Annotated in this window: 106 protein-coding genes and 1 pseudogene (2 of these 107 only partly in view); 68 read left to right on the forward strand and 39 right to left on the reverse strand. The window is 35.9% G+C overall.

Annotated elements, in window-relative coordinates; genetic code table 11:
• From C8P64_RS09850 to C8P64_RS09885, 8 genes are all read left to right on the forward strand, one after another.
• Window positions 1-302, forward strand: partial view of a S41 family peptidase gene (locus C8P64_RS09850; protein ID WP_108171897.1) — the 3' end only. The gene continues 1081 nt to the left of window position 1, outside the view; only the last 302 of its 1383 coding nucleotides appear in the window; its start codon lies beyond the left edge, outside the window; the stop codon is at window positions 300-302.
• A 185-nt stretch (window positions 303-487) separates the two neighbouring features.
• Entirely contained in the window at window positions 488-736 is a 249-nt protein-coding gene (locus tag C8P64_RS09855) for a hypothetical protein (RefSeq protein WP_108171898.1), read from the forward strand.
• 99 nt (window positions 737-835) lie between these two features.
• A complete protein-coding gene (locus C8P64_RS09860; protein ID WP_108171899.1) occupies window positions 836-1417 on the forward strand; it encodes a hypothetical protein in 582 nt (193 codons plus the stop codon).
• 156 nt (window positions 1418-1573) lie between these two features.
• Window positions 1574-2488, forward strand: a complete 915-nt coding sequence (locus tag C8P64_RS09865; RefSeq protein ID WP_108171900.1) for a hypothetical protein — start codon at window positions 1574-1576, stop codon at window positions 2486-2488.
• Window positions 2489-2815: 327 nt separating this feature from the next.
• Window positions 2816-4198: an amidase gene (locus C8P64_RS09870; RefSeq protein ID WP_211307610.1), complete on the forward strand. Its 1383-nt coding sequence runs from the start codon at window positions 2816-2818 to the stop codon at window positions 4196-4198.
• Window positions 4199-4322: 124 nt separating this feature from the next.
• A complete protein-coding gene (locus tag C8P64_RS09875; RefSeq protein WP_108171901.1) occupies window positions 4323-4997 on the forward strand; it encodes a hypothetical protein in 675 nt (224 codons plus the stop codon).
• Between the two features lie 173 nt (window positions 4998-5170).
• On the forward strand, window positions 5171-5749 hold the full coding sequence (locus C8P64_RS09880; RefSeq protein ID WP_108171902.1) for a hypothetical protein: 579 nt from the start codon (window positions 5171-5173) through the stop codon (window positions 5747-5749).
• Between the two features lie 151 nt (window positions 5750-5900).
• On the forward strand, window positions 5901-6380 hold the full coding sequence (locus C8P64_RS09885) for a hypothetical protein (RefSeq protein ID WP_146167210.1): 480 nt from the start codon (window positions 5901-5903) through the stop codon (window positions 6378-6380).
• Window positions 6381-6630: 250 nt separating this feature from the next.
• Here the strand turns inward: C8P64_RS09885 and C8P64_RS09890 are convergent, their stop codons facing one another.
• Window positions 6631-8799: a TonB-dependent receptor gene (locus C8P64_RS09890; RefSeq protein ID WP_211307611.1), complete on the reverse strand. Its 2169-nt coding sequence runs from the start codon at window positions 8797-8799 to the stop codon at window positions 6631-6633.
• 590 nt (window positions 8800-9389) lie between these two features.
• On the opposite strand from C8P64_RS09890, the gene C8P64_RS09900 reads away from it, so the two are divergent.
• From C8P64_RS09900 to C8P64_RS09910, 3 genes are all read left to right on the forward strand, one after another.
• Window positions 9390-9905, forward strand: coding sequence for a lipocalin-like domain-containing protein (locus C8P64_RS09900; protein ID WP_108171906.1), 516 nt, complete (start codon window positions 9390-9392; stop codon window positions 9903-9905).
• 50 nt (window positions 9906-9955) lie between these two features.
• Window positions 9956-10471: a DUF4440 domain-containing protein gene (locus tag C8P64_RS09905; protein WP_170106649.1), complete on the forward strand. Its 516-nt coding sequence runs from the start codon at window positions 9956-9958 to the stop codon at window positions 10469-10471.
• 249 nt (window positions 10472-10720) lie between these two features.
• The gene (locus C8P64_RS09910; RefSeq protein WP_245889692.1) at window positions 10721-11233 is read left to right on the forward strand and encodes a VOC family protein; all 513 of its coding nucleotides are present in this window, start codon (window positions 10721-10723) and stop codon (window positions 11231-11233) included.
• A 45-nt stretch (window positions 11234-11278) separates the two neighbouring features.
• On the opposite strand, the gene C8P64_RS09915 is transcribed toward C8P64_RS09910, so the two are convergent.
• Window positions 11279-13039 (reverse strand): NHL repeat-containing protein, encoded by a 1761-nt coding sequence (locus C8P64_RS09915; protein ID WP_146167211.1) that lies wholly within the window; start codon window positions 13037-13039, stop codon window positions 11279-11281.
• A gap of 329 nt (window positions 13040-13368) precedes the next feature.
• Between C8P64_RS09915 and C8P64_RS09920 the strand changes: the two genes are divergently transcribed.
• From C8P64_RS09920 to C8P64_RS09970, 12 genes and pseudogenes are all read left to right on the forward strand, one after another.
• Entirely contained in the window at window positions 13369-14145 is a 777-nt protein-coding gene (locus C8P64_RS09920; protein ID WP_108171909.1) for a DUF6090 family protein, read from the forward strand.
• A gap of 189 nt (window positions 14146-14334) precedes the next feature.
• Window positions 14335-14811 carry a cupin domain-containing protein gene (locus C8P64_RS09925; protein ID WP_108172229.1) on the forward strand — a complete coding sequence of 159 codons (477 nt, stop codon included), beginning with the start codon at window positions 14335-14337 and terminating at the stop codon, window positions 14809-14811.
• A gap of 321 nt (window positions 14812-15132) precedes the next feature.
• The gene (locus C8P64_RS09930) at window positions 15133-15819 is read left to right on the forward strand and encodes a DUF4386 domain-containing protein (RefSeq protein ID WP_108171910.1); all 687 of its coding nucleotides are present in this window, start codon (window positions 15133-15135) and stop codon (window positions 15817-15819) included.
• Window positions 15820-16011: 192 nt separating this feature from the next.
• Window positions 16012-16245: pseudogene (locus C8P64_RS16735) on the forward strand (two-component regulator propeller domain-containing protein); the annotation flags it as partial.
• Window positions 16246-16287: 42 nt separating this feature from the next.
• The gene (locus C8P64_RS09935; protein WP_245889693.1) at window positions 16288-17082 is read left to right on the forward strand and encodes a ligand-binding sensor domain-containing protein; all 795 of its coding nucleotides are present in this window, start codon (window positions 16288-16290) and stop codon (window positions 17080-17082) included.
• Between the two features lie 165 nt (window positions 17083-17247).
• Window positions 17248-18285 (forward strand): serine hydrolase domain-containing protein, encoded by a 1038-nt coding sequence (locus C8P64_RS09940; protein WP_108171912.1) that lies wholly within the window; start codon window positions 17248-17250, stop codon window positions 18283-18285.
• Window positions 18286-18579: 294 nt separating this feature from the next.
• Window positions 18580-19017: a nuclear transport factor 2 family protein gene (locus C8P64_RS09945; protein WP_108171913.1), complete on the forward strand. Its 438-nt coding sequence runs from the start codon at window positions 18580-18582 to the stop codon at window positions 19015-19017.
• A gap of 33 nt (window positions 19018-19050) precedes the next feature.
• Entirely contained in the window at window positions 19051-20541 is a 1491-nt protein-coding gene (locus C8P64_RS09950; protein WP_108171914.1) for a YfcC family protein, read from the forward strand.
• Window positions 20542-20946: 405 nt separating this feature from the next.
• Window positions 20947-21447 carry a hypothetical protein gene (locus C8P64_RS09955; RefSeq protein ID WP_108171915.1) on the forward strand — a complete coding sequence of 167 codons (501 nt, stop codon included), beginning with the start codon at window positions 20947-20949 and terminating at the stop codon, window positions 21445-21447.
• Window positions 21448-21593: 146 nt separating this feature from the next.
• On the forward strand, window positions 21594-21824 hold the full coding sequence (locus C8P64_RS09960) for a hypothetical protein (RefSeq protein ID WP_108171916.1): 231 nt from the start codon (window positions 21594-21596) through the stop codon (window positions 21822-21824).
• A gap of 541 nt (window positions 21825-22365) precedes the next feature.
• Window positions 22366-23577: a porin gene (locus C8P64_RS09965; RefSeq protein ID WP_108171917.1), complete on the forward strand. Its 1212-nt coding sequence runs from the start codon at window positions 22366-22368 to the stop codon at window positions 23575-23577.
• Window positions 23578-23894: 317 nt separating this feature from the next.
• Window positions 23895-25355: an MltF family protein gene (locus C8P64_RS09970; protein ID WP_108172230.1), complete on the forward strand. Its 1461-nt coding sequence runs from the start codon at window positions 23895-23897 to the stop codon at window positions 25353-25355.
• Window positions 25356-25369: 14 nt separating this feature from the next.
• Here the strand turns inward: C8P64_RS09970 and C8P64_RS09975 are convergent, their stop codons facing one another.
• On the reverse strand, window positions 25370-29860 hold the full coding sequence (locus tag C8P64_RS09975) for an AAA family ATPase (protein ID WP_108171918.1): 4491 nt from the start codon (window positions 29858-29860) through the stop codon (window positions 25370-25372).
• A 178-nt stretch (window positions 29861-30038) separates the two neighbouring features.
• Here C8P64_RS09975 and C8P64_RS09980 point away from each other — a divergent pair, with 178 nt between their 5' ends.
• From C8P64_RS09980 to C8P64_RS10000, 5 genes are all read left to right on the forward strand, one after another.
• The gene (locus C8P64_RS09980) at window positions 30039-31079 is read left to right on the forward strand and encodes a flavin monoamine oxidase family protein (RefSeq protein WP_108171919.1); all 1041 of its coding nucleotides are present in this window, start codon (window positions 30039-30041) and stop codon (window positions 31077-31079) included.
• Window positions 31080-31160: 81 nt separating this feature from the next.
• Window positions 31161-32369, forward strand: coding sequence for a TlpA family protein disulfide reductase (locus C8P64_RS09985; protein ID WP_108171920.1), 1209 nt, complete (start codon window positions 31161-31163; stop codon window positions 32367-32369).
• Window positions 32370-32687: 318 nt separating this feature from the next.
• Entirely contained in the window at window positions 32688-33677 is a 990-nt protein-coding gene (locus C8P64_RS09990; protein WP_108171921.1) for a 2-hydroxyacid dehydrogenase, read from the forward strand.
• A gap of 91 nt (window positions 33678-33768) precedes the next feature.
• Window positions 33769-34161 carry a RidA family protein gene (locus C8P64_RS09995; RefSeq protein ID WP_108171922.1) on the forward strand — a complete coding sequence of 131 codons (393 nt, stop codon included), beginning with the start codon at window positions 33769-33771 and terminating at the stop codon, window positions 34159-34161.
• A 213-nt stretch (window positions 34162-34374) separates the two neighbouring features.
• Window positions 34375-34767, forward strand: a complete 393-nt coding sequence (locus C8P64_RS10000) for a DUF2255 family protein (RefSeq protein ID WP_108171923.1) — start codon at window positions 34375-34377, stop codon at window positions 34765-34767.
• 138 nt (window positions 34768-34905) lie between these two features.
• Here C8P64_RS10000 and C8P64_RS16540 read toward each other — a convergent pair whose 3' ends face one another.
• Window positions 34906-35052: a hypothetical protein gene (locus C8P64_RS16540; RefSeq protein ID WP_170106650.1), complete on the reverse strand. Its 147-nt coding sequence runs from the start codon at window positions 35050-35052 to the stop codon at window positions 34906-34908.
• Window positions 35053-35470: 418 nt separating this feature from the next.
• On the opposite strand from C8P64_RS16540, the gene C8P64_RS10005 reads away from it, so the two are divergent.
• The 9 genes from C8P64_RS10005 to C8P64_RS10045 all read left to right on the forward strand — a co-directional run bounded on the left by C8P64_RS10005 (window position 35471) and on the right by C8P64_RS10045 (window position 42881).
• Window positions 35471-37180, forward strand: a complete 1710-nt coding sequence (locus C8P64_RS10005; RefSeq protein ID WP_108171924.1) for an amidohydrolase — start codon at window positions 35471-35473, stop codon at window positions 37178-37180.
• A 67-nt stretch (window positions 37181-37247) separates the two neighbouring features.
• Window positions 37248-37541 carry a hypothetical protein gene (locus C8P64_RS10010; RefSeq protein WP_108171925.1) on the forward strand — a complete coding sequence of 98 codons (294 nt, stop codon included), beginning with the start codon at window positions 37248-37250 and terminating at the stop codon, window positions 37539-37541.
• Between the two features lie 267 nt (window positions 37542-37808).
• Complete coding sequence (locus tag C8P64_RS10015) at window positions 37809-38213, forward strand: DUF2541 domain-containing protein (protein WP_108171926.1); 405 nt, start codon at window positions 37809-37811, stop codon at window positions 38211-38213.
• A gap of 42 nt (window positions 38214-38255) precedes the next feature.
• Window positions 38256-39653: a TIGR00366 family protein gene (locus C8P64_RS10020; protein ID WP_108171927.1), complete on the forward strand. Its 1398-nt coding sequence runs from the start codon at window positions 38256-38258 to the stop codon at window positions 39651-39653.
• A 101-nt stretch (window positions 39654-39754) separates the two neighbouring features.
• Window positions 39755-40186, forward strand: a complete 432-nt coding sequence (locus C8P64_RS10025; RefSeq protein WP_108171928.1) for a DoxX family protein — start codon at window positions 39755-39757, stop codon at window positions 40184-40186.
• Complete coding sequence (locus tag C8P64_RS10030) at window positions 40186-40650, forward strand: MarR family winged helix-turn-helix transcriptional regulator (protein WP_108171929.1); 465 nt, start codon at window positions 40186-40188, stop codon at window positions 40648-40650. Before C8P64_RS10025 ends, C8P64_RS10030 begins: the two co-directional genes overlap by 1 nt.
• 33 nt (window positions 40651-40683) lie before the next feature.
• Window positions 40684-41664, forward strand: coding sequence for an NADP-dependent oxidoreductase (locus tag C8P64_RS10035; RefSeq protein ID WP_108171930.1), 981 nt, complete (start codon window positions 40684-40686; stop codon window positions 41662-41664).
• Window positions 41665-41697: 33 nt separating this feature from the next.
• Window positions 41698-42207: a lactoylglutathione lyase family protein gene (locus tag C8P64_RS10040; RefSeq protein WP_108171931.1), complete on the forward strand. Its 510-nt coding sequence runs from the start codon at window positions 41698-41700 to the stop codon at window positions 42205-42207.
• Between the two features lie 302 nt (window positions 42208-42509).
• Window positions 42510-42881, forward strand: a complete 372-nt coding sequence (locus tag C8P64_RS10045) for a glyoxalase superfamily protein (RefSeq protein ID WP_108171932.1) — start codon at window positions 42510-42512, stop codon at window positions 42879-42881.
• On the opposite strand, the gene C8P64_RS10050 is transcribed toward C8P64_RS10045, so the two are convergent.
• Window positions 42878-44206, reverse strand: coding sequence for an adenylate/guanylate cyclase domain-containing protein (locus tag C8P64_RS10050; RefSeq protein ID WP_108171933.1), 1329 nt, complete (start codon window positions 44204-44206; stop codon window positions 42878-42880). The two genes, C8P64_RS10045 and C8P64_RS10050, sit on opposite strands and share 4 nt — an antisense overlap.
• A 181-nt stretch (window positions 44207-44387) precedes the next feature.
• Between C8P64_RS10050 and C8P64_RS10055 the strand changes: the two genes are divergently transcribed.
• The 3 genes from C8P64_RS10055 to C8P64_RS10065 all read left to right on the forward strand — a co-directional run bounded on the left by C8P64_RS10055 (window position 44388) and on the right by C8P64_RS10065 (window position 46554).
• The gene (locus C8P64_RS10055; RefSeq protein ID WP_108171934.1) at window positions 44388-45374 is read left to right on the forward strand and encodes a bestrophin family protein; all 987 of its coding nucleotides are present in this window, start codon (window positions 44388-44390) and stop codon (window positions 45372-45374) included.
• A 106-nt stretch (window positions 45375-45480) separates the two neighbouring features.
• On the forward strand, window positions 45481-46005 hold the full coding sequence (locus C8P64_RS10060; RefSeq protein WP_108171935.1) for a GNAT family N-acetyltransferase: 525 nt from the start codon (window positions 45481-45483) through the stop codon (window positions 46003-46005).
• 24 nt (window positions 46006-46029) lie between these two features.
• Window positions 46030-46554 (forward strand): GNAT family N-acetyltransferase, encoded by a 525-nt coding sequence (locus C8P64_RS10065; RefSeq protein ID WP_108171936.1) that lies wholly within the window; start codon window positions 46030-46032, stop codon window positions 46552-46554.
• A 3-nt stretch (window positions 46555-46557) separates the two neighbouring features.
• Here C8P64_RS10065 and C8P64_RS10070 read toward each other — a convergent pair whose 3' ends face one another.
• Window positions 46558-47397: a PAS domain-containing protein gene (locus C8P64_RS10070; protein ID WP_108171937.1), complete on the reverse strand. Its 840-nt coding sequence runs from the start codon at window positions 47395-47397 to the stop codon at window positions 46558-46560.
• Window positions 47398-47661: 264 nt separating this feature from the next.
• Here C8P64_RS10070 and C8P64_RS10075 point away from each other — a divergent pair, with 264 nt between their 5' ends.
• Complete coding sequence (locus C8P64_RS10075; RefSeq protein ID WP_108171938.1) at window positions 47662-48096, forward strand: hypothetical protein; 435 nt, start codon at window positions 47662-47664, stop codon at window positions 48094-48096.
• A gap of 77 nt (window positions 48097-48173) precedes the next feature.
• Here C8P64_RS10075 and C8P64_RS10080 read toward each other — a convergent pair whose 3' ends face one another.
• On the reverse strand, window positions 48174-48953 hold the full coding sequence (locus C8P64_RS10080; protein WP_146167212.1) for a hypothetical protein: 780 nt from the start codon (window positions 48951-48953) through the stop codon (window positions 48174-48176).
• A gap of 284 nt (window positions 48954-49237) precedes the next feature.
• Here C8P64_RS10080 and C8P64_RS10085 point away from each other — a divergent pair, with 284 nt between their 5' ends.
• The 4 genes from C8P64_RS10085 (at window position 49238) to C8P64_RS10100 (ending at window position 52517) form a co-directional block, all read left to right on the forward strand.
• Entirely contained in the window at window positions 49238-49627 is a 390-nt protein-coding gene (locus C8P64_RS10085; protein ID WP_108171940.1) for a hypothetical protein, read from the forward strand.
• A gap of 22 nt (window positions 49628-49649) precedes the next feature.
• Window positions 49650-50495 carry a restriction endonuclease gene (locus C8P64_RS10090; protein WP_108172231.1) on the forward strand — a complete coding sequence of 282 codons (846 nt, stop codon included), beginning with the start codon at window positions 49650-49652 and terminating at the stop codon, window positions 50493-50495.
• The gene (locus C8P64_RS10095; protein WP_108171941.1) at window positions 50485-51858 is read left to right on the forward strand and encodes an MBL fold metallo-hydrolase RNA specificity domain-containing protein; all 1374 of its coding nucleotides are present in this window, start codon (window positions 50485-50487) and stop codon (window positions 51856-51858) included. The genes C8P64_RS10090 and C8P64_RS10095 overlap by 11 nt, the downstream gene beginning before the upstream one ends.
• 68 nt (window positions 51859-51926) lie before the next feature.
• Window positions 51927-52517 carry a hypothetical protein gene (locus C8P64_RS10100; protein WP_108171942.1) on the forward strand — a complete coding sequence of 197 codons (591 nt, stop codon included), beginning with the start codon at window positions 51927-51929 and terminating at the stop codon, window positions 52515-52517.
• Window positions 52518-52520: 3 nt separating this feature from the next.
• On the opposite strand, the gene C8P64_RS10105 is transcribed toward C8P64_RS10100, so the two are convergent.
• A complete protein-coding gene (locus tag C8P64_RS10105; protein WP_108171943.1) occupies window positions 52521-52907 on the reverse strand; it encodes a DUF302 domain-containing protein in 387 nt (128 codons plus the stop codon).
• A 173-nt stretch (window positions 52908-53080) separates the two neighbouring features.
• Here C8P64_RS10105 and C8P64_RS10110 point away from each other — a divergent pair, with 173 nt between their 5' ends.
• Window positions 53081-53521, forward strand: coding sequence for an Hsp20/alpha crystallin family protein (locus C8P64_RS10110; protein ID WP_108171944.1), 441 nt, complete (start codon window positions 53081-53083; stop codon window positions 53519-53521).
• A 63-nt stretch (window positions 53522-53584) separates the two neighbouring features.
• Here C8P64_RS10110 and C8P64_RS10115 read toward each other — a convergent pair whose 3' ends face one another.
• The 5 genes from C8P64_RS10115 to C8P64_RS10135 form a co-directional block, all read right to left on the reverse strand.
• Complete coding sequence (locus C8P64_RS10115) at window positions 53585-53791, reverse strand: YgaP family membrane protein (RefSeq protein ID WP_108171945.1); 207 nt, start codon at window positions 53789-53791, stop codon at window positions 53585-53587.
• A gap of 18 nt (window positions 53792-53809) precedes the next feature.
• Entirely contained in the window at window positions 53810-55222 is a 1413-nt protein-coding gene (locus tag C8P64_RS10120) for an MBL fold metallo-hydrolase (protein ID WP_108171946.1), read from the reverse strand.
• A 139-nt stretch (window positions 55223-55361) separates the two neighbouring features.
• Window positions 55362-56048, reverse strand: a complete 687-nt coding sequence (locus C8P64_RS10125) for an aspartate/glutamate racemase family protein (protein WP_108171947.1) — start codon at window positions 56046-56048, stop codon at window positions 55362-55364.
• A 154-nt stretch (window positions 56049-56202) separates the two neighbouring features.
• A complete protein-coding gene (locus C8P64_RS10130; protein WP_108171948.1) occupies window positions 56203-56904 on the reverse strand; it encodes a gluconate 2-dehydrogenase subunit 3 family protein in 702 nt (233 codons plus the stop codon).
• 11 nt (window positions 56905-56915) lie between these two features.
• Window positions 56916-58661, reverse strand: coding sequence for a GMC family oxidoreductase (locus C8P64_RS10135; protein WP_108171949.1), 1746 nt, complete (start codon window positions 58659-58661; stop codon window positions 56916-56918).
• A 579-nt stretch (window positions 58662-59240) separates the two neighbouring features.
• Here C8P64_RS10135 and C8P64_RS16480 point away from each other — a divergent pair.
• The 6 genes from C8P64_RS16480 (at window position 59241) to C8P64_RS10160 (ending at window position 63049) form a co-directional block, all read left to right on the forward strand.
• Window positions 59241-59411, forward strand: a complete 171-nt coding sequence (locus C8P64_RS16480) for a hypothetical protein (protein WP_156067619.1) — start codon at window positions 59241-59243, stop codon at window positions 59409-59411.
• Between the two features lie 14 nt (window positions 59412-59425).
• The gene (locus tag C8P64_RS10140; RefSeq protein WP_108171950.1) at window positions 59426-59905 is read left to right on the forward strand and encodes a hypothetical protein; all 480 of its coding nucleotides are present in this window, start codon (window positions 59426-59428) and stop codon (window positions 59903-59905) included.
• 202 nt (window positions 59906-60107) lie between these two features.
• Window positions 60108-61019 (forward strand): MBL fold metallo-hydrolase, encoded by a 912-nt coding sequence (locus C8P64_RS10145; protein WP_108171951.1) that lies wholly within the window; start codon window positions 60108-60110, stop codon window positions 61017-61019.
• Entirely contained in the window at window positions 61016-61444 is a 429-nt protein-coding gene (locus tag C8P64_RS10150) for a putative quinol monooxygenase (protein WP_245889694.1), read from the forward strand. Before C8P64_RS10145 ends, C8P64_RS10150 begins: the two co-directional genes overlap by 4 nt.
• A gap of 178 nt (window positions 61445-61622) precedes the next feature.
• Entirely contained in the window at window positions 61623-62327 is a 705-nt protein-coding gene (locus C8P64_RS10155; protein WP_108171952.1) for a hypothetical protein, read from the forward strand.
• A 143-nt stretch (window positions 62328-62470) separates the two neighbouring features.
• Window positions 62471-63049 (forward strand): hypothetical protein, encoded by a 579-nt coding sequence (locus C8P64_RS10160; RefSeq protein ID WP_108171953.1) that lies wholly within the window; start codon window positions 62471-62473, stop codon window positions 63047-63049.
• Between the two features lie 18 nt (window positions 63050-63067).
• On the opposite strand, the gene C8P64_RS10165 is transcribed toward C8P64_RS10160, so the two are convergent.
• The gene (locus tag C8P64_RS10165) at window positions 63068-64033 is read right to left on the reverse strand and encodes an IS110 family RNA-guided transposase (protein ID WP_211307612.1); all 966 of its coding nucleotides are present in this window, start codon (window positions 64031-64033) and stop codon (window positions 63068-63070) included.
• 355 nt (window positions 64034-64388) lie between these two features.
• Between C8P64_RS10165 and C8P64_RS10170 the strand changes: the two genes are divergently transcribed.
• The 4 genes from C8P64_RS10170 to C8P64_RS10185 all read left to right on the forward strand — a co-directional run bounded on the left by C8P64_RS10170 (window position 64389) and on the right by C8P64_RS10185 (window position 67759).
• Window positions 64389-64949 (forward strand): hypothetical protein, encoded by a 561-nt coding sequence (locus C8P64_RS10170; protein ID WP_108171954.1) that lies wholly within the window; start codon window positions 64389-64391, stop codon window positions 64947-64949.
• Window positions 64950-64965: 16 nt separating this feature from the next.
• Window positions 64966-65349 (forward strand): hypothetical protein, encoded by a 384-nt coding sequence (locus tag C8P64_RS10175; RefSeq protein WP_146167213.1) that lies wholly within the window; start codon window positions 64966-64968, stop codon window positions 65347-65349.
• Between the two features lie 162 nt (window positions 65350-65511).
• On the forward strand, window positions 65512-66705 hold the full coding sequence (locus C8P64_RS10180) for a serine hydrolase domain-containing protein (protein WP_108171956.1): 1194 nt from the start codon (window positions 65512-65514) through the stop codon (window positions 66703-66705).
• Window positions 66706-67318: 613 nt separating this feature from the next.
• Window positions 67319-67759, forward strand: a complete 441-nt coding sequence (locus C8P64_RS10185) for a hypothetical protein (RefSeq protein ID WP_108171957.1) — start codon at window positions 67319-67321, stop codon at window positions 67757-67759.
• Window positions 67760-67884: 125 nt separating this feature from the next.
• Here the strand turns inward: C8P64_RS10185 and amaB are convergent, their stop codons facing one another.
• The 6 genes from amaB to C8P64_RS10215 form a co-directional block, all read right to left on the reverse strand.
• Window positions 67885-69426 carry an L-piperidine-6-carboxylate dehydrogenase gene (amaB, locus tag C8P64_RS10190; protein ID WP_108171958.1) on the reverse strand — a complete coding sequence of 514 codons (1542 nt, stop codon included), beginning with the start codon at window positions 69424-69426 and terminating at the stop codon, window positions 67885-67887.
• A complete protein-coding gene (locus tag C8P64_RS10195; RefSeq protein WP_108171959.1) occupies window positions 69426-70331 on the reverse strand; it encodes a DUF1338 domain-containing protein in 906 nt (301 codons plus the stop codon). The genes amaB and C8P64_RS10195 overlap by 1 nt, the downstream gene beginning before the upstream one ends.
• A 75-nt stretch (window positions 70332-70406) precedes the next feature.
• A complete protein-coding gene (locus C8P64_RS10200; protein ID WP_108171960.1) occupies window positions 70407-71954 on the reverse strand; it encodes a RagB/SusD family nutrient uptake outer membrane protein in 1548 nt (515 codons plus the stop codon).
• Window positions 71955-71965: 11 nt separating this feature from the next.
• Window positions 71966-75370: a SusC/RagA family TonB-linked outer membrane protein gene (locus C8P64_RS10205; protein WP_108171961.1), complete on the reverse strand. Its 3405-nt coding sequence runs from the start codon at window positions 75368-75370 to the stop codon at window positions 71966-71968.
• 75 nt (window positions 75371-75445) lie between these two features.
• Window positions 75446-76570, reverse strand: coding sequence for a FecR family protein (locus C8P64_RS10210; protein WP_108171962.1), 1125 nt, complete (start codon window positions 76568-76570; stop codon window positions 75446-75448).
• 84 nt (window positions 76571-76654) lie between these two features.
• Complete coding sequence (locus C8P64_RS10215; RefSeq protein WP_108171963.1) at window positions 76655-77215, reverse strand: RNA polymerase sigma factor; 561 nt, start codon at window positions 77213-77215, stop codon at window positions 76655-76657.
• A gap of 272 nt (window positions 77216-77487) precedes the next feature.
• Here C8P64_RS10215 and C8P64_RS10220 point away from each other — a divergent pair, with 272 nt between their 5' ends.
• The 4 genes from C8P64_RS10220 to C8P64_RS10235 all read left to right on the forward strand — a co-directional run bounded on the left by C8P64_RS10220 (window position 77488) and on the right by C8P64_RS10235 (window position 85957).
• Window positions 77488-79497 (forward strand): MGH1-like glycoside hydrolase domain-containing protein, encoded by a 2010-nt coding sequence (locus C8P64_RS10220; RefSeq protein WP_108171964.1) that lies wholly within the window; start codon window positions 77488-77490, stop codon window positions 79495-79497.
• Entirely contained in the window at window positions 79494-82475 is a 2982-nt protein-coding gene (locus C8P64_RS10225) for an aminotransferase class III-fold pyridoxal phosphate-dependent enzyme (protein WP_108171965.1), read from the forward strand. Before C8P64_RS10220 ends, C8P64_RS10225 begins: the two co-directional genes overlap by 4 nt.
• Window positions 82476-82494: 19 nt before the next feature.
• Window positions 82495-85620 carry a beta-galactosidase, LacZ type gene (gene lacZ / locus C8P64_RS10230; protein ID WP_245889695.1) on the forward strand — a complete coding sequence of 1042 codons (3126 nt, stop codon included), beginning with the start codon at window positions 82495-82497 and terminating at the stop codon, window positions 85618-85620.
• A gap of 91 nt (window positions 85621-85711) precedes the next feature.
• Complete coding sequence (locus tag C8P64_RS10235; RefSeq protein ID WP_341476489.1) at window positions 85712-85957, forward strand: hypothetical protein; 246 nt, start codon at window positions 85712-85714, stop codon at window positions 85955-85957.
• Between the two features lie 444 nt (window positions 85958-86401).
• On the opposite strand, the gene C8P64_RS10240 is transcribed toward C8P64_RS10235, so the two are convergent.
• Genes C8P64_RS10240 through C8P64_RS10265 form a run of 6 tightly spaced genes read right to left on the reverse strand, consistent with a single transcriptional unit; the run spans window position 86402 to window position 93238 of the window.
• Complete coding sequence (locus C8P64_RS10240) at window positions 86402-87277, reverse strand: AraC family transcriptional regulator (protein ID WP_108171968.1); 876 nt, start codon at window positions 87275-87277, stop codon at window positions 86402-86404.
• 9 nt (window positions 87278-87286) lie between these two features.
• On the reverse strand, window positions 87287-88501 hold the full coding sequence (locus C8P64_RS10245) for a M24 family metallopeptidase (protein ID WP_211307613.1): 1215 nt from the start codon (window positions 88499-88501) through the stop codon (window positions 87287-87289).
• Between the two features lie 9 nt (window positions 88502-88510).
• Window positions 88511-89758: an NAD(P)/FAD-dependent oxidoreductase gene (locus C8P64_RS10250; protein ID WP_108171969.1), complete on the reverse strand. Its 1248-nt coding sequence runs from the start codon at window positions 89756-89758 to the stop codon at window positions 88511-88513.
• A gap of 16 nt (window positions 89759-89774) precedes the next feature.
• Window positions 89775-90782 carry a 4-hydroxyproline epimerase gene (locus C8P64_RS10255; RefSeq protein ID WP_108171970.1) on the reverse strand — a complete coding sequence of 336 codons (1008 nt, stop codon included), beginning with the start codon at window positions 90780-90782 and terminating at the stop codon, window positions 89775-89777.
• 20 nt (window positions 90783-90802) lie between these two features.
• Window positions 90803-92308, reverse strand: coding sequence for an aldehyde dehydrogenase (NADP(+)) (locus tag C8P64_RS10260; protein ID WP_108171971.1), 1506 nt, complete (start codon window positions 92306-92308; stop codon window positions 90803-90805).
• A 15-nt stretch (window positions 92309-92323) separates the two neighbouring features.
• Window positions 92324-93238: a dihydrodipicolinate synthase family protein gene (locus C8P64_RS10265; RefSeq protein WP_026914947.1), complete on the reverse strand. Its 915-nt coding sequence runs from the start codon at window positions 93236-93238 to the stop codon at window positions 92324-92326.
• A 469-nt stretch (window positions 93239-93707) separates the two neighbouring features.
• On the opposite strand from C8P64_RS10265, the gene C8P64_RS10275 reads away from it, so the two are divergent.
• The 6 genes from C8P64_RS10275 (at window position 93708) to C8P64_RS16710 (ending at window position 99561) form a co-directional block, all read left to right on the forward strand.
• On the forward strand, window positions 93708-94805 hold the full coding sequence (locus C8P64_RS10275; protein ID WP_108171972.1) for a sensor histidine kinase: 1098 nt from the start codon (window positions 93708-93710) through the stop codon (window positions 94803-94805).
• Window positions 94806-94808: 3 nt separating this feature from the next.
• Complete coding sequence (locus C8P64_RS10280) at window positions 94809-96131, forward strand: sigma-54-dependent transcriptional regulator (RefSeq protein WP_108171973.1); 1323 nt, start codon at window positions 94809-94811, stop codon at window positions 96129-96131.
• Window positions 96132-96489: 358 nt separating this feature from the next.
• Window positions 96490-97770, forward strand: a complete 1281-nt coding sequence (locus tag C8P64_RS10285) for a Glu/Leu/Phe/Val family dehydrogenase (protein WP_108171974.1) — start codon at window positions 96490-96492, stop codon at window positions 97768-97770.
• A 24-nt stretch (window positions 97771-97794) separates the two neighbouring features.
• Window positions 97795-98235, forward strand: a complete 441-nt coding sequence (locus tag C8P64_RS10290) for a GreA/GreB family elongation factor (protein ID WP_108171975.1) — start codon at window positions 97795-97797, stop codon at window positions 98233-98235.
• Window positions 98207-98614, forward strand: coding sequence for a hypothetical protein (locus C8P64_RS10295; protein WP_108171976.1), 408 nt, complete (start codon window positions 98207-98209; stop codon window positions 98612-98614). The genes C8P64_RS10290 and C8P64_RS10295 overlap by 29 nt, the downstream gene beginning before the upstream one ends.
• A gap of 446 nt (window positions 98615-99060) precedes the next feature.
• On the forward strand, window positions 99061-99561 hold the full coding sequence (locus tag C8P64_RS16710) for a cyclic-phosphate processing receiver domain-containing protein (RefSeq protein ID WP_341476490.1): 501 nt from the start codon (window positions 99061-99063) through the stop codon (window positions 99559-99561).
• 1113 nt (window positions 99562-100674) lie between these two features.
• Here C8P64_RS16710 and C8P64_RS10315 read toward each other — a convergent pair.
• Entirely contained in the window at window positions 100675-101868 is a 1194-nt protein-coding gene (locus C8P64_RS10315) for a GAF domain-containing sensor histidine kinase (RefSeq protein ID WP_108171980.1), read from the reverse strand.
• A 565-nt stretch (window positions 101869-102433) separates the two neighbouring features.
• On the opposite strand from C8P64_RS10315, the gene C8P64_RS10320 reads away from it, so the two are divergent.
• Window positions 102434-103126 carry a DUF5694 domain-containing protein gene (locus C8P64_RS10320; RefSeq protein ID WP_211307614.1) on the forward strand — a complete coding sequence of 231 codons (693 nt, stop codon included), beginning with the start codon at window positions 102434-102436 and terminating at the stop codon, window positions 103124-103126.
• Window positions 103127-103423: 297 nt separating this feature from the next.
• On the opposite strand, the gene C8P64_RS16485 is transcribed toward C8P64_RS10320, so the two are convergent.
• The 4 genes from C8P64_RS16485 to C8P64_RS10340 form a co-directional block, all read right to left on the reverse strand.
• Window positions 103424-103564 (reverse strand): hypothetical protein, encoded by a 141-nt coding sequence (locus C8P64_RS16485; protein ID WP_156067622.1) that lies wholly within the window; start codon window positions 103562-103564, stop codon window positions 103424-103426.
• Window positions 103565-103803: 239 nt separating this feature from the next.
• Window positions 103804-104184, reverse strand: coding sequence for a response regulator (locus C8P64_RS10330; RefSeq protein WP_170106651.1), 381 nt, complete (start codon window positions 104182-104184; stop codon window positions 103804-103806).
• A gap of 16 nt (window positions 104185-104200) precedes the next feature.
• Window positions 104201-104596, reverse strand: a complete 396-nt coding sequence (locus C8P64_RS10335; protein ID WP_108171983.1) for a response regulator — start codon at window positions 104594-104596, stop codon at window positions 104201-104203.
• Window positions 104583-106610 (reverse strand): PAS domain S-box protein, encoded by a 2028-nt coding sequence (locus C8P64_RS10340; RefSeq protein ID WP_108171984.1) that lies wholly within the window; start codon window positions 106608-106610, stop codon window positions 104583-104585. Before C8P64_RS10340 ends, C8P64_RS10335 begins: the two co-directional genes overlap by 14 nt.
• 406 nt (window positions 106611-107016) lie before the next feature.
• On the opposite strand from C8P64_RS10340, the gene C8P64_RS16630 reads away from it, so the two are divergent.
• A complete protein-coding gene (locus C8P64_RS16630) occupies window positions 107017-107214 on the forward strand; it encodes a LexA family protein (RefSeq protein ID WP_245889696.1) in 198 nt (65 codons plus the stop codon).
• Window positions 107215-107248: 34 nt separating this feature from the next.
• Here the strand turns inward: C8P64_RS16630 and C8P64_RS10350 are convergent, their stop codons facing one another.
• From C8P64_RS10350 to C8P64_RS10380, 8 genes are all read right to left on the reverse strand, one after another.
• Complete coding sequence (locus C8P64_RS10350; RefSeq protein WP_108171985.1) at window positions 107249-107905, reverse strand: P-loop NTPase family protein; 657 nt, start codon at window positions 107903-107905, stop codon at window positions 107249-107251.
• Complete coding sequence (locus C8P64_RS10355) at window positions 107889-108605, reverse strand: hypothetical protein (RefSeq protein WP_108171986.1); 717 nt, start codon at window positions 108603-108605, stop codon at window positions 107889-107891. The genes C8P64_RS10350 and C8P64_RS10355 overlap by 17 nt, the downstream gene beginning before the upstream one ends.
• A gap of 3 nt (window positions 108606-108608) precedes the next feature.
• Complete coding sequence (locus tag C8P64_RS10360) at window positions 108609-108896, reverse strand: helix-turn-helix domain-containing protein (protein ID WP_108171987.1); 288 nt, start codon at window positions 108894-108896, stop codon at window positions 108609-108611.
• A 296-nt stretch (window positions 108897-109192) separates the two neighbouring features.
• Window positions 109193-110011 carry an RteC domain-containing protein gene (locus tag C8P64_RS10365; protein ID WP_108171988.1) on the reverse strand — a complete coding sequence of 273 codons (819 nt, stop codon included), beginning with the start codon at window positions 110009-110011 and terminating at the stop codon, window positions 109193-109195.
• 129 nt (window positions 110012-110140) lie between these two features.
• Window positions 110141-112324, reverse strand: coding sequence for a prolyl oligopeptidase family serine peptidase (locus C8P64_RS10370; protein WP_108171989.1), 2184 nt, complete (start codon window positions 112322-112324; stop codon window positions 110141-110143).
• Window positions 112325-112394: 70 nt separating this feature from the next.
• Window positions 112395-112523, reverse strand: coding sequence for a hypothetical protein (locus tag C8P64_RS16670; protein ID WP_279324123.1), 129 nt, complete (start codon window positions 112521-112523; stop codon window positions 112395-112397).
• A 101-nt stretch (window positions 112524-112624) separates the two neighbouring features.
• A complete protein-coding gene (locus C8P64_RS10375; RefSeq protein WP_108171990.1) occupies window positions 112625-114322 on the reverse strand; it encodes an AraC family transcriptional regulator in 1698 nt (565 codons plus the stop codon).
• A 3-nt stretch (window positions 114323-114325) separates the two neighbouring features.
• Window positions 114326-115343: the 3' portion of an HlyD family secretion protein gene (locus C8P64_RS10380; RefSeq protein WP_108171991.1), read on the reverse strand. The gene runs 281 nt beyond the window's last position; the window shows 1018 of its 1299 coding nt (coding positions 282-1299); its start codon lies beyond the right edge, outside the window — the gene reads right to left on this strand; its stop codon occupies window positions 114326-114328.

The raw sequence follows: 115343 nt of genomic DNA on the forward strand, positions 1-115343 counted from the left end.
TTACATTGATCAACCGGCAAACTTATTCTCAAGCTGCAGTTGCGGCATCTGTAATTCAGGATTATCAATTTGGCACAATTGCAGGAGAGGAAAGTGGTGATTATCCTTCATTGTATGCTTCAATATTTACGGTTGAATTACCAAACACGAAGATCCCAGTTAAAATACCTAAAGGTTATATGGTGAGAGTAAATAAAAGTGAAAAGCAAGAAGGGGTAATTCCTGAAATTCCTATTAAAGATCACCTATTAGATGAGAGGGACGAAATACTGGACACTTTATTAAATAAAATAGGTTACTAAATTATATAGCACCGCAATTTTTGATCTCCAATAAGCGGCACCGTTAGAAAGAAAATAATTAACTTGACCAACACAAAATAAAAAGCCGACTCCCGAAGCATCGGGACTGCGTCCCTTAATCTGCCTCCCGATCCTTCAGGAACGATTAATAAAACCGTTGGCATAAAAACAATTAAAATTGAAATATGAAGAAAATCTACCTGACTTTTATTTTATTAATATTTGTAGCCTACGAAAGTTATAGCCAAGATACTATTGACTCAGAAACTAAAAGGACAGTGATAAGAAATGGAATTGGACTAGGAAGTGTTATTGCTGGAGTCACGTCCTGGGAAAGAAATAAATCTGTTCTATTAGCTATAATACATGGATTTTTCAGTTGGTTCTATGTGATTTATTTTGTTCTTACCAGAAAAAAAGAAGAAAGAAAATAATTTAATTAACCAATAATAAGCTGACTCCCAAAGCATCTGGACCGCGTCCTTTAAACCTCCAACCGAGGATAAACGGGACTATTAGCTACTAGATATAGAATGAGAACAACTAAAAAGAAAAATTACCTAAAAGGAAAAACAGTTTTTATAGTTTCTATAATTTTAATAATAGCCACCTTTTTAACCGTTTGGTTAACAGGGATAAATTACAATAGAGAGATTACATCAAATCTTTATTTATCGTTATCTATAATTGGTATTATTCTATTCTTATTCATGACTTATGGATTATATAAAGGCGTGGGATTAAAGGATAATTTCCCTAAATATAGAGGCTATAAAAGAGGTGAGGTTTTAGCTTATAGTACACCAGGATTCGAGACACCCGATACAGATGTAGGAGATGGTATTGCTGGCCTGCTCCTTTCAATACTTTTATGGGTTGTAATGACAATTGCTATAATATTATTGATCATATTTTTAGAAGCTTTATTTTGGTTCTCCCTGTTTATAATAATTATGATGCTCTACTGGATCTTTTTTAGAGCTCTAAAATTGGTATTCAACAAATCAGAAAAAACAGTTGGAGATATATTTTCCTCAATTTCATATTCCTTGACCTATACCGTTCTTTACTTAGGTTGGATATTTGCAATTGTATACCTGACGGAATTATTCTAAGAGAAGCTGGTGGTCTACCAGGAATCAACATTCCTAAACCACAATGCTAGAAAGGAAATAATTAAATTGTACATCTAAGCCAACAACCACGCGCCTCCAACTATAGCAACAACCTATAAACGAGACCATTGTAGTCAATTTTTATATTTAAAATATATGAATAAACAATTCCTTTACTTAATAGTCTTTCTATTAATATCATGCTCAGGAAAAGAAGAATGCTCTTACGTAGATGATTATTATCAATTAGTTTACGAAGCTGAAAAAGCATATTATCAAGAGGATTATCAAATGGTCTTTGATAAAATGAGTAAAGCAACCTCTAATTGTGAATTGATAAATCAACCAATGATTTATGAAATGGTAAAATATGCGGAATCTGCAGCCATTATTGGTAAAGAAGATAAGGCTTTAGAACTATTGCGTGATTTAATATTAAATGGCTATACAATTGAACAATTAGAAGAAAATCAAGCATTCTCAACAATAGTAAGAACTGAAAACTGGGGTAGAATTGAAAATGAATATTCTGAATTAAGAGAGAACTACCTTAACAGTATTAATTTAGAGTTGAGAGATCAAATTAGTGAAATGCAAAATGCAGATCAATATCATCGACAAATGTTGAATCATAAGGGCATAAATCGAGACAGTATATGGATGATAATTAATAAAACAGACTCTATTAATGATATTAAATTCAAACAGATTATTGAAGTCTATGGTTATCCTGACCAAAAATTAATTGGAGGATATAATATTGATCAAAGACAAATTGATCCAGGGATTCTTTTGTTCCATTTTGATGATTATGATTACTATACCAAAACCCTTAAAAAATTAATTATTAAGGGAGAAGCTCCTCCTGAAAGTTTGGGAAATTTCGTAGATAGTTATCAAAGGAGAGTACAGGATCAGAAAAAATACATCTATGGAATATATGATAATGTTGGTCCTGATCAAATTATAAATTTCGACAATCTGGATAAGAGAAGAAAATCAATTGGACTAGCACCAATGGAATTAAAAAAGTCTATAGATAGTTTAAAAAGAATATATTACAACTTGTAAAAACTGGCTTTACATCGGTTCATTACTAATAAGCGGTGTCAATAGAAATAAAATAATTAACTTAATAAACCTTTAAAACACTAGACCAAAAAATTGCCATTCATTAATCTGCCAGCTTGTTTTAACAGGAAATTTTAGCTTTCATCAACCTGCATTAATAATTAACTAAAACCAGTTTATAGGATGAAAAATGAAAAAAACAGCTCGGTTTCCAGACGCAGAGCAATTGGTCTTTTGGGTTTGGGAGTTATTGCCATGCAATATCCAATGAATTGGTATCAAGTGAAATCAGATAGGAAAAATCTTAAATCTAAAGAACTGCACTATTTGACAATTCAAGAAATTGGTGAGTTAATTAGAACAAAAGAAGTTTCATCAGTAGAGCTTACCGAAAATATGTTGGAACGAATCAACACCATAGATGTTGAGCTTCACAGTTACATTACGGTATTAAAAGTAAGCGCTTTATTAAGGGCCGGAGTTCTTGATGAAGAACTTAAAAACGGCAAATACCGAGGCCCTTTGCACGGAGTTCCGATTGCGGTAAAAGACCTTTTCTATACCCGGGATGTTCGTACTACCGGAGGAACAATTGTAAATGATTTTGTACCAGATTTTGATGCCACTGTAGTAAGTAGGCTCAAAGAAGCTGGAGCCGTTATTCTTGGTAAATTAAGCATGTCTGAAGGAGCATATGTCTCGCACCATCCAGATTTCAAAGTTCCTAAAAATCCGTGGGACCATAGACGCTTCACCGGAGTTTCTTCTAGTGGCTCTGGCGTTGCTACGGCCGCAGGACTTTGTTTTGGCTCCTTAGGTACCGATACTGGTGGATCTATTCGTTTCCCTTCAGCAGCAAATGGAATTGTAGGTTTAAAGCCAACATATGGGAGAGTAAGCCGCTATGGCGTGATGCCCCTTGCTTTATCTATGGACCACGTTGGCCCCATGACCAGAAGTGTTGCCGATGCAGCAACCATGTTCCAGATCATTGCTGGTTCAGACCCAAATGATCCGGAATGTTTAAATAATCCTGTTCCTAATATTACCAGTAAACTGGATGGCAATATTAAAGGAGTCCGTATAGGGTTCGATTCAAAATATGCCTCTGAAAATGTGGAAAAGCAGGTTAAAGAAGCAACTCAATCAGTATTAGAGGTATTGACATCACTTGGAGCTGAAATTATCGAAGTTCAAATGCCGGATGTTAGTCAACTAGTTGAGGCCTGGGTGAAAATTGCAGGCAGTGAGGCAGTCATGATACATTCCGAAACATACCCTAGCCTTTTGGCTGAATATGGTGAGGGATTTCGCAAAGTACTGGAGGCTTCATCAAAATTATCTGAAATAGAATTAAAAAATGCTAGAAAGATAAGGGCTGAAATAACAGCGGGATATGAGCAAATGTTATCCACTGTAGATGCCTTTGTTTGCCCTACAATGTGGTGCCCTCCAGGAATTTATGCAGAGGCAGAAATACCCGGAGATTTCAGATCAATTGATCCCTCTCCCTGGACCAATGAAATATTTACTAAACCTGCTAACTTTTCAGGATCACCTTCACTAACGGTCCCCTGTGGTTTTACAGATGAAGGTATCCCATTGAGTGTTCAATTCATTGGTAAAAAATTAAGTGAAGAAATGATATGTAGGATTGGGTATGCCTATGAGCAAAAAACTGAATGGCATAAGAAACACCCTGATGTTTGATTCAGCTAAAAACTAAAAAAACAATACTAGTAATTACGATAAATAAATGCTTATTCCCCCTCCACTCTAGAAAGATAATTTATAACAAGCGCAATTACTCAGAAACTAAAGCCTTGTAGCAGATATGTTGAAGAAAATATTCGTTTTCATATTAATTCTATTATCGCTTGCTAGCTGCGATAAGAAAATCGATCAATTAGAATTCGAAAAACAAGTTGCATATGAAATTTTTCCTCAATTATTAGATTCCTTACATGAAGATACCAGGTTGAATATCGCTCCAATAATATCGAAATATAAAAAAGTTGATACTCTTTCTGGAGAATGGTTTTTTGATAAAGAAAAAGTACTTGAGGAAATTGAGAGAAGAAAACAAATTCTTTATAAAGATTCAGTAAAACTAATAACTGCAATTTCAGATTCAACTTATTTATTAAAAAAGAGAAATGCCTCTCTTTTGTTAAAACATTTTAATTCCAATAGACTTACTCCAGATACTACTAATTTAGATTTCAAGTATCAAATTGATTTAGATAAGCTCAAGGCAGACGAAAAGATTGATTTTAAGTATGCAAGTAATTTTCCCAGGTTCAGGGAATTTTGGACCACAGATTATGACTTCTATATGAATGCTATATTTTCAATGAGTAGAATCCGTTTTGATTCTTCGTTTTCATATGGGGTATTAAAATGCGGATATGGTACTGGATATCTTAATAGTGGCGGTTATCGAGTTTATATTAAGAAAGTTCAGGGGAGATGGATAATTGATGAAATGGATTTAATTTCTAGATCATAATATAAGTTACTCACAACATTAAGGGTTTATCAACAATAGACGGCACCGTTAGAAAGAAAATAATTAACTTACCCAACGAACTAATACCAGGCCGATCTATCAAAGCCTCGGAACACCGTCCTTTACTGCGACGAATCAGGATAACCGGGAGAATAGGCTTTAATCTTTTTATAATGAAGCGAATATTATATTTTACTTTTTCAATCTTTTCAATTTTAACGGTATTCACAAGTTGTTGGTGGCAATCTGAAGGAAATTCAACAAAAATAACAGGAAACTATTATCTGCATTGGGTTGATGACAAAGCTGATCAATCAATTTTAAGAAGTTCAGGTGATGGAAAAAGCGGATTCATTCAAGTTCCTGAAACCGTTTATGCAGTAGGATATAACGATAGTTATATTATCGCTAAACAACATCCAAACCTGGAAAAAGAAATTGAGGAAAGATTATTCAATAATTTCCAGGGTGAAGATTATTTGCTGACTAACCCTTCTGATACAATCTATCTATCTAAAGATGATAAGGTTTATGAAAAGAATGGAAAATGGTATCATACCATTAATGGCTGGAATCCTCCGGATAGTTTAAAACCATATAGAGGTAAAACTCTTTATCACATAATTGATATTAATAATGAAGGTCAGGAAAGTTACGTTTTGGATAATGAAGAAGAGTTTTTGAATAAAAGAGAGGAACTCGGGATACCAAAAGATCTAGATTTCACAATTATTGATAAAGAATTAGAATAATCGCTAAAGCCAACGAAGGTAGATCACCAATAGACGCTAGCGTTAGAATGAAAATAATTAGCTTGACCCACGAACCATTACTGAGCCAACTACCGAGGTACCGGGAAGGCTTACCTTATTCGGCATTGTCGAACGTAATATCTACAACGATATGAGAAAAGAACTTATTATTTTTTTAGTATGTCTTTTACTATGTTCCTGTTTGAAGGAAAAAGAGGAATTCATTTTAGAAGGAAAATGGGTGGTTTTAGAGTTTAAACAAAATGGAAATGATGTTATTTCTAAATTAGAAAAAGAAATTCCTTCTCTTAACTTCTATATCAATGATAAATTTAAATATCCAGCAATTAGATTTGACGACTCAATTATGGTAATACCTGTATCAAAAAACCAGCGCTATAAATTGAAATTTCAAGCAGATAAGAATTTGGATAACATTGAAATTGAAAAGTTGGAAAAATACCATCAGGATAGTCTACCAAGCTTTTTCCAGATATCATTTTTAAAAAAATTTGAGATAGAAAAAAATTATAAAAAGAAAGAATTAATATTGAAATCAGATGACGAAAAAATTAGAATTATTAATTCCGAAGTCTTTTCTAACCAAATTCAAAGCAGGTTTTTAGATTAAACCAAAGTACTATACCCAACAACAATTCATCGCCTCTATTTAGCACCGTTAGAAAGAAAATAAATGCTGGTAACTAATCATGACTAATCCGATTACGCAGTGTCAGGTTGGCGTCCTCTACTCCAGGCAATTTGACCTAAATCAGACCATTGCATCTAATGCCACCAATCAACAATAAACTAAACTTCAAAAACTAAAAAGCCTCGAGTATTTAAACTCGAGGCTTGATTTTAAAGGCGTGGTTATATCCCTAAAATTTTAATTTGAAGCCACCATTAATCACAAAGCCGTCAACAGGAGCATAAATATCCTTGAAATTAGGATCATCAAGAGTTCCGGTATAAACGCTGTCAAAACTACTCTGCCGGGTATCGAGGATATTTTCAAAATTCAGGAACAGGGAAAAATGTTCTCCAAGCTTTTTCTCGGTCATAACCCCAAGGATCCAGTAAGGCTGGCCTGTAGTTCCGTCGGTTAATTGCTGTTCACTGTAATAGTAAGCTTCCAGTCCTATCCAGAAATTATCATGTTTCTCATACATCAAAACATTATTTAGCCTGTGTTGGGCCACCAGTGGATATTGCTGCGTATCACCGTTATAATGCTGATTTACATCTGCCAGGGTGTAGCCTACAAATAACTTGAAATCATGATAACTCCATCGCATGTTGGCTTCAATTCCTTTGCTATCTATATAACCATCCGGTTGAGAGAATTCATAAAATGTTCCCGCGCTCTGATTTAAAACTAAGGGATCATTTATTCTCGTATAGAATAGTAAAAGGTTGGTAGACAAATTGAGATCATTCGTGATAGACCATTTATAATTCCCGTCCAGGTTCAAACCTAAAGATCGTTCGGCTTTGGTATCGTCCATATCTATAGGCAGCACATTTTGAAATTGCAGCCGTTCTACTTCTTCCGTGAATATGCTGGGAGTTTTATATCCCATTCCTCCGCCGGCTCTAAAGGTTAACTGGTCTGAGGGTTCGAACATTAAGGAGAATCGAGGTAACAGGTAAAAACCATAATCACTCTGATAATCTCCACGTAAACCGGTTTCCAGGGTCCATTTTTGCTCGAAATCCCATATATTCTGAACAAAAGCACCCAGCGTATAATTACTGAAACTAAGGTCCTGATCTGGATCTCCCTGTTCCTGGTCAAAGTTTTCGGTCCATAAGTTCACACCGGCTATCCATTCAGTTTTGTCTTGAACAGTAGAAAGATTTATTTCTGAAAAAGAAGAAACCTGATTACCGGTAAAGGCATAATCTGGAATTTCGATCTGTCGTTCAAAAAGACTGATACTGTTTTTTACTTGCAGGGAGGTTTTGTCTGAAAATTTATGATTCCCCAGTAACTGAGTAGAAAAGCGCTCTGTATTATTTCGTTCAAAATAACCTGTTCCGCTTTCATTTTCGACATAGTCTATAGCGCCGCCCAATCTATCTTCAGAAACAAAATTAAAGCCCAGGTTGAAATCGGTATTTTCATCCAGGTCTACAAATAGTTTTGGATTCAGCGTAAAACGTTCAAATTTCGGGATGGCTGTTAAACCGTTGTCTGCGGGATCATAAGGTGTTCCTAAATTATAAGAGGCAAAAACGGTGGTTCCCAGTTTCCCGAATTTTTCGGAATAGAAACCACTAAGATCCAATCCTAAAGCAGAGGTTATATTGGCCATAAAACTTAATTCCTGCTCGTCTTCAGGAGTTTTTGAAATCAAATTTACAAGACCGGCAATAGCCCCTCCACCGTAAAGTGTTGAAGAGGCACCTTTAATTACCTCGACCTGTTTAAGGTCCAGAGGAGCAATTTGCATCAGACTTAATCCGCCGGAGTATCCCGAATACAAAGGAAGGCCGTCTCGTAATAACTGGGTATATTTCCCATCGAGCCCCTGTATCCTGATACTGGAATTATAACTGGTTGCTGAAGTTTGCTGGGTTTGGATGCCAGTACTTTCATTCAGCAACATGCGAATGTCTCCAGGCTTCATATTTCCTTTTTCGGCAAGCTCTTCACCGGCTATAAATTCAACCCTGGTGGGAATATCCTGAAAGGTTCTGGAACTTCTGGTCGATTCGATGATAATAGTTTCCATCTGCTCTTCAGAAGGATGAAGCAAAATTTCCTGGTTATTCTGTTCATCAGATAATGGAAATGTTTGGTTTATGGTTATGGTTTCAAAACCTATATAACTGATTACGATCTTATATTCTCCATTTGGTATATTCCGAAGAATGGCTTTTCCTTCCTCATTGGTGGTAGTTCCAATATTAAGTTGTGGTATGCCTATGGTCACTCCGTAAAGTGGTTCCATGGTCTCGGCATTTAGTATGCTTGTCTCAAATTGATTTTGAGCTATGATCGTACTGCTCGCAAGAAAGAGCAATACCAATATGATATTTTTCAAACTGATTATTTTAAAATGACTATATGAATATGCTTCACTAAACGTGAAAAGGATTATCTTATATAATCAGATTCTTTGGAGGTTTAAAATCAGGATTCTGGCAGACACTTTTAAATGAATGCACGTAAGAAGTGAAATTGACTCCTGGTAATTCGTCGTTAACATAGCTAATTTCTAAATTTTCTTTAATCGCGAATCCAGAACAACTTCCACAGTTAAAAAACGGTGAGCATGCCCCGTCACCAGGATGATCATCTTTGGTATTGGTATTATCTTCAATACAAATCGCGTTTTCTCCGATTTCCTCCAGGAAACAACATGAGAAACTGGACAGCGATAGCACCAAAAATGATATAAAAAAGACAATCAATTTCATAGATCCCAAAAGTACATTTTTAATAAAATACATGAAAGTCAGTGCAAGCTGGGATTCAGCTACCATACCTTAAACAACAGCTCATTATAAAATCTAAGGTTACTGTAGAAAGAAATTAATTAACTTAACCAGCAATCTAATTCTAAACCGACATGCAAGAACGGATTTGTCTGCAGAAATACGATAACCGCAACCGCTACCAACATTGTGAAATATGAGACTGCAACATTTATACATCTTAATAATAGCACTACTATTTTCCTGCAAAAAGGAAAATGAAATATCAGATTTCGATAAATTCACCGGAAGATGGAAACTCGACGTTGTAGAAGTACAAACTGATTCAAGTTCGATTTGGGAACCTCGACAGGACCATTACAAGAACCGAAAGGGATTTATTCTTTATGATGGTAAAGGCGGAATGGGAGTGCATCACGTAACTGAAAACTATGACAAATACGTTTTTGAAGGAAGCGGAGGACTCGATAGTTTAACCAGGAAAGATCTAAGACATCTGGCAGACAATTTTGTATACTTTGGAAAGTATCAAGTAAATGACTCCCTCAAAATTATTGAACATCATATTGAATCAGCAAACTTTCAAAATATGTGGGGAAGTGTTGCGAAAAGAAAATATGTCTTTTCAGGCGATACATTGATCCTTAGTCCAATTACGGACAGGTATCCCAAGATGCGACTGAAATGGATAAGTCTTGAAGATAATGAGTAGAAAGTTTTAGCTAAATTAAAGCCTTGTATTAATCTAAACCGATGGAAAAAATGAGATATCTAAATATTCTAATACTAGTTTTCATTGTTTTTAGTTGTGCCCAAAAGGAAGAAAATTCAAATTCTGCTTCAGAACCGGATAAGCAGGAAGAACTACAGCCAAGTGTTGAGGATACTTTGGCTATAAAAAACATAATTGACATTCAAAAAAAGAGTAAAAATTTTGAAGAACGCGAAAAAATATGGGCAGAGGACGGTCGATGGCTTCAGGCCTTTGGTCGCGTTTTCAAGGGGAAAGACTCTATAATCAATTTTATAAAAATACTCCATAATAATCCCGGATATTCAGCATCTACCGTAAACAAATATGGGGAGCCTGAGATTAAATTTTTAAGACCAGATGTGGCTGTGGTTCATCAATATCATGAACGCGAGGGCCAGATCATTAATGAAGTTGTTACCCCAACCAGAAAAATTAATACCACATATTTAATTACCAAAGAAAATGGTACCTGGTTACTTAGAGACAAAGTAACCATGGATGAAAGAGATAGAACGAAAAACTAAATAGCTAATGAAAACTATTATCAAAATTGGTTTAAATAAATAGCGGATAATGATAGAAAGAAAATAATCCAATTTACAAAGTATCAAGACTAAACCGATCACGAAGTGTCGGGATACTCACCTACTCTGTAATTGTCAAGAACCGTAGTCCTTGGGTCAGCATTTTTTCAATACTTCAAAAATATAAAATCAGACTAATATTAAACCCTGGAAATTAAATAGTAAATATTTTGCTCTCAGGATTTATAAATGATCCTGGTAACAATTCTTATAGAAAAGCTATATTTTAAAACCAGCAAAACCATAATATTTGACCTTACAGGTAATAATCTTAAAAGGATGGGAGATCAAAATAAAAGTATTGAAATTGGATTTTTAGATCATGTAGCTATTAGAGTATCAGATATTGAAGCATCTGCAGATTGGTATAAGACTGTACTAGGCCTCAAAAAATATAAATTACCTGAATGGGGTGAATTTCCAGTTTTTATGTTAGCGAATAGATCTGGAGTTGCACTTTTTCCGGCTAATACAAATCATAAAGAATTGGACATCGATTCGAAAAATGTCAAAATCGATCATTTTGCTTTTAATGTAGATAAGGAGAATTTTGAAAAAGCTGAAAAGCGATACCAGGAACTGAATCTTGATTATACCATTCAGAATCACGTCTATTTTAAGTCTATTTATACAAAAGACCCTGATAAGCATACCGTAGAACTTACGACCATTCTCGTTGATGAAAATGAATTCTATAAATGAAAGTCAAAAAAAATCTCCTGAAGCTTTCACTTCAGGAGAGTTCCCCTAATATTTATTATTTGGTATACGGTAAATCACTGTAGCTCCCAATCCAGAAATATAAATATCTCCAGATTCACCTACGGCCACTCCATCGAAGGACCAGGTTGGTGGTGAGCCTAAACCTAAACCAGGTGGACTTAATTCAAGTCCTTCTGCCAGGATTGTTTTATTTCCAGTAGAAAGTTCTATACGTGATATGCGTGCCGCTCCGGTTTCAATCACGAGCAAGCCACCTTTATTATCCAGGGCAAGTCCTTCTGGATTCATTAGATCTTCAGCAATAATTACCGGATCAAGAGGTGTTTTCCCATCAAAATCTATTCGGAAAATAGTTCCTGTAGCCCAATCGGCACTCCAGAGGCTTTCGCCGTTTGTTGCCAAACCACTCGCAACTGAAAGATCTGCTATTTTAGACTCATCACTGGCCCAGAAAAGGCCTCCAAGTTCAAAATCTGAAACTATTAGATCATCTGCAAAGCGAACCGCGTCTATAGGAACAGGAAATAAGTAATTTTCCAGGACCTGTTCATTTTGAGGATCCCAGACCTGTACAGCTCCGCTAAACCAGGATGATATCACTAGATTACCAGAATCGTCGGATGAGAGGTTCATAGGTAAGATTAAAGATTCAGGACCTTCTGGAACTAAAAAACCTTTATAAATATTCAGTTGCTTGCCACTAGTGCCATCAAATTGCCTAAGATTGAATAAATCTGCTTCATAAACATACTCCTTATTGTTAGGTCCAGACAAAACAGCCAGGCCAGAAGGTGCAATCATCCCACCAGGGCTTAATATACGATCCTGCCCACTTTTCAGGATCTCTGCTACCCAGCCTTCATCATTATTGGTCATATAAAGTGAACCATCCTCATCAAAGGCCATATTATCCAATCCGGGCTGAAGTTCAGTAAAAAGAGTTTTCTCCCCGGTGGAAATATTGATTTTAAACACCTCCCCGGTTTGATCTAAAACTGTGAGCATACCTTCGGAGTCAAATTTGGCGGATGCGGGATTCTGAAAACCGGTAGCTTCAATTCTTACAATTCCATCACCAAAAGGATCTGAAGAAACCGGAATATCGGCATCAACGTCTACGCTTATCACCAGGCCTGCGGCAAACAATGGTCCGTATAAGCGGCCATCAGGCCCAAAATCGAATGCATTAAGGAATCCGAGTGGAAATGGATTTTCAGGAGTAGAAACGATAATAGGTCTTGGAGGATCACTAAGTTGAGGATCGAGCTCATACAATCCATCTCCCAGGAAGTCCAGGGCTACAAATAGTCGGCCTTCCGGTGAAAATGTGATAGGGTTAACTCCGGGCGCCACAAATTGATAGCCTAATTGCTGTCCATCCATGGTCATTCTTCCCACAAACCCGGTTAGAATATCTGTCCAGTAAAGTGTACCATCAGGTCCAAATACAAGATCATCGGGTCCCAATACCCCGTTTTCTGTTCCAAACCTGTTTATGATCTTTCCATTATTCTTATCCATTACAAAGATTGCCTGACGATTTACGCTAGCAACATAGAGATTACCATCAGGTCCAACATCAATCCCATTAGCTCCATTTAAAATGGCTCCCTTGGTTAAAATTTTCAGATCTGCTTTTAAAGATTTTTTAGTATTCTCAGCTTTTGAATGGACTTCCTCAAGATTTTCTTCCGGTTCCATACTACAGGAGAGAAATAAGGTTAGTAATCCTAATAGAAATAGCTTTAGAATTAGCTTTACGGGCACTACTTTGAAAGTGTTCATTTTATGGCGGTTTATATGATTACGTTTTTATATGAAACCTAAAAAGCAAAATGAATTGGTAATGATAACCATACAGGCGGGAGGTAATCTGCAGTTTAAATCGGATTTTCAATTTACGATATTTAACTGATAATCAAACACTTATAATTAATAGTTGTGATTTATTGCCAGGTTAAAAGAAAGAAACACCCAATTTAAAGGTGTTTACATACAACGTAAAATGATAAAAGATTTTAACTGTCTCTCTGAAATAACCAGGAAAACCCTATATATCATTATTTTACCATTCAACTTCAGAAAATATATATCTTTAGAGAAACCAACCTCTAATGATAAAATTCTTTAGAAGAATTAGACAACAATTGCTTTCAGAAGGAAAAACTGGTAAGTATTTGAAATACGCTATTGGAGAAATTGTTCTGGTGGTCATTGGAATTCTAATTGCGCTACAGATCAATAACTGGAATGAATCGAATAAACTTAAAAAAGAAGAATTTGTTTACTTAAAAAGACTAAAATTAGATCTGGAAAAAGATACTGTCTATTATAATCAAAGTATTGCGAGAGCTAATCTATTAATTGATAGGAACACCACATTCTTAAAAAAGATCTACGAAGAACAAAGGTCGATCGAGGAAGGCAAAGACCTCATGAATATACCATTGTGGGATTCTGAATATCTAACTATCCAGGACAATACCTTTAGTGAACTCGTAAGTTCAGGAAAACTAAATATTATTTCCAGTCCCATATTAAAAGTAGCTGTGGTCGATTTTTATCGTAAAATAGAGGTCCAGGAGAATTATATTAAAGAGTTCAATGAATATTCACGGGAACTAATGGCCAATTATGTTAGTGCTCATCCGGGAACTATAAAACAAACCAGAAAGCCAGAAGAATTAGCAGAAATTTTAAATACCAGCATGTTTCGAATGGAAGATTTTCAATTTCTTAATAGTCCTTCTAATTCTCAATTTCAGGCCTTGGAAGACATAGTTCTGGTCTATAAAAACAAACATGAAATATTCGTTGAGCTGTTTCAAGAATTAAAAAGTGAATCAAAACACTTAATATCTCAAATTGGACAGGAATTGAATGAAGAATAAGAACATGAAAAAGGCTAATCTAAAGTAAAAAGTAACCACAGAAAAAAATAATTAACTTGATCACCTAAACAGATTTTCAAAGTATCCTGAAGTGTTGGAATCGCATTCCTTTTCCAGCAGATTATTTTCAATAGTATGCTTATCGCAAGCTATGAACCAGGAGAGATTATAAAAATTAAAAAGATTATCATGAGAAATTCAATTCTAACCCTGATGTTTTTAACTCCTCTATGTCTATTTGCCCAAAGTTCTGGTTATAACATTTCCTCATACCATACAGAGGGAACCAAGGCGCCAAATACACATTATATTGGTGAAGCCTGGCTAAATCCAATAATTCACGATGACGCCGAATTAGGTTATAACATCACCAAGGCAACTTTCAAGGCAAACTCCACTTTAGACTGGCATAAACATAGTTCTGTACAGGTTCTAATAATAGTAGATGGCCAGGCCTATTACCAGGAAAGAGGAAAAAAACCTGTAATTCTAAAACAAGGTGATATCATAAGATGTGAGAAAGATACCGAGCATTGGCACTCATCGACTATAGAAAATGATGTTACCTATCTGGCTTTCTATAGTGGTGAACAACCAACAATCTGGACCGAAAAACTCACTCAGGAATATTATGATAAGGTGCCTGAAATGCTAGAAAACCAATAGATAGTAGTAATTGTGGAGGACATGTGAATTTAGTTGGAAAAATTTCGCGTAAGCCTGAGGGTTCATTACAATTAACCTTCAGCTTGAAGATGGATTATTTGACTTTATCTAGATCATGTAAAAACCGTTCCCTAAGTATACGGACTGCCTCCCTTATTCGGTCAAATGGGGATAACCTCGACCTGGTAGAATATAGTAACCATGTAACAAGTCTTCCTGATTATCGTCATATTTCAAATCATGTTTGGGATATCAACAAAAAATTAGTTTTCTCAAAATCATAGAACCTATAAAACTGATAATTAAAGAAAATCAGAAATAATGGCTCATAACATCAAACAAAATCAGTTAGTCAAAACGGCAAGAATTGCGGGAATCTGGTATCTGCTTCTAGCCATTTCAGGTGTATTAGGGTTTCTTGTATATCATCCTCAGATATTCGTTTCAGGAGATTCAGAAAAAACTTTAACCAATTTAATCAACCTCGAATCCATTGCAAGGCTGAGGCTTCTCTTGGAATTCGCCATAGTAGTATCTCAAGCTCTAACCGCCGTATGGTTTTATAAATTATTTAAAAACTCCAATGAATGGGCGGCCTGGACATTAGGCATATGGGGAATGGTAAATTCTGTAGTAATAATGCTTAGTGCCATATTTATGGCATCTGCGATAAGTATGGCGAACTCCGCTAACCAAATTTTCGAAGAAAAAGTTTTACTCATACAAATTTCACAAGAGGTAATCGCAAACGCCTGGGGAGTTGGAGGTTTATTCTTTGGACTTTGGCTTCTTCCCATGGGATACTTGGTGATCAAATCCAGAATGATGCCTGTCTGGTTAGGGAGAGTTATATTAATTGGCGGAGTGGGATATCTAATAAGCACCATTATTAACTACCTCGGAATTGATCTTCCTTATAACAGGATTTTAATTCTTCCGGCTACAATAGGAGAGTTCTGGATGATTGGATATTTATTAATTTACGGAGTAAGAACGGTTAAGGAATAGTAATGAAACAAGGCGATTCAAAACAACGAATCATAGCAAATAGTTGGTATTATCGAAAAAGCATAATTTTAAAACCCAGGAGGGCAAAGAGTTTATATAATATCTGAATGCTCGGTGCGGCGTCCCCTACTCTAGCATTTATCGGGAAATGAGATCAATTGAAATCATTTTTCAAATTAATGAAAACTAAAAATGATTAGAATTAAGTTACTCGTAATCACTATTTCATTGCTTATTTTGAATTCTTGCAACGGAAAAAAAACCAGTAATGATCTACAGCCCGTCAATACTGAAAAGAAATTAAATACCCCTGAGTCAAATACTAATAACCAAGAAAACAAGTATTTTTCGAGTTTAGATAATCAGATAAGTCAGGTCGTAAGAACCATATTTCAGGATAGTAAAGGTAATTTATGGTTTGGAACTCAAAACGGAGCATTCAAACTACAAGGAGATTCATTAATTCAGATGGATAAAATAGTAAGTGCATCTGGAAAAGGGGTAACTATTAAAGATATTACCGAAGCCAGGGATGGAAAAATATGGTTGGGTCATACAGATGGAATAAGTAGTGTAGATGGAAATATCGTGACCAATTACTATGAATCAGATGGTTTGATAAGCAACGATGTTTGGTCTGTTGCAGCCGATGATAAGGGCAATATATGGATTGGAACTATAGAGGGCATGTGTGTTTTTGACGGTGAAGAATTTAAAGCCTTCAAGCTTCCCGAAGGTAAAAAAGACAAAACTTTAAGTATTTCAAGCTCAAAAATGGTTCATAATATCTACCAGGACACTAAGGGCACACTTTGGTTCAGTTCGAATGCAGGCCTGTTTAGCTATGTCAACGATAGCCTGACGAATGTTTCGGAAAGAACGGGGATACAAACGAATTTTATCAATGAAGTTTTTGAAGATAAAAAGGAAGAATTATGGGTCTCTACAAAAGCCGGCTTATACAATTTGAAAAAGGACCATTCAGAAAATATAACCGAAGGGAAAATTGAGACCGGAAAAGGGATTGGAAGTATCGCTGAAGATAAAAACGGAAATCTTTGGTTTGTTTCAGATCAGCATCATTTATTCACTTATGATGGAGAAAATTTGATCGAATTTGAGCAAACCGAAAATAATAAAGCACCGGTTACTTTTGAAATTTTTAAAGACCGGGATAACCGACTTTGGTTCGTAGGTTTTGGAGGAGCTTATAGGCTGGAAAATGGGAATTTTATAAATGTAACCAGGAACGGACCCTGGTGAAAGAAATAAAAAAACAAGAATACGATTAACTGATATTGCCCGGAATCCCTAGAAAACTGTAGTTTTAAAAACATAAAAAAATTATACGGAGGAAGAATAACTCTAATTCTTAATAACACTTATACTTGATCTTTAGGCCTGGATTTTAAAGATCGCTTTGGAACTATGACAAAGAAAAAAAGAACCTGGTTTTTTAGAATAGTTTTACTAATTGGAACATTAGTATCATTATATTTTGTACCCTGGCCAATTGTTATAGCATGGATCACTCCACTTCCTAAAACTGTACAGGAACAGGTTGATAAAGCTCCCGATTACGGTTTTGACGGAATTATCGTTTATGTCGATAAAAATGAAAAAGCATCTGAATTCTATGCTGCAGGCTATAAAAATAGAGAAACCAAAACACCGGCTGATCCGCATGCCTTATTTAAAATCGCCAGTGTTGGTAAACTTTACAATGCTTTAGCTACCGCCAAACTTGTTCGCAGCGGGAAACTTTCTCTGGATAAACATCTGGCAGATTACCTGCCTGAATTAAGAGGTAAGATTGCCAATGCAGATAGAATCACTTTGAGAATGCTGGTGCAGCACAGAAGCGGAATTCCGAATTTTACAGATTCCTATAATTATTGGGCTGAACCAAAAGAAACCGATGAAGAAAACCTCGCGCTGATCTATGATTTACCGGCAAATTTTGAACCCGGTGAAGACTATGAATATTCTAATACTAATTATCTTCTTCTTGGCAGGATCATGGATAAAGTACTGGGTTATGATCATTTTCAATTCATTAAAAATGAGGTTTTAAGACCCTTAGAACTAAATAACACTTTCAGATCTATAGACGAGGTCAATACAAATGATGTCATGAGTGGTTATTATGTGGGATATGAGACCGATCTAAAGACAGAAGATAAAAGATCCATGTTAGCAACCGCAGAAGACCTGGGTAAATTTATCAGGGCCTTAAATAATGGTATGGTTTTCAAAGATAAAAAGGAACAGGAAATTTATTCTTCGATCTACAATTATGAGCATACAGGTCTAATCCCAGGTTATCAAACTATTGCTAAATATCATAGTGATATTGATGCGGTAATCATCCAGTTTACGAACACAGTGAACTTTGAAGGATACAACTGGAGCATGTCTGAAATAATGTATGACAGGATTTTAAAAATACTGCGGAACGAAAAATAAGATTACTTCTGAGAAAGCATACGGTACCGCTAGAGATAAAAAAATCACTTGATTTACTGAAAAAGGTTGCTTCATAACCTACTGGTAATTCAGGTTATTAGCAATATTCAGGTATGGAATTATCTCTCCTGCTTAAAACTATCTATTCTTAAGTTCAGCTAACTTTAAAATTTAGCTCTTTCTTCCTTTGAATATATCTTCAGTAAACATTCAATTGTTTAATTATCATATATTTAGAGGGAATACTGAATCGTTTAAGATACAGTACAGCGTTAAATAATTGAATTTGTAATTATGAAAGCACTCTGCCTTTTTGGATTTTTATTGCTTTTAATTCCTGCCTTTACAACCGCTCAAAATCTAGGTTCTAATACTTCGAAGCAAGAAGTACTGGATGCACAATCTGCAAGGATAACCGCAATGCTCAACGCAGATTTAGGAAAACTAGACGAACTTTTAACTGAAGACCTTAGTTACGCCCATACAAATGGCTGGACCGAAACAAAATCTGGATATCTTGAAACTATAAGATCTGGAAAGATCGATTATGTTTCATTTGTACCCAAGGTTGTGGAAGTCAGAGTTTATGATGATTCAGCGGTTCTGACCGGAAAAGTGGATGTTAATTTAGGGAGAACAGATTTTAGTATCAGGTTTCTTGAGGTTCAACGAAAAGTAGATGGAGTCTGGAAACTCACCGCCTGGCAATCGGTCCTCAATAAAGTCGATTAGATTAAGCTGATCAATAATTTATCCAAGATAAATATGAAAAAAATATCCTTCCCTTCAGCACAGGCAATACTTTTGATCATTGCAGCATTTGTTGCGGTACTTACCTGGATCGTACCAGCCGGTACGTATGCATCTCTTACCTATGATAGTTCTGAAGATGTATTCCTGAAAAAGGATGGAGATAAAATTGAGAAGCTCCCGGCCACCGCACAAACCCTGGAAATGCTCAAAGTCAAAATTCCTGTAGAAAATTTTACTTCCGGTGCTATTTATAAACCCATCAGCATCCCCGGGACCTATAAGACAGTTGAGGCAAAACCCCAGGGATTAATCGAATTTCTTCAGGCTCCCATTAAAGGGATCATAGAAACTGCCGATATTATTTTCCTGGTCCTAATCATCGGTGGTACCGTAGGAGTTGTAGAAAGGTCAAGGGCGTTTAATGCCGGGATCCAGTGGTTATCTGAATTCCTGAAAGGAAGGGAATATATCCTGATTATAAGTACTACCGCTTTGATCGCTCTGGGAGGTTCTACTTTTGGATTTGGTGAAGAGACCATAGCCTTTTTACCCATCCTGGTCCCGGTTTTCCTGGCGGCCAAATATGATGCTTTGGTTGCTATTGCCTGCGTTTTCCTGGGATCGCAGGTAGGCGTAATGGCTTCCACCACAAATCCTTTTTCTACCATCATTGCTTCAGATGCCGCGGGAATCGTATGGACGACGGGGCTCTATGGCAGGATCGCCATGTTCATTCTTTGCGTAGGTATTACCATCATCTTTATTCTGAAATATGCCCGGAAAGTAAAGGCAGATCCTGGCAAGTCGATAATTTTTGATCAGAAAAAGAATATCGAAAAACTTTTCGCGGTAGATCCAGACCTGAAGATCCCAAAGCTTACTCCAAGGCTAAAGATCATTCTATTGGTTTTTATAATCTGCTTTGTAGTTATGGTATATGGGGTGATCGCATTGGACTTCTGGTTTATAGAGATGACGACCGTTTTCTTTTTTGGAGCCATCATTATCGGGTTTCTGGCCAGGATGAAAGAAGACACTTTTCTAAATGCGTTTATGAATGGTGCAGGCGATTTACTGGGGGTAGCTTTTATTATTGGCCTTGCCCGGGGAATCTCTATTTTAATGAGCGATGGCCTAATAAGTGACACTGTTCTTTACACCGCCGGTAGTTTTACCGAGGGTATGGAAAAAGGGGTTTTTATAAATACGCTTTTCGTGGTGTATAATTTCATCTCGTTCTTTGTGTCATCCACCTCGGGCACCGCGGTTCTTACCGTACCTATAATCGCCCCTTTGGCCGATACGGTTAATATTGGCAGAGAAGTTATTGTAAATGCATACCAATTTGGACACGGACTATTTAATCTCATTAATCCTACCGGTTTGATCCTGGCATTCCTGGGAATCGCGAAAATTGGATACGATCGCTTTCTGAAATTTATCTGGCCATTATTAGTCATCCTGGCGATCGTGATCATTGTATTCCTATCGGTTTCCGTTTGATCCTGACTTCTTCAGGCCTGAATTGGATAAATCGGTGGTTTATATGTAATTGATAATTCTAAAGAAAGACATTCAAACTTATTTTTTCAGGCTGTATATCACAGAGGTAGATAACAACTCTTTTGCCCTCCCAACCCCATTAATATTATTTCAGTTTTATACTTATTGAATTCAAAGGCCTACTATTCCGGCTTAAACTTTAGTCGCTTAGGAAGCTTTTTATAAGCATTAGCATAAAAAATCAGGCAACCAAATAATACCATTACCATCGAATGGTCTTGGTCGCGTAAAATTAAATTAGTTTCTTTAGCAGGTGAAACCGTTAAAATTCCAACTCACATCCACGAATCTATCAACCTCCCTTTAACTTAAAGCACTAAGTACAAAAGCCTTAATAAATCCATCATGAGAAAATATCTTATTTTATTTCTACTTATAGTATCTGCAACAACTCTCTTTGGTCAGGGAAAAGAGAATTATATCATCAGTTTCGAAGAAAACTCCGCCTGGATAAATAATTTCAAAACTGCAGAATTCGAAAATAGAACAAGGCTTTTAAAACAAAGATTAGTGGCAGATCAGGAAATTTATTTCAGCCCGGCCTATTCTCATGGTAAAACTCCGAAGCAACCGGACTTTGATACCATATCTCATGTAAGACCGCTATATTTGATAAAAACCAAAGGTGAAGAACAGGTCTTTTTACCCGCAAACCCTGATAAGACATTAGTAAAAAAATTGGCATCCATTCTGGATCAGGAAAATATCGCATCCCTTGAGCTAAAAGAGGATGAAACCACAAAAGTGATCTATGGAGTAAGAGGATCTTATGGGATCATAGTGATAGATCTTAAAAATAAAGACCTATATACCCAGCTAAAAGAATTGATCCAGGATCCAGCGTAAATTACCTTTAAAAAGAGGTTTGGAGCTTTTAGCATTAGCGGGATATTTAATTAAAAACAAACAGTACTAATCTCAAATTATTTGAAATCCCATAATCCTTATCGCATGGTCTTAAACGAACATTCCACCCATTGATTTTGAAACAAATGAGATTACTCTTATGTACTTTATGGATCTTGATTTCTGTCACTGGTTATTGCCAGAACAAAGGCTTTAAGGAAAACAAAGTTTTTAAGTTTTACAATGAAGATGGTTTAGAATTAAGCAGAAAGGAATTTTACCAGTCTAGAAAGAATTCAAGTAATATTCAAATGTATTTAGAAAATGATACCGCCAGGTTTGGAATTCTATATTACAGGGAAAATATGGCATTTTAAAAGATTCCACGTTTAATGACTTAAAAAATTACCTCAATACATTTAAAAGCGATCAAATTGGTTCTGAAAACTTTATAGTCATAAATTTTCTTACTGGAGTTTCCATAGAGGATCAGAAAAAAAGATCGCGATCTACCTGGAATATTTTTAATAGAAACTATATAAAAAAGCTAAATAAAATAACTGATGTTTCTCATTTCTGGATTTCATCTATAGAAAAAGAAAAGCTGAAATATTTTTATAGTAACCGGGTGGACTGGCATAAGGATGAGAAGAACTTAATAAAAAAGTTGTTTTTCCCTTTTGAGCTATCTGACGGATATTATATCATCATAAACCCGGAAGGTAAATACTACTATTACTTAGGAGAGTACAGCAAATATAATATTTGGGAAAAGACCGAGGAAATGCTAAACCTGTAATAATTACAAATAGGTTTTCTTAAAATCCAGTGCATCAATCCATTTTCCATATTTTTTTAGTAAATTCTCTAAAGAGATTGTAAAATAAGTTTAGCACGCAAACCAAAACCCTACCATAGATGACCTTTAAAACCAAAATCTCGAAAAATTATAGTTCGGGAAATTCTATTTTCTCAATAACAAGGTCATTTCTATTAGGTATACTCTTCATTTTGCCATTACTGGGCTTTTCACAAAAACAAGACAGTCTTCAAAAACCTCTTATCCCTAAGGATAAGATCGAGCTATTAAAGAATATAAATATCACCTTCGATGTTCGTATGGGTTTTCAGGCCTACACTTTTCGGGGCGGTGATAACTATTATAATGGCCTGCAGTTCCAAAATGGCTTTACGGCTTTAGGGATATCAGGAAAATTACATGAAAAAGTATTTTTCAACTTCAGGAACAGGTTTAATAAGAATAGTGATGTTCAAACCCTGGACAGGCTGGGGAGTAATATCGAATTAGCTTACGTCGAGGTTAAAGCCGCTCCAAAGCTGGACCTTCTGATGGGTAAAATGACTGCCTTCTACGGAGGTTACGAATATGAATTCAGTGCTTTAGACATTCTCGAGTATAATGATATCTACGGAAATGCCCTGGCATTTGTAACCGGCGCCGGAATTACTTACCAGGCATGGGATGATCACAAATTTGGCTTCCAGGTATTGAATTCCCGTACCATGCATTATGATGACCTGTATGGTGATATTGCTGCAGAAAACGTCCAGGAACCTGATTGGCCAGTAGCATTCGTGGGAAACTGGAGGGGAAGTTTTTTTGACGGAAAATTACAGACCATATATAGCGCCAGCCACTCCATCGAGGTAAAAGACCGGGGTACAACATTTTTTACCTTAGGCCATAAATATGAAAACCGGAATCTTGTTCTAATGTATGACTTCCATTACAGCTTTGAACAAATAGACACCAAGGGTATTATAACCAGTATCATCAGTGACGAGGAAGTAGCTGAAAATGTAGAGTATATCGAGAACTGGTTAAGGGTTGAATATAAGTTCAGTCCAAAGTTCAAGGGCTTATTAACCCTGATGACCAGTAGCGCCTATGACAATGTAAAAACCAGCAAAGACTATATTAGAACCAGCTACGGGATGATCCCAACCCTATATTACACTCCTTTTAAAAATATAGACTTCAGGTTTTACGCGGCTTATATAGGCCGATATTTTGACTACTCTAATTTTGCTGAACAGGAACTCGGGGTCACCAGTTATAATAAAAATGAATTTAGGATAGGTATCATTGCTCCCCTCCACTTATTATAGGTGTTCAGAATAGATTCAGATAAGTCGTAACAACGCATATTTCAAAGTTCTTCTATCCTTTCTTCTAGTCATATCCTAGGATTTTAAAATTTCAAGGATTTCCATAATAAATTGTTAATGGAATAAACAGTATAAACCTTCCTGAAAACAGGTATAGACTTTTCGAAACCTCTCTAATTACTACCCTTTCAAGACTTTCTAGCTTTATTTTTTAGATATCCAAACCCATAGAATCAGACTATAGAGAATCTCATTTTTTAACATTTCTTTTTATAAGTCGGTAGTTTATTTGTAATTTATCGGCTATGAATTTAAAAATGAAGTCATTTTTTATCGTTCTTTCAATTATTTTATCAGGATGTACTCAGGGAAATCAATTTTCTGCTGATGAGAATGGAATGTTTAATTCTGGTAAGGATAATATCCCATTTAAAGTATCCAAAGATCTGGACGCCATAAAAGAAGATGGGGTTTTACATGCCATCACGATCTATAATTCCACGAGCTATTTCCTGTATAAAGGAATGGCGATGGGTTTTGAATATGAGCTATTATCACGTCTTGCAGAAGATCTTGATCTAAAGCTGAAGATCACTGTGGCAGATGATATAGATGATCTTTTTGAAATGCTGAATAATGGTGAGGCAGACCTCATCGCATATGGTTTGACCATCACCGAGCCACGAAAAAAACTCGTAAGTTTTACAGAGAATCATTATGTAACCCACCAGGCTTTAGTTCAAAGAATGCCGGCGAACTGGAGATCTTTGCCCGGTTATAAGATCGACAAACAGTTGATTTCAAATACCCTGGAATTAATTAATGACACCGTTTGGGTTCGGGAAAATTCATCTTATGCAGAAAGACTTAAAAACCTGCAGGATGAGATCGGGGCAGAAATTCCTATAGAACATATTGAAGGAAATATTACTACAGACGAGATCATTAGAATGGTTGTAGATGGCGAAATAGACAGGACCATCGCAGATTATAACATCGCCGCCATCAATAAAACCTTCTACCCCATTCTTGATATAGACACCAGGATCTCTTTCTCACAACGTATCGCATGGGCCGTCAGGCAGAATTCTCCTGAATTGCTAAAGGCAATAAACAAGTGGATCGCCAAAGAGAAAAAGATGGACGATTATTATGTCATCTATAATAAATACTTTAAAAATAAGAAGTCTTACCGCGGAAGGATACAAAGTGACTTTTATAGTAAGAACGGTAATAAGATTAGTAAATACGATGATATTATAAAAGAGAATGCCTCTAAGATAGGTTGGGACTGGCGTTTTCTTTGTTCACAGGTTTACCAGGAATCCCAGTTCGATCCCAGGTCTAAATCCTGGGCCGGTGCCAGCGGTCTCATTCAGCTAATGCCTGCTACAGCAAAAGAAGTTGGGGTTACCAATTCTTTTAACCCAAAACAGAATATTAAAGGAGGGGTTAAATACATTAATAGAATTCGAAATAGATTCGAAAATGTGAAAGATTCCATTCAGAAAGTAAAATTTACCCTCGCTGCCTTTAATTGCGGACCCGGCCATGTTTTTGATGCAATGCGCCTGGCCGAAAAGAATGGTAAAGATCCCCTTATCTGGGATGATAATGTAGAGGATTATCTTTTAAAACTCAGAGAAAAGAAATACTATCAGGATGAAGTGGTTAGACACGGTTTTGTAAGAGGAGCAGAACCCTACAACTATGTGAGGGATATATTTTTACGCTATGAGCACTATAAGCAATTTATAGAAGAAGAAACCACCATTTAAATTCTGTTTGAAAATTAATCAAGTATTATCCCGATTCCTATTTTCTCAAGTAAATATGGATTATGATCAATAACCAGAATATCGTTGGTTTTACTTAGCTTTTTCAGGATCTCAAACAAAAGATCGATATCCGCATAATGTAAACCTGTGCTGGGTTCATCTAAAATATAGAGCTCATTTGACGCATTATCCTGTAACCAGTTCAACAACAGCAGGCGCTGCTTTTCTCCTGAAGAAAGTGTTTGCACCGGCTGATCCAATCTTAGATATGCCAATCCTATCTCTTTTAATCGATCCAGGAAATGCAGGTTTTGTCCAGAAAAATTCACCTCTACAAGCCATTCCTGAAATTCTTCTATGTTAAGAGAGAGTACCTCAGCGATATTGCTGGAATTAATCGTATGCTCTAAAATATGAGACTGGTAGCGCTGTCCATGGCATACTTCACATTCTTCGATCGCATTTGCAGTTACGTCCAGGCTGGTTTCAACATAACCCATTCCTTTACAATTGGGACACTGACTCGTCTTTGTTTTATAAGAAAAATCCTTAGCCTTTAGATCTGAGCCTTCAGCAAAGATCTTGCTGATATCTTTCAGCAGGTCCAGGTAAGAAACCAGTAAGGTCTTCGAATGTGAGCGCAGTTTTTTAGACTCAAAATAGTGTGCTGCCCCATAATTTATTGGAAATTTTATACTGCTGCAATTAACCAGTTTTCCTGTATTAATGCTTGGTATAAGAATCTCCTTCACCAATGTGGTTTTCCCAATTCCAGATTTACCACTTATCGCCGTGATACCACCAACCGGAACTTCCAGTATTTCTTTTTCCAGCGAATGTTTTGAAAGATCTTTGATGATAATTTGATCATCGCCTTTTTCAAATTTAACTGCTTTAGATTTAGTTTTAAGGAAAGGATGACTATCTGGTAGTTTTATAAATTCCTGTGGAGTTCCCTGGTAAGTAATATAACCACCCAGTTTTCCAGCCTGCGGTCCTATCTGTACCAAATGATCGGCAGAAAGAATGATCTCTTTATTATGTTCGATAACAAAGACTGTGTTGCCCTTCGCAATAAGCTCTTTTAAGATATTGATAAGATCTGGAATATTATCACTAGATAATCCAGCAGAAGGTTCATCCAATAGATACGTAATGCCTTTTAGCGGAGAGTTCAACTGTTTGATCAAAGCGACCCGTTGATTCTCCCCACCAGAAAGCGTGGTCGATTTTCTATTGAGTTGCAAGTGATCTATGTGCAATTGCTTTGCCCTCTTAATGGTATTCACCAAATGAGGTTCTATCCTGGATATTAATTCGTGGTCGATCGCAGCATACTCATTTAAGGAAGAAAGCCATTTTCCCAGGTCGGTAAGGTGCATGGATTTTATTTCATGAATAGACCTACCTCCTATTTTAAAATCAAGACGTTCAGGCTTTAGCCCGCTTCCTGAACAGTGACTACATTCAGAAGGCGAGAAAAGCGCTTTAAGCCTGGCAATGTTCTTGTTTTTCCTGGTCTTATAATATTCTTCTTTCAGGTAATGGAAGAGTCCCTCCCATTTCATTTTAATGGGCTGTACTCCTTCCCTGGTTTTGGTTTTAAAGGTCCACTCGGTCTCCCAGATCTTTTCACCGTCTCCATGGAGTAAAATATTCCTTTGTTCTACGTTTAGATCTTTAAAAGGAGTTTCCAGGCTAAACCCGTATGTTTTACCCAGCTCTTTCACGATCGCCATATATTGGCTCCCCGGCTGTCCATAATAGGCCAGTGCTTTGTTATGCTCAAAAAGTCCGTCAGCGATACTCTTATTTACGTCTTTTACAATTTTATCCATGTCAGGTAATAATTCCTCTCCATAACCATCACAGATCGCACATTTCCCCAGTTCATGATTATTCGAAAAATGACTGGCAGATAGGTCACTTCCTTCAAATTGCGCTTTCCTGGAGAATGCAAAACGAAAGATCTTATCTATACCGGTTTGTTTGGAAATATCAGAGCGTTCGGTAAAACTTCTTTCCTTGCGAGTGATACAGATCGTGGGACTAAGCCCGGTGATATTTTCCACCTCGAACTGAAAATTCACTCCGGCCCTGGATTGCTGGTAAGAAGTGAATTGCCTAGTCATTTCCTGTAATCCGTAACCATGCAGGGTGTCTATCAAAAGAGAAGATTTCCCGGAGCCTGAAATTCCGGTAAATACGGTTAAGCGATGTTTTGGCAGATCTAGGTCCAGGTCCTTCAGATAATGTGTCCTGGCTCCTTTTATAGATATCTTTTTTCGGTCATCTTCTGAAAAGGTTTTGAATTCCTGTGGTTGAACCTCCAGGGAATTATCGAACCAGGTATCGCAAGAAGTTTTAAATAACTGATGGTTCTCAAAACATATAATTCCAGCGGTCTGCTTTTTCAACTGATGCAAGGCTTTTAGCAATTGTCTTACATTCTGTTGATGTAAACCTATACTTGGTTCTTCCAGAATCAATAAGGTCTTCTTAGATTGCTTGGCAAAATGTTTAGTAAGTTTTATACGTTGAGCCTCTCCACCGGATAACGTATTTGATGGCTGACCCAGTTTTATATATCCCAGGCCTAATTGCAGCATCAATGAAAGGATCTTGGTGATCTGTTTTTCATTGCTGAAAAAATCATAAGCTTCCTCTATGCTCAGATCATATACATCTGCGATACTCCTGTAGTTCCAATGTGCTTGTAGTACTTTATCTTTAAAGCGCTTTCCGTTACAGCTGGGACAAACCTGGTTAATAGTTCCCAGTACGTTCATAGATAAAGTGATGACCCCGGCGCCTTCGCAATTTTCACATCTCCCCTTTTTATTATTGAAGGAAAAAGCTGCTTTGGACAACTTCAGGCTTTTCGCTTCAGGAGTTTTCGCAAAGAGATCGCGAATTTTATCGGCCAGGCCAGTATAGGTCGCGGGATTACTTCGGGGAGTTTTACCTATGGGCTGATCTGAAACCGTTGCGAGGCCAAGTTCTTCCCTGTCGGAAAACTCATGGAGTCTTTCAACCACTTCTGCTGTCTTTCTGGATACAACGCATAGTTCTCCGGCGGATGGCTCAAAATTGTCTATTGAAACTCTTTTCGCTGATTTGGTCTCAACTGATGGTTCTTCCCGTAATTCAATTAAAGTAGGACTATCTAAATTTTCTGAGTTCAGAAATTCCTGAATGGACCCATTAAAAACGATCTCTCCCCCATGAATACCAGCCTGCGGCCCCAACTCTACGATCCAGTCTGCGGAGCGTATAAAGTTTAGATCATGCTCAACGACCATCACCGTATTTCCTCGTTTAATAAGTCGGTTCAGAATATGCCTTAAATGGATCTGATAATCTTCAGCTAGACCTATGGAAGGTTCATCAAAAACATAAAGTATGCCCTGGAGATTGCTATTTACCTGTTTTATTAATCTTATACGCTGGGCATCTCCAGAAGAAATATCGGCACTGGAAGTACCTAAACTGTATTCTTCCATCCCCAGCCGGATCAGGTCGAATAATTGAGTGGTGATCTTTTCTACCAGTGCCCTTTCCCCACCTGTCAATTTTTGCGATTGAAGCTTCTCATATAAAATTTTCAGGGGAAGCTGCATCCATTCATGAAAGTTCAGTCCTTTCCATTTATATTTTAGATGTTCAGCTTTAATGCGCGCTCCTTTGCATTTTGGGCAGATACTGGAACTCACAAATTTTAAAATATTCTTATTCCGGTCCCGCTTTAAGATATCGGTCATAATAGGAAGAATCCCCTTATAATAGCCTTCTTCACGAGGCTTGGCTTTAAGACCCTGCCATCTCAACCTTGATTCTATACTATGCTTTCCGTAGAAAACTTTAATACGGTCACTGCCGTTCAGAATAACATCTTTTTGCTCAGCATTAAGCTCTTTCCATGGTATGTCTACACTAAAGCCATGAGCTTTACATACTTTATTCAACTCCTCCACGGTCACCTGTGAATAGACAATGTACCCATTGGGAAGCGTGGTGGTGATGGCGCCCTCCCTCAATGTCTTGTTCTCATCTCCCAGAAGTTTAGCGATATCTATATATTCTGCTTCCCCTATCCCATGACAGCGATCACAGGCTCCCTTTGGATGATTAAAGGAAAATAATGATTTACTCATAGTCTCTTCCCCGGCATATCGTGCAAAAAGGATCCTGAAATAGGAAGCCAGTTCTGATAGAGTTCCAAAGGTGGCATTAACAGACCTGAAGCGTTTTGATTGTCCCACCTTTATTACGGGCGGAAGCGCTTCTATATCATCTACCTCTGCAGTAGGAATAGACTGGGCGTTTTGCTGATTGTATGCTGGCAGGCTCTCCAGAAAATAACGATATCCTTCATTAGCGATGACATCTATAGCCAAAGACGACTTGCCTGAACCAGATAAACCGGTCACCACGATCAATTGATTTTCAGGAATATCGAGGTCAATATTCTTGAGATTGTTCTGGTGGGCATTTATTACTCGCATATAGGGTCAGGAATTTTTTGAAAAAAGATAAAGATAGAAAGATTAAAACGGCTTAGAAGGTTAAATCCTGATAGTTATCCGGGTCGCATCCATACTCAACTAAAGTATATTTAGAGCCGAATCAATATTAATTAACAAAGAAAGGATCTCTTAGTAACCACTTCATTATTTTTACAATATGATCGTAATAATAGGAGCTGGTCTATCTGGCCTTCTAACAGGTTACCGGCTAAAGAAAGAAGGTATTCCCTTTAAAATTCTTGAGGCAAGATCCAGAATTGGAGGAAGAATCAATACAATATATGGAACAGAAAATACACCCGTTGAAATGGGTGCTACCTGGTTTGGTAATCAGCACAGACATTTAATCTCTCTCCTGGAAGAATTAGGAATTGGATCCTTCGAGCAATATATGGATGGTACCGTATTTTTTCAGCCCTTCTCTACTTCACCAGCTCAATCCATACAAATTCCCAGTCAGCCACCCAGCTATAGAATTTCCGGAGGCACATCCAATCTTGTGAATACTCTTTATCAAAATTTGGATCAAAATGATATAAAATTAAATCAATCGGTAAAAGAAATCAGATTTCAGAATGATTCGGTTCAGGTAATTACAGAAGAAGTTTTTAAAGGAGATAAAGTTGTTTTGGCCATTCCGCCTAAATTATGGGCGAAGAATATAGTATTTGAGCCTGATTTACCCGATAATTTAATGAGTATCGCTCAGCAAACGCAGACCTGGATGGAAGACTCCATTAAAATTGCTCTAACCTATAAAAATCCATTTTGGGAAGAGGAAAATCTATCCGGAACTCTTTTCAGCAATACGGGACCTGTTACAGAATTATATGATCATTGCGATCACCAAAGATCTAAATACGCGCTTTGTGGATTCATCAATTCATCCTTTAAACAACTTACTTATTCGGAAAGGCGTGAAAAAGTAATTGATCAAATAAAGAATGTTTTTGGAGAGAAAGCTGAAGATTTTACTGATTATGAAGAATGCATCTGGAGTAAAGAACAACACACTTTTGAAACATCTGATATTCCTCTTTTTCCTCATCAAAACAACGGAAACCAAATATTCAGCAGATCCTTTATGAATGATAAACTATTAATTTCCAGCTCTGAATCGGCCTTAGAATTTCCCGGTTATATGGATGGAGCAGTCTATTCAGCAAATGAAACAGCTAAGAAAATTATTGCACGCTAATAATAAAGGTTTGTATTTACTAAATTTGGTGATCATACAACCTAAGGAATCCTCAACAAGCCCGGGCATTAATTTGAATAAATGAGACCTTTCCCACTAAAAAATACTATTGTCCTTATCCTAATAATCTTATGTATTATTGCCTGTAATTCACCAGCAAAAATATCTGGAAAATTAGAAGACACAGAAAAGAACGATACAAAAATTTACCTAATTGAACCTGGATCTTTAAAGGAAGTAGCCGCTTCATTTTTCGGAAAAGTCCTGGATTCTGCTGTGATAAATTCTGATGGCAGCTTTGAGTTCCACAATCTGCCAGAATCTGAAGAAACTGTATTGTTAGAATTAGCTATAAAACAACCCGGAAAGTCTCCTAAATATTTACAAACAGGCGATCCTTCGAAGGCTAATTATATGCCTGTCATTTGGCAATCTGGAGTGCCTCTAAAAATCACCGCGAAAACAGATGAATTTCAAAAAAGTTTTTCAATTGAACAGCCTTCAGAAATCAATAAAGCTTTGTTAGACCTTAGGGATATGAAGCAGAAAGCTTATCAAGCCTATCTTGCAGGAAAGCAATGGCAAATAGAAGATGGTAGCCAATTGCTGGAAAAGGAACACGCTATTTTACAATATCAGAAGAAGCTGATAAACTTTGCTGATAGCACCCAGTATTTAATGCCTGCAATGTTGGCTTTGAGATGGGTGAGTCCGGAGAAGGATTATGAACGGGTGCCGGAATTTCTGGTAAGTCAATGCAACAAATGGAAGGAAAAACAACCAGGTCATCCATGGGTAGAACAGTTATGTAAAGTAAGTGAACCCTCTAATTTACCGGTTCTGGTAGGAGATGTATTTCCAAATCTCAGGCTTCCCATGATCACAAAGGATACAATATCCCTAAAAGAGCAATTAGGAGACAAGCTGACTATTATAGACTTGTGGGCATCCTGGTGTGCTCCATGCCGAAAAGAAAATCGTAATATTCTAGCACCCATCTGGGAGGAATATCATGAGAAGGGCCTACAAATTATTGGTTATGGTCTGGAAAGTGATGAGTCTGCCTGGAGAGCAGCTGTAGAACGTGATGGAGCCAATCGCTGGTTACAAGCATCAGATTTACAGGGAGACGATGCGCCTTTCCTGAAAAAAATCCGTGTTCGAACCATTCCGGCTAATTTTATTCTTGATGATAGAGGGATCGTTATTGCTAAAAACGTTCATGGAAGGGATTTAATAGATCTGGTAGAAAATTATATCCAAAGAAAACAACCCCGTAAATCTCAGTAGAATCTATTGGTCATTATGATATTAGCAGTACTATTTGATGAATATTAAAACATGCCCACCCCGTTAATAATACACTCCTATTACAGTGAGAATGTTGCTGATATTTAGAAAAATGCAACAGGATACTCATAAAATAATAGCCTGTAAGTAATCCTGTATTTAGTTAATCGAACTGTTTAGAAAACATAAATACAACTGAACATCAATGAATTAGATTAACAGTCTAAAGAAATTGATTAACTTCATTGAAGTATTCGGAATCCTTAGCCCTATTTCTGAATTGATCTCCGCTTTTTTTACCAGTAAAATCTCAAGCCAATGAAAATAGCAGTATTTAGCACAAAAGTTTATGACCGGGAATATTTTGAAAAATATGGTAAGGATGAGCTATTTGATTTTACTTTCTTCGAAACCAGCCTTAGTGCCGCCACGGTAAATCTAACCCATGGCTTCGATGCAGTTTGTGTATTTGTGAACGATAAGGTAGATGATGAGACTATAAACGGCCTGGCTTCCAACGGGGTTAAATTGATCGCCCTAAGGTGTGCTGGTTTTAACAATGTTGACCTGGAATCTGCGAAAAAGAATAAGATCAAAGTGGTTAGGGTTCCTGCCTATTCTCCTGAAGCTGTGGCGGAACATGCCATGGCATTGATCTTAACCCTGAACCGGAAAACCCATAAGGCCTATAACAGGGTAAGAGAAGGTAACTTTTCTTTGAATAAACTTATAGGCTTCAACCTTTATAAAAAAACACTTGGAGTTATTGGAACGGGAAAAATTGGTGCTGCTTTTTGTAGGATCGGTCTTGGCTTTGGTTGCAAGATTATAGCTTATGATAAATATCCTTCAGAAGAATTAAAAACTTCCGGAGTAGAATATAAAACCCAACATGAAGTTCTTGAACAGGCAGATATTTTATCCCTGCACTGCCCGCTCACACCAGAGACAAAACATATTATTGATGCTGAAGCTTTAACCGGCATGAAAGAAGGGGTGATGATCATTAATACCAGTAGAGGTGCTTTGATAAATACCGGGGATATCCTGGACGGTTTGAAAGATGGGAAAGTCGGTTATTTAGGGATCGATGTTTATGAGCAGGAGGAAAACCTGTTTTATAAGGATCTTTCTGAAAGTATTATCCCCGATGATCTTATCCTGAGGCTTAATAGTTTTCCAAATGTACTCATCACGGCACACCAGGCTTATTTCACCAAGGAAGCTATGACCGAGATTACCATAACCACTCTTAATAATATTAAAAGTTTTAAGAAAGGTGAACTTCTGGAAAACGAAGTTTCCTGAAAATAATATAGATTCTTTTAATCGAATAAAGTGTTTTATAAAGCAAACGAATTAGAACTAAGACCAAGTATTCATAATTAATCACATCATCATGAAAAGAGAATTGATTTCCAACGGCAATCCTTTAGAAGATATTATTGGCTTTAGCCGGGCCGTTAAAGTTGGACCGTATATAACAGTGGGTGGAACCGCTCCTGTAGATGAAAATGGGAAAACTGTGGGCGTTGGAGATATTAAAATACAAACCAGAAAATGCATCGAGATCCTTAAGGCTGCTCTGGAACAAGCGGGATCGGGATTAGATGACGTGGTGCGAACCAGAATTCTTCTTACAGACATTAATAACTGGAAAGCCGCCGTGGAAGTACGCTCTGAATTTTTCAGGAAAATAAAGCCGGTAGATACGATCATGCAGGTTAGTAGTTTCGTAAACCCGGAATGGCTTATCGAGATCGAAGCAGATGCGATCATAGATGAAGCTTAGGCTTCTCAAGCTGAATGCTAGAATTTTATGATCGCATCCAGGAAAACTCTGAATTCAGAAAATTAACCTGGTCGTGAATAGAAAAGCTGAAAGGCTAACCTATTAGAAATTCTGAGAATATTTTTGAGAAGCTATCAAAACAAAAATTAGCGATATTTACCCGGGCTTTTCAAAAGCTCACAAGACAGGGTATAATCCTCAAGATATATTAATATGCATCAAAATAAGTTCCCGGAAAGACTATACAATTATTTAACTGAAAATACCCTTATCGAAATCAAGGGGGGAACTACCAGGGAGAATTACCTGAAGATCTGGATGGTTGAAGTTGATAAAAGACTATTTGCCAGAAGCTGGCAAAAAAGCGAAAAAAGTTGGTTTACCGAATTTCAGAAAACCGGCATTGGAGAAATAAAGTATGGACATGAAGTAATAAAGGTAAAGGGAGAAAAAGTAGATGCCTCGAATACTATTAATAAGGATATAAGCCAGGCATACCTCGATAAATATGATCAGCCTGAAAATTTAATATATTCTGAAGGGATCGCCCAGCCTGAATATTACGATTATACTATGGAGTTTACAATGATCGATAAGATCAAGTAATGAGCACTCCCAATTGCACATAAAGAACTACTTCAGAGTAAAAATGAATTAAAATATTCTAATTCCGAATAATTCATTCAAGATCCTCTAAAGGCATAAGGGTTAACCTTTGAAGAATCCAAGCAGTAAATTCATTCTTTAATGCCTGTCCTTTCCCTCCTGCACAATTTCCTTTTGAGTCTTCAGCCTGAACGTTCTTAGAATAGCCTGGTCAAAATATACTCCATCTCCATGCATATCGGCTAGCACAAAGTTCTCTCTGTTATTCTTTTGATAAGTTTCCATTTTTTATTTTAAAGATAAACTTTTTGTTTAATTATTTTTAAAAAAGGTTAAACGTTTAGAAATAATTTAACACAAATCCTACCTTGCAAAACTCTGATTACCAACTACCCATAACTCTAACTTTTTCAATTTATTACTGTTTCTGGGGTTGGTAAGCCTTGAAATTTCAGAATAAGAAAATTACTGGATGCTCCCTCTTCTTTGAGCCTTCTAATACCCCATAAATCTCAATATAGATCTACTCCGACGTCACTGAAAATAGCATTCCAGTGTCCTTAGAATTTATTTCAAATGAATCAGTTCATTCCCTTTCTAGCGATTTTAAAATCAGTACTGGATTCGATCCATCAGCTAAAAAACATTCTGAATAATATACTTATTTTCAGTAACTTAAAGGTTGTTTTTTAATTCCGTGATCATGAAAAATTCCAGAATCCTCTTTGCTTTAATAATCTTATGCTGCTTTTTATCCCTTTCTACAGCTAATGCCCAGGAACCTGGCTCGCAGGTGAAGCTATTCCATGGCGGTGATATTCTAACGATGGCTGGTGACGAACCTTCTTACGTTGAAGCCATGGTCACAAATGGTAAGTTCATAACTTATACCGGAAGTTTAAAACAAGCTAAGGAGATCGCTGGCAAGGATTTCCTTGAGATAGATCTCAAAGGAAAGACCCTGCTGCCAGGTCTTATTGATGGTCACGCTCATTTCAGCAGTTTCGCGGTCCAGGCCATTGGCGCAAACCTACTCCCATCACCAGACGGGAAAGCTGATGATATCAATAAACTCATTGACATTCTAAAGAAATGGAATACGCCTGAAAACCGGGAACTAACGGGATGGATCTTTGGAACGGGCTTTGACGATTCGGTATTAAAAGAAAACCGATTTCCCACCAAAGAGGACCTGGATAAAGTAACTACAGAATATCCCGTTATGATCACTCATATTTCAGGTCATTTCTCGGTGGTTAATTCTAAAGGTCTTGAAATGTTAGGAATCACTGCGGAAACTAAAGATCCTGAAGGCGGGATCATCCGGCGAGTACCTGGCACAAAGGAACCTAATGGTGTTTTAGAAGAATTGGCTGCCTTGCCCTATATGGGAAATGGCCTCTCTCCCAAAAGTGAAACGGCCAAGATGAAGTTTTTTGAAGCTGGTCAGGAAATGGCACTATCCTTCGGTTATACTACAGCCCAGGAAGGGAGAACTTTTCAAAACGCAGACCAGTTGATCGAAATGGCTGAAGCCGGAAAGCTAAAACTTGACGTAGTAAGTTATGTGGATTATTCTCTGGCAGACAAATATCTTTCTACAGATTGGTATTCCAGGGATTACAAAAATCATTTCCGCTTTGGAGGTATGAAGTTAACCCTGGATGGTTCTCCACAGGGAAGAACGGCCTGGAGAACTCAACCTTACCTGATCCCTCCAGATGGAGCCGCAAAAGATTATGCAGGATATCCTGCGATTCCCAGTGATGACGAGGTTAGTAATATCTACCGGAATGCTTTGAAGAACAACTGGCAGACACTCACGCATGCCAATGGAGATGGTGCCATGGATCAAATGATTCGAACCTTAAAACCATTGCTTCAGGAATATGGTAATGAAGATAGAAGGTTTGTACTAATTCACGGGCAATACGTTCGAGATGACCAGTTAGATGATTTCAGCGAAATGAGAGTGATAGGATCTTTGTTCCCACTGCATACTTTTTACTGGGGTGACTGGCATAAACAAATTATTGGAGATGAACTGGGAAATAAGATAAGCCCCATGAGAACTGCGCTAGATAAGGGTATGAAAGTTACCATTCATACCGATGCCCCTGTTGCCCTACCCAACCTAATGCGCGTGGTATGGACTGCGGTAGAACGTACCTCAAGATCTGGAGCCATCATTGGAGAAAATGAGCGCCTCACTCCCTATGAAGCTTTAAAGGCGATCACAGACTGGAGCGCATATCAGCATTTTGAAGAAGATAGAAAAGGAACTTTGGAGAAAGGAAAGCTTGCAGATCTGGTCATCCTGGACAAAAATCCGCTTAAAGTTGATAAAGACAAAATAAAAGATATCTCCATAGTGGAGACCATTAAGGAAGGAGTTTCAGTATATCAAAAATGAGCTGAAAACAATTTTTTATATCTTTAATAGGCTATTAACTAATTCGTTATAGCATAATTTCCAGGATATGTCTGTAGAACGAGGGCCTAAAAGCCTTCATGAACATAATAAATCATTGCTGTATTCCAACCGGCCTAAGTTCAAGGAAGACATCCGTGATAATATTTACGTTGATAAAATTAGAAATGACGGAATTGGTCAGGACAAGATTGATGAAAATCAATTGAAAAAAGTGATAGCGGAGATAAGATTCAATGCCAGGAAAGAATTATTAAAGCAATTCAAAATTCTTACGCTGTCTATTTTTATTACGATTCTCATTATGGCCTTTCTGAAAGATTACCTGGACCAAAGATTTTAGAGCAAAATTTACTAACATTCAATTCTATTGATTTCCGCTTACTGGTTTAAGCAACCCGGGATGACATATTCATATTTTAGCTAGAATTATACCTCCCATCTACCCTATAGAACATTTGAACCATTCTTAGACCCTAGAGTTATTTTTCTACGATCAGATCTTTATGGCATTCATTTTCAGCATATAGAAATAAAAAATATTAAAAGTAAAGATCTAAATCACTAAATTTAAGACGATTAGGATGTATAACTTAAAGAATTAAAAAAAATGAAATACTTACTACTGTTTATTTTTTTGTTTTCGGTATCAGGCTTTTCCCAGAATGATTCCTGGAAAAAGGTGGGAGAAAAGCTGGTAGCTTTTAAAAACGATAAAGACAACGTTCAGTTAACCGGGAACGAGCGAAATATCGATAAGGTTAAAATTAAATGTGTACAGGGTACAGTGCAGCTAAAATCGGTGACCATTGTTATGGATGATGGAGAAGAAAAGGAATATGATGCCCGTGGAGTTGGGATCCTGACCAAAGGAATGTCTTCTACAAATTTCGCTGTACCTAATAAGGACGAAAAAGTAAAAAGGATTGAGCTGGAATATGACTCTAAAGGAGCCATGGTTATCAACAAAAGGGCGAAAGTTGAGATCTGGGGTAAGAAAGATAAAGATGATTAACCACATGATGCAGATCTTCAATTTTAATCTGAACAACTCAAGATGATCGAAAAACTGGGAGAAAAATTAACGCACATATATTTAAAATATATGCCCAACGCGTTCGTATTCGCTATTCTCCTCACGCTAATCACTGGGCTTGGAGCCTATTTATGGTTAGAGGTCACGGCCCTGGAGATCATCGTTTCCTGGTATGATGGTTTCTTTGATCTGCTGGCCTTTGCAATGCAAATCGTATTGATTGTAATTACTGGCTATAGCATCGCTCTATCCCCTATTGTTAAAAAAGGAATAGACTTCCTGGCCAGGTATATTACTTCACCCTGGCAGGTTTATTTCATCGTCGTATTTATGGGTTTATTGCTAACCCTCATAAGTTTTGGCTGGATCGTAATTACCTGCGTACTGGCCCGGGAACTGGCGCTGCGTGTTAAAGGCGTTAATTATCCATTTCTTACCGCCTGCGTTTATTTTTCAGCGAACACATGGGTGTCGGGATTCAGTAGTTCTATCCCATTATTGCTGAATACGGAGAATAACTTTTTAATTAATTCTGGTATTTTGGAAGAGGTGATCCCAACCTCTTATACCCTGGGTTCAACCTTAAATATTACCATGATATTTACCCTGCTGATCCTCGCCCCACTAGTAATTCTAATCTTAAGGCCGAAAAATAGTAGCAACAAGGAAATAAGGGATCTCATGATCTCTAAAGAGACAACTAGTAATCAAACCATCAAAGAAGAAGCTCTTAGCCTGAAGCTACCGTTCAGGTCCTATTCAGATAAAATGAATAACAGTTCTATACTCCAGATGATCATCGTAATCATGGGGCTGGTCTACATTATTTATCATTTCAGCTCGAAGGGATTCGATCTGAATTTTAATATCATGATCTTCATTTTTATCATCTCAGGATTATTATTGCATAAAACCCCTATGCGGTATGTCATTTCTATGAAAAGATCCAGCAGTAATGTCTCAGGAATTCTATTCCAGTATCCATTTTATGCCGGCATCATGGGCATCATGCTTTATACGGGATTAGGAGAAAAGCTCGGGCAATTAATGGCTGCTCAGGCCACTATAGATTCCTATCCTTTTTACGCTTATCTCACCGGAGGCGTGGTGAATTTTGCTATTCCCTCGGCAGGTGGAGAGTTCGCCGTAGTGGGTCCCAGTATCATTAATGCGGTAAAAGAGATCGGTGCCGGCTTACCTGCTGTAGAAATAACTGAACTGGTTTCCAGGGCTTCCCTCGCAGTAGCATATGGTGAAAGCCTGAGTAATCTGCTACAGCCTTTTTATTTACTTCTTGTCCTGCCTATTATGGCTGCAGGAATTAAGGTTCAGGCAAGGGATGTTATGGGTTACCTAGTGCTTCCCTTTATAATATTTTTTATTATTCAGTCCCTTCTCGTTCTTTATTGTCCTATGTAAAACAGGACAAAAATTGCCGAATAGGTTTAATCTATAGCGATTCAGCAAACACCAGACTCAATTAAAATACATTTGTATCGCACACGATATAAATTTGAAATATGAAATCAGAAATAAAAACCAGTCTTGCCCAAAACATCTTTAGAATATTACTTGCCCTGTTTATGACCTATGCGGGGTTTAGTCATCTCACCTTTAACCGGATCGAGTTCCAGGCGCAGGTTCCAGATTGGTTACCAATGAGCAAGGACCTGGTTGTAGTGCTATCCGGAATTGTAGAAATGGCTCTGGGTCTAACCCTGCTGTTCTGGAAAAAGCAACGTGTAAATATTGGCTGGGTGCTGGCCATATTCTTTGTTCTGGTATTCCCGGGGAATATTTCGCAATACCTTGAAGGCAGGGATGGTTTTGGAGTATTGACCACAGACAGGGCTCGTTTGATAAGGCTTTTCTTTCAGCCGGTTTTGATCGCCTGGGCTTTATGGTCAGCAGGCTCCTGGAAAGCATGGCGAATGTCTAAAAAGAAGGACTGATGAACGAAAATTTAAAATTAGAGCAACAGATCTGTTTCCCGGTATATTCGGTTTCAAGGTTGATCACCAAGGCCTATATACCATTTTTAAAAGAAATGAGTTTAACCTATCCGCAATACCTGGTATTGCTGGTACTCTGGGAATATGAGACCCTATCTGTAAACAGTATCGGAGAAAAATTATTGCTAAATACCAATACCATTTCGCCGCTCATCCAGCGAATGGAGAAAGCAGGTCTTTTAAAACGCGAAAGGTCCACCCAGGATGAGAGGATGGTAATGGTTAAATTAACCAGCAAAGGAAAAGAGCTTAAGAAGAAAGCAAGTCCTATCCCAGAGAAACTTCTAAAAACCCTGCTCACAGATGATGTGCAGCTTGCCGATGTTATCTTGGTGAAGGACATGATGAACAAATGGATAGAAATTCTTTCAGAAAACAATAAAAAAAACCAAAAGAAGGATTAATTTACTGGTATACAAAGAGATAAAGATATAGACATGAAAGCATTACAAATAACCAAATACGGAGAGATAAAAAAAGGTCTGGCCATAAAAGAAGTAAAGAAACCAACCATAAGTTCTAAAGACATTCTTGTTAAGGTAAAAGCGGCTGGTTTGAACCCTATAGATTATAAACTGGTACAGGGACATTTAAAAGATATGGTCCCTCTTGATCTTCCCTGCACTATTGGATTTGATGTAAGCGGGGTGATCATCGAAAAGGGAAAAGACGTAAGTAATTTTGAAGTTGGAGACGAGGTATACTCGAGAGTTCCACAGGAACAAATGGGAACGGTGGCAGAATTAGTAGCCATAAACAGTGAACTTGTCGCCAAAAAACCATCGAATATTTCTTTTGAAAAAGCATCTGGCCTGCCCCTAACCGGACTAACGGCTATGCAGGCACTGGAAAGCGTTGGCATTAAAAAAGATGATAGAGTCTTGATCCATGCTGGATCTGGAGGCGTGGGCAGCTTTGCCATTCAGTTTGCCAAAAAGAAGGGAGCCATAGTTTACACTACTACCAGTACCAAAAATGTGGACTGGGTTAAAGCTTTGGGCGCAGACCGGGTTATAGACTATACCAAAGAAGATTATAAAGAAGTTGCTAATAACCTGGATATCGTCTTCGATACTTTGGGAGATGATCACACCTTTGATGCCTTCAAAATAATCAAGAAAGGTGGAAGAGTAAGTACCATTGTAGGCCCTCCAGATGAAGAAACGGCAAAACAGATGGGCATGAAAGATTATGAATTGCCAGAGAAACTCGCGAAACTCATCAAAGAGAAATCGGCAGTTTATAAACTAACCTGGATGCAGCCTAATGCCAGGCAATTGAACGAGATCAAGGAAATGGTTGAAAATGGAGATATTGAACCCATAGTAGATCTTATATACTCATTCGAAGATGCCGTAGATGCCTACGAATACCTGGCTAAAGGCAAAGCAAGAGGAAAAGTGATCGTAAAGATTTAGTGCATTAATATTCAAATTCAAAAAGAATAAACTATGAATAGTCCAAGATATCCTAAATCGTTTTCCCATATAGGGATTACTGTTCCAGACATTAAAAAGGCAGTGAAGTTCTATAAAGAAGTAATGGGTTGGTATATTATCATGCAACCTACTACCGTTAAAAAAGAAAAGGACACCGCCATTGGCCAAATGTGTATAGATGTCTTTGGCGAAGACTGGGAAGAGTTTGAGATCGCTCATATGTCTACTTCAGACGCCATTGGTATTGAACTTTTCTCGTTTCCGCATGGAAAAAAAGAAGCTCCGGAATTCAATCCTTTTAATACTGGTTTATTCCATTTCTGTGTTCAGGACCCGGATATTGAAGGCCTCATTGAAAAGATCGTCGCTTCTGGCGGTAAACAACGAATGCCTATTAGAGAATACTATCCTAATGAAAAGCCTTATAGAATGTGTTATGTGGAAGATCCTTTTGGGATCGTATTCGAGATCTATACCCATAGCTATGAGCTTACTTATTCGGCCGGGGCTTATGATGAATAGATGGGATATTTAAAAATAACTGTATCCTCCTTTTTATAAGTAGCCGGGCATATTCAAAACAAACCTTTTTAGCTGATTATCAGTTTTTTACATATATTTACTATAATAAAAAATTGTTGCAGGTAATTTCCTATCTGTACGTAAAATTCCTTTTTTACCTTTTGCCATTTGATCGAAGAACCAATAATTCTGGAATATCGCAGGTGCTTTAAAAGGAACTATTTATTGAAAAACTGAAAATTAACCTCCTCTGTTATACCTCAAATCAATTTTGAAGTATTTCAGGAAATAACTTTTGTAATATGTCAGATTCCAATAACTTCTCTCATTCGGCAGCTATTTTACCGGTAAGTGATTTGCCTAAATCCATAGATTTCTATACCAAAAAATTGGGATTCGAAAAAACATTTGAATGGGGTGAACCTATGTATTATGCCGTCGTAAGAAAAGGTGGTGTGGGAATTCATCTTACCAAACGATCTGATGGAGGGAAACCTTCAAGATACCATCGTGCTCTGTATATTTTCGTGAATAATATCGATGATGTCTACAAACAATGCAAAGACGAACAGATAAAAATTGTTAACGATATTGAAGATCGGGATTATAAGATGAAAGACTTTGATATAGAAGATCCGGATGGTTTTATAATAACCTTCGGAAAAGGTGATTAAGTGGTGTATTTCTTCATTTCATCGGTTACATAGACCAATACCTGTTCCCAGGCTGAAATTAGATCTGGAGTACAATGTTCTCCAAGCTCTTCGCGAATGGTTTCTATCATGGAGCTAAGCACTACCGGGTAATGTTCTTCGGTAACCCCATATTTTGCATGGCTTTTACCAAGAAAAGCAAGTCCGGTTTCCAAATGCTCTGGCCTGCTCATGGAATAAACGATGCCTCCCAGCATATGGGTAAGCAACCTGCCCTGGTCCCGCATATTCTTTTTAAAAAGATCCCTGGCCTGGGGCGCTTTTTCGAATACCCGTTCATAGAATTTTGCGGCAAACCTTTCTTTGTTAGAAAAGATGTAATCCAGTGATTTTTGAAGCTCCAGCTGTATGTCCATTTTTTTGAACCCTTTGAGCTCATATAACTGACTTTCATGTTCGTGCCCGGCAAAGCGGGTGATATAATCCTGGCCTATTTCAAAAGTATCTTCAGGGACGCTTTTATATACAGAATGAGAAATAAGTATCCTGGAATTAACTTCTTTATTAAACGACTGAATTCTACTCGCAGTATTGATGGGATCGCCTACGATCGCAAGCTGCTTATGCTTGGGATGCCCCAGGTGACCAATATAAGCCCGGCCAAAGTTGATCCCGATCCCTGTCTTGATCTTAAGGTCAAAATCTACAAGTTCCATATGATTCAAATGCTCAATGGCATAATACATCCCCAGGGCAGCCCTGGCAGCATCACGGCAGTTCTTCTCCCGGGTGCCTCCAGAAATTCCGAATAATCCCACGATCTCATCACCTATGTATTGATAAATCACACCGTTGTTCAATAAAATGGGATCTCCAATGATCGTATAGAACCGGTTGAGGACGTGAGCTATATCGAAAGTATTATTCTCAAAGGCCATTTTAGTAAAATTCCTGATATCACAAAACAGGATTGCGATAGCACGTTCCTCTGCCTCTCCATCTGGAACGGTCTCCAGCTGAAGTTTATTAACTTCTGAACTTGTCCAGACCAGCCTTTGTATATCTACATCACCTTTAACATAACACTGGCAGGCAAGCCTTATGGAGGGATCCCAGCGCCTGAATTCTGCCATCTGTTGCTCCTTTAGAGTACGTGGAGTTAGATTAGAAGAACCCTGGATCACCCGGATCCTGCAGGTAGAACATCTGCCATTGCCGCCACATTCATGTAAATGCGGAATTTGGTTACTTATAGAACAATCCAGGATAGTAGAATCGGGATCATCATAAGTCACCTTTTGATCTATACCTGTGTAGGTAATTACCGGTTTTCTAATCGCTGGCATTCGTGAAGGAATTACATATAGAAATTTACGAAATTTTTATAAATAACTGACCCTCAATTAATTTACACTAACTAACATTGTTTTTTAAAATCCTTTCTATTGAAAAAACATTCATTAGTCTTTATAAAATTTAAGTACATTTAAATCATTAAGGATCGCTTAACGGCATTATATCGATATCATGTACGTAAAAAGGAATTATGGTTTCTGGATGACCCTGAACTGGTCTAAAAAGCCATTATTAATAGGCTTGCTATATTCAGTCATTGTTTGTGTGGGGTATGTTTTGATAGATCGTCAGTTTTCTGTTCCCTGGCAACCCATCAGTATTATTGGTATTGCCGTAGCCTTCTACCTGGGGTTCAAAAACAATAGTTCTTATGACCGAACCTGGGAAGCCAGGAAGATATGGGGAAGTATTGTTAATAACAGCCGGAGTTTTGCTGCAGCTTCCATTTCCTTTATCCAAGGCGAAGATCATGAAAGAATTAAAAAGGAACTTATCTACAGGCACTTGGCCTGGATCACTTCTTTGAGACATCAGCTCAGGTTGAGCAGGCCCTGGGAACATCTAGAAAACAGGTTGAAAGAAGTATACTCCCCTACTATTTGTGAAGATTACCACACAAAACTGAACCAGGAACTACTTAATTTTATTACACAGGAAGAATTATCTCAACTTGACGGAAAGTATAATTTCGCTACCCAGATCATGAAAATGCAGGCTGTGAGATTACAGGAATTAAAAGACCTTGGTTATTATGATGATTTCAGACATATGGAGCTACATCAGTTAATGGTTAATTTTTATGAAGACCAGGGAAAGTCTGAAAGGATCAAAAACTTTCCTTTTCCGCGGCAATATGCTTCGACCGCCTTATGGCTAACCTTTGTTTTTTGCACATTCGTCCCTTTTGGTTTGGTAGATATCTTTCAACAGGCTAATGACTGGACCTTCTGGATCTGTCCTATTTTATCGGCACTTATCATCTGGGTATTTTTCCTGATGGAGAAGATTGGAGATTATTCTGAAAATCCATTTGAAGGAACCTATAACGATGTTCCTATCACCTCGATTGCCAGGGGAATTGAGATCGATCTAAGGGAAATGATCAATGATGAGAAAATCCCTAAACCAGTAGATTCTGAAAATGGTTTTCTAATGTAGTTTATACGGAGAAATGAAAAGCTTCCTTGTATTATTCATCGCAATTCTGATCTTCTCTGGATTAAGGGGAATCATGTGAAGTTGCAAAATATCTAAAATAAAAACCTTGATATTCAAACCATTTCCTTTACTACAAACCCAAAGATTAATTCTAAGAGAACCACAAATTGCCGATTGGCCGGTGGTCTCGCATCTTAGAACAGATAGCTATATTAATAGATTTGTTAAGCGGTCTAGTGCGGAAACTGAAGAAAAGGCTAAAGAATTTATTGAAAATGCCCTTGCTAATATGGCAAAAGACGAACTGGTGAACTGGTTCATATGCTTAAAAGAAGATCCAAAAATGATTGGATCCATATGTCTCTGGAACATTTCAGCAGACAGGAAAACAGCAGAAATTGGTTATGATCTTGATGCTCCATTCTGGGGTAAGGGAATAATGGATGAAGCCATGCAGGCGGTTATAAATTACGGTTTTGACATTCTGAAGCTGGATAATATCGAGGCCTATACAAGTTACGGGAACTCCGCTTCTTTAGGTTTACTTCGTAAAAATGGTTTTAAATTGAATAAAGAAAAAACAGATGCAGATAACCCCGATAACAGAATATTTGAGCTAATAAGATTTTAATGCAGCTGCATTTTGTTCATGAGTATGAATGAAAACAGAATAAATATTCGACAGGCTAATTCCGAGGAATTCCCGGAGATTGGAGAATTACTGGTAAAGGTATATTCCAGTTTAGAAGGTTTTCCTTCCAAAGAAGAACAACCCGAATATTATGAAATGCTTTTAAATATTGGACAGGTCACCAGGAAGCCCTGTACCGAATTACTGGTAGCAGTTTTAGATAATGATGAAGTCCTGGGAGCCGTTGTATATTTTAGCGATATGAGCTATTACGGTTCTGGGGGTTCGGCAACTAAGGAAAAAAATGCCTCAGGATTTAGATTGCTTGCGGTAGATCCAAAATTTCGCGGTCTTGGTGTAGGAAAAAAAATTGTGCAGCACTGTATACTAAAGACTATCCGGGACGGAAATAAGGAACTTATCATACATTCCACCGAATTCATGAAAATAGCCTGGAAAATGTATAAAACTCTTGGATTTAAAAGATCTGAAGATCTTGATTTTATACAAAAAGAACTCCCTGTTTTCGGCTTCCGTTTAAAAGTTTAGGATTTAAATAGTACGATCCTGCCAGTGTCTTTTACCTTCCAAGGCCAGCCTGTATTCATCCTTACTCAGGATATTTTCATTTAGTTGCATTTCGGTTTTACAGAAGATCCTGAAAAATTCTTCAACGTATTTTAGATCTGCCATCACCTTTTCCTGTAAATAATTCACGTCTACATTAATGCATATGGCTGCAACCAGACCAAGGTCTTTTCTGAAGATAGGGATAGTAGTGCATTTAAACTTACGCGCCCCAATATTAAGCTCATAGTTCAGCTTATCTAAAGATTGCATTTTACGGGTTTTGAGATCCAGGACCAAATTGGTCGCACCAGATTCAATCTTTCTACCGGTAATATTATTCTCTATGGCACATAATGATTTAGCGGGATTTGAAAGGTCATGCAATAGAATTTCTATACCCAGATCGGGAAAAGAATCACCAATAAGGCGGACGATCCTTTTATAATTCTCAAGAAATTCTGAATTATCACTAAAGATAGAATCGCCCTCGTATTTCTTATAAAGCTTTTGATATTGCTTTAGATCATTGCTATTCAGTTTATGTCTTACTTCATTCTGCTCTCCCAGAAGTATAAGTTGCCGAGCCGCAGAATAGTCCCTGTTCTTCAGGAAATAATAAATGCCTAATCTGAAATCTTTTAGGTCGAAATAAAGTCTTTTTTCTTCATCAAGGTCGAATGGATAAAAATCATATTCCTCGATATTCTTTCCCTTAAGCCTGTTCTTTTCTCTTCTTTTCCCAATTAAATAACCAAAAGTGAACAGGATAAGCGAGACGATCAAGCCGGAAAGAATATTTACAAGCCACGGAGAATCTATCATAATTAAAGAATTAGAAGCAGGAAAGTTGTGGCGGAGATGTTTAAAATTACGAAAAACAACAATTGAATTAAATTTTAAATTTTTCTAATATAATCTGACAAGTATCATGATTTTTTCCGACCGAATTTTATAACTTATTGCCTGGTTCAAAGGACCTTATTTACTTCTCCAGCTCCCTGTGCTGACAATTTTGTCAGATCTTCAAATCGTTTGTTTTTACTGCAAACTTTACAAAATAATAGCCTTAACCATAAATCAATAATCATGAATACGAAAGCATCTAATGCCTATGGCTGGGAGTCACCAGATATTATCCATAAATATTCTGTGATCTGGCATTCCAGACTCAGTTTTATTCTGAAGGAGATCGAATTTTTAAAGAACCTTTTGAATAATAATATCTTTCCCATCGTGGAATCCCATTTAGTGGATAAAGCTGAAACTTATCTGGAAGAGCTCTCAGAACTAAAAAAAGAGGTTTCTAAATTACTTAAAGATGTAAGTAATCATAAGAACGGAGTAAAGATCCTGTTTGTGAAACATGAACCGAATCAAAATGACTGGGATTATAAACACGAACATCGCAAACTAATGATCAAAATGCATGAGTTTGATAGTAAGTACCAAATCATTAAGAAAGATATTTTCAGGGTTGTGAAAGATGCGATAAGACATCAAAAGCAAAAAAGGATCGCATAGTTCATCTATAAACAAAAAAATAAGAACGGCCTGTGATTAGTTTACACAGGCCGTTCTTATTTTATTTAATCAATTATTTACCTCACTATTCTTAAAAGAGTCGCCATATACACCCATCTCAGATCCCTGGTAGTGATCCCGTCATCCATTCTGGTTTGAAGATCTGGCGTCATCCCGCCGTCAAATTCCATAGAGTTCAGGTACTGTTCCCAGCTATCGAACATATTCGCGGTAATATGAGTAGCGTATACTTCGGTGCCCTGTGGCATAAGAACTCTTAATAGTTGCCAGTCTCCTTTTGCTCCTGCGTCTATATAGGTTTTATGGTATGGCTTAAAAGTTTTACTCTCTGCACTTTCATAGTCCTCATAACGGCCTTCTTTGGCCTTCATTAAGTCTATCGATGCCACCATACCCTGTTTCATTTCATAATCTGGATTTGCCTGGTCTATAACTTTTAGATATAATCTAACAGATAGATCTCTGGAGCCACCGGCAAGGTTTACCCTGTTCTCCAGTTCCTCGTCACTTAGATCGGGATAGGCCATCCTTGCGCTTTCCATAACTCCCTCTCCTGCCCGCATCATTTTTACGGGATCATCAAATACAGTAACCGTTAAATATTGATATCCCTGGTCTTCTCCTCCAGGCAATAATTGCCATAGGTCCCAACCAACGATATCGCCACTGGCTACACGCTGTTCATGGATCTTCTCCCAAAAAGCTTCTGTCTCATTATAAAATGGTTCCTGGTCGTTATCTACTTTCATGAACTCAAAGGTGAGAAAGGTCTCCTTTTGAGCGTAACTAGAATTAAAAAGCATTAATATCAAAATCAAACAAAGTGCGCGTCTCATAATTTCATGGTTTTTATATACATCCTTATAAAGATATTAAAATAACCACAAATATTTGGTTATCAGATTTTTAAAATACCCAAAACATGAGAAATCTTTAGTAATTTTACTATAAGCCGTTGTTTTATGAAATTTGGAAAATGACGTTCCGCCTCTATAATCAACCATTATAAAGTCATTATTTTCCTGATTATGTTTTGTCCTACTTTTCAGCTTTTATGGTAAGGATAAAGTTATAGGCAACATCTGTAAGGTGAACCAGTAAAATATCAAATAGGTATAACATGCAACCTGAAGAACACAATCTTAGGATTTTCAAGATCCTTTATATCATCAAAGGCATTCTGATCCTTGCCTTTAGCCTCATCCCTTTATTCTATATTTTTCTCGGAGTTTATATTTTCAACGAAAATAATACGCCCCAGGAAAATTCTCAATTAGGTGGAGCCATAGTGATGTTCATAGGGATTGCCTTATTTCTCTTTTTCCTCGCAATGGGTATCCTGACCTTATTAGCTGCGAAATACCTGGGTGAGCAACGTAACTATGATTTTATTTTCGTTATCGCGATCATTAATTGTCTCACCGGGATATTAGGGATCATTCTAGGAATATTCACCATCCTTGAGCTTAATAAAGCCCAGGTAAAAAGACTTTTCGGGAAACCAGCCTGAATTGATTTTATTCAGAAAAAGAATGAAAAAAAATAGTCCAGATATCATTAAATCCTCTGGTAAAAGAGTGAAATTCTCCTTTTCCAAACTGCGAAGATCCCTACTTAAAAGCGGGGCTACCAAAGCAATGGTATCTCATATCATAGACGAAATAAGGGATGAACTTTATCATGGGATATCTACCAAAGAGGTATATAACCGGGCGTTCGCTTTGCTTAAGGATTATAAAGGAGCCTACGCTTCACGCTATGGATTAAAAAAAGCTATATATGAGCTCGGGCCATCGGGCTTTCCTTTCGAAAAATATGTTGCTGAAATTCTTAGTATACAGGGTTATGAAAACAGCCTCAATGAAATCCTTCAGGGAAAATGTGTTTCTCATGAGGTAGATATCATAGCCTATAAGGACTCGAAAAGACATCTTATAGAATGTAAATTTCATAATGAAGAAGGCCGGAATTGTGATGTGAAGATCCCTCTTTACATCCACTCAAGATTTGAGGATATATATTTAAATGAGCATCATAAAGAACCGGGACAGGGCTGGTTGGTGACCAATACAAGGTTTACTTCAGATGCCATAACCTATGGCAACTGCGTAGGAATAAAGTTATTGAGTTGGGATCTGCCCAAAGGGGAGAGTTTAAAAGAGTTGATCGATAGATCTGGAGCATATCCCATCACCACTTCTACCCTTTTATCTGCTGAAGAAAAAGATTTTCTATTGAAGAGAGGGGTCGTCCTGGGGAGACATGTGCTTGAAAAACCATTTTTACTGGATCACCAGGGAATTTCAGAAACCAGAAAGAACAGGATAATTTCAGAATTTAAAATGCTTTGTAATACCGGAAAATGTGATGAAAAATAAAGTCAAAATAAAATTCCTTGGTGCAGCAGAGACTGTGACCGGATCAAAATTCTATTTAGAATATCTAAACACAAGATTGTTGATAGATTGCGGAATGTTTCAGGGATTAAAGGAACTGAGATTACTCAATTGGGAAGATCTGCCGGTGGATGTTCCCTCAATAGATCATGTCATTCTCACCCATGGTCACCTGGACCACACAGGCTACCTGCCAAAACTGGTAAAACAGGGATTTCAGGGTTCTATATTATCCACCCCTCCCAGCCTGGCGATCGCCGAGATCATTCTGGAAGATACCGCAAAGATCCAGGAGGAAGAAGCTGAAAATGCCAACGAAGAGAAATATTCCAAACATTCTCCAGCATTGCCTTTATATACCTTAGATGACGTAGAAAATACCCTTGCGCTTTTCGAAAGCGTTGAACCTGAAGTCTGGACAGAATTATCCCCAGATATTAAATTCCGTTTTATAAAGGCGGGACATATCCTTGGAGCCTGTTCTATTGAGCTACAGATCAAGGAGAAGGTTTTCATGTTTTCAGGCGACCTGGGTAGAAATGAAGATGTGTTACTGGAGGCTCCAGAGAAACCAAAGTGGGCAGATTACCTATTCCTGGAAAGTACCTACGGGAATAAATTACATCCCGAGGAGGATGTTGAAAATATCCTTGCCGAATTAATTAAAGAGGTAATCAATGAACAGGGCATTTTGCTTATCGCTTCTTTTGCCGTAGAAAGATTGCAGATCCTCGTATATCTTCTCTACAAGCTTTTCAAGCATAACAAGGCTCCTGAAATCCCTGTTTTCATAGACAGTCCCATGGGGATTAATGCCACCCATGTTTTTAGCAGTTTCCCAGATTATCACAAGATACCGCCGCATGAATTTGAAGCGATGAAGAACAGGTTCGAACTGGTCTCTTCGTTTAAAAGAACCTGGGAAATAATCGATAAAAAAGAACCCAGGATCGTTATTGCAGGTAGCGGTATGATCACCGGAGGCAGAATACTTACCTATCTAAAGCAATTTATAGATAATCCTACTACCCGATTATTACTTACCGGATACCAGGCTGAAGGGACCCGGGGCAGGCAAATAGAAGAAGGAGTTCATGAGGTCAAGATCCGAGGGAAATATTACCCGGTAAAAGCCAAGGTGACCAAACTGGAAAGCCTTTCTGCCCATGCAGATCAGGGTGAATTACTGGATTGGTGCAGGAATATAAAAAACGTGCCTGAAGAAGTTTTTCTTATCCATGGTGAAAAACCGGTTACCGATGCCTTTAGGGTCAAACTAGTTTCAGAATTTAACTGGAATGTAAAGATCCCTAAACTCAATGAAGAAATAGAAATAGATCTGTAGATCTTCAAATTCATAAAGCTGTCGATATTTCTTATCTTTAGAATTATACCAACTAGAAAATCAATCCTATGCGAGTTATTTCATTATTTATATTGCTGATCATTTCCTCTTTCGCCCAGGCCCAAAATGAGATCTTACCGGCCGAAATCCAGATAAAAACCGCCGTTCTCGCCGCTCCCGAATCTAAACAAAGCGGAGCAAAGGTTTATGGTTATAACCAGCAGGGTGAACTGGTAGTTCTAAGAAAAGGTTCTAATAACCTTATTTGCATTGCCGACGATCCTGAGTTCGAAGGCATTCAGGTTGCCTGTTATTCCGAAAAGCTGGAGCCGTTCATGTCCAGGGGACGTGAACTTTCGAGCCAGGGAAAATCTGAAATGGAAAAAAGAAGAATTCGTAAAGAGGAAGCCGACTCCGGGAAACTTAAAATGCCAGATAGTCCCAGCACTCTTTATGTTTTTTCCGGTTCCGATGAAAATTATGATAAAACGACCGGAGATTTGAAAGATGGAAAGTTCAGGTATGTTGTATATATACCTTATGCCACCACAGAATCCACCGGACTTCCAGATAAGCCGGAAGCTCCCGGAATGCCCTGGTTAATGGATCCTGGAACCCATCGTGCCCATATCATGATTAGCCCTGTAGCAAAGGAATAGGTTTTAAATGTTCTGCACCACTTTTTGCAATTTGCCGGCAATGTCCTGAGCAACATCATTTAGCTTGCTATTTTCCACAGCTTGCATAGAGGCCAGTGGATTTACCGCTGCTACTTCTACCTCATTCTCATTAATTTGCTGAAGGATGACATTGCAGGGTAACATGGTTCCTATCTTATCCTCGCTTCCAATTGCCTTATAGGCATAAGGAGCATTGCAGGCTCCCAGAATATGATATCTCCTGAAGTCGACATCCAGTTTCTTCTTGAAAGTTTCATTCACGTTGATCTCGGTCAGCACTCCAAAGCCTTCTTTTTCAAGTTCTTTTTTCGTCCTGTCCATGATGTCATCAAAATCTCCTTTTATCTTCCTGTTATAATAATAGTCCATGATCTTTGATTTAAATTATTGGTCCTAAAACACCGGTAAGTCCGGTATCATAAACCTCTCTAATTTATTGATATATAATTTTTTGAATACTGATCTTCGTCATGTTTTTTCCCTTTTTAATTAAGTAAATTCAAGGGTCAAAATAAAGGAGTAATAATCTAAAAATTAAAGTTATGTCACTGGTTAAATCAAAAAAGCAAAGATTCCCTTTAATTAATGGTGGACTTGCTAAATCATTTGGATTAGATGATTTTTTCTATGATGACTTCTTTACAAAAAGAGATCTTCCTGCTATGAATGTAAAAGAACATGAAGACGATTTTGAGATCGAATTTGCAGTTCCCGGATATTCAAAAGAAGATTTTGAAGTAAGTATCGAAGATGATGTTCTCTATGTTTCAGCAGATAAAAGTTTGGAAAATGTAGAGGATGAAGACGACTATACTCGAAGAGAATTTAGTTACTCTAGTTTCCAAAAAACTCTTCAATTACCAAAAAGTGTAGATCCTTCCAAAGATGTGAAGGCTAAATACAAAAACGGGGTATTAAAACTAACCTTAATGAAAGATGCCGAAAATAAGAAATCACGAAGAAAAGAGATCGAGATTTCCTAAAAAGACGGCCTAACCAAGAAGAGAAAAGCTGAACCTAAAGTTCAGCTTTTCTTATGAATGCTATTAGGAATTCAATCTACAGGTACGAATACCAAATAATCTGTAAAGCGGACAAAACCTTACAAAACCAGTGATCACAAATATCGCTGCCAGGGCAAGTAGAATATATGCCAGGGTGCCTTCGATCATTTCCTGTGAATAAAGAATTAAAACTCCTAATGCTATTAATATCCTTATCACCTGGTCTGTATGTCCCATATTTTTTTTCATAATACTTAATTTAAATTACTACAATAATGATTTAGGTAAGGTATATTCAGACCTGGGAACCTTGGTTGCCAGAATATCTTTAAAGCCACCTCTTAGATCTGCAAACGACTCCCATCCTCTTTGTTTTAATATAGATGCGGCGATCATACTTCTATAACCTCCTGCACAATGCAGTACAAAGAACTCATCTTTAGGTATCTCTTCCAGGTGCTGGTTGATCTCGTTCAGCGGTATATTGATTGCTCCCCTGATATGTTCAGAACTATACTCGCTTCTTTTACGAACATCTATGACCTTAAGCGTTTCATTCAGATACATTTTCTCGAATTCACTGGCAGAGATCCTTTCAACATGATCAAATTCCTGTTTAGCTTTTAACCAGGCGTCAAAACCTCCTTCGAGATATCCAATTACATTGTCGTAGCCAACCCTGGAAAGTCTGGTGATAGATTCCTCCTCTTTCCCGCCATAGGTCACCAGGAGAATTGGATTATCCACGCTGGGGATCATCTCTCCAACCCATGGAGCAAAACTTCCGTCCAGGCCAATATTTATACTATTTGGAATAAAGGCCCTTGCAAAATCTTCGGCATTTCTGGTATCAAGGATCAATGCTCGAGAAGCTTCTGCTTCAGCAATGAACGTAGATGGAGTCAGACCCTTTTTTGCCCGGCGCATTACCTTATCAAAACTGTCATACCCCTTGATATTCAATAATACGTTCTGCGGAAAATACCCCGGTGGTTTGGCTAGTCCCTCCAGCAAGGCATCAATGAATTCTTCCTTAGACATTTCCTGAAGGGCATAATTCACCTTTTTTTGATGTCCCAGGGTATCTGTGGTCTCATTGCTCATTTTCTTACCACAGGCAGAACCCGCACCATGGTTGGGATAAATAATAAGATCATCGCTCAAAGGCATGATCTTATTTCTAAGTGAATCATATAAATGTCCCGCCAGTTTGCGTTCGGTAAGATCTGCAACTACATGCTGTGCAAGATCTGGTCTTCCCACATCCCCAATAAAAAGTGTATCCCCGGTGATAAGGCCATGTTCTTTACCATTTTCGTCTATTAAAAGGTAGGTGGTGCTTTCCATAGTATGGCCTGGGGTATGTATCACTTTCACCTTGTAATCCCCTACCTCAAAGATTTGCCCATCTTTAGCAATAGTTGCCTCATAATCTGGTTTGGCCAGAGGTCCAAAAACTATTTCGGCACCTGCTTTCTTTTTGAGGTCAAGATGACCACTTACAAAATCGGCATGAAAATGCGTCTCGAATACATATTTGATCCTGGCGTCATCTTTTTTAGCCCTGTCCAGATATGGCTGAACCTCTCTTAAAGGATCAAATATCGCAGCTTCATTATTATTCTCTATGTAATACGCGGCGTGGGCCAAACATCCGGTATATATCTGTTCTACTTTCATAATTATACTCGTTTAGGGCCGAAGAGAAATGAAAGAACATCTCTCTTCGAACCGGTTTTATTTACATCATAAATTTACTGCGTAGGCCTGAAGGAAAATCTGATCAATATCATTAAAACCGGTATTTACGAGCCTGTTTTCAATCCTCTTGCAGGATAAAATCCACGGCATTCTGCAAGTGCAGATCTGTGGTTGAAAACAGAGGAAATCCGTAGTCTTTTTGTTTAAAGATCAAAGGTAATTCGGTGCATCCAAGAATGATCCCTTCTGCACCCTTTTCCCTTAAATATTCCATTTGCCTGCTGAAGAAATACCTGGACTCATCGCTGAATTTCCCCTGGGTGAGTTCCTTGGAGATATAATGATGGCATTCGTCTATATATTTATCTTCCGGAATAATGGTTTCGATCTGAAACTTACTTTTTAGCCGGTCCTGCATAAAACTACCGGTCATGGTTGGCCGGTTTCCTAGCAATCCAAGCTTTTTCACATTCCTTTTATAAGCCTCCTGTCCTACCGCATCGGCAATGTGAAGAATAGGAATATCTATTTGTGGCTGAACATGCTCGTAGACCATATGTGGCGTATTGGCACAGATCACGATGGCTTCGGCGCCAACACTTTTCAGTTTTTTAGCTATATCCAGGTAAGCAGCATTTATTTCAGGAATATTTTGCTCACGCATTAGCTTTATATTCAAACTATAAATGATCATGGGAGGATTCTCCCAGCCTCCGATCTTTTCAGCCACCAGTTCGTTGATCCCGCGGTAATAGACTAAAGTAGAATGCCAGGAGGTACCGCCAATTAGACCCAGTTTTTTCATAATTTCAATTTTAAAATACAATGAACTTAAAATTAACTCCCTAGAACCTATTTTGTAATGACCATTATCATCATTACAAGGCAAATTACTCAACCATAGAAATTAAAAAAAGCGATGCTTTCACATCGCTTTACCATTTTAAAAGATCAGGTCTTTAAACTTCATAATTTGACCAGTCCATAATATCGTTCCTTTCTTCTGGCTTCACAGCTTCTTTCAGCATTTTTTCATCATAAGCCAGGCCATGTTTATCCAGTACTTCCTGCGGAACCCCGTCCCATACATTGGGCCTGTTACCAACATAGCCCAGGTAATCTATACCTTCTTTACTTGTAAAATAACCTGTGGTCACCAGGTTCCTGATCCTGCTGAAGAATTGTGCACCCTGGGTAAATTCAGGTTTTACATGATCTGGATAGGCTATATCTTCAAAAATTTCAATTTTCTGGACGTCTGTGATCTCCAGGAAATCTTTATCAAAACGTTTATAACTTTCATTCTTCAGCCAGCGCAAACCTCCACGCATTGGTATCTTATGAGCAGGAATATCCTTGGTTATAAATTCAATGAATTCGGGCACTCCAACTTCTGAAGCCGGTTTGTGGGTATCATCACCCGGCATTATAATGTCTGAGATCACCGCAATGGTTTTCATCTCCTCTTCGGTGTAAAATTCCTGTTCCTGTAATTCCTCAATAATAGCCTGTTCTTCAGGAGTTCTGCCATAATCGTATTCAGGCTCCTTTATATCTGTTAATTGGCTAACATCGGGATCTTCATCTAACCTGCAGCTTAAAAGCAGCCCGGTACCTGCTCCACCAATCAATAATGTTCTAAGCGATTCTCTTCTATCCATGATTATTACTTTTAAACATTTCCTTTTTTCAATTCATCTGCCAGATAATCTGACGCTCTCCAGGCCAGGGCTAGAATGGTCCAGGTTGGGTTCTTATCGGCCTGGGAAACAAAAGCTCCTCCATCCATCACAAAAAGATTAGGAACATCGTGAGCCTGATTGTATTTATTCAGTACTGAAGTATTAGGATCATCACCCATTCTGGTTGTACCTACTTCATGTATGATCTGCCCTGGATTGGTGAGACCATAATTAGATTCTTTTCCAGGTTTCTCTCCCAGGGCTATACCACCCATAGAATCGATGATCTCTTCAAAAGTATCCTGCATATGGGCTGCCTGTTTAATTTCTTCATCGGTCCATTTATAATCGAATTTAAGAACCGGGATTCCGTATTTATCAACTGTTTTATCGTCGATGGTACAGCGGTTATCCTTTTGTGGAATACTCTCTCCCCTTCCAGACATCCCTAGGGTTGAACCATAATAACGCTTCACATCTTCCATAAAACTCAGGCCATAACCTCCGGCTTTTTTGGTCTCACCATTAGCGCCGGGAACCAGGCTATTAAGGGCTTCCATATTAAATCCAAAGCCATAAGACGGCATTCCCATTCCTCCCCAGTATTCAATATGATATCCGCGGGTAAAACCAAGGTTCTTATTATCATTCAACCACCATGGGGTATAAAGGTGCATTCCGCCAACACCATCTTCATTATAGCGTTTCCGGTCCATTAACTCCGGCAGGAATCCCATTCTTGAAGCTCCGGTGGAATCATGTAAATATCTACCCACAACATCACTGGAATTCGCCAGTCCGTTTGGATGAGCGCTGGATTTAGAATTCAATAAGATACGGGCAGAACTACAGGCACTCGCTGCTAGGATCACGACTTTTGCTTTAACCTTGTAATCCTTTAAATTTAGTTTATCAATATAATGTACGCCGGTTGCCTTACCATTTTCATCTGTAGTAACTTCTCTCACCATTGCGTTTACATACAGGTCTACATTGCCGGTGTCCTTGGCCGGATTCACCAGGACAGAAGATGATGAGAAATCCCCATACACGGTACAGGATCTCGAACACTGGCTGCAATAGAAACAGGCCTGTCTTTTCTTATTGACTCTTTTGGTTAATATGGATAAACGCGAAGGTATCATTGGGATACCTGCCTTATCTGCTCCTTTTTTAATATATAATTCGTGTAAACGAGGTTTTGGAGGAGGAAGAAAGAAACCGTCTGGTTCATTCGGGATATTCTCCTTGGTTCCAAAAACACCCACCAGTTTATCTACTTTATCGTAATAAGGTTTTACGTCTTCATACCCGATAGGCCAGTTGTCACCCTTTCCGTCAAAATCCTTACGCTTAAAATCCAGCGGCCCAAATCTTAAGGATATTCGCCCCCAATGGTTGGTACGTCCTCCTACCATTCTGGATCTGAACCAATCGAACTCGGTTCCTCTTTCCTTGGTGTAGGGTTCTCCTTCAAGTTGCCAGCCCCCATAGGCCATATCAAAATCTCCAAAAGATCTCTGAAAAGTGGATGCACCACGTCTGGGAGATTCCCAGGGCCATCTTAATTGCGTACGCTGCTCGGGGTTGGCAGGATCAAAATCTGGACCTGCTTCCAGCAACGCGATCTTGTAACCTTTTTCTGAAAGTATCTTGGCAGCCATTCCACCACCTGCGCCAGAACCAACAATGCAAACATCATATTTTTTGGCTTGTTCAATAATCTGAAAGGACATAGAAAATGTTTTATGAATCAATATTTGTCTTAAAAACGAATTTCCTTTTAAGAAGGAAAAATACCGATTGATCTTATTCTAATCCCTCACCTAGCCTTAAAATTTTAAATAACATCAATCAACAACCACCCAAATTAACATTTTATTTAAATTCTATTATAAAAAAAGAGTAAAAGTTTTGATTCTTTTTAAAAAAAAATGATTTGATGAAAATAAAAAACCTCTGAAAATATAAAATCTCAGAGGTTCTGTATAATAATCAAAAAGTCGGGATGACAGAACTATACTAGTCTTTGGAAAAGCCCATCATCACTATGTTTTTTCGATGTATCTAAAATTAGGTAACCGAATAGGTAACTTTCACTTATTTTGAAATTCAATTTTAAGATACGAAATTATAAATTTATATAAAACTGCGAAATTAATCCTTCGGATAAAGAAAAGTCAAACCTGCGCTTATCCCGGAACATACTCGAATAAAAATGTATATTGCTGTGGATATAACATGTTATGTGGCATTAAAAGAATACGTAGAACTAATAGAAAATAACCGATTCGTCCTTCAGATAATTTTCAACTATGGTTAATATTTTAATTGGTTCCCTTTGCATAATAGCCGGAATCATCCTAATCATAATTTATATTAAATTGGTAAGAGAAAATAAAAGAGGATCAACAATAAAATTATTGGGTGCTGGAATTGGAGCTTTGTTGATCGGAATTTATTTAATTAAAGAAGAGATAAATTAAAGAACTAAATAAATTTGATCGATCTTATTAAAAGATTATTAATTGAATTTTTTGAAGAAATTCAAATTGAAAAGTGGCCTGCTAAAGAAAGAGAGTTGGTCAGTAGATTTGCTTTTTCGAAACTAGTAAAAAACACAAATAAAGAATCTGAATTTTATGATCCAGCACAAATAGGATTGGAAGTAAGAGTAGAACAAATTAAAGGTGAAAATAGAAAGGAATTCGTCTGCAAAGATTTGATAATTTGGAAAGAACCAAATTCAAATGCCTGGACAGAATTCAACGTTCCTAAAGTAATTATGGAATGGAAACATAATAATTCTCAACCTTCAAAATATGATATCGATTGGCTAAAAGAATACACAAAGCTAAACGGTGAATGTTTTGGAATAGCAATAAATATTGACACTAACAAAAAACTTAAATTAACAGCAACCTTAATTCACAAAGGAGAAATTAAAGAAGAAAATTGGCTGCTGCTTAACGCCACATAACAACGGCTCATCGCCAATAACGGGTATCATCGAAAAGGTGTAATTTTAGAAACCAGGAAATAAAACAAATAAGCCGACAACTCCGCGTCCCAATTCCCGCAACTGGCGATAGCCGAGACCGTTAGCGGCAAGCTTTTTACAAAGTTTTCACTTAAACAACTTGACTAAATAATGATTAAATTTAAAAGATATTAAAAATCTTATGATAAAAAGATCATTTTTAACTTTAGCGATTACCTTATCTATATTTTCATGTAAATCAGATAAAAAAGAACCTGAAAAAAGTGTAGAAAAAGAATCGGTAGAAAAGTGGCAGGCAAAAGCACCCGCAACTCAACCGTTCGGCTCTGAAGCTTTTGACAAATCAAACAATACGACCTTAAGATGGTTAGGTATGGCTGGTTTTTTAATAAATAGCCACGGTTCAACAATTATGATAGATCCATTACTCGGTGGGTTTGATATGCCAATCCTAATAGATTTTCCAATTAAATCTGACAGTGTTCCTAAATTAGATGGCGTTCTTATTACTCATAGCGATAACGATCACTATAGTGTTCCAACAAATCTAGAATTGAAAAATGTTACCGAGAAATTTCATTCAACAATTTATGTTGATTCTTTAATGAGTAATAGGGACGGACTACCATCTGTTGGCCACGAAATAGGAGAAACTTTTGAAATTGGTAATTTTAAAATTAAAGTAACTCCAGTTGACCATTCTTGGCAAAATGCTTATCCCGATGCAAGTGACAGGGTTTTCAAGGATGAAGATTCTTGTGGGTTTTGGATAGAAACTCCGGATGGTACAATTTGGGCCACTGGTGATTCCAGGTTAATGCCAGAGCATTTAAATATGCCTACTCCCGATGCAATATTATTTGATTTTTCAGATAGTGAATGGCATTTTACTTTAGAAGGCGCAGTGAAATTAGCTAATGCTTATCCACAGTCTAAATTATTGTTGCATCATTGGGGATCAGTTGATGCGCCAGATTTTCCTCCCTTTAATGCTAATCCAAAAGATTTATACGACCTAGTTGACAATCCGGAGAGGATTGTAGTTTTGGCGCCGGGAGAACCATTTATTCTTAATCAAATCGATCATAAATGAAATTTATAAAAGTAAGTTTTATCATTCTATCATTAATATTCCTAACTAACTCTTGTGGAGTTAGAAATAACACAAAAAATGAAGTTAGCCCAAACATGCTTATAAGAATCTCTGAAATAAAAATATATCCGCAATATATCGAGGAGTATAAGGCTATACTAAAAAAAGAAGCAGAAGCATCTGTAAGAATAGAGCCTGGTGTAATATCGATATTTCCAATGATTCAAAAAGGAGATTCTACCGAGATAAGAATTTTAGAAATTTATGCCAATAATCAAGCTTATAAATCACATTTAGAAACACCCCATTTCAAGGAATATAAAACAACTACATTGAAAATGGTAGAATCTTTAAAACTTATAGATATGGAGGCGATTGACTCTCAAACAATGCCAAAAATTTTTAATAAAATTAATAACCAGTAAAATCAAGTTTATTACTTCAGCCAGCCGCTAACATCGGTTCATCGCAAATAACGGGTATTACAGGAAAAAGTGTAATTTTAGAGACCAAGAAAGAAAACAACTAAGCCGACAAGTCCGCGTCCCTACTCCCGCAACTTGCGATAACCGTAACCGTTATGTGCAAGCGGATTTCAACATTATGAAGTACTACTTAGGATCATATTATTTATTAAAAATAAAACCTGCTGATTTTGGAACAATTAAAGGTTCTAAAATCTTTACATGCTGTAACTGCATAAATAAATCTTATTTAGATTCATGGTCAATATCGTGGTCGGAAGATGGAAAAAATATCAATAAAAATATTAGAAAGGAATTTAAACTTTCAGAACAATTGATAAATAAAATTCACAATTGGACAGATAAAAAATTAGAGGAAAATAAAATTGGTTGGATCAATAATTTTTCTGATCTAAAAACAGTTTTAGATTATAAAAAATCATTTTTTAGTGAAGAAAAAGATTTACAAATATTGAGTATTAATTTTCCAGAAACAGAAAAAAATCAAGCTTTAAATATTTTATCACCAACTAATCAAAAATCTGGCGAAATTGGAATTTATCAAAATCTAAAAAAAGAAATTAAAGAGAATACCTTAGAAGAACTACTTGGATTTGACCTTATTGGGATAGAACCAGGTGGAGATTTTCACTCATTTCATTGTCATGATTTAAAAGATGATTTAATTTCAAAATTTGAAATCAAGATTAACAAGAATGGATTGATTCAGGAAAATAAAAACTGGAAAGAAATGGTAGATTATATGAATAATTCTGACAATGGATTCGAACCAGTTCCTTGGTTTTTCGTTAAAGTAAATCGAGTAAAAACCGCCAGCACATAACAACGGTTCATCGCCAATAAGCGGCACCGTTAGTAAGAAAATAATTAACTTGACCAACAAACCAATACTAAGCCGACAAATCCAAGTCCCCTACTCCGCCAACTGGCGATAACCGAGACCGTTGTGAGGCATTTTACAATTAGATGGTAGTAAATAAAATTTTAAAAAAATATAAATTACTTAGATCATTTGAAGTCGATTTAAATGTTGAAAAAGAAGCATTTATTAAAGAGTTAAAAAACTTCACCGAAAACGGATATTACACCCCCTTCTTAATAATGCTTGACGTTTTCAAATCTGAAAACAAAATGTACATCGGAAATATAAAATCGAACAGTTTTAAAATCCGAGAGAGATTTAAAATTGACAATTCATGGCAGAACAATTTTGCAACGGTAAAAGCAGAGTTTTACGAAGAAAACGATAAACTGAAAATTAAAACTATAATCCAGGGAATGGAATTCTTTCCTTTCATTCTAAGAGCTTTAATTTTTGTTATTTACTTAGTTATAATGTTTCTTCTGGTAATTGAATTATTAATTCCACCAATAGATTTTGAGATTGAAATAGCATTCCTTTTACCTCCACTCATGCTGACAATTTTTGTCGGGTTTTTGACTTATTTACCGTACAGAATTGCAAAAAATAATATCGTAAATAAGAAAGATGATCTTGATTTAATATTTCAAGGTATAGAAAAACGCCTCACAACAAAGAACTAAGGTAAAATCCAAGTACTTCTAAGCTAATTTCGACATATGATTTTCCTGGTAATATGTTCCTGATTTGGCTATGGCAAAAGCCTGTTTTAGTAGCTTGTTACACACGGCAATCAATGCCAGTTTCTTACTCTTTCCTTGTTCCACAATGCGTTCATAAAGTTCTCTGCAGGCCTTGTTATGTTTACAAGCGGTAAAGCTACAGAGGAATAGTAGGTTTCGCAGTTTCCGGTTCCCTACTTTGCTGATTCGGCTACGCCCTCTTACACTGGTTCCGGATTGTCTGATCGTCGGTGTAATCCCTGTAAAACAGCAAAGCTGCCTGGCATTCTCAAAACTGGTAAACCCGTCTGTAAGTACAATTAATAGCATCGCCGTTTTCTTTCCCATTCCCGGAATGCTGGTTAATTGCTCCAGTTGTTCTTTCTGGGTCTTTCTGACTAAGGATTCCAATTTGGATTCGATCTGATCTAATTCCTTCTCTAATTGCTTTAGCGTTCGGACTAGTGATCGACTTACAGTCTTTGAAGGTGTTCCGAGAGCTTGCTCCCCATGGATCTTATTCTTAACAGCAGTGCGTTGTTTCAGGTATAGATCCTGAAGACTCAGTAGCTGTAAAGATTCAGCCTGAATAGCATTCCTGGCTGTATACAATGGAACTTGTGTTGCCTGGGCATACTCACAGATCGCTTTAGCATCACTCTTATCAGTCTTGATCTTGGAGAGTTTCATCTGAATAAAACGCTTGACCGAAAGTGGATTCACAACCGACACCGTTATACCTTTCTCATACAAATACTGGGCTAAACGGTAGTGATAGTAACCGGTGGCCTCCATGACCACCAGGCTGTCTTTCTGAATAAACTTCAGTAAGCCTTTAAAGCCCTTTACATCATTAGAGAACTGATCATGCTTGTTATTCTGATCAATTACATCAAAGAACGATTTACTAATGTCTACTCCGTAAAAATGTTTAATTTTATCCATATAAGAATGATTGGAAAGAACAGCTACTTTGGTTTTCATCGACTTTAAAACGAGATCCAGGTCTCACAGAACTAAACGAAATTAAAGTAGAAAAGAGAGGGTATTATCATTGTTGACGGAATCTCTAGTTCCCACGGTTCATGTAATCTTATTCCTCTCTTTTGTTCTTTCTGGTTATACATTCAAAATTTAGAGAAATTAAACTTAAGACGGTTCATCGCCAATAAGCGGCAGCATAAGTAAGAAAATAATTAACTTGACCAACAAACCAATACTAAGCCGACAAATCCGCGTCCCCTACTCCGCCAACTGGCGATAACCGAGACCGTTGGCAGCAAGCATTTGAAAATTCCCGATGATAGAAATCTTCAAAATAGAAAAAATACCATCTGACTTTTTAGAAGCTCTTAGGTTATCAATGAATTATGGATTTATCTCAAAAAAAGAAATCTGGGATTGGGCTTTAAAAACTATTCAATTTTTCGACAATTATGATCCCCTACTTTTAGACCTGGTAAAAGGAAAAGAACCGGATGGAAGACAAATTGATTATGTTTTGAAAACAAGAACTGAAAACGAAGAAACCGAAAATTCATTCAGGTTATTAATTAGTTCATTAAATGATAAAATTTCTAACAAAGAATTATCTTTAGAAGAAGTGGCAAATAAAATATATAACTTAACTCTTGAACTAGAAATAAAAGAGTCTGAAAGAACTTTTCTCTATCACTTCGAGAATGACCTATATTTGGCAAATTCTCAAATTAAAGGAGATTTAAATTCGATTAAAGAAAAATTAAAAAATACAATTCAAATTTATCAGGAACTATCATTCGAAAATTATAAAAATTGGAGTTTGATTAATAGTGAAATAGATTCTTCAATAGCACGTTTTGAAAGTCAACCTAAAAAATAAAACTAAAAACCTATTAATGATTTTAGGTATTCTAATCAATTTAGGAATTGGGCTAATATTGATTGTTCAATCTTTCAAAGGACATTCAAGCTTTGGGTTTCTATTTGGTGCACTTATGCCTGTTCTTTCTATATTATTTTATTCAAATTATTTAAAATTAAAAAGTGATAATAATGAGAAGGACTTCAAAAAAGTAGTTTTCCGTCCTAGCTTATTAATAGGATTTTTAATTTTTATAACTTCCATCGTAACTTCATTTTTGGTTTTAGATTTTGAATATTTAGAAAACACTTTAATTGAATTTATTCAGTTTTTCGGAGCCATATCAGCACTATTCCTTATTCCAAATCTGATTTATCAAATTATTATATTTCAACTATACAAGAAGAGTCTGAACTAAATGCCAGCTGCCAACAACGGCTCATCGCCAATAACGGGTATCACCGAAAAAGTGTAATTTTAGAAACCAGGAAATAAAACAAATAAGCCGACAACTCCGCGTCCCAACTCCCGCAACTGGCGATAGACGAGACCGTTACCTGGAAGCTACAAAGAAATAGGTATGAAGATGAATATTAAATTAACGACAATAATAATTTTTCTACTTTCTTGCTATTTTATCCATGGTCAAAATATTCACAATTCAAATTCTAACAACTTCGATTCAATATCGAGGGATTTAAAAAGAATTTATGAACGTAATGAATTAGCGGGTTTCGCTGTTTCGATATTTGGTAAAGACAGCATCTTTTTTCAAAGTGGGTTTGGATATGCTGATAAATCCAAAAAAATACCATATACGGTTAGTTCAAATCAACTTATTGCATCTATTTCAAAAACTTTTATTGGTGTTTCTCTCATGATTGCAATAGAGCAAAACAAAATGAAACTGGATGATGATGTGAATGAATATTTGAATTTCAAAGTAATAAATCCAAATTTCCCGGATACGAAAATAACATTAAGACACCTAGCTAATCATACTTCAGGTATTACTGATCCTAAATCATATAATAAAACTTATTTATTCAGTAAAAAATTAAAGAAAAAAAATTGGCCCCAGCAATGGCATGATTATTTAAAAATATATAATAGAAATAAAGATATACCTCTAGAGAAATTTTTGGAAAATTGTTTATCTGAAAAAGGGATTTGGTTCGAAGATGACACCTATTCTGAAAAGGCTTCAGGTACAGATTATGAATATAGTAATTTAGGATCCTCTCTACTAGCTTTAGCAATTTCAAATGCAGTAAAAGAGTCATATAAAGAATTTGTCAAAAAGAATATTTTTCAACCTCTTAGAATGGATGCCACAAGTTGGGATAATAATTTTGTTGCCGAAGATTTAAGAGTTACATATTACATCGAAAATGGAAATCCTATTCCAGATTATAGAATTTTAACTTATCCAGATGGAGGAATTTATAGTAGCGTTGGGGACTTGACCAAATATTGCCAGGAAATGATTAAATGTTCGATTGGTCAAGGCAAAATATTAACAAAAGAATCCTTTTTAACAATGACAAAGCCTCAATCTATATCTAATGATTTTCCAGATGCTATTTGTTGGGATTTGTCATTTGCTCCTTTGATTGGTCATGCCGGGAATGAATTTGGTAGCTCCACTTTAATGTATTTCAATCCAAAATCTGGAATTGGACAAATACTTTTTTCAAATAATTCGATTGGATCCCTAAAACAAGAGAAAGCATTCTTTGATATTTTCAATCTTCTTTTCAAATATGATTTTTAAAATTAAAATGCCTGCAGGTAACAACGGTTCATCGCCAATAGACGGCAGCGTTAGAAAGATAATAATTCACTTGATTAACAAACCAATACTAAGCCGACAAATCCGCGTCCCCTACTCCGCCAACTGGCGATAACCGAGACCGTTGTGCACAATATATTTTAGATGGAGATAAGCCAAATAATCAATTTTTCAATTTCAATACTCGCAATAAAAATCGCAGCATTATCATATTATCAAACCTATAAAATTGATCGAAGAAGTTTAAGAATAGAAAAACTTGAAGAAATTCTAGAAGTAATTCATATTCTATAAGGCAATTACCATTATTTTATAAGAAACAGAAATACCCTATGAAATAATTCAACAAGAAAATTTCGTTCCTCTCGAGATGATGGAATTGTCCCTCAATACCTTGTTTTTAAAACAGAGGATGAGTGTTCCGAAATTTATAATAGAAACATCGGTATTAGAAATGAAGAACAAGCTCAAAAATTTAGTGAATTAAATTTTGATTTTGAGAAAAATACATTAGTAATAATAACCTCTGGATATGACAAAAATTGCTGTAAACCAATTATAAAAATAAGTATATCGAAATAAAGGAAGAATTTATGTGACTTTCGATATTGGAGAATTGGATAATTCTTTAGAAGTTTTGAGTCAATCTTATATTCTCCACAATAAATTTACTCATATTAAAACTTTAGATTTTTACAGGACGATCGAGGAAGAATATAAACTTCATAAAATTGATCGGAAACTTGAAAAACTTAAAAATAACGAGGAATTCATTTCTAATAATTCCAGGAGTAATAATCTAAAAGAACTTATTTTTAAGGCAATCGATATTTCAGATTCATTAGATGATGTGATCCATGAATTGGAAAATCAAGTAATCAAAACCAGTATTGGTAGAGGAATATCATTTACAGATAAAAAAGGTGCTTCTTTTAAGGGTTCAGCAATAGATCGAAAACTGTCATTATCAGGTATTAAGAACTTGTTATCATACAAAGAACAAGAAAAGAGATTTAACAGAGGTCTTTCACGCTAATTCAATAATATAAATTATTGTAAAGCATTAGTTAATAGTCTAAGGTGTTTGTAAAAATCTAAAAAAAGGCCTGGACTTTATTAATCCAGGCCTATTAAATTTATTAAAAGAATACTTTATCAATTCTATAAGTTAAATTTAATACCCTGAGCTAAAGGTAAATCAGTACCATAATTTACAGTGCAGGTTTGCCTCCTCATGTAGGATTTCCAGGCATCAGAACCACTTTCTCTCCCTCCACCTGTTTCTTTTTCACCACCAAATGCTCCTCCGATTTCGGCTCCAGATGTTCCAATATTAATATTGGCAATCCCACAATCTGAACCCTCAAAAGAAAGAAATTCTTCAACTTCTCGTAGATTCAAACTAAACAGTGCAGAAGACAACCCTTGAGGAACATTATTATTTAATTTAATAGCCTCTTCTATTGATTTATACTTAACAATATATACTATTGGGGCAAAGGTTTCTGTTTTCATAATCTCCAGATTTAGATCTGCTTCTATAATCGTAGGAGCTACGTAACATTGTGAACAGTTATCTCCAACTAAAACCATTTTTCCACCCGAAATTATCTTTGCCCCTTGTTTTTTAGCTAATTCAATAGTTAAATAGTAATTATTCACCGCATCTTCATCTATTAATGGCCCCATATGATTCTCTTCATTCAATGGATCGCCAATTTTTATTTGTTCAAATGCATTTTTTAATTGTCTTAGAAATTTATTGTAAATATTTTCGTGCACTATTAATCGTCGTGTAGAAGTACAACGTTGACCTGCTGTACCTATAGCCCCAAAAACCAATGCTGGCAATGCTTTTTCAATATCTGCATGTTCGGAAAGTATTATTGCGTTATTCCCTCCAAGTTCGAGAATAGATTTACCTAATCTTTTTCCTACTCGCTGAGCAACATCTCTTCCCATAGCAGTACTACCTGTCGCTGAAATCAAGGAAATACGACTATCCTCAGCCATTTTCTTTCCTATTTCTAAATCTCCCATTATTAAAGAAGAAATACCCTCCGGTAAATTATTACTTTTTAAAACCCTGGAAAAAATCTCCTGACAAACAATCGAGGAAAACGGTGTTTTTTCTGAAGGTTTCCATATACAAACATTTCCGCAAACTAATGCAATAGCTGTATTCCAGGCCCAAACCGCTACAGGAAAATTAAAAGCCGAAATAACACCTACAATTCCTAAGGGATGCCATTGTTCAAATAACCGGTGAGCAGGTCTTTCAGATTGTATTTGAAGACCATATAATTGTCGTGACAAACCCGTTGCGAATTCGCAGATATCGATCATTTCCTGAACCTCGCCATACCCTTCCTGCAGAGATTTACCCATTTCATAACTAATCAAAGTTCCTAAGGCCTCCTTTTCTTTTCTTAACTCCTCACCTAATTGTCTTACAATATTTCCGCGTCCTGGCGCTGGTATTTTTCTCCATACTAGGAATGCATGCTCAGCTGTATTTATCACATTTTCATATCCTTCACTGGAAAGAAAACTTATTTCACCTATCTGCCTGTTATCTACTGGAGAAATTATTCTTCTACCTTTAGTTTCTTCACAATACCTATTTTCCAATCCTGTACTGTAACTATAAAAAGGACTTTCAATTTTTAGTTTATTTAATATTTCTATGGGTGATTTTCTCATTATTTCAACTGTTGTGATTCATAGGTAGATTCAAAAATTTTATCTGCATTTCCGGTTTCAAAACCATCACGACGGTGATCCTTCTTTATTTTGGATAGGGGTAAATCGGAAAATTCCGGCAATACCAGTCGTTGAGCAAATTCAACATAACTGCCTGGTATTTCGATAACTTCTGAACCTAGAAAATTAGCTCTCACTTTACCGGCTACCGAACTGCTTTGCTTTAAAAGTCCATCTCGACTTTCCTTTATTTCTCCTCCTGAATTATTTAATTTTATTTCTATGGATTTTAAAAAGTCATTAAATTTTTCAAGTCGGTTATAGTCTTCAGGTAAATCATGGATACTTATAGTAAAATGATTTAAATAATAGCGATTATAAATTACCCAGGCAGCATATTCACTTTCTTCAAGTAGGCTTTGATAATCATCCAAAGTTGGTAATTCCCATAATGCGGAAGTAAAAAAGTCAGAAACCTCGCTTACATTTTTAAAATCTATGTAATCCACTGGGTCTGAATTTATATTTTTAGTGTATTTCTGGATAATTTTCTGGGCATTCTGACTTAAATCTGAAACCCTTAACTCACTGATAAAGATCCGTGGATATTTATTTTCTGGATGCGAATACCAAAAAGCGTTTAATTTTTTCTCGGGAAAAAAATAATAGTCTCGTTTTTCATAGCCATAATGAAGGAAAATTTTTTCAAGTGAAGTTATTCCTAGGTACGGTAACCCCAGTGTACGAAAGGCTATATGGTCATTAATTATATCTTCTTCCTTGGAAATCATTCCTTTTTCAAGCATTCCATTTATTATTCTATATACGTCTGGAACCCTTTCTTTATATGGAATTATTAAAGAGTTTAATAATTCATTCAAATCATTTTCTGTACTGAATTTCATAATTCTCTAATTATTTTAAAAAGTGAATTCGACCTAGATAGGTCGAATTCACTAATGGCTAACTCAAATTTCTTTTTAATTAATTTCAGTATTGGTCTGTATCTCTGATAATGGTACAGGCAGATATGAATGTTGCTGCGCGTCAAAATCAACTCTACCGGCAGCATTCATTGCCGCATCAAGCATTCCCCATCTTCTTAGGTCAAAAAATCTAGTACTTTCGAGTGTTAGTTCCATCACTCTTTCATGTACAATTTGTTCAAATACAGCCTCTTTGGAATTTAAAGTAACGGCAGGAACATTTCCATGCGCTTCTCTCACTTGATTGATTAATTCCGCAGCCTTTTCAGTATTTCCGGTTTCATTCAAAGCTTCTGCATGCATCAATAGCACATCAGCATATCTAAGTAGAGTTACATTAAGGCCTATATATCCATTTCCTTCTACAGGTTCCGGCAGCCATTTTCTGAAAAATGCCACATCATCTTTCGCATCGGGATCACCGTAGGTAGATTCAATTAAATCATTCCAGGTACTCCCTTCCATCCTTCTGGCAGATTCGTCATTGAAATATGGATCATCAAAGTAAAGGGTTGCATATAATCTATTGTCATAAAGACCGTTCTCTGCAATCATTCCCTCTTCTTTCATTTCGGCTACTAAGCGATCATCAGCTAAAATACCGCCCCATCCCCCTATGGCCCAATCGGCTACAAACGAATGTAAACGTGTCGCATTCCAGGAAGTCGCATCACCACTTTTAAACTGCAATTCAAATATAGATTCCTTATTATTCTCGTTTTCACCATTAAACAAGCTCTTGAAGTCATCAACTAAAGCATACTGCCCGCTTTCACTAACTTTAAAAAAGGCTTCAGCTGCATTCTGATAGTCATCCCCGGTACTAGAAGAAGCATCTCCTGCTTTGTACATATATGCTTTTCCTAAATACCCCAGGGCAGCACCTTTATTTGCACGACCATAGTTCTGAGGCTGTATTTCAAAACTCAACTTATCTGCCGCTGTTTTAAAATCCTGCAAAACAAAATCCCATACTTCAGTTCTCGTTGCCAAAGCTTTATCTAAAGTACTTGAAGTTACGATATCGTCCCTTATGATAATTTGTTCAAATAAAGTGAGTAACTTGAAATGATAATATCCCCTAAGGAAATAGGCTTCCCCTAAAATTTGTTCCCTTTCACTATCAGAGATTTGATCTTCGGTCATTTCAGAAACATTTTTTATAACCTGATTCGAAAAATTAATTCCTTTATAATTAGTACTCCAAAGCACATCCAGGAAAATATGTCCATTAGTATAATTGAAATTATAAATCGACATCCAGTGCGAATAATTCGTGGCATCAGGGCCAGGTAAAACATAATCTGATCGAAAATATTCCACCACAGAACGACCTTCTTGCCAGCCATCCCAGAAATTACTTCTGGCTTCTAATTCTGAATAAGCTGCCGTTAAACCAGATCTTGCATCTTCGGCATTACGCCAAAAATTTTCCGAAGTAAGCTGATCCGGGGGTTGCTTATCTAGATATTCATCATCAGAACATCCTATAGTCAGTAAAATACTTAATAGAAAAACGGATTTTATTATATATTTTTTCATTTTAATACTTTTTAGAAACTAAGTTGAACTCCAGTTATTAGTGATTTATATTTTGGGTAAAGGTTTACATCGATCCCTCTGGAAAGTACACTTCCACCAACTTCTGGATCAAGGCCTGAATAATTCGTTACCGTAAAGAGGTTCTGACCTGTTATAAATATTCTTGCACGATCTACAAATGTCTTTTTGATCACATCTGGAGAAAAAGTATATCCTAGTTGTAAAGTTCTCAACCTTAGGTAATCTCCATCCTCTAGAAATCTAGTGGAAGCACGGTTATTGCGATTTGGATCATTTAAAACTGCTCGAGGCACCTCTGTATTAGTATTAGCCGGTGTCCATGCATCAAGGGCAGCTGTTCGATAATTTCTTCCGGTATCCAAACTTAAAAGCCTGAAATCATTTCCATTATAAATTTTATTTCCTCCTACACCCTGGAAGAATATGGTAAGATCAAAATTCTTGTATTCTCCAGTCAGGTTTAAACTATATTCATACTTTGGTATTGCGGTTCCTGCATATACTTCATCATCTTCATTTATCACCCCATCACCATTTTGATCTTTAAACCTTATATCGCCGGGCTCTGCGTTGGGTTGAATAAGATTTCCATTCACACTATGAGACTGTACTTCTTGCTCATTCTGGAAAATTCCATCTGCAACAGGGAGAAAAAAGGCTCCCGGTTCATAACCAATCTTTGTCTGATTTACAAAATGGTCAGATCCAAATAATAAACCGATACCATACAATACCTGGTCTTCATTACTTAATTTAGTGACTTCACTATTAATAGTCGTAAAAGTTCCTCCGACAGAATATTTAAAATCATTATCCCTGTTGCGATAATTAGCTTCAAATTCGAATCCTTTATTTTCGAATGCGCCAACATTTACAATAGGATTGTTAATTCCTGCGGAAGGGGACACTTCTCTTGTTATTAATAAATCTTCGGTTTTACTATTATAATAGTTTATTGAACCTTGGAGTTTATTATCAAATAATCCAAAATCCAATCCGAAGTTAGCGGAAGTATTAGTTTCCCACTGTAAATCATCATTTTGGAGGTCGCGCGCTATACTACCTAAATATGAGTTCTGCGGATTACCATAAACGTAGCCCCCATCATTTTGACTTTTACCTTGTGATATCAATGCAACATAATCATAATAACCTAAGGCACTATCATTTCCCGCCTGTCCCCAACTATATCGTAATTTTAGAAAATTGAGCACTTCCTGATTTTCCATGAAGTTTTCTTCGGTAATTTTCCACCCTAAAGCAAAAGAGGGAAAAACACCATACTGGTTATTTTTTCCAAATTTGGAACTCCCATCACGTCTTAAACTAGCCTGAACGAGGTATTTCTCATCAAAAGCATAATTTATTCTTCCAAACTGGGAAACTAAAGCATATTCAGCGTTCGTTCCACTAGCTGAATAGGTGCCATCGCTAAACGCATCCAGCGTATTGAAATCGGGATCTAATATAGTAGCTGGCACCTTATTCCCGTCATCATCGATCTTATAACCCTCAGCCTGAGCATAGGTACTTTTAAATGGTTCCCTAATTCTTTGGTATCCTGCCAATAGTCCCACTCTATGTTTACTTAAATCAAAGTTATACCTTAGTGTATATTCTTCATTTAATCTTCTGAATTCTGAATGGTATTCAGATAAAAAAGAAAATTCACGTTCAGCAATATCTTGTACATCTCTTACTCGAAATGGCTGGTGAAAATTGTATGTGTAATTTTGGCGGTCAGCAAGGCTAAAACCTGCTCCAATATGGAAATTCTCAAATGCTTCAAAATCAAAATTTACATTACCAAGAAAATATTTCTGTTTAGTATAGGATTCTAGAAAATGATCTTCTCCTACTGGATTTCTATGATCTGGAAGATCCCCTGACCTATATCCAAATCCTGATTCACGGTCTTCATCTAATACCGGAATTAAAGGCGAAATAAAATAGGTCTCCCTGATAGAAAATTTATGTTCTTCTCTATAGGTTTCACTATAATTTAAATTCGTGGAAACATTTAATTTCCCTTTTTCTAAATTAATCTGAGAATTGACACCTTTTTTAGTGAATCCGGAACCAATTAATAAGCCCGTTTCCTCAGCGTAATTACCTCCAACACTATAATTTATATTTTTACTACCGCCACTAATTCTAATATTATGATTAGAAAGATATCCTGTCCTGTGGGTTTCATTAATCCAGTCTGTATCATATGTGGATGGATTTACCACATATTGTGGAAGTTCTGCGCCTGCATTCTCATACATTTGACGGTGAACGGCAATATATTCTTGAGCATTTAATAGCTCCATTTCTTCCCTAGGTGTATTTATACTTAAAGAAGATTCAATCTCAATTCTAGGTTTTCCTTCCTCTCCTTTTTTGGTCGTAATGATTACAACCCCATTTGCTGCTCTGGTTCCATAAATTGCCCCAGAGGCTGCATCTTTAAGAATTTCGATACTTTCAATATTGTTGGTATTGATAAAATAAGGATCGGCCTGAACTCCGTCCACAATATAAAGAGGCTCATTGTTTCCGAAAGTTCCAATTCCACGAATCGAAATCTCAGGTGCAGATCCCGGACTTCCGGTTGAATTTGTAACTGTAACTCCCGAAACTCGACCTTGTAAAGCATCAAGTGGATTTGTAGTTATAACTTTATTAAGTTCTTCACTTTTAACTGAGCTAATCGCTCCAGTTACATCACTCCTTTTTTGAGTACCATAACCTACGACAACTACTTCATTTAGACTTTCAAGGTCATCTTCTAAAGTAACGTCAATTATTTGCTGATTCCCTACTTCAATAGTTTTCGTTTTAAATCCTATATATTGAAAGCTTAATTCTTCACCTTGGGAAACCTCAATGGAATATTTTCCATCAAAATCGGTTTGAGTTCCTCTATTTGTTCCCTTCACAGAAATATTTACTGATAGTAAAGGCATTCCTTTGGAATCTGTAACTGTTCCTGTTATTGTTGATTGTTCCGAAATCGTTTGCGTACCCGTATCATAAAAAACTTCTTTTTCTTTTAATAGAATTACATGTTCTTCAGTGAACTCATAGGTATAATCTACTAAGGATAGACAGCGATTTAATAAATCTTCTGCTGAAATAATACCAGCATTCAATCTAAGACTAGGCGCTTCATTGAAAAGGTTACTTGGGTAAATAAAAGTGTAATCTGTCTGCTCTTTAATTAGTTGAAAAGCATCTTCGACACTAATATTGGCAGACTTATCAATTTTTATTTTAGCATTCTGGGAAAACAGCTTATCAGAGTTAAATCCAAAGCTGCTAATGCAAAAGAATAAGATAAAGACTCTCATAATAAAGATTAATATTCCCTTCGGCAAAGGCAATAGTTTACCATTCAATTTAGTTTTCATAAATTTGTAGTTAGTTAATTACTTAATTAATTGGAATGAGGGTTTAGATTGTCCAGATATAAACCCCATTCCTTTTCATTCTTGGTATTGCATTACTTTGATTTTATTTCCATTTAATTCAAATCGTGCTCGTTTAGTATTTTCAATAATGCGAAGGATACTTTCAAGATTTTGATCTTTCTTGAACCTGCCATTAAATTTCATTTCTTCTAATTCCTTCTCCTGGAAATCTGCTTCTATATCATACCATCTTGATAAAACCTCGAAAATGCCTTTTAAAGATTCATCCTTAAATAAAAACATTCCGTCCTTCCAGGCTATATAATCGTATACGTCTACTTCTTTTATTTCTTTTAAGGCATTGCCTTCAATAATCGATTGCTGACCAGGAATTAAGGCAATAGCATTTTTACCATATAATAGGTTTACTTTACCTTCAACCAGCGTAGTCACAATTTTTTGCTCGCTATAATTCTCTATATTGAACGAGGTTCCAATTACCTCAATATTCTGATTCGAATTTTTAACAATGAACTTCTTACCATTATTTTCTAGAGCTGATGTAACCTGAAAATAGGCTTCTCCATAGACCAAAACCACTTCTCGCTTTTTACTTTGCTCAAAACTGGTAGGAAATTCAAGTTTAGATTTTGCATTTAAAGTTACTCTAGTACCGTCACTCAATTCAACAGTGAATTGCTTACCTGCAGGAACGATGATAGTATTAGTACCAGACCTTCCTTGAGTTTTATCGATTTTAAGTTTATCCTTATTCGCTTGGTAATACCCTCCTGCAACAAAAGAATCTTTTTTTCCAAAGCTTATGGTGTTACCATTCTGATCTTTAAAAATTATTTCGTCAGATTTGTTTTCTGTTTCCTGAATATTCACCACCTGATTTTCCTGATCAAAAGGACTATTCAGGAAAAAATAAAGTGGAAAACTTATTAAACTAATAACCAAAATCGCTGCAACGGTATATTTCCAAGAAGAAGTATCGCTTTTTACAATTTTAGATTCAAACTTTTTCCATGCGAAAGAAGTATTAACCTGAATCGTTGTATTTTTTTGATTATAATTTTTTAGTTTAAAATAATACTGGCGATGCTCCTCTGAAGAAGAATACCAATCCTGAAATTGTTTTTCTTCCTCTGGAGTTAATCCCCTTTTAATTCTTTTTATTAATAAACTATACTCCATTATAAATTAGGTATGATGCCCCCTTTATATTAGAGACAAATTATTTTATGATTTGGGTGACAATTTTTGGATTTTTTTTCTAAATCAGTTAAAAAAACAGAATATAGAAACGACTATGAGAGCTGATTCAATTTTAAATTTAGCACGTTTTAACTGGGTTTTTACGGTATTTACGGAGATCCCCATTTCTTCCGAAATTTCGTTATAACTTAAGCCATACATTACTTTTAGCTTAAAGATTTCCTGCATTTTCGTTGGTAAATTTTCCAGGATCCCTTCAGCCTTCTTAACTAGTTCCAACATTTCTTTCTCATTAAAAACCTCTACTTGAAGTTCTTCTGTTAGGGATATTGAGATATCTATAAAATAATCTGAATCGGAGACCTTAATTTTTTTTAGATGATTTAAACTACGGTTCCTTACCATAGTAAATAAATACGCCTGAAAGGACTTTTCAATATTCAGGTTAGAGATATTTTCCCATAAGTAAATAAAGGATTCCTGAACCAAGTCTTCACTGGCCACCTGATCGAGTGTGAATTTATAAGAGTAAGATACTAAACGAGCATAGAAAGCCTCAAAAACTTTTTGAAAAGCTTTCCTATCCTTTTTCTTTAATCTCTCCAGAATAAGATTTAATTCCACTCGTTAGTAAGGTTTAAACAAAACAAGATATTTTAACCGAGCTACACAATATTTTGAATTGAAGTTTTAACATTTTGTTAATCTTATTTCATTTAAACACTGATTTATCAAATCTTGAAAAATTTTAAGCTATTTATTTGGCATTTACTAATTTTTTGTAATTTGCATGCGTCCACACATTCTCATTTTTCAAAACAAGATTTTATTTCCATTTAATTCATTTCTATTTAAGTAACCTTTTCTGAGTTTTTCAGATTAAAGCTTTTATAAAAATGAATAGATATCTATTGCTATGCTTTTACCTCTTTATTAGCACTTTTTTTATGGTTGCTCAAAAAAACCATAATCGTTCGGCTAAAAAAGAAATTTATAACTTATTAGACTACAGAGGAACCCCAGATTCTCCAGAAGATAAATCTTTTCTCATCTTCTCAGATAAAGGTTCGTGGTTTGGATTTTCTACACCTAGTGCTATTAATCAAGATGGCTTTTCAGGTCCTTTTATCATGTCACAAAATAATGGTACTTGGTTAAGTCCTTCATTAGTTAATATTCGTATAAAAAGTTTAATGGAAGCCAACCAGAAAACTTTAATTAGAAACTCATACGAAGGAAGACTTTCTGGATTAAATTTTAAGAAAGAAACTAAAAACTGGCAGATATCACATTCGATGTTTTTTGCTTCAGCAAAAACTGCTGTATTTAAATTTCAAATTAAAAATTTTGATGATAAACTAATTTCTATCCAGCCCGTTATAGAAGGGAAGATATTTGAAGCCGGTTTTAGTCTAGAACAAGAAAAAAAGCTAATTAAAGTAAAAAGTAAAACCAATAATTTTTACGGATTGCTTAACCTACCCACAGAAGTTAAGCTGTCTTCTATTGTTATTTCTGACACATCTTACTCTGCCGATCTAAATCCAATTGAAGTTGCCTCGGGAGCAACCCACGAATTCATTTATTCTTTCACATTTGCGACTGAATTTGATAAAAATGAACTTGACTTAATAAATACTATCCAAGGCAATTTTTACCAGGAACACAAAAAAATCCAACAAGAAAAGCTTGCCTTAATAGGATCCATCCAAAACCTAATGCAAGATCAATGGAAGGATTCTACTTATTACCAATTAGCACAAAAATCCTTGCTTACCCTTCAAAACAATTGGCGAGCAGCCTCTGGCGGATTAAAATATGATGGATTTTTTCCTAGTTATCATTATAAATGGTTTTATGGCTTTTGGGCTTGGGATAGCTGGAAGCATGCAGTGGCGGTAGCCTATTACGATCCAGATCTAGCCAAATCTCAAGTGCTGGCAATGTATGATTACCAAACCGAAAACGGTTTTATACCAGATTGTGTATACCGTGATAATGTAATTGAAGAAAACAATTACCGTAACACTAAACCTCCACTTTCTGCCTGGGCCGCTTGGACCATTTTCAAACAGGATGGCGATAGAGATTTCATTAAAAAAATTTACCCAAAAATTAAAAAACAACATGAATGGTGGTACCTGTATCGTGATCATGATAAAGATGGAATTTGCGAATATGGATCTACAGATGGAACTTTAATCGCAGCAAAATGGGAGAGTGGTATGGACAATGCAGTGCGATTTGACGATACCAAACTATTGCCAAACTCCAAAAATGCCTTCTCTATGGATCAGGAAAGTGTGGACCTAAACTCTTTCTTGTATGCGGAAAAGCTTTATTTAAAGAAACTGGCGAAAATCCTGAAAATTAAAAAGGATGAAGACCTTTTTGAAAAACAGGCGGATATCTTAAGAGAACAAATTAACCACCAATTCTATAACGAGGAGGATGGCTGGTACTATGATACGTCCTTGGATGGTAATTCATTTATTAAAATAAAGGGTAGCGAAGGATGGATTCCACTTTGGGCAGGCATTGCTTCTAAATCTAAAGCCAATAATCTTTTGAAAATAATGATGGATAGCACACAATTCAATACATCCGTTCCTTTACAAACCTTGGATGCCAGTTCAGAAAAATTCAAGCCGGATGGAGGATATTGGCGCGGGCCAACCTGGATAGATCAATCGTATTTCGGAATAAAAGGATTAAAAAAATATGGCTATGAGAGTGAAGCGAATGAATTGACCAGAAAATTAATACACAATGCTGAAGGGGTAACCCAAAAAGGAAAGGCTATTCGCGAAAACTATAATCCAATATCCGGCAAAGGCCTTGAGGCATACAATTTTAGCTGGTCTGCGGCACATTATTTACTTCTACTTTTAAATAAACAATTATGAGTAATTTGAAGCTGGACTTTGACCAGGATACCATCAACGAAATTGCAAGAAAGCTTTATAATAAAACTGGAGCTGTGAAATCACTTCCAGGGGAATTAGACCTTAATTTTTTAATTAAGACAGATTCTAGGGATTATATTCTCAAAATAGCTTCAAAAGAAAAATGTGAAATCGAATTCCTGAATTTTCAGAATAATATTCTCAATCATTTAGAAGGTGGTGATCCTACCCTTTTGTTACCCGAAATAATTCTAGGCATCGATGGTAAACAAATAAATGAACTGAAAATCGAAGGAAACAATTATTATGTAAGGTTATTAACCTGGCTTCCCGGTGAACTTTGGAGTGATGCTAAAGAACATACCCCGGGACTCTTGAAGGACCTTGGAAAAAAAGCCGGTTATCTTACAGGCCTTTTAAATAATTTTGAAGATCCATTTCCAATAAAGAGAAAATTCGACTGGGATGTTTCACAAACTTCCTGGACTAAACCGCATCAAAACCTTTTTAAATCACAAAAGAAAAATTATATAGATCACTTTTACAAGGGCTTTAAATCTATAGAATCTCAATTAGCCAATTGTCGCAAAAGTATAGTACATAATGATATTAATGATAACAATATTATAATCCAACCCAACAACGAAAAGGTAATTGGTTTTATAGATTTTGGAGACGCTACTTATACTGCGACTATTAATGATCTGGCAATTTGTGTGACATATGCCATAATGCAAAAAGAGCAGCTGCTTGAAGCCGCTTTAGAAGTAATAAAAGGCTATCACGCTTCCTTCCCCTTAAAAGAAAATGAGTTAGAATTGCTTTACTGGCTGGTAGGTGCAAGATTGGTCATTAGCCTTACTAAATCTGAAATTAACGCTAAATCTGAACCTGAAAACAAATATCACCAGGTAAGTACTGCAGCTGCCTGGGAATTAATTGAAAATTGGTACCATATAAAACCCTATCTGGCAGGTGAACTATTTAAAGACGCATGTGGCTATAGGACAAGTAAAAAATATTTACGATTTCAAAAATTCTGTAATTCAACGAATTTGGAGCTTTCAGATCTTTTTGAGACTAAAAGAAGCACTTCATTTAAGTACTTGAATATAGATATTTCAACAGATTCAATTAGCAGTCTCCAAGATACAAAGGATAAAAGAAAAATAGCTAAAAGACTTAAGGAGCACTGGAAAGAAAATGCTGAGAATATAATTTATGGAGGTTATAATGAGGTTCGGCCTGAATTGATAAGAGAGGAAAATCGAATTAAAACTTTAAGGGGTGACTTTTGGTCTAATCTATTACTAGGGGTGCAATTTTGGTACTTTAGAAAATTCAACGTTTGTGCATTAATTCCTGGGAAAATTGTAGAGCTGAATGAAACCAGGAAAATTTGCATAATAGAAAATTCCTTTGGTAAGAATGGTAAATTTTATACCATTTACCGGAATCTTATGTTTGAACCTTCCTTAGTTATTCATGGGGAAATTGAGAAGGGAGATATTATCGGAAAGCATAAATCCAAAGAGAAAGAGGCATTTATACTTCAGCTAAGTCTTCATCATCCTAACGAAGTACATCCGATTACACATTGTTTAGACCGGGAAAAAAGAGTATTTAATCAAGTTTTTCCTGATCCTATATTTTTATTTAAACAGCATAAAATCCAGGACCCAGGATTAGATAACGAAGCCCTTTTCTCAGAACGAAAAGCATATTTAGGCAAAAGCCTTAGTCTAAGTTATGAAGAACCCTTAAAGATTGTTAGAGGAGATGGAGCCTATCTTATAGATGATAAGGGGCGCAAATATTTGGATATGGTAAATAATGTGGCTCATGTAGGGCACGAGCATCCAGAAATTGTAAAAGCGGGAAAAAAGCAAATGGAAATGCTCAATACTAATTCCCGTTATCTTCATGAGAATATTGTCACTTTTGCGAAAAAGCTTTTAGAAACTTTTCCTAAAGAACTCTCGGTAGTTCATTTTGTAAATTCAGGGAGTGAAGCCAATGAACTGGCCATTAGAATGGCAAAATCTTATACTGCCCAAAAAGATTTTATTGCTGTAGAAGTCGGGTATCATGGAAATACTAATGCCTGTATAGATATTAGCTCATATAAATTTGATGGCAAAGGAGGAAAAGGCGCACCTGAACATACCCAAATAGTTCCATTACCTGATTTATTCAGAGGAAAATACCGTGGGGAGCATACTGGTTCGCAATATGCTGCCCATATTAAAGAAGCTATTGAAAACATCCATGAAAAAAATAGAAAACCCGCAGCATTTATTTGTGAAAGTATCATTAGCTGTGGAGGGCAGATAGAGTTACCCAAAGGTTATCTAAAATTGGCTTATAAATATACCCGTGATGCTGGAGGTGTATGTATTGCAGATGAAGTACAGGTAGGTTGCGGAAGAATAGGCACACATTTTTGGGGTTTTCAAGAACATAACGTAGTACCCGATATTGTAACCATAGGAAAGCCATTGGGCAACGGCCATCCCCTAGCAGCCGTGGTTTGTACCGCGGAAATCGCTAATGCATTTGCCAATGGAATGGAATATTTTAACACGTTTGGAGGGAATCCCGTTTCATGTGCAATAGGAAAAAAAGTACTTGAGGTAATTGAAAACGAGAACCTACAGCAAAATGCAAGCGAAATGGGAAGTTATCTGAAAGCACAACTGAAAGTACTTCAAAAACAATTCCCAATTATCGGTGATGTTAGGGGTAAAGGATTATTTCTTGGCTTTGAACTTAATGACAAGAAAAAGAATCCCCTACCCCATGCTGCCGACTCACTGGTCAACAGAATGAAAGAAAGAGGAGTATTAATGAGCACAGATGGACCAGATAATAATGTACTGAAATTGAAACCTCCTATAATAATAAACCGAGATCAGATAGACTACTTTCTCCATCATCTTAGTATCGTACTTCAAACAAGTAATTTAAATGCTTCTTAAATTTAATATACCTCCATTAATGAAAAATCAATTATATTTCTTTTTATCCATATTATTAATAGGAACAAACCTATTCGCTCAGGGTAAAAAACCATACGAAGATCATACAGTTTTTCAAATTAACAAACTTGATCCAAGAGCCGACTTTTTCGCCTTTGAAACCGAAGATTTAGCCAAAAAAAATGAAAAGGAACTTTCTAATAGATTTATTTCTCTGAACGGTGAATGGGATTTTAAGTGGGTAAAATCCTTAAATGACCGTCCTGAAAATTATTATAATCCTGAAGTTAATTCAGAAGGATGGGGTAAGATAAAGGTACCGGGGAATTGGGAAACTCAGGGTTACGGACATCCTATTTACCTGGACGAACGATATCCCTTTGATGAAACCTGGCCAGATATTCCTTACGAATATAATCCCGTTGGCACTTATCGAAAAACCATTGAAATTTCAGAAGATTTTATTGAAAACAATAGAGTTATCCTACATTTTGCCGCTGCAAAAGCCATTGAAGTGTATTTGAATGGGGAATTCGTGGGGTATTCTGAAGGTTCAAAAACCCCTGCAGAATTTGATATCACCCATTTTGTGAAAAATGGCAAAAACCTGCTTGCCTTGCAAATGGTTCGGTGGAGTGACGCCAGTTATTTGGAAAGTCAGGATATGCTTAGGATGAGCGGCATAGAACGGGAAGTTTACCTTTATAATACTCCTAAAGTCCACGTTCAGGATTTTGGAATTAAAGCAAATCTGGCAAACAATTATGAGGATGGTGCTTTTGAGGGTAGCTTTTTCATCAAAAATTCTTCGAAAAAAAACCAAAAAGCAAAACTTTGGATAAAACTCAAAGATCCAAAAGGAAAAATTGTTTATTCAGCTTCGGAAGAAATCCTTGTTAGAAAAAATGATTCTGTAGAGAGAATTTTTTCAGAAGAAATTGAAAATATAGAAAAATGGTCGGCTGAAATTCCAAACCTATATACATTGGAAATTAGATTGCAACCAAACAAAAATGTTTCTCCTTCCTTTATATTAAAAAAGATTGGATTTCGATCCGTGGAAATAAAAGAAAACCAATTATTGGTAAACGGAAAGGCTATTTACATTAAAGGCGTGGACCGTCACGAAACCGATCCCTTCACCGGGCATGTGGTAAGCCGTGAAAGTATGGAAAAGGATATTCGCTTGATGAAACAAAATAACATTAATGCTGTACGGAGCAGCCACTACCCCAACGATCCTTATTGGTATGATCTTACCGATAAATACGGACTCTATGTAATAGATGAAGCCAATATAGAAAGTCATCCGCTGGCGATTGATGAAAAAACACAAATAGGAAACGAGGAAAATTGGATCCCAGCACATTTGGAGAGAACAAAAAGAATGTTCTACAGAGATAGGAACCATCCTTCTATTATCATCTGGTCATTGGGCAACGAGGCTGGCCACGGAAAGGTATTTGAGACAACCTATAAATGGTTAAAAGATCACGATTCCAGACCTGTTCAATATGAACCAGCAAAAACAGCAGATTATACTGACATCTACTGCCCAATGTATCCTTCACCGGAGCATTTGGAAGACTACGCTAAAAACAATCCTCAAAAACCGGTAATAATGATAGAATATGCCCATGCGATGGGAAATTCTGTAGGGAATTTACAGGATTACTGGGACCTCATTGAGAATTATGAAGTTCTACAGGGAGGATTTATCTGGGATTGGGTAGATCAAGCCCTAGAATATAAATATCCCGAAGGGAAACCTTATTTGGCGTACGGTTATGATTATCATCCCGATTTACCCACAGATGGAAATTTTTTAAATAACGGTTTAGTTGATCCTTATCGTAATCCACACCCTCATTTATCTGAAGTAAAAAAGGTTTACCAGCCGGTTGAATTTAAATTTGATAAAGCTTCTACTACAATAAAGGTTTTTAATAAAAATTTCTTTAAAACATTAAATGATGAAAAAATTAAATGGAAACTTCTTGAAAATGGAAAGAGTATAGATTCAGGAAAGATTTCTATAAATAACCTTAAGCCTAGAACAAAGCAGGATTTTCAAATAAAATTCGATAAAACCTCTTCTAAAAATGAACTTATATTACAGGTGTTCCTAAAAACAAGTTCAGACGAAGAACTATTACCGGCAAATCACCTACTGGCTTTTGAGGAATTTGTAATATCAGCATTTAAAGGATCAGGTTTCAAACTTGTAAACAACGATGGAGTAAATATTATTTCCCAATCAGACAACTTTATAATTAAAGGAAAAAATTTCCAACTGAATTTGGATAAGGTTTCCGGGGAAATCAAGGAATGGAAATATAATAATCAATTGATTACCAATGAGCCCATACAATTAAATTTTTGGCGTGCCCCAACAGATAATGACCTAGGAAACGGAATGGATAAATGGGCTAAAATATGGAAAACGGCTACGTATAATTACACTTCAAAACTAATTAAACAACCAGTGCTTAACGATAAAAGAGTTGCTTTTGAGGTGGCTTATGCGCTTCCTGAAAATATTGCGAAGGTAAATGTAGCTTACGAAGTAAATTCAGATGGTGATCTTAAAATCAACTATAAATTTGAACCGCTCAAAAAAGAGCTACCAAATATTCCAAGAATTGGAATGTATATGATTTTACCAAACGATTTTAAAGATCTAAGTTGGTATGGAAAAGGACCAGAAGAATCTTATTGGGATCGCAAAACGGGTCAACAAACCGGTATTTATTCAGGTAGAATTGAAGATCAATTTCATAGGTACCTAAGACCTCAGGAAACCGGAAACAAAACCGATGTTAGATGGATAAGGCTGGAATCTGAGAACCTTTCTCTTTCAGTATATGCGACGAACTCTTTATTAAATTCAAGTATATGGCCATTTAAAATGGCAGAAATTGATTTAGAAGAAAATGAAAAAGCCGCATCTGCTTCCGGACTAGTACCTGTAACTAAAAAACATGGAGCTGATATAAAATTGGGGGAAACTTTACAATGGAATATAGATTATTTGCAAATGGGTGTGGGAGGTGATACTTCCTGGGGGAGACTAGTTCATCCGGAGTATACTATTAAGCCGAATCCCTATTCATATAGTTTTATTATTCAACCAAACCTGAAATAATAAAAATACTCATTACGCATATTTGATGGGCTACAATTTTATTGATGTTTAGAATTATATTATTCTTTTTAAACTTTAATAGGAATTAGCCTTGCGATATTTAAAACAAAAATTAATTATGGGCCGACCATCGACAAAACCGAAAGATTTAAGGGACGGATATTACATTGAGGTTCGAAATAAAAATAAAAAAAATGGCGTCAAGATTAGAAGAGACACCAAAGAGCAACTCCAGCTGGCCATTGAAGAATATAAAAAAATAAAAGATGTGTTAATTCTAGGGAGATTCAAGAATGGAAAAATGATTGAAATCCCAGATCTCAAGCATCCAAAATAGAACTTTATAATACTTCTATACCGTTTTTATTTTTCAAAGCAGCTAAGAATTTAACTCCTTTCTATTGATTTTAATAGATAGGATGATAAATTAAAAAGCCCGGAAACATAGTGTTTACGGGCTTTTATAAGAATTTAATAAACGCTTATAGGAGAAATAGGATCTATTCTTCTATTACTTTTACATACATTAAGGATATATAATTATCCATATAAATTATAAGAAGTAGCTGAGAAAAAAAATTAAAGAAACAAAGGCGAATGCTCTTTAGCTTTAGATATAATTGACTAATTAAATGCATTATTACCACCATAAATAATTCACAGACGATTGGATTACAACGTTTTTTTGTAAGAAAAACTATCTAGGTTACTATTAAATTCCTTTGAAGGAAAAACTCAGGTTAAGAGCCTAAAAACAACCCGCTGATAACCAATTTATCTATTATAAAATAGTTCTCTCATTTTGAAACTGTGTACGAAATTGCGAAGGGGTGCTGTTTTTAACTTTTTTAAACTGCCGGTTAAAATTAGATAAATTCTGAAATCCTACATCGTAACCAATTTGTTCAATGTTCAAATCTTCCTTTATCAGTAAAACACAGGCATTTTCGATTCGTACCTCATTTAGAAACTGAACATACGTTTTCCCGGTCCTTTCCTTAAAATATCGGCTAAACTGGGATTTACTCAGATTTGCCTTTTCGGCTACATTTTCAACCAAAATATTCGTTGCATAGTTTGAAAAGGTATAATTGATCACTTTATTGAGACGATCATATCCTTTTTCATTCAAGGTTGGTGATAGGCCAGTAGCATTTAAGAATTCGTAATTTTCATCATTAAACTGACTCAATATTTTCAACAATTGAATCACTCTTCCCTCATTTGTTGCTGAGCGCATATCGAGCATCATTTGTTCCAGATTAAATTCAGAATTTCGACGTAGCTTTATTACTCTTTTTGCATTTAGCAATAGGTTTCGTATTTCCCTCAATTCAGGGACTTCAAAAAAAGATTCTCCAAAGCTATTATAACTAAAGAAAATTGAAAGACCTTTTATTCCAGGGGAATCGGATTCATAATATTTTGCTGAACTCTTTATTAAATGTGGTACATCCTGACCTATAAAATATAAATCTCCTTCTTCAAACTTGACAACATTCGTTCCTCCATAAAATAAACCGGTTCCCTTTTCAATAAGTGTAATCTGATATTCCGGGTGGTAATGCAGTTTACCATAAAAATACTTTCCGGCTTCTTCCTGGACACGGATCGCTTTATTCTCAGTTTTTGGTATTTTGAAATAAATAGGCTTCATACCCGAATATCAATCATTATAACCAAAAGGATCTTCTATACTTTTGGCTGGCTCGGTGAACCAAACCGGGCCATTTTCATCAATATAAACATGGTCTTCAAGACGAACGCCAAATTCATTTTCAACACAAATCATTGGCTCTATACTAAAACACATACTTTCTTTGAGCTTAATAGAATTATCTTTTACAATATACGGATGCTCATGGATCTCTATACCAATCCCATGCCCAACTCTATGCGGAAGTCCCGGCAATTGGTATTGCGGCCCTAAATTGTTTTTCTCTAAAAATTTCCTGGTTTGATCATCTATTATTCCACAGGCACTATTTTCCTGTATCGCTGAAAAAGCTGCAAATTGTGCATCTTTCTCTACCTGCCAGATCTGTCGCTGTTTGTCATTCGGTTTCCCAAAAAAATAGGTGCGTGTAATATCTGAAATATAGCCGTTAAATTCACAACCGGTATCCACTAGAACAATATCGTCCATTTCCAGATCCTTGGGATTCTTTACTCCGTGTGGAAAACTGGTATCTTTTCCAAAAAGAACAATGCAAAAGTAAGAGCCATTTTTAGCTCCCATTTTTTTATGTGCTTTATCTATAAAATCCACTACTTCTGCCGTAGAAATGCCAATTCTCAAAATACGGGCGGCAGCTTTTTGCACCTCCATGGTTATATTCATGGCATATTGGATATTCTTGATTTCAGCTTTAGATTTATACATTCGGCATTCCATGAATAGTTGTTCTGCCGAAAACTGTCTGGCATTCTGAATATGCCGGGTAAAACCATCACTTATCCTGAAAGCAGTTGTGTCGTCTATTCCCAACCTAAATTCATTTTTTATAGCAATCTTTTCGGAAATTACCTCGAACACATTTTCATGTTCTTCCCAGGCTAAAATTTCACCTTGTACTCCCATAAAATCTTTAATAGTTCCGATCTCAAAATCTGGAACTATATATATCAGGGTTTCATCTGGAAGAAGCAGGGCGCCAACCAGACGTTCAGAAGGAGACCACCTGGTTCCTGTAAAATAATAAAGATTTGGCCCGGCATTAATATAAATCATGTCTACTGATTCTTTTTGCATCAGTTTGCAAAGTTTCTGTAGCCGTTCGTTGAAGCCATCCAGCGCAACAGGATTTGGCGCGCCAGGTATAGGTTTTAACTTATTAAGTTCCTTTTCTATTGTACTTCCGCCAATTCCGTTTTTCAACATATTGATATTTTAAATTTTTCGATCTGGGCTAAAAGGATTGATATCCATTGATAATTTTTTCTCTGAAATGATTTCCGAAACCAATTTGCCTGTGGCTGGCCCCAAACTCCAGCCCATCATGGCGTGTCCGGTAGCAAAAATCAGGTTTTTAACAGCCTTGCTCCTACCAATATAGGGTAAACCATCTGGAGAACATGGTCTCAATCCAGATTTAGCATTGCTTATATCCTCTTCATCAATTTTTAAACCTTTATAATATCCTTCCGCAGCATTTGCGATAGTTTCTACACGATTTTTTGAAATTCTTTCATTAAGTCCCGAAAGTTCCATAGTGCCGGCAAATCTTGTGAAACCGTTCATAGGGGTTACTGCTACCCTAGCCTCTATCAAAATAGTGGGAATACTGATTCCAGTGGATTTCTCTACATTAAAACTATATCCTTTTCCGGCTTCTAGTGAAAGTGGAATCTTTAACTTTTTTGCAAGTTTCGAAGTCCAGGTTCCCGCGGCAATAATTACCTCATCGGCCGGAATTTCTCTAAGACTAGTTTTTACAGTATTAATTCTACCACTATTTATTTTGAAATCCTCCACTTCCTCATTCAATATAAAATTCACCCCTTGCTTTTTTAGAAAAGCTTTCATATCCCTCATAAAATCATTAGGAGTCATATGCGCATCTGAGTCATAAAAATAAGCTCCGTTTACATTAAAATCTACATTCGGCTCCAACAATTTAAGTTCTTCTTTATTTAGGTGCTTCACCTTTAATCCCCGCTTTAAGGCTATTTCAGCTACTTCCCCTTCCTCATCGCCTGTTTCAGCCAGTTTATAACACATTAAAAGCCCCTTTTGATTAAATTCGAAATCAAAATCTGAAGATTCTTTCATTGCCTGATATAAATCCCTGCTCATAAGATTAATTTTCAAAATTGCAGGAATGGATTGATCTACTCTTTTCTGAGTCGCAGACCTTTTAAAAGACCAGGCCCATTTTATAAAATCCATATCTGATCTGGGTTTTACATAAAAAGGACTGTTTTTATTCAGCATCCATTTTAAACCTTTGGTGATTATCCCAGGAGAACTAAGCGGAATAAAATGGCTAGGGGTTATATAGCCGGCATTTATGAAACTGGCCCCCGAAGAAAAGTCATTGCGATCTATAATCGTCACCTCGTGGCCCTCCTTATACAGATAATAAGCGATATTTAGGCCGATTATACCTCCTCCAATAATTAGGCATTGTTTATTCATGATTAATACTTATTTCTTAGATTACCTGAAATCCGAAAGCATATGGATCTTTTTCGTCAATCGTAATAGTATTACGTCCGAAGACCTTTGCCCAACCCTTTATGCTCGGGATAATTGCGGGATGATTCCCTATGCTTGTTTCCTTCTCGATCTTTCCTGTAAATTTTGAACCTATAAAACTTTCATGAATAAAGTCTTCTCCGGCTTTTAATTTACCACGCATATATAATTGCGCCATTCTTGCTGAAGTTCCGGTTCCGCAGGGAGAGCGATCTATAGCTTTATCCCCGTAAAATACCGCGTTTCTACCATGGGATTTAGAGTCTATAACATTTCCCGTCCATAACAGGTGACTTACATTTCGTATGGTGTCATTCTCAGGATGAATAAAATGATCTGGATATTTCTCGTTGATTTTCTGTCTCAGATATTGACTGTAACGCACTATTTCAGAAGCGGAATAGTTCTGAAGTCCGTGATAGTTCTTTTGGGGATCTACTATTGCATAGTAATTCCCTCCATAGGCGACGTCAAACTTTAATTCGCCCAATCCGGGGCAATTAATCGTTAGATCTTTAAAAGCTAAATAACTTTTTACATTCGTTAATTTTACCCAATCTACTTTATTCCCTGTTTGCTGATAATCAATCTCTACCAGACCGGCGGGTGCTTCCATCCTGATTTTACCAGGAACCTTTGGGCTAATGAGCCCTTCTTCTATGGCAATAGTAATGGTTCCAATGGTGCCATGCCCACACATGGGAAGACAGCCGCTAGTCTCGATAAAAAGAATGGCAAAATCGTTATCAGAATCATGAGGCGGATAAATCATACTACCACTCATCATATCATGACCGCGTGGTTCGAACATCAAACCTTTTCGAATCCAGTCATATTCCTTTATAAAATGCTGGCGTTTCTCACTCATATTTGATCCTTCTAAAAGAGGAATACCTGATTTTATAAGACGTACAGGATTTCCACAGGTGTGGGCATCTATACATTCAAAACTTTGATAGATCATCTAAATACTTATTTAATGAACTAAGGAAGTAATGCTTCTGGAAAGTCCTGAAAACTTATTGGTCTCAGCCATCTATTGATCGCTGAAATTCCTACGGAAGTAAACCTGCTATCGGTAGAGGCAGGATAAGGCCCACCATGTGTCATTGCCGGTGAAACTTCAACTCCAGTGGGCATACTATTGAAAATTATCCTACCTGCTTTATGCTGAATTAACTGTACCGTCTTTTTAAGATCACTAAATTCTTCTTCCTCAGCGATCAGACTGGCTGTAAGTTGCCCCTGTAAACTTTCTACCGCTTTATTTAATTCTTCCAGATTATCACATGTAACCAACATGGTGAACGGGCCAAATACCTCTTCCTGCAGTCTATTGTTTTCAAAGAAATTTTTAGCATTTATTTTTACGATAATTCCTGCTACCATATTTCCATCCTTATCTCCAGCTTCGCTTAATACAGTAATATTAGAATTAGATATAAAATCATTCTTTACCTTGATAAAAGCCTGTTTAATTCCTTGGTTTAACATACATTGCTCATCGATCTGGGAATTGGCCGACACCAGTTCTTTCTCAAAATCGGCTAGCTTATCATTTTCCACAGTAAAAATTATCCCCGGACTCGTACAAAATTGACCTGCTCCAAGATTAAAAGAGCCGGCAAGTTGCTGTGCAATCTCCTTACCTCTTTTCTCCATCGCTGCTGCACTAACTATTACAGGGTTTACACTACCCATTTCAGCAAATACCGGGATTGGCTCTTCCCTTTTTGCAGCAAGATCATACAAGGCACGTCCCGCTTTCAAACTTCCGGTAAAACCAACCCCTTTAATTTTGGGATGCTTTACCAAAAATGTCCCTACTTCTATGTTATTGCTATTTAAATGTGAAAAAACACCATCTGGCATTCCAGTTTGCTTCGCAGCTTGGATAATTGCTGAAGCTACCAGTTCTCCAGTAGCCGGGTGCGAAGGATGCCCCTTCACCACTACCGGACAACCCGCTGCTAATGCACTGGCTGTATCACCTCCAGCTGTGGAAAAAGCCAGTGGGAAATTGCTGGCACCAAAAACCGCTATTGGGCCAATTGGAATGCTAGTAAGAAGCAAGGCTGGTTTTGGCATTGGAATTCTTTTAGGATCTGCCTTATCTTCAAAACTGTTTTTCCAATTCTCATTTTTAATATAAGAAGCAAATGCGTTTAATTGTCCTATAGTCCTGCCCATTTCTCCTTTTGCCCTTGCTTCGGGTAAACCAGTTTCCCGGCAATAAGTTATAATCAATTCATCACCTAATTCTAAAATCTCGTGACCAATTGCTTCCAAAAATCCGGCTCTTTCTTCTACAGTTTTAGCTGAATATTCTAAGAAAGAAATTTGGGCTTTTTTAACCGCCTGATTTACCTCTTGATGTGTAGCAATATGAAATTTTTCATTTTTTTCTTCAGTTGCCGGATTAATTGATTCAAATACGGAAGTGTTTTCCGCAGAGAGCTCATAGCCCACATAATTTTTTCCTGTTAACATATCTTATAATTTCTATTAAACAGATAAATATTCTTCAACATTTGGCCGAGATGCCATGGCTGTATCTATGATATTCTGAACGTTTTCACGCTCTTTACCATTTAAAGATAATCGCGGTGCTCGCACGTTCTCGGTTCCAATTCCCGTGGCTACTTCAGCCATCTTAATATTCTGAACCAATTTTGCATTGATATCCAGCTCTAAAACTGGCAGAAACCAACGATATATTTTTAATGCTTCTTCAATCCTACCAGCTTTAACGAGATTATAAATAGCGACCGTTTCTTTTGGAAAGGCACATACCAATCCAGCCACCCAACCATCAGCTCCCATCACTAAACTTTCCAAGGCTATAGTATCTACCCCACTTAAAATCTTAAGCCTATCTCCAAATCGATTAATTATCCTGCTGATATTCGAAGTATCTCGTGTAGATTCTTTTACAGCCTGAATATTGTCTTGTTTGAGTAGTTCTTCGAACATATCAAGACTAACCTCGATTTTATAATCTACAGGATTATTGTAAACCATAATTGGAAGAGAGGTACTCTTAGCAGTTTCCTTGTAATATTCTACAGTTTCCCTATCATCTGCTAAATAGCGCATTGGGGGAAGCATCATTAGGCCTGAAGCTCCGTCTTGTTCAGCAGTTTCTGCAGCCTGGATGGCTCCTTTTGTAGATTGTTCAGCAATATTCATAATTACAGGAATGCGATCGCCAACAATTTCTTTTGTAAATCTGGTTAACTCCCGTTTTTCTTCAGCCAGTAGTGTACTTGCCTCGCCTAAGGTACCACCGAGGATAATTCCATTTACCCCTGCATTCAGCTGGGCGTGAATGTTCTTTTTGAACATATCCAAGTCTAGATTATCATCTGCCGTAAATTTGGTGGTAACAGCGGGCATGACCCCTTTCCATGTAATTTCCATAATTCATTTTTAAGTTTATATGCAAATATTCAAGCAATTAGCGGCATTTATCTCTTAAAAATGCTTATATAATGGTACTATAATGCTGATAGTTGTTTGGACAAAATACTTTGTTATTCTTCGCCATCTTCTTTTAGTTCTAAAGTTTAAATTCGAGATCATTTCGATAGATACATTAAACCGCAAGAAACAGGTGACAATACTGATGTTTGTTGGATTAGATTGGAATCCAAAATTATAATACAGCCATTAATACTAAAGTTTACTCTTAAATGCCAGTGTTTGGCCGATTAAAAAACACAAATTGATCCAAAAGAAAATGAAATTTCAGATTCGGCGTCTGATCTTAGGCCAACTAAGACTCACAATAGAAGAATATAGAGAATCAAAGGAAGTGGTAATTTTGGGTAAATCTAAAAATGGAAAGATGATTGAAATTCCCGACCTTTAAACTTATAAATATCCTTGCATGACAAAAGAAATTTCAATCTCTAAAAAACTGGAAGAGCGGGTTAAAGAACTTTCCTGTCTTTACGAGGTATCTTCTGCCATCCGCAAACATTCTGATTCAGTTTCAGAAACTCTAGAAGAAATTTGCAGCATCACAAAAAGAGCGTGGTTATTCCCAGAACATGCTATTGTTCAATTAGAATTTGAAGACTATAATATATTCACTTCTACCATTCCAGTAAATTCAGTTTTTCAACAAAGTAATATTATGCTCTTCAATGAAAGTAAAGGCGTTATAAAAGTTTATTATAACACCGATAAATTAGCCAATGCCCATTTTTTAGAAGAAGAACAGAAACTTTTAAATAAAATCGCAATCGAGATAAGCGAATTTTTTGAGCGCCGAGAAAATGTAAAAAAGGAAGAACTGTTAAAAAGAAGTGCTGAGCGAAATGATCGTCTTTCAATATTAGGTGAGATTACTGCCGGAATAGCTCATGAACTCAATACTCCATTGGGAAATATTCTGGGCTTTGCTGAATTGATAAAATCAAGTACGAAAGAAAATCAAACTCAGAAAGACTCTGAAAAAATCATAAAGGCAGCGATATATTCCAGAGATATTGTAAAAAAATTAATGTTTTTTGCTTGTGAGATGCCTCACCATAGAGAAGTTATTCAAATTAAACCTATAATAGATCAGGCTTTAAATTTATTAACTCCCAATTTACAGAAAGCAAGAATCTCCTATAATTTCACAATTGACGACCCAGCTCTAGAAGCACAAATAGATACAATTCAACTAACTCAGGTTTTATTCAATATTTTGATCAATGCAATATATGTTTCACCTGTGGGCAGCTTAATAAATATAGAAGTTTCAAGTTATACGGATCATTTTATTTTAGAGATAAAGGATGAAGGTCCAGGAATCCCGGAACACTTAAAATCCAAAATATTCCAGCCTTTTTTTAGTACAAAACCTGTAGGAGAAGGTTCTGGACTTGGTTTAAGCGTAGTTCATGGAATAATTAAAAGTCATCATGGCGAAATTATTACTTTTGACAATACACCTACAGGAACTGTATTTCAAATAAAATTACCATTAAAGCTTTAATCCATGGCACTAAAAAAAGCAAATATCCTTATTGTTGATGATGATTACGATATGCTTGAGTTAGTTCAACGCCAGCTTCGTGAGGAGAATTTTCACTCATACCAGGCAGCATCTGTGGTTGAAGCTATAGATATTTTAAAATTTAACGCAGTAGATCTTCTAATTACAGATTTACAAATGCCAGGAATTGGTGGCATGGAACTTATTAAATATGTAGAAGAACATTTTCCCAATGTACCTAAATTGGTAATAACGGGTTATCCTTCTATAGACGGTGCTTTGAATTCAATAAAATCTGGAGCCTTGGATTATTTGGTAAAACCTTTTACTAAGGAAGAACTTTCCAAAGCCGTAGAAAACTCACTTCCTAAAAGATCAATTCGAACTGAAAATAATTCTCCAGAAATAGATAAACCTTTCATATATGCCGGAATAGTTGGTAAATCTGAAAAAATTGAACAATTAATTGATCTTATAGAACGAGTGAAAAATAATCGTGCTACTGTACTTATACAGGGGGAAAGTGGAACGGGAAAAGAATTGGTGGCTCGAGCTATACATTATAAGGGTTCATTTGCCGCTAATCCATTTATCGCGGTTAATTGTGGAGCTATTCCGGAAGAACTATTAGAATCTGAACTTTTCGGATATAAAAAAGGAGCCTTTACAGGAGCTAATGATAACCGACAAGGATTTTTTCAAGCCGCTGCTGGTGGCACTATCTTTCTAGATGAAATTGGTACCGCTCCCCTTTCGGTACAAACCAGATTATTAAGGGTGCTTCAGGAAAAAGAAGTACGACGTATTGGTGAGCAAAAAGCACAGAAGATTGAAGTCAGAGTTATTGCAGCTACTAACAGCGATCTTAAGCAAATGATAAAAAAGGGTACTTTTAGGGAAGATCTTTATTACCGCCTGAATGTAATGCAAATTGAAACGCCTCCATTAAGAGATCATAAAATAGATATTCCTTTGCTTGCAAAAAATTTCCTAAAAAAATACGCTACAGAATATGCCAAACCTGGGATTGAAATTACAGAAAAAGCAATGGAAATACTTGAGCGTCATAATTGGCCAGGAAATGTAAGAGAACTAGAAAATGTTATTCAAAGGGCGCTTATAATGAGTGAAAAAAGTATAGATATAAAACAACTTCCTGATTATCTCAAGTATCCTACCCCAAACTTCGAATCTAATTCGAAATCATTGCAGCAGGTTGAAAAAGAGCATATTTTAAAAATTATGGCTAGTGTAGATAACAACAAAACAAAAGCTGCAGAAATTCTTCAAATTGACAGGAAAACTCTCCGAAAAAAACTTAAATAAAGACCATACTCCAAACGGTACTTTTCTCCCCCACCGGGGCGTTTCTCCCCGCTTATAAAATTCGATTCCAAATATAATACACGCGTAACACACTTATTACCTGATTATTACAACTAAGGCCTTATTGTTTATTTATTCTGGGCATAGCATTTGACTTTCTGTATATGAGAAAATATAAATCTATGATAGAATGAATTTGACTAACGGAAGAATAAAGGCCAACATTCCACATAAAAAGAACTTAAAAGGATTACCCCAGGATATGCTTAAAGGGCTGTGCTTTAATTGCGACCATCGCAAAACCTGCACCTGGAAAGATAACAGGAAATTATTTTGTGAACACTTTCAATAATATATAATGATAAACACTAAAAAAGCCATTAAACAATCTATGTACGAGACCGTGATGCATCAGTTCAATAAAACGGCCGATATGATAGATTTGAATCCCAACATTAGAAAGATTTTGGGTATTACTAACAATGAAATTATCGTGCATTTTCCAGTAAAAATGGATAATGGAAAAGTAGAAGTTTTTACAGGTTACCGAGTGCAACATAACAACGCATTAGGTCCCTACAAAGGAGGTTTACGTTACCACGATACTGTGGATATTGATGCCGCCAAGGCACTTGCGATGTGGATGACCTGGAAAACATCATTGGCTGGTCTTCCTTTTGGAGGTGCTAAAGGGGGCATCAAAATAGATCCTCGAAATTATTCAGATTCGGAATTAGAAAGGATCACTAGGCGTTTCACTTATGCCCTAGGTGAAAATATTGGCCCAGAGCATGATATTCCGGCTCCAGATGTTAATACCAATCCACAAACCATGGCATGGATCGTAGATACCTATATGTCAACCATATCATCTTCGGAGCGATCGCATAATCAACATGTGGTAACGGGTAAGCCTGTTGGTGCAGGGGGATTAGAAGGTAGAGACCGTGCTACCGGATTTGGGGTTTATTTATCTATAAAATTATTGCTGGCAGCAGAGGACAAGGATTTAAGTAATAAGAAATTTATAGTCCAGGGATTTGGTAATGTTGGGTATTGGGCTTCTCATTTTTTGACCAAAGATGGTGCTAAATTAATCGCTGTACAGGATGCACACGCTACACTTTATAATGAAGTTGGAATAGATACACAAGCTCTAGCGCAACATTGTGAACCAAGGAAAGGATCAATAAAAGGGTTTCAAGGTGCAGATGAAATCGAATCTAATGAGTTCTTTGGATTGGACTGTGACATCGTTATACCTGCAGCATTAGGAAACCAAATTACTGCAGAAAATGCCTTTAAAGTACAAGCATCTATTCTCGCTGAAGGAGCCAACGGACCTACTGATAAAGAAGGAGAACAAATTTTACTGGAGAAAGGGGTAACAATTATTCCTGATATTTTCTGCAATTCAGGTGGTGTGATAGGAAGTTATTTTGAATGGTTGCAGAATAGAAACGGAGAATTGTGGCAACTGGAGGAAGTGATGGCTAAAATCGAAAAAAAACTTACTGAAAATTTCTATAAGATCCATTCAGAAGTAAATAAACGCAATGTTGATTGGAGAACAGCAGCTTTTATTCTGGCTATATCCAGAGTAGAAACTGCTTATAAGCAAAGAGGAATATTTCCATAGATTATTGAACAAAAGAACATTAAAATGAAATACGGAGAATTAATTATTGAAAAAAAAGAATATGAATTTCTAAAACAAATCATGTCTTTAGCCAAATATTATAAAGATAATTCCTATAAGGCTTCAATATATAAACTAACCGAAGAATTAAAAGATGCGAGGATTATATCTAATGCTGATATGCCATTAGATATTATTCGCTTAAACTCCTTGGTCACCATAGAAACACCTTTTGCCGTTGAAAGAACATACCAAATTGTAACGCCAGAAAAAGGAGACATTCGAGAAGACAAGATTTCTGTACTTGCTCCAATGGGTTTGGCGCTATTTGGTTATGCACAAGGCGATAATATCACATGGACTTTTCCGCTAGGAGAAAGCCATATCCATATTAAAAAAGTAAAACAAATTGAACCAGATATAATGAAAGTGAATTATGGTAAACAGCATTCAGGAACATCATAATAATGAGGAAATAGAAGTGTTAAGACTTCAAAATGAAATTAATCAATGGAAATCTGAATTAGATTTTATTGAGCAAGAAATCAATTTTTATCTAGAAATTCTGAATTCTTCGATAGTTAAAGAAACAAAGGCTTCCAATATAGATCCTAAATATCTTTTAAATCAATTCAAGGACATAGAAATCTCTAATGATAAAATTAAAAAAGCTTGTAAACGATTTCAACCAAAATTGGAAGAAAAAAAAGAATGCGAAGATATTCAATGCGATCATGCATTTTTAAACGAACATGTACTATTGCGATTAAAAATTGAGAATTATCTAAGTAAGGTTCGAACAACCAAAGGTTTAACATTTGAATTTTTAAGAAATGTAATATAGGAATATCTAATAGCAAGTTTGTCTTAGTTGGTCCAGATAGTTCGGAATAAATAATTCTAAATGATTTTCATAACGGGTTAAAATTTCAAGCACATTTCGAGCTATCTGGTTTTTAAATAAATATTATGAAAAATAAGGTTTTTACAAGTTTAGCTTTTGTTTTACTGGTCGTGATTTGTAGATCAATTTATCTACACCAAGATTTTTATCAAACAATTTGGAATGAAAATCAACTAACAGTATTATTCATAGGATCAATTTTTACTTTACTAGTAATTATAGTAGTCCGATTCCATAAGCTTGAAAAAATAAAGGAAAAATAACGGCTAACAACTGATGTCCTGTAATTTTTTATCCTAAAATGATTCTATTAGTTCATGAATAAGAGGTTAATTAATTAAAGGGAAAAATTGATGTATGATGGATTGGTAATAAACCATATTTTAATGAGTGTATTTAGCAAAAGAATCCTAATAAGATCTCTATTTATTTGTGCCAATTTTAAAGGTTTATTTTCTAAAATCTATAATCTTTTTCAAAGAACAAGAATCAGAACCGTCGTAAAACCAGAAAAGCAGAAAAACAAATTATTTATTAATAAAACTAAACCTAAGACACTTTTATGGTTAGACGATCGGCTAAACCCATGGGATAAGAGAATGGACTGGTTATCCTATAGCCCCATCGGGCGTAACGTTGATGCAGTCTGGGTGAAAAATGAATTTGAGTTCAAAAACTGGATACTAAAAAATGGATTACCCGACGCTATATGTTTTGATACCGACCTTGGAGATTCGGTGAACAATGGCTTAGCCTGTGCTAGGTGGCTAGTAACTTACTGCAAGGATCAAGGTTTAAAACCTCCAATCTGGAGTTCTCAGAGTACAGATCCTGATGAAAAGGCAAAAATCAAGAGATTCCTGAAACAAAGTTATCCGTTATCATAGATTTTAAATTAGAAGACATGATTCAAATTTTATATCTATCTGTTTATTATTTGGAATAAATCTTTGATGAATAATTATATTTTTAGCAATTGGTAAATTTATAGTAGTCCAGTTTATAGTAGACTTCCCCTCTTTTTTCTTTAGCAAAACACAATGCACTAAAGCAATAACAGTATCTATCAAGCAAACTTGCAAAAGATTAGGAGTAGACTTGGACTGTGAGGTTCCATTTCTGTTTTCAGATAGTCTGAAGAAGAAATATAATAAAAACTATGGTGGCATTGTAGATTTTATTATTACACCCACTGTTGGACCTAAAGTAGTAATAGAACTAGATAGCCGATACAAGCGATTTTCGTTTGATAAGCTTAGCGAACTTAGTAAGCGAGAATTGAAAGGTCAGATAGAATATATCTGCTATTGGCTTAGGTATAAAATCAACAAAACTGGGAAACCTTATTATTCATCTTACAAAAAAGACTGCAGTATAGAGTATCGAAAACTTGGGTTCGAAGGTCCAAATGTGCATATTATAGAACATACTTTTCACCCAACTCCATTTAAACCATTGTGTTAATAATAGTTTGCTTTTGCTTAGAAAACGATCAAGTAAAACCTACTGAGTGAAGCGAAAGGAATTGATCCGAGTCAGTTTAAATAGATATAAAATGCAATTTATAATAAAACTATAAACATATATTACATTAATATAGTATTGCAGTAATACCTCTTTAATACTTTATAAAAATCCATTAAAGCCTTAATACTATTTAACCATTTTATAATATAAATGCATTGCCATGAAACAGAAAGTAATTCATATAAATCCAGCCCTAGGGTTCGAAAGTGAAAAATGATCAGAATGCTTTTTACCACCAAAGCGGTTAGTTGTCATTAAAATGATTGACTAAAGAGAAAATAGTTACTCTAATCCTTAAAACTATTCCGAAAAATTCTGATTATATAATCAATCATTTAAAATAGAATAGAAATCATTCTAAAATAAGGTCTTCATTTTTGCTACTCATATAATTACTTTCTTAAAAGCTTAAAGAACTATAATAAATTTTGATTTTTATTATTATAGAAGACTTATGTTAAAAAAAATGAATTTTAACTTTCCGAGAGCGGTAATTTTAACGTGAACGTTGTGCCCATTCCAGCACCTTCACTTATTGCAGTAATGCTTCCTTTATGTGCATCTACAAGATCTTTTACAATAGATAAACCTACACCTGTTGAAGGCTCACCACCAGTAGGTTGAGCGCTTAGAGAAATGAATTTTCTGAAAAGGTTTTTTTTATCATCCTTTGTTAGGCCAGGTCCCTCATCTTTTACCTCGACTACCCCCAAATTATTTTCAATTTTTATAGAAACATAAATAATCTTGCCAAAGGGAGAATATTTGATTGCATTGTTAATTAAATTATCTAAAATCTCTGTAAGGCGTTCGTGATCTGCAAATAGATTACAATCATTTTCGATATTTAATATTAAGTTTTGCTTTTTATTTCTTGCAAGAACCATATTCGAATCTACAACCCCTTTCACCACTTTGGATAGTTTTATAGGTTTTAATCTTAATTGTATTTTTTGATCGTTTTCAACCGCTGAAGCCAATAATTCAGTAATTATCCTATTCATTCTCTTTCCCGCATCCTTGATTTGTAATCCAATATCTTCTATGGCGTTTGGATTGTTTTTTTGTTTTATAATCATATCGGCAAGAAGAGGCATGATAGCTAGAGGATTTCTTAAATCATGGGCAGTTATGTACATTAATTGATGTTGATACTTAATTGCTTTTCTTGCGTCCATTCTTAAATCCATTTGATCCATTACCAGATCTGCAAGACTTTGTAATAATTCTATCTTTGATTTACCCAGCTTTCTTGGTTTTTTATCTATAACGCATAAAGTTCCTAAATTATAACCGTCTTTAGTTTTAATAGGAACCGCAGCATAAAATCTTAAACCAAAATCACCTGCAACTAAAGGATTAGCAAGTGACCTTAAGTCTTTTTTGGCATCCTCTACTAAATAGAGTTCATCAGACAATATTGCCGATGCACACAATCCTGGATCTCGACTAATTTCAATCGCATCAATCCCATACCTGCTTTTAAACCAGATTCTATCTGTATCAACTAAAGTGACAATTGCAATGGGCATATCAAGCAATTGGGCTGCCATCTTGGTGATGTTATCAAATTTCCCATCTGGTGGAGAGTCTAAGATTTCAAGCTTCTTTAAGGCATTTATTCTTTTAGTTTCGTAACTAGAATTAAGCCTAGATGGAATCGACATATTACTATAATTTAATTAAAGATAAACAATTATTAATATTATCTTTAATCTTCTTAATGGCTTGTCAATCATGTTTCTGTTGCTAAAAACACAAATTAACTTTCGCATCAGATTAAGCCCGATGAATTGCACTGAAGTTTGGTTTTTACAAAAAATAATTAAGTAATTTATTAAAGTCTATCCTTTCAAAAGTTTTTACTATTTTTTATTTATGCGAGGTGACAAGAGAAAAATTGAGAATCAAGTGAGTTATATCATTATTACAGTAGTTATTTTGATAATTCTATACTTAACTTTTGTTTACTAGAAACTTCACTATTAGAGTTGCGATTCAAAACACATATTTATTTTAGTTTTTTTCAAATTTTCCTTTAGTCATTTTATACAGGTGTAACCTCTGTAAGTTTTTTCTGTCTTTCGAGAAAACAATATGAGGTATCTCTATTTAATTCTAATTTTAATTATTCCTTTTCAAGTAAACTCTCAGAATAAAGCAGTAGAGGTCCTTTGCTTAGGTACTTTTCATTTTAACTTTCCAAATAGGGATTTTGTAACTACCAGCGATATGGATCAGATAGATGTGCTGGAACCAAGCTTTCAGACTGAGATCGAAAATATCGTTAAAAAAATCGAAACTTTTGAACCTACGATTCTGGTGATTGAACAGCGACCAGAAAAACAGGGACAGGTCGATTCCCTTTTCCAGGAATACTTGAATGATAACCACAAACTTGAAAGAGTGGAATGGCAACAAATTGGTTTTAGACTAGCCCGTAAATTAAATATAACACAGATTTATTGCGTAGATGAGTGGGGAGAATTCAATGAGCAAGTAAAAGAAGTAATTAAGGGAAAAGATAGCTTAGAATGCATGAAATTCAGTAAATACTATGAAGAAAATCCTGACCTTCATAAAAGATATTCACATTATCCAAATTATCGAAAAAATGGAATATTAAAGGAACTTATCGAACTTAATAAACCTGAAAACATTCGTAAAAGTTTGGGGAACTACCTTATCGGTCCATTTAAATATGAAAGCAATAAAGGAGACTTTTTTGGGGTTAATTTCGAAACAGGCAGATGGTTTAATAGGAATTTAAAGATCTTCCGGAATATCCAAAGAATAAACTTAAACCCAGAAGATAAAATTCTGGTTATTTATGGCTCAGGTCATTTAAATATATTGAATATACTTTTTAAGAATTCCCCCGAATTTAAATTAAAGGAGATAAATAAATACCTAAAAAGTCCTTAAAAGTCTTCCAAGGCTAGCTATGTTAAATTTATAAATAGGATACTAAGTTTCGCTACTAAACTCAGTATCCTATTTTTTGACAATTTGAAGATTACATACCTAAAAATACAATACCTGAATTAGCATATAAAGAATATCAGGCACCATCCGGTCTATACCAGTTATAAATTTTATAGTATGTTTCTATTAAATATGAAACTATAAATCTAAAATAGATGGAGTAAGGTTGTAATTATATTAGGGTTTTCCCTTATTTAATGTCCTAACTTCAAAAGTTCAACGGTTAATTATTGAAAGTTAATTCAACCTTGCAGCAATAGAAGATTCTAAATCCAGAATAGGATCTTCTTTTATATAGGTGAATCTGAAATCTTCAGTAACTACATTGAGCCTAATAGACTCTCCACAAGAATGGCAGTATATCTTCTTCTTTTTCATCAGTTTGCCTAATTGAATCTTAAAATTATGGTTGCAACCTGTACAGCTTACTTGAATTTCGACAAAATTTAGATTTACCATGAGCAATAATAATTGGAAGTGAATTAAAATAGCAAGAAAACTAAAGATATAAATCTCATTTTAGTAATATCCTTAAAATTATGTGAATTAAGATTTAGAAATCATCTACCTATAAGTTCTAAATTCTATTTTCCAGGCTAGTTTTTTTTAGAAAACTTCTAACCTAATAAAATATACTTCTGTTTTAATTTTTCTAATTTTTCTATACTAAGTGGTTTCGAAATAACCTCAGATACAAAACGATTATTTTTTACATATTTCAACTCTTTTTCATTGTGAGAAAAAGTTAAAATGAAAATGGTTGGTTTTATTTCCAGGTTTTCAACCTCAAGTTGCTTTAAAAATGAAATTGCGTCCATTTCGGGCATATTAAGATCTAGAAAGATAATTGGATTATAATTTATCTCTTTTAGAATTTTTAATAATTCCTTTGCTGTATTGAACTTTAAAATTTCAGAATCCGGAAATTCAGATTTTAAAATTCTTGTTTGTATGGCATTAATGATCTCTTCGTCGTCAACTAAGAAAAATTTTTCCATTCTCATGATTCAATTATTACGATACAGATTTAAGTAATGGAATTAATGTGTCTAAAGTTATTGGCTTTACTATAAAGTCACTGATTTTATTGTACTCTCTAGCCCGGCGCCTATCTTCCTCATGTATACTGCTGCTTAGTATATATATGGTAATTTTGGATTGAACAGGGAGCTTTAAAAATTCATCCAAAAATTGCCATCCATCCCAAACGGGCATATTGATATCTAGTAAAATCAATTCTGGCAGCTTTTCTCCAGAATATAGAAGAGCTTTTAACTTTTCAAAGGCCTCTTGACCATTTGATAAGATTAAAAGATTTTCAATCATTCCAGACATGTCGAGGTATTTCTTTGAAAGAAAAGCATGAATGGGATCATCTTCTATTAAGCAGGCTAAATCAATTTTTTTCATTTGGGAGATAAATTTTGAATGTTGTTCCTTTATTGGTTTGACTTTCTACTTCAATGCGTCCATCCATAGCTTCAATTTGATTCTTTGTTAGAAATAAACCCACTCCTCTGGAATCAGGGTGTCTATGAAAGGTCTTATATAGTTTAAAGATTTTTTGCTTATGCTGGTTAAGGTCGATCCCAATCCCATTATCTCTAAACATTATACAACTCATACCATTTATTACTTCAGCTTTTATATTAATATGACTATTCCTTTCGACACTAGAGTATTTTATAGCATTAGTGATAAGGTTGAGCGTTATACTATCCATGTATGATTTCAGACCATACACGGTAACATCATCAGCAACTTCATTTTGAATAATAACTTTATTTTCAGTAGCCAAAGGTTCCACGCTTTCTACAATTCTATCTATTAGTTTAGATAATTTTATTTTTTGAAAATGTTTCCTGCTGGTTAAATTGACCTCTACAATATCATTTAAATCGTGAATGGTACTTTCCAGATTTGTAGAGGCATTTTTTAAATGATTAAAACTCTCGAAAGACATCAGATCTGGAGAGTCTTGAGCAAGAAATTCTATTAGCATAGAGATGCCGGAACTATGAGACCTTAAATTGTGTGAAACAATATGCGCAAAATTCTTCAACCTGTCATTTTGGTCTTCTGTAACTTCTAATAGTTGTTTTATATGGTTTAAACGCTTTTTCTCTCGTGCCTCATTCTTTTTTCTTTTACTAATATCTTCAATAAAACTCCAAATTTTTAAATTACCATCTTCATCTTTTACTAAGACTCCTCTTAGTAGGACAGGATATCTAGAACCGTCTTTTTTAATATATTCTTTTTCGTATGGACCATAGTATCCTTCAGTTTTTAAAAGGTCTAATTGTTTCTCCTCTTGTTTTTCGTAAGATTTCGGAGTAACATCCCAATAGCTTAGATTTAGAAATTCATTTTTCGTATATCCTGTGGGCTCGATTAGTTTATTATTTACATCCAGAAAAATTCCTGTTTTATAATCATTTAAGGCAATACCCAATGGGGAAAGTTCGTATAGGGAGTCAAGTAATCTTTTCCAATATAAAATTTCAATATTTTTCTTCTTTTTATCACTAATGTCTTGGATTAAACCATACATTATATCCAGTTGACCATCCTCATTTAAAGAATAAAATTTGCCTTTTGTTTCGATCCAAATCCAAAACCCCTTTTTATGACGTATTCTAAATTCCAGATGGAAGATGTAATTTGAATGTTTGAAATTGTGTAATAATTTTTCCCGAACGGATTCGATATCTTTTTGATGTACCAGGTTTTCCCAAAAGGATATTTTTCGTCCATCAAATTCCTCTTTTTCATACCCAGTGAGATTCCACCATTCCGAATTAAATTTTACCGAATTAGAATTTAGAGTCCATTCATATGTGGCTGTGGCGGTGCCACTAGTAATATGGTTAAATTGCTTTTGTTTGTACTCAAGTTCTTTATTGGTCTTAATAAGTTCAAGAGATTTACGTTTTAGTTCCAACAAATTCATTACCTGTTTGCCGAGCATCCGCAATTTATCTTTTTGCTCACTGTTCAAGGTTCTTGGATTTTCATCCACAGCGCAAATAGTTCCTATAGCATATCCATTAGAATTAACAAGTGGTAAACCTGCATAGAATACCACCGGATTATCTCCGGTTACGAAAGGGTTATCGTTAAACCGTGGATCTGTCCTTGCATCTGGGATAACGGTTATTTTGTCTGGAGAATTAATTGTGTGAGCACAGAAGGTAAATTCTCTTGGAAAAGATCTTACCTCTAGTTCAATGCCGTGTGCAGCCTTGACCCACTGTTCTTTTTTTGAAATTAAAGTAATTAAAGCGCTCTGAGTATTGCAGATCTCAGCCGCCATTTCGCTAAGAAAATTTAAATCAGAGATATTTAAATTATTGTCAGGATCATATTTATGAACCTCTTTGACCCTTTCGAGGTCATTAGTAGGCATAGTAGGATTAAGCATTTTAAATTTCGAATTTGGGGAAGGTTAAAATAAGATAAATATTATAAAAAAGACTTTAAAGTGGAGTTAATAATTCTTCATTTAATACATGGTAATAAACGTAGTTAATTAAATATGAAATTTAATTGCACATTAAGAAACCTATCATTTCACCTTTTAGATTATTACTACTATAAAGTAAAGCTCGGGTTGCTGCTAATGAAATCTATTAGAAAAGAAAATTATAATTGGTTAAAATGGTACTTCATTGAGCCATTCCCGGAATATTCAATTTTCCCTTCGTAGGTATTATAACCGCAGGCTTTCCCTCGCCAGCAGATGACCAAATAGATAAATCTATAGATCTTAATTCAGAGATCATTAAAGACCGGGAAGCTATTTTTTTTGTAGAGTTGAAGGAGATTCCATGATCGGAGCCGGGATAGAACATGGTGATCTATTGGTTATCAAAAAAGGTTTGGAACCGCGTAACGGTAAAATAACAGTTTGTTTTATTGATGGGAAGTTTAGCGTAAAGCGGATTAAAATCGAGAAGGATGTAATCTGGTTAGTTGCTGAGAACCAGAAATATAATTTCTTCGGTAATAGAAGAAGAACTAAATAAAAAAATTTAGTTTAATTTCTTATTTTTCAAGTGCTTAATCTCTCTTATCTGGCGCATTTTGATTAAAGGCTATCAAATTAAACAACTCTCTCATCCTGCTTCTTACCCGTTCTCCATATTTCTCTTCTAACTCATCGGCGTTCAGGTTTGTTGTGCCATGAGTTTTTAAAGGTGTATGTAAAAATAATTCATATCTGGATAGCAGAATTTCTCCGATTACATTACAATCTTTTCCATAGTATCTTCCAATAGGTTCAACTCCTATATCATCAAAACAGAAAACGCCACTTTCCCCATAATCTTCAATCGTTTTATATCCTAGGTGGTTAAAGGCAAATACGATGTTCCTGCAGGGCATTACTACATATTTTCGCTGGTGGGGCACCAGGTTTGGTAATAGCTTCATAAGGCTGGTCTTTCCACAACCTACAGGCCCTGAGAGCAGCAAACCTTTATTAGGATCAATCTCATATTTTTTACAGTTAATAGGATCTTTGATAAAATAAGAGCAAAGTTTAAGAAGTATTTCTTTATCGCTTTTATAAATCTTAAATCTATTTCCAAAAAGTAGTTTACCTTTCGCATCCAGGTAAACCAAAATCTTTGGAAAATCATATTTTACAGATTGCCCGTCGAATTTGCCCAGCGAATATTCCACGCCGCCTTCCATTATCTTAGAGGGGTTCTCCATAGTTCTTATTTTTAGATGTTTTTAGATTTTCATCTTTTAGCGAATTTGGCTTTTGTTTTTCTTTTTGCAAATTGCCAATAGATTTGCTACTCTCTATCCAACTTACTGCTAAAGCTTTCCAGTCATACACTGGTTGCTTATCACCTGTATGCCACTGATGAGACTCATAATATTCGAAGAATGCTTTTGCATAAATAGCATCAGATCCCATTTCTTTAAAAAAAATTATAACAGCCTTCCTGTTTGGTGGTTTATAATGTTTATTCTGTTTATTAATGTTTATATTAGATACCAGCGCTTGTCCATTTTTGGAACGGTATGAGTCCACTACTTGTTCATCTATGGGACGGTAGTGTTCCGCAACTTGATCTAAAATGGGATTGTAGTGTCCCGCTATCATATCATCAGTAGGTAATAATACGATCATCTTAACTTTACTGCCTTTAAAAGGATTGTTCGACGGAAAGTAGCTGAGATAATTCCAGGAGTGTAAATCCGTGATGCATCTGTGGTAAGTTGTTGGTGAACCGATCTTTGCTATTTGCATTAATTCTTTGCGATTCACAAAAAATTCATTGGTGAATCTGCAGACATTCCATGCCTGGAATAGAGCCATATACAAGCTAATATGCGAAGGATTGAGGCGTTGATCATGGTAGAACTTTTCAAATGCCGAGGTAAGTAATTTGATATAATTCATAGCCTAAAAATTAAAATTGTGGTGCACCCGGTTCTCTTCCATAATTTGTTGAATTTCCTGGGCGTCATAATAAATGATCCCGCCTATTTTGGTGTAGGGAAGGGTACCATTTATTCGAAGATTTTGTAACGTCCCAGGGCTGATTTGTAGTAGGTCCATGACTTCAGACGATTTCAAGTATCGTTTAAGAGTTAATTGGGTGTTTTGCTGAGAAAGAATACTTTTAAATTCTTCGAGCAATTCAATTTTAAATTCTCTTAGGTCATCTGTGGTGATAATACTGCTTGCCATAATCAAAGGGTTTTAAAGAAAGAGGCTACCAAATGGTTAAAACTTTTTAATTGATAGCCTCTAACATAGATTGACTTTCGTTGTACAAAATTGTTGGGTTTTGCCAAATAAAAATCACAAGATGACCGGACTCCGGTTAAAATTTAACAATAAATAAATAGCGCTAAATCAGAGGTTTTAAAATGAAATTTGGCTGGAATTCTCGCACTAATGTGCCAATTATTTATGATTTTAAGTCGAAAATAAGAAACCCGGAGATGGACCGTATATGGTTGTTTTTTAACAAAAATGAAGTGTTAGATCTCCCTCATTCGGGAAGATAGATTGAAGGACAATTCATCTAAAAATTGTGTTTGGCTCTTTTTCCTGGATTTTAATTCTGTGAAAGTTCTGTACATATCTGCATTATCGAAGTCATAAACATTTTGAAAAAAGCTTGCAATGTCTTTGAGGTCCACTCTGCCCCCATTAAAGGCTTTTTGCTCATGTAGCGCATATATGAGTTCAATTAATGCTGCTTTACTTTCTGTCCATTCCAGCTTTTTCGCGATATTGATGTTATTTCTATTGGAATCATTTATGCTTTCTAACTCTTTCTTCAAAAACCTTAAATACAGGCCGTTTGCGTTTAATTCACTTAATACTAAATCATGAGAAGTACTGAAATTAGGATCTCTGTAATAGTGATGGGTTTTACAGGACAAGGAAAAATTATATTTCCTGGTGAAGTAGAACTCATCAAAATGATTGTGATTTAATTCCATGTATCGTGAGAATTCTGATTCGTGCTGAAAAAAATTATTGATTCTATTTATTTCTAATTCAATGAAATTTTCTTGGAATTTCTTTCCGCCTTTTGGCAAATTATTCAGGAATGAGTACAGATTGGAATAGTAAACCAGGTTAGACAATGGCAGTTGCTTTTGTACCTTGAAGAAAAGAATTTCTGCCAGAGTATCAGGAAAGTCAATCAAGTAAATTTCTTTTCTATATTTTTCTAAAATATTTCGGCAATACTTAATTATTTCGATGTAGGCATTATTCTTATTGAGGAAGGTTTCTTCAATTTCCTGAATTTCATCTATCATCTGATTCTCCGTAACCAAAAAATCCATAATATTGATATTTAAGAAATACTACCTTAAATATCCTGTGATTCAGTCACATTTCATAATTTTAGAAATCTGCTTTTATAAACCGATGGCCGGTATATATAAACGATTGGGGATACTTTTTCGATTAAATTAGGGGGATTTGGTTAAAGGTTCATAATCCAAATTGGATCTGGCAAAGCTGAAAATCTTGCTATACAACTGAACGGTCTCATTGTAATTACCAAAGGTTTCATGCCCATTTTGATAATCAATGTCCAGTAAAACAGGATTAGGTGATTTACCACTTTGCAGTTTAGCTACATATTTTCCATTATCCCATAATGGTATGCGATCATCTTGATAACTTGGAAGAATAAGAACTGCCGGATAAGCAATATTGGAACGAATATTTAAATAAGGATCCATTTTTAATAGACCTGAAAATTCTGTACTATCCTGAACCGTTCCGTATTCAAGGTAACTTGTGCTGCTGGCTGTGTTTGATGATTCTAGACCAAGAGGATTCAACCTTGGGACTTCAGCAATAAATGAAGAATAGAGATCAGGACGCTCATTTACAGCCATACCGGCTGTAATTCCTCCAGCACTACTGGTATAAAGTGAAATAAGTCCTGCCTTTGTTAGATTTAAATTAATCAGAGCTTCAGTAGATGCAATGAGATCTTTCCATGAATTATATTTAAGATTCTTCATTCCCTGTTCGTGCCATTTTTTGCCTTTTTCCCCCCCTCCCCTTACATGAGGAAAAGCTAAAATTCCACCTTTGGTAGCCCAATCTAAAAATATAGGGGAGAAAAACGGGCTCATACTTTCACCATATGCACCATATACATATATAAATACTGCATTTGATGAATTTCTTTCCAGACCACGCTTATAAACCAGCGATAGAGGAACTTCTATTCCGTCATGCGATGGCACCATGATTACCTCAGATATGATATCTTCAAACTCCGGATAGTCCGATAGAGTCATAATTTCTTCAAGTGAAAAATTTCCATCTTCTCTTATAAGATAACGAGTCTGATCAGAGGTCCACCCATCTATAGATACTCCTATATTATTATGTTTTACAGACTCCCCAAAAAAGGAAATATAACCTGGATCAAAGGGAGGGTATAATTGTGTGAGTTGATTAGAAGAGTTTAATTTATAAAGAGAAACTCTTGTTCCGTACAAAGATCGCGAGAAATAGAGATTATCCTTGGTTACCTCGAATTTGGTAATAGGATTATCTTCACTACCCACTGCTAGAATAATCGGATTATTAAAATCAGGATTTACAATATTTACCTTTCCTATTAAGTTCCCTTTTAAATTTCCTTTTCGGAAAAAAAAATCTTTACCGCGAATTTCACCTTGGTCATAATATACCGAATGTTCTTTCTGAAAAAATGGTTTCCAATTCGGTTTTCCTTGCAAAACCTCAGAAATTTCTGCAATATAGCTGGAATAATAATCATCAGAACTGGCTATATATCCAATGACATACTTATCCAGACTCGAACCTATTTTAACCTTAGGATATAAATCTTCAGAAATTTGTATTTCCGAATTAGATTGGAAAATTGGTGTTCTATTATCGGGATTATCACCTAATTTATGAATAACTGAAAATGAATTCTTCTTATATCCCGCTTCCGAATAATCAACTTCCGGGAAATACAAATAAATAAACCCAGAGCTATCTGGCAACCACTCTATTCCTCCAAAGTCCGGATTGATATTAGTGATTTTATCTATTAAAATTTCATTTGTTTCAAGATCATAAATGAAAATTGTACTTGAAAAATTAGAATTTTCATTAAACCCAATTGCAATCTTTTTACCGTCAAAGGACGGATTTAAATAAGTTATTGTTTGAAAGTCACTGCTGAATCGCGAAGGATCGAAAAGTTCTTTTTCCTTGGCTGCTAACTTTTCCCTGTAATACAACTTATCGAATTTCAGACTATCATCATATTTCAAATAAAAATAATTGCCGTTTTCGCTGATTCGAATCATACTAACCGGGGACTCAATATTATTCTGAAATTTTTTAAATCTTTCTAGGTATTTTTTCATTATCTCGTTGGTGGAAAAATAAAATTCGGTTAGAGAATCCTGGGCTTTGAACCAATCTTGTACCTTATTATCTTCGAGCTTATTCAGATTGGAATACTCATCTATAAGCTTTTTACCATGATATTCTTCAGTTTTTGGTTCTTTTTGAATTTTGGGGTATTCTAAAACATTTTTCCTTCCCTGTGCACACGCTGTATAAAGGAGTAGAAAGATTAACCAGCAAATGAAAGATTTGATAACCTTTTTCATTTTTAATTTTTATTTTTTTTTAAATTCCCGAACCTAAATTTTGATTCGGGAATTTTATTGAAGATCTATACTAATTTCGTTTTCCAGCCTTTGGAACTTTTAATTTATCCCTGTCAATTGGTCCTTCATCTCCCCCGCCTTTAATCTGATTTAAATTTTTAATGGCTCGCCCTCTGTAATCTTTAAGTGCTTTTTTCATAATTAGAATTTTTAATGGATTAATAAATTTCAATACTAAATAATCACAATTACCTACAAGCAGCAACAAGTTTTACCCTCCATTTATAAATGAAGGGTTATTTACCGGGCTTTTAGTTCATCTAAAAACTTAGATGGATAAACCCCTGTTTTTTTATAAAAGGCTTTCGAAAAGGACTCTCCTGTTTTAAAACCAAAAATTTCTGCTAGGCCCTGGTAATTATATTTCAATAAATCTGAATTTTCACTCAGTTGGTTTATTGCCGTTTTAATTTTTAAATCTTTTACATATGTTGGAAAATTCATTTTTTTATAATGATTGATCACAATGGATAAATAGGTGGTGTTAGTACCTATTTGCTGGGCAAGACTATACATGTCCAAATCTTTACTCATGAATTGCTCTGATTTTTCAAATACAGCAAGTTTTTCTAAAATATCCTTCCGGATTTCCTCTGGTACTGATGTGGGATGTTCTGTAATTGTTTTGGTTTTTTCTTCCTCTATTTGGGAGCCTTCCATGAGAAGTTTTAACCTCTCTCTCATCTTCCTTGATCGAATATAAAAGTATAGACCCGTAATTATAGCTAGACCGGCAAGAATTGCAATTAAAATTAGATATAAGCTTTTTGTTTTAAGTTGATTTTCAGCTTTATTTTTTTGTCTTTTTAGATCGGGAATATCATATGCAACGACAGCCTTATTGGTTACATTTTCATGTTCTTTGGAAAGGATGCTATCATAATAGATTAGTTTTTCTATGTATTTAATTTGTTCTTTTTCTTTATCATTTAAAGCCGAATGTATTATTAACTGATGGTAAACATCTTTTACTTCCTCAAAAGGATCCTTTGTCGATGAGACTATGGAATCTATGTTTTTAAAATATGCAATGCCAGGCTCTTCATTTCCATAAAACTTTTCAATTTTCCCTAAATAATATAATTTGATAGCCTTGCTGGTTCCCTCCAATCCATCAATATATTTTAGTAGAGTATCCTTCGACCTTTTATAATCACTATTGAAATAGTTTATTTGCGCGTCTACAAGGACAAAGTCTTTAAAATCTTCTTTCTTATTCTTTTTCCTGGATAAATCAATGCCCTGTTGAACATAAAATTTTGCAGAATCGAGTTGGGATAATCTTAAATGTGTAAGGGAAAGATTGTAATATAATGTGGAAAAGTCGTCGTAAGAATCTACTGGACTTGATTTTTCCTTTAATAAATTGAGGGAACGCGTATATAGATCAACAGCGGCATCATGCTGTCCGTTAATATTTCTTATGGCAGCGATAGCCAGGGAAATATCACCTTGATCTTGAATATTTTCCTTTTTTATGGCCAGATCATAAGCCATTAAAAAGTTATCCAGGGCAAGCTGAAATTTCCCCTGATCGTAAAGAATATTTCCTTTTAGAGTATAACCAAGGGTCGGATAGTTCGGATGATCACTATTCTCGGTTACTTTAATCATGGAATCTGATAAAAGTAATGCTGTTTCTGGTTCCTCGATTAAAATCCTGTAATAATAAGCCCTGGCCATTTCAATAGAATCGTTCTCCAATTTGGCTTTGCTTAAATGAAGAGAAACAATTTCCTTTAGTTCCTCGATTCTAGAATCTTCCATGGCAGCTGCTTCGAGTTCATGAAATTCTGGAAAGGTGGTATTAACCGAATATTGAGAAGCATCTTGATTTTTGTTTTTTTGAGCAAACAAGGGGTATGTGATAAATAAAATCAATAGCATACATTGCAGAATGCTGTATTTATTGAGTTTTATTTTAGAACAGTATTTCATTGTCTAGATATCAAAATCGTTGTTGGACCATATATTGCGGAATTGAAAAAATATCCGTTCCATCAGAGTTACTTCCTGAAGAAGAATTTCTGCTGTTCCATTTAATTCCTGATGAAACTCTAATTCCTTACCATATGACGTTTTTAGGTCCTTCATGTTTAGGTAAACTATATAGCCAGGGTCATCTCCGCCTTTTGGAACTTGTGAAACTGATCCTACTTTTGCCCTTACTATACCCCATTCCTGATAAGGATAATTGTCAAGTTTTAAATTAACCTTTAGACCTTTTTTCAGCTTTCCTGCATTCCGAATAGGTATGATGCATTTACCAATTAACTCCTGTTGATTATCAGGAATAACACTAAATATCGGCTCTCCTACTTCTATATTCTGATATTCTCCCCAAATCTCAAAATATGATAATCTGCCGTTTATAGGACTTTTAAAAAGATAGGTGTCTTCCCATTTTTTTATAGCATTCAATAAATTCTGTTGAGATAATAGAAGATTAACCTCCAGATAATCCTTAGTTTTTAAATAGCTGTTTGTTGTTAGCTGAAATTTGGATTGAATAACCTTATTATCAAGAATTAGTTGATAATACTGTTGTGTTAATAATTGTAATTCTCGCTGTTCCGTTAAGAAATCCTTTTCAACCTTTTCCAGGTCAACTTGAGAAATCACTCCTTTATTAAATAATCGTTGAAACCTATTATAGTTAGTGGCCGACACTTCAAGATTTCTATTGGCAAGTGATAATTCTTCCTTCTTACTCTTGATGGAGTTAAATTGATTGGTTATTTCCTGCTTCATTAAAAGATCCTGAATATTCAGATCATTGTGCGTTTCGTCAAGTATAAAAAGATGATAATTATTCAAGAAAGTATTATAATACACCTGAAGGTCGTTGCCTAATTTCAGGTTTGAAGGATATACATCATCTAATTCATTGATCGACCGTAAATTAAAATTCGTATTTAAATTAGTTTTCAAATATTGAATATCTGTGGTTTTGGCGGCG

The organism is Christiangramia gaetbulicola (genome assembly GCF_003054225.1).
GTDB lineage: Bacteria > Bacteroidota > Bacteroidia > Flavobacteriales > Flavobacteriaceae > Christiangramia > Christiangramia gaetbulicola.

Bases quoted from the DNA above. Each gene is read 5' to 3' on its own strand.
- C8P64_RS09855 (WP_108171898.1), top strand. From the start codon at position 488: ATGAAGAAAATCTACCTGACTTTTATTTTATTAATATTTGTAGCCTAC.
- C8P64_RS09860 (WP_108171899.1), top strand. From the start codon at position 836: ATGAGAACAACTAAAAAGAAAAATTACCTAAAAGGAAAAACAGTTTTT.
- C8P64_RS09865 (WP_108171900.1), top strand. From the start codon at position 1,574: ATGAATAAACAATTCCTTTACTTAATAGTCTTTCTATTAATATCATGC.
- C8P64_RS09875 (WP_108171901.1), top strand. From the start codon at position 4,323: ATGTTGAAGAAAATATTCGTTTTCATATTAATTCTATTATCGCTTGCT.
- C8P64_RS09880 (WP_108171902.1), top strand. From the start codon at position 5,171: ATGAAGCGAATATTATATTTTACTTTTTCAATCTTTTCAATTTTAACG.
- C8P64_RS09885 (WP_146167210.1), top strand. From the start codon at position 5,901: ATGAGAAAAGAACTTATTATTTTTTTAGTATGTCTTTTACTATGTTCC.
- C8P64_RS09900 (WP_108171906.1), top strand. From the start codon at position 9,390: ATGAGACTGCAACATTTATACATCTTAATAATAGCACTACTATTTTCC.
- C8P64_RS09905 (WP_170106649.1), top strand. From the start codon at position 9,956: ATGAGATATCTAAATATTCTAATACTAGTTTTCATTGTTTTTAGTTGT.
- C8P64_RS09910 (WP_245889692.1), top strand. From the start codon at position 10,721: ATGATCCTGGTAACAATTCTTATAGAAAAGCTATATTTTAAAACCAGC.
- C8P64_RS09915 (WP_146167211.1), bottom strand. From the start codon at position 13,039: ATGAACACTTTCAAAGTAGTGCCCGTAAAGCTAATTCTAAAGCTATTT.
- C8P64_RS09920 (WP_108171909.1), top strand. From the start codon at position 13,369: ATGATAAAATTCTTTAGAAGAATTAGACAACAATTGCTTTCAGAAGGA.
- C8P64_RS09925 (WP_108172229.1), top strand. From the start codon at position 14,335: ATGAGAAATTCAATTCTAACCCTGATGTTTTTAACTCCTCTATGTCTA.
- C8P64_RS09930 (WP_108171910.1), top strand. From the start codon at position 15,133: ATGGCTCATAACATCAAACAAAATCAGTTAGTCAAAACGGCAAGAATT.
- C8P64_RS09935 (WP_245889693.1), top strand. From the start codon at position 16,288: ATGGATAAAATAGTAAGTGCATCTGGAAAAGGGGTAACTATTAAAGAT.
- C8P64_RS09940 (WP_108171912.1), top strand. From the start codon at position 17,248: ATGACAAAGAAAAAAAGAACCTGGTTTTTTAGAATAGTTTTACTAATT.
- C8P64_RS09945 (WP_108171913.1), top strand. From the start codon at position 18,580: ATGAAAGCACTCTGCCTTTTTGGATTTTTATTGCTTTTAATTCCTGCC.
- C8P64_RS09950 (WP_108171914.1), top strand. From the start codon at position 19,051: ATGAAAAAAATATCCTTCCCTTCAGCACAGGCAATACTTTTGATCATT.
- C8P64_RS09955 (WP_108171915.1), top strand. From the start codon at position 20,947: ATGAGAAAATATCTTATTTTATTTCTACTTATAGTATCTGCAACAACT.
- C8P64_RS09960 (WP_108171916.1), top strand. From the start codon at position 21,594: ATGAGATTACTCTTATGTACTTTATGGATCTTGATTTCTGTCACTGGT.
- C8P64_RS09965 (WP_108171917.1), top strand. From the start codon at position 22,366: ATGACCTTTAAAACCAAAATCTCGAAAAATTATAGTTCGGGAAATTCT.
- C8P64_RS09970 (WP_108172230.1), top strand. From the start codon at position 23,895: ATGAAGTCATTTTTTATCGTTCTTTCAATTATTTTATCAGGATGTACT.
- C8P64_RS09975 (WP_108171918.1), bottom strand. From the start codon at position 29,860: ATGCGAGTAATAAATGCCCACCAGAACAATCTCAAGAATATTGACCTC.
- C8P64_RS09980 (WP_108171919.1), top strand. From the start codon at position 30,039: ATGATCGTAATAATAGGAGCTGGTCTATCTGGCCTTCTAACAGGTTAC.
- C8P64_RS09985 (WP_108171920.1), top strand. From the start codon at position 31,161: ATGAGACCTTTCCCACTAAAAAATACTATTGTCCTTATCCTAATAATC.
- C8P64_RS09990 (WP_108171921.1), top strand. From the start codon at position 32,688: ATGAAAATAGCAGTATTTAGCACAAAAGTTTATGACCGGGAATATTTT.
- C8P64_RS09995 (WP_108171922.1), top strand. From the start codon at position 33,769: ATGAAAAGAGAATTGATTTCCAACGGCAATCCTTTAGAAGATATTATT.
- C8P64_RS10000 (WP_108171923.1), top strand. From the start codon at position 34,375: ATGCATCAAAATAAGTTCCCGGAAAGACTATACAATTATTTAACTGAA.
- C8P64_RS16540 (WP_170106650.1), bottom strand. From the start codon at position 35,052: ATGGAAACTTATCAAAAGAATAACAGAGAGAACTTTGTGCTAGCCGAT.
- C8P64_RS10005 (WP_108171924.1), top strand. From the start codon at position 35,471: ATGAAAAATTCCAGAATCCTCTTTGCTTTAATAATCTTATGCTGCTTT.
- C8P64_RS10010 (WP_108171925.1), top strand. From the start codon at position 37,248: ATGTCTGTAGAACGAGGGCCTAAAAGCCTTCATGAACATAATAAATCA.
- C8P64_RS10015 (WP_108171926.1), top strand. From the start codon at position 37,809: ATGAAATACTTACTACTGTTTATTTTTTTGTTTTCGGTATCAGGCTTT.
- C8P64_RS10020 (WP_108171927.1), top strand. From the start codon at position 38,256: ATGATCGAAAAACTGGGAGAAAAATTAACGCACATATATTTAAAATAT.
- C8P64_RS10025 (WP_108171928.1), top strand. From the start codon at position 39,755: ATGAAATCAGAAATAAAAACCAGTCTTGCCCAAAACATCTTTAGAATA.
- C8P64_RS10030 (WP_108171929.1), top strand. From the start codon at position 40,186: ATGAACGAAAATTTAAAATTAGAGCAACAGATCTGTTTCCCGGTATAT.
- C8P64_RS10035 (WP_108171930.1), top strand. From the start codon at position 40,684: ATGAAAGCATTACAAATAACCAAATACGGAGAGATAAAAAAAGGTCTG.
- C8P64_RS10040 (WP_108171931.1), top strand. From the start codon at position 41,698: ATGAATAGTCCAAGATATCCTAAATCGTTTTCCCATATAGGGATTACT.
- C8P64_RS10045 (WP_108171932.1), top strand. From the start codon at position 42,510: ATGTCAGATTCCAATAACTTCTCTCATTCGGCAGCTATTTTACCGGTA.
- C8P64_RS10050 (WP_108171933.1), bottom strand. From the start codon at position 44,206: ATGCCAGCGATTAGAAAACCGGTAATTACCTACACAGGTATAGATCAA.
- C8P64_RS10055 (WP_108171934.1), top strand. From the start codon at position 44,388: ATGTACGTAAAAAGGAATTATGGTTTCTGGATGACCCTGAACTGGTCT.
- C8P64_RS10065 (WP_108171936.1), top strand. From the start codon at position 46,030: ATGAATGAAAACAGAATAAATATTCGACAGGCTAATTCCGAGGAATTC.
- C8P64_RS10070 (WP_108171937.1), bottom strand. From the start codon at position 47,397: ATGATAGATTCTCCGTGGCTTGTAAATATTCTTTCCGGCTTGATCGTC.
- C8P64_RS10075 (WP_108171938.1), top strand. From the start codon at position 47,662: ATGAATACGAAAGCATCTAATGCCTATGGCTGGGAGTCACCAGATATT.
- C8P64_RS10080 (WP_146167212.1), bottom strand. From the start codon at position 48,953: ATGAGACGCGCACTTTGTTTGATTTTGATATTAATGCTTTTTAATTCT.
- C8P64_RS10085 (WP_108171940.1), top strand. From the start codon at position 49,238: ATGCAACCTGAAGAACACAATCTTAGGATTTTCAAGATCCTTTATATC.
- C8P64_RS10090 (WP_108172231.1), top strand. From the start codon at position 49,650: ATGAAAAAAAATAGTCCAGATATCATTAAATCCTCTGGTAAAAGAGTG.
- C8P64_RS10095 (WP_108171941.1), top strand. From the start codon at position 50,485: ATGAAAAATAAAGTCAAAATAAAATTCCTTGGTGCAGCAGAGACTGTG.
- C8P64_RS10100 (WP_108171942.1), top strand. From the start codon at position 51,927: ATGCGAGTTATTTCATTATTTATATTGCTGATCATTTCCTCTTTCGCC.
- C8P64_RS10105 (WP_108171943.1), bottom strand. From the start codon at position 52,907: ATGGACTATTATTATAACAGGAAGATAAAAGGAGATTTTGATGACATC.
- C8P64_RS10110 (WP_108171944.1), top strand. From the start codon at position 53,081: ATGTCACTGGTTAAATCAAAAAAGCAAAGATTCCCTTTAATTAATGGT.
- C8P64_RS10115 (WP_108171945.1), bottom strand. From the start codon at position 53,791: ATGAAAAAAAATATGGGACATACAGACCAGGTGATAAGGATATTAATA.
- C8P64_RS10120 (WP_108171946.1), bottom strand. From the start codon at position 55,222: ATGAAAGTAGAACAGATATATACCGGATGTTTGGCCCACGCCGCGTAT.
- C8P64_RS10125 (WP_108171947.1), bottom strand. From the start codon at position 56,048: ATGAAAAAACTGGGTCTAATTGGCGGTACCTCCTGGCATTCTACTTTA.
- C8P64_RS10130 (WP_108171948.1), bottom strand. From the start codon at position 56,904: ATGGATAGAAGAGAATCGCTTAGAACATTATTGATTGGTGGAGCAGGT.
- C8P64_RS10135 (WP_108171949.1), bottom strand. From the start codon at position 58,661: ATGTCCTTTCAGATTATTGAACAAGCCAAAAAATATGATGTTTGCATT.
- C8P64_RS16480 (WP_156067619.1), top strand. From the start codon at position 59,241: ATGGTTAATATTTTAATTGGTTCCCTTTGCATAATAGCCGGAATCATC.
- C8P64_RS10145 (WP_108171951.1), top strand. From the start codon at position 60,108: ATGATAAAAAGATCATTTTTAACTTTAGCGATTACCTTATCTATATTT.
- C8P64_RS10150 (WP_245889694.1), top strand. From the start codon at position 61,016: ATGAAATTTATAAAAGTAAGTTTTATCATTCTATCATTAATATTCCTA.
- C8P64_RS10155 (WP_108171952.1), top strand. From the start codon at position 61,623: ATGAAGTACTACTTAGGATCATATTATTTATTAAAAATAAAACCTGCT.
- C8P64_RS10160 (WP_108171953.1), top strand. From the start codon at position 62,471: ATGGTAGTAAATAAAATTTTAAAAAAATATAAATTACTTAGATCATTT.
- C8P64_RS10165 (WP_211307612.1), bottom strand. From the start codon at position 64,033: ATGGATAAAATTAAACATTTTTACGGAGTAGACATTAGTAAATCGTTC.
- C8P64_RS10170 (WP_108171954.1), top strand. From the start codon at position 64,389: ATGATAGAAATCTTCAAAATAGAAAAAATACCATCTGACTTTTTAGAA.
- C8P64_RS10175 (WP_146167213.1), top strand. From the start codon at position 64,966: ATGATTTTAGGTATTCTAATCAATTTAGGAATTGGGCTAATATTGATT.
- C8P64_RS10180 (WP_108171956.1), top strand. From the start codon at position 65,512: ATGAAGATGAATATTAAATTAACGACAATAATAATTTTTCTACTTTCT.
- amaB (WP_108171958.1), bottom strand. From the start codon at position 69,426: ATGAGAAAATCACCCATAGAAATATTAAATAAACTAAAAATTGAAAGT.
- C8P64_RS10195 (WP_108171959.1), bottom strand. From the start codon at position 70,331: ATGAAATTCAGTACAGAAAATGATTTGAATGAATTATTAAACTCTTTA.
- C8P64_RS10200 (WP_108171960.1), bottom strand. From the start codon at position 71,954: ATGAAAAAATATATAATAAAATCCGTTTTTCTATTAAGTATTTTACTG.
- C8P64_RS10205 (WP_108171961.1), bottom strand. From the start codon at position 75,370: ATGAAAACTAAATTGAATGGTAAACTATTGCCTTTGCCGAAGGGAATA.
- C8P64_RS10210 (WP_108171962.1), bottom strand. From the start codon at position 76,570: ATGGAGTATAGTTTATTAATAAAAAGAATTAAAAGGGGATTAACTCCA.
- C8P64_RS10220 (WP_108171964.1), top strand. From the start codon at position 77,488: ATGAATAGATATCTATTGCTATGCTTTTACCTCTTTATTAGCACTTTT.
- C8P64_RS10225 (WP_108171965.1), top strand. From the start codon at position 79,494: ATGAGTAATTTGAAGCTGGACTTTGACCAGGATACCATCAACGAAATT.
- lacZ (WP_245889695.1), top strand. From the start codon at position 82,495: ATGAAAAATCAATTATATTTCTTTTTATCCATATTATTAATAGGAACA.
- C8P64_RS10240 (WP_108171968.1), bottom strand. From the start codon at position 87,277: ATGAAGCCTATTTATTTCAAAATACCAAAAACTGAGAATAAAGCGATC.
- C8P64_RS10245 (WP_211307613.1), bottom strand. From the start codon at position 88,501: ATGTTGAAAAACGGAATTGGCGGAAGTACAATAGAAAAGGAACTTAAT.
- C8P64_RS10250 (WP_108171969.1), bottom strand. From the start codon at position 89,758: ATGAATAAACAATGCCTAATTATTGGAGGAGGTATAATCGGCCTAAAT.
- C8P64_RS10255 (WP_108171970.1), bottom strand. From the start codon at position 90,782: ATGATCTATCAAAGTTTTGAATGTATAGATGCCCACACCTGTGGAAAT.
- C8P64_RS10260 (WP_108171971.1), bottom strand. From the start codon at position 92,308: ATGTTAACAGGAAAAAATTATGTGGGCTATGAGCTCTCTGCGGAAAAC.
- C8P64_RS10265 (WP_026914947.1), bottom strand. From the start codon at position 93,238: ATGGAAATTACATGGAAAGGGGTCATGCCCGCTGTTACCACCAAATTT.
- C8P64_RS10275 (WP_108171972.1), top strand. From the start codon at position 93,708: ATGACAAAAGAAATTTCAATCTCTAAAAAACTGGAAGAGCGGGTTAAA.
- C8P64_RS10280 (WP_108171973.1), top strand. From the start codon at position 94,809: ATGGCACTAAAAAAAGCAAATATCCTTATTGTTGATGATGATTACGAT.
- C8P64_RS10285 (WP_108171974.1), top strand. From the start codon at position 96,490: ATGATAAACACTAAAAAAGCCATTAAACAATCTATGTACGAGACCGTG.
- C8P64_RS10290 (WP_108171975.1), top strand. From the start codon at position 97,795: ATGAAATACGGAGAATTAATTATTGAAAAAAAAGAATATGAATTTCTA.
- C8P64_RS10295 (WP_108171976.1), top strand. From the start codon at position 98,207: ATGGTAAACAGCATTCAGGAACATCATAATAATGAGGAAATAGAAGTG.
- C8P64_RS16710 (WP_341476490.1), top strand. From the start codon at position 99,061: ATGAGTGTATTTAGCAAAAGAATCCTAATAAGATCTCTATTTATTTGT.
- C8P64_RS10315 (WP_108171980.1), bottom strand. From the start codon at position 101,868: ATGTCGATTCCATCTAGGCTTAATTCTAGTTACGAAACTAAAAGAATA.
- C8P64_RS10320 (WP_211307614.1), top strand. From the start codon at position 102,434: ATGGATCAGATAGATGTGCTGGAACCAAGCTTTCAGACTGAGATCGAA.
- C8P64_RS16485 (WP_156067622.1), bottom strand. From the start codon at position 103,564: ATGAAAAAGAAGAAGATATACTGCCATTCTTGTGGAGAGTCTATTAGG.
- C8P64_RS10330 (WP_170106651.1), bottom strand. From the start codon at position 104,184: ATGGAAAAATTTTTCTTAGTTGACGACGAAGAGATCATTAATGCCATA.
- C8P64_RS10335 (WP_108171983.1), bottom strand. From the start codon at position 104,596: ATGAAAAAAATTGATTTAGCCTGCTTAATAGAAGATGATCCCATTCAT.
- C8P64_RS10340 (WP_108171984.1), bottom strand. From the start codon at position 106,610: ATGCTTAATCCTACTATGCCTACTAATGACCTCGAAAGGGTCAAAGAG.
- C8P64_RS16630 (WP_245889696.1), top strand. From the start codon at position 107,017: ATGATCGGAGCCGGGATAGAACATGGTGATCTATTGGTTATCAAAAAA.
- C8P64_RS10350 (WP_108171985.1), bottom strand. From the start codon at position 107,905: ATGGAGAACCCCTCTAAGATAATGGAAGGCGGCGTGGAATATTCGCTG.
- C8P64_RS10355 (WP_108171986.1), bottom strand. From the start codon at position 108,605: ATGAATTATATCAAATTACTTACCTCGGCATTTGAAAAGTTCTACCAT.
- C8P64_RS10360 (WP_108171987.1), bottom strand. From the start codon at position 108,896: ATGGCAAGCAGTATTATCACCACAGATGACCTAAGAGAATTTAAAATT.
- C8P64_RS10365 (WP_108171988.1), bottom strand. From the start codon at position 110,011: ATGGATTTTTTGGTTACGGAGAATCAGATGATAGATGAAATTCAGGAA.
- C8P64_RS10370 (WP_108171989.1), bottom strand. From the start codon at position 112,324: ATGAAAAAGGTTATCAAATCTTTCATTTGCTGGTTAATCTTTCTACTC.
- C8P64_RS16670 (WP_279324123.1), bottom strand. From the start codon at position 112,523: ATGAAAAAAGCACTTAAAGATTACAGAGGGCGAGCCATTAAAAATTTA.
- C8P64_RS10375 (WP_108171990.1), bottom strand. From the start codon at position 114,322: ATGAAATACTGTTCTAAAATAAAACTCAATAAATACAGCATTCTGCAA.